The 112,980-nt window shown below is 74.7% G+C and carries 103 protein-coding genes, 4 pseudogenes and 1 riboswitch (2 of these 108 cut by a window edge); of the genes and pseudogenes, 72 read left to right on the top strand and 35 right to left on the bottom strand.

Annotation, left to right across the window (positions count from 1 at the left end):
* From ACN27A_RS06075 to ACN27A_RS06050, 6 genes are all read right to left on the bottom strand, one after another.
* Positions 1-61, bottom strand: partial view of a TIGR03557 family F420-dependent LLM class oxidoreductase gene (locus tag ACN27A_RS06075; RefSeq protein ID WP_421450277.1) — the 5' end (the start) only. The gene continues 899 nt to the left of window position 1, outside the view; the window shows 61 of its 960 coding nt (coding positions 1-61); it begins with the start codon at positions 59-61; the stop codon falls past the left edge of the window.
* A gap of 239 nt (positions 62-300) precedes the next feature.
* A complete protein-coding gene (locus ACN27A_RS06070) occupies positions 301-507 on the bottom strand; it encodes a hypothetical protein (protein WP_091630565.1) in 207 nt (68 codons plus the stop codon).
* A gap of 350 nt (positions 508-857) precedes the next feature.
* Positions 858-2,135 carry a hypothetical protein gene (locus ACN27A_RS06065; RefSeq protein WP_421450276.1) on the bottom strand — a complete coding sequence of 426 codons (1,278 nt, stop codon included), beginning with the start codon at positions 2,133-2,135 and terminating at the stop codon, positions 858-860.
* A gap of 248 nt (positions 2,136-2,383) precedes the next feature.
* Positions 2,384-3,733, bottom strand: coding sequence for an FAD-dependent oxidoreductase (locus ACN27A_RS06060; RefSeq protein ID WP_421450275.1), 1,350 nt, complete (start codon positions 3,731-3,733; stop codon positions 2,384-2,386).
* A 15-nt stretch (positions 3,734-3,748) separates the two neighbouring features.
* Positions 3,749-4,093 (bottom strand): TcmI family type II polyketide cyclase, encoded by a 345-nt coding sequence (locus ACN27A_RS06055; protein ID WP_132234744.1) that lies wholly within the window; start codon positions 4,091-4,093, stop codon positions 3,749-3,751.
* A 123-nt stretch (positions 4,094-4,216) separates the two neighbouring features.
* Positions 4,217-5,026 carry an AfsR/SARP family transcriptional regulator gene (locus tag ACN27A_RS06050; protein ID WP_421450274.1) on the bottom strand — a complete coding sequence of 270 codons (810 nt, stop codon included), beginning with the start codon at positions 5,024-5,026 and terminating at the stop codon, positions 4,217-4,219.
* A gap of 417 nt (positions 5,027-5,443) precedes the next feature.
* On the opposite strand from ACN27A_RS06050, the gene ACN27A_RS06045 reads away from it, so the two are divergent.
* The 10 genes from ACN27A_RS06045 to ACN27A_RS06000 all read left to right on the top strand — a co-directional run bounded on the left by ACN27A_RS06045 (position 5,444) and on the right by ACN27A_RS06000 (position 15,570).
* Positions 5,444-5,782, top strand: coding sequence for a TcmI family type II polyketide cyclase (locus ACN27A_RS06045; RefSeq protein WP_132234740.1), 339 nt, complete (start codon positions 5,444-5,446; stop codon positions 5,780-5,782).
* Positions 5,779-7,500, top strand: a complete 1,722-nt coding sequence (locus tag ACN27A_RS06040; protein WP_421450273.1) for an acetyl-CoA carboxylase carboxyltransferase subunit alpha — start codon at positions 5,779-5,781, stop codon at positions 7,498-7,500. The genes ACN27A_RS06045 and ACN27A_RS06040 overlap by 4 nt, the downstream gene beginning before the upstream one ends.
* Positions 7,501-7,559: 59 nt before the next feature.
* Positions 7,560-8,096, top strand: coding sequence for an acetyl-CoA carboxylase biotin carboxyl carrier protein (gene accB / locus ACN27A_RS06035; RefSeq protein WP_421458381.1), 537 nt, complete (start codon positions 7,560-7,562; stop codon positions 8,094-8,096).
* Between the two features lie 13 nt (positions 8,097-8,109).
* Entirely contained in the window at positions 8,110-9,489 is a 1,380-nt protein-coding gene (locus ACN27A_RS06030; RefSeq protein WP_421450272.1) for an acetyl-CoA carboxylase biotin carboxylase subunit, read from the top strand.
* Entirely contained in the window at positions 9,486-10,211 is a 726-nt protein-coding gene (locus ACN27A_RS06025) for an SRPBCC family protein (protein ID WP_421450271.1), read from the top strand. The genes ACN27A_RS06030 and ACN27A_RS06025 overlap by 4 nt, the downstream gene beginning before the upstream one ends.
* Complete coding sequence (locus ACN27A_RS06020) at positions 10,204-10,608, top strand: cupin domain-containing protein (protein ID WP_151456459.1); 405 nt, start codon at positions 10,204-10,206, stop codon at positions 10,606-10,608. The genes ACN27A_RS06025 and ACN27A_RS06020 overlap by 8 nt, the downstream gene beginning before the upstream one ends.
* Positions 10,605-11,879 carry a beta-ketoacyl-[acyl-carrier-protein] synthase family protein gene (locus ACN27A_RS06015; protein WP_421450270.1) on the top strand — a complete coding sequence of 425 codons (1,275 nt, stop codon included), beginning with the start codon at positions 10,605-10,607 and terminating at the stop codon, positions 11,877-11,879. Before ACN27A_RS06020 ends, ACN27A_RS06015 begins: the two co-directional genes overlap by 4 nt.
* Positions 11,876-13,123 carry a beta-ketoacyl synthase N-terminal-like domain-containing protein gene (locus ACN27A_RS06010; protein WP_421450269.1) on the top strand — a complete coding sequence of 416 codons (1,248 nt, stop codon included), beginning with the start codon at positions 11,876-11,878 and terminating at the stop codon, positions 13,121-13,123. The genes ACN27A_RS06015 and ACN27A_RS06010 overlap by 4 nt, the downstream gene beginning before the upstream one ends.
* Before the next feature lie 83 nt (positions 13,124-13,206).
* On the top strand, positions 13,207-13,509 hold the full coding sequence (locus ACN27A_RS06005; RefSeq protein WP_421458379.1) for an antibiotic biosynthesis monooxygenase family protein: 303 nt from the start codon (positions 13,207-13,209) through the stop codon (positions 13,507-13,509).
* A gap of 675 nt (positions 13,510-14,184) precedes the next feature.
* Positions 14,185-15,570: a class I adenylate-forming enzyme family protein gene (locus tag ACN27A_RS06000; RefSeq protein ID WP_421450268.1), complete on the top strand. Its 1,386-nt coding sequence runs from the start codon at positions 14,185-14,187 to the stop codon at positions 15,568-15,570.
* On the opposite strand, the gene ACN27A_RS05995 is transcribed toward ACN27A_RS06000, so the two are convergent.
* Positions 15,501-16,388 carry a 4'-phosphopantetheinyl transferase family protein gene (locus tag ACN27A_RS05995; RefSeq protein WP_421450267.1) on the bottom strand — a complete coding sequence of 296 codons (888 nt, stop codon included), beginning with the start codon at positions 16,386-16,388 and terminating at the stop codon, positions 15,501-15,503. The genes ACN27A_RS06000 and ACN27A_RS05995 overlap by 70 nt on opposite strands.
* A 15-nt stretch (positions 16,389-16,403) precedes the next feature.
* Between ACN27A_RS05995 and ACN27A_RS05990 the strand changes: the two genes are divergently transcribed.
* The 14 genes from ACN27A_RS05990 to ACN27A_RS05925 all read left to right on the top strand — a co-directional run bounded on the left by ACN27A_RS05990 (position 16,404) and on the right by ACN27A_RS05925 (position 29,279).
* Positions 16,404-16,670: an acyl carrier protein gene (locus tag ACN27A_RS05990; protein WP_311412663.1), complete on the top strand. Its 267-nt coding sequence runs from the start codon at positions 16,404-16,406 to the stop codon at positions 16,668-16,670.
* Positions 16,670-16,954, top strand: coding sequence for an acyl carrier protein (locus ACN27A_RS05985; RefSeq protein WP_421450266.1), 285 nt, complete (start codon positions 16,670-16,672; stop codon positions 16,952-16,954). Before ACN27A_RS05990 ends, ACN27A_RS05985 begins: the two co-directional genes overlap by 1 nt.
* Positions 16,947-18,029, top strand: coding sequence for a beta-ketoacyl-[acyl-carrier-protein] synthase family protein (locus ACN27A_RS05980; RefSeq protein ID WP_421450265.1), 1,083 nt, complete (start codon positions 16,947-16,949; stop codon positions 18,027-18,029). Before ACN27A_RS05985 ends, ACN27A_RS05980 begins: the two co-directional genes overlap by 8 nt.
* Complete coding sequence (locus ACN27A_RS05975) at positions 18,026-18,583, top strand: beta-ketoacyl synthase chain length factor (protein WP_421450264.1); 558 nt, start codon at positions 18,026-18,028, stop codon at positions 18,581-18,583. The genes ACN27A_RS05980 and ACN27A_RS05975 overlap by 4 nt, the downstream gene beginning before the upstream one ends.
* Positions 18,580-20,196, top strand: coding sequence for a class I adenylate-forming enzyme family protein (locus ACN27A_RS05970; RefSeq protein WP_421450263.1), 1,617 nt, complete (start codon positions 18,580-18,582; stop codon positions 20,194-20,196). The genes ACN27A_RS05975 and ACN27A_RS05970 overlap by 4 nt, the downstream gene beginning before the upstream one ends.
* Positions 20,193-21,431, top strand: a complete 1,239-nt coding sequence (locus tag ACN27A_RS05965) for a beta-ketoacyl-[acyl-carrier-protein] synthase family protein (RefSeq protein ID WP_421450262.1) — start codon at positions 20,193-20,195, stop codon at positions 21,429-21,431. The genes ACN27A_RS05970 and ACN27A_RS05965 overlap by 4 nt, the downstream gene beginning before the upstream one ends.
* 71 nt (positions 21,432-21,502) lie before the next feature.
* Positions 21,503-22,606 (top strand): 4-hydroxyphenylpyruvate dioxygenase, encoded by a 1,104-nt coding sequence (gene hppD / locus ACN27A_RS05960; RefSeq protein WP_421450261.1) that lies wholly within the window; start codon positions 21,503-21,505, stop codon positions 22,604-22,606.
* Positions 22,603-23,532, top strand: a complete 930-nt coding sequence (locus ACN27A_RS05955) for a phytanoyl-CoA dioxygenase family protein (RefSeq protein ID WP_421450260.1) — start codon at positions 22,603-22,605, stop codon at positions 23,530-23,532. Before hppD ends, ACN27A_RS05955 begins: the two co-directional genes overlap by 4 nt.
* Position 23,533: 1 nt before the next feature.
* Positions 23,534-24,331: a DUF3050 domain-containing protein gene (locus tag ACN27A_RS05950; protein WP_421450259.1), complete on the top strand. Its 798-nt coding sequence runs from the start codon at positions 23,534-23,536 to the stop codon at positions 24,329-24,331.
* Positions 24,328-25,299: a thiamine pyrophosphate-dependent dehydrogenase E1 component subunit alpha gene (locus tag ACN27A_RS05945; protein ID WP_421450258.1), complete on the top strand. Its 972-nt coding sequence runs from the start codon at positions 24,328-24,330 to the stop codon at positions 25,297-25,299. Before ACN27A_RS05950 ends, ACN27A_RS05945 begins: the two co-directional genes overlap by 4 nt.
* 2 nt (positions 25,300-25,301) lie before the next feature.
* On the top strand, positions 25,302-26,273 hold the full coding sequence (locus ACN27A_RS05940; RefSeq protein ID WP_421450257.1) for an alpha-ketoacid dehydrogenase subunit beta: 972 nt from the start codon (positions 25,302-25,304) through the stop codon (positions 26,271-26,273).
* A complete protein-coding gene (locus ACN27A_RS05935) occupies positions 26,274-27,632 on the top strand; it encodes a hypothetical protein (RefSeq protein ID WP_421450256.1) in 1,359 nt (452 codons plus the stop codon).
* A gap of 158 nt (positions 27,633-27,790) precedes the next feature.
* A complete protein-coding gene (locus ACN27A_RS05930; RefSeq protein ID WP_421450255.1) occupies positions 27,791-29,050 on the top strand; it encodes a hypothetical protein in 1,260 nt (419 codons plus the stop codon).
* Between the two features lie 37 nt (positions 29,051-29,087).
* Positions 29,088-29,279 carry a hypothetical protein gene (locus tag ACN27A_RS05925; protein ID WP_421450254.1) on the top strand — a complete coding sequence of 64 codons (192 nt, stop codon included), beginning with the start codon at positions 29,088-29,090 and terminating at the stop codon, positions 29,277-29,279.
* A 107-nt stretch (positions 29,280-29,386) separates the two neighbouring features.
* Here ACN27A_RS05925 and ACN27A_RS05920 read toward each other — a convergent pair whose 3' ends face one another.
* Positions 29,387-30,034, bottom strand: a complete 648-nt coding sequence (locus tag ACN27A_RS05920) for a response regulator (RefSeq protein WP_132234698.1) — start codon at positions 30,032-30,034, stop codon at positions 29,387-29,389.
* A complete protein-coding gene (locus ACN27A_RS05915; RefSeq protein WP_421450253.1) occupies positions 29,998-31,923 on the bottom strand; it encodes a sensor histidine kinase in 1,926 nt (641 codons plus the stop codon). The genes ACN27A_RS05920 and ACN27A_RS05915 overlap by 37 nt, the downstream gene beginning before the upstream one ends.
* 131 nt (positions 31,924-32,054) lie before the next feature.
* Between ACN27A_RS05915 and ACN27A_RS05910 the strand changes: the two are divergent.
* Both ACN27A_RS05910 and ACN27A_RS05905 read left to right on the top strand, forming a co-directional pair.
* Positions 32,055-32,756 (top strand): annotated as a pseudogene (locus ACN27A_RS05910) (ABC transporter ATP-binding protein); the annotation flags it as partial.
* Positions 32,757-32,785: 29 nt separating this feature from the next.
* Entirely contained in the window at positions 32,786-33,529 is a 744-nt protein-coding gene (locus tag ACN27A_RS05905; RefSeq protein ID WP_421450252.1) for an ABC transporter permease, read from the top strand.
* An 81-nt stretch (positions 33,530-33,610) separates the two neighbouring features.
* Here the strand turns inward: ACN27A_RS05905 and ACN27A_RS05900 are convergent, their stop codons facing one another.
* Positions 33,611-33,772, bottom strand: coding sequence for a hypothetical protein (locus tag ACN27A_RS05900; RefSeq protein ID WP_421450251.1), 162 nt, complete (start codon positions 33,770-33,772; stop codon positions 33,611-33,613).
* 79 nt (positions 33,773-33,851) lie between these two features.
* Between ACN27A_RS05900 and ACN27A_RS05895 the strand changes: the two genes are divergently transcribed.
* The 3 genes from ACN27A_RS05895 (at position 33,852) to ACN27A_RS05885 (ending at position 36,834) form a co-directional block, all read left to right on the top strand.
* Positions 33,852-35,354, top strand: a complete 1,503-nt coding sequence (locus ACN27A_RS05895; RefSeq protein ID WP_421450250.1) for an MFS transporter — start codon at positions 33,852-33,854, stop codon at positions 35,352-35,354.
* Positions 35,355-35,395: 41 nt separating this feature from the next.
* Positions 35,396-35,989 carry a TetR family transcriptional regulator gene (locus ACN27A_RS05890; protein ID WP_421450249.1) on the top strand — a complete coding sequence of 198 codons (594 nt, stop codon included), beginning with the start codon at positions 35,396-35,398 and terminating at the stop codon, positions 35,987-35,989.
* A 107-nt stretch (positions 35,990-36,096) separates the two neighbouring features.
* Positions 36,097-36,834 (top strand): hypothetical protein, encoded by a 738-nt coding sequence (locus ACN27A_RS05885; RefSeq protein ID WP_421450248.1) that lies wholly within the window; start codon positions 36,097-36,099, stop codon positions 36,832-36,834.
* Between the two features lie 17 nt (positions 36,835-36,851).
* On the opposite strand, the gene ACN27A_RS05880 is transcribed toward ACN27A_RS05885, so the two are convergent.
* From ACN27A_RS05880 to ACN27A_RS05870, 3 genes are read right to left on the bottom strand one after another with little or no spacing between them, the layout of a single operon-like run.
* Complete coding sequence (locus tag ACN27A_RS05880) at positions 36,852-37,529, bottom strand: SGNH/GDSL hydrolase family protein (protein WP_421450247.1); 678 nt, start codon at positions 37,527-37,529, stop codon at positions 36,852-36,854.
* Between the two features lie 58 nt (positions 37,530-37,587).
* Positions 37,588-38,880: an MFS transporter gene (locus ACN27A_RS05875; RefSeq protein ID WP_421450246.1), complete on the bottom strand. Its 1,293-nt coding sequence runs from the start codon at positions 38,878-38,880 to the stop codon at positions 37,588-37,590.
* Positions 38,877-40,472, bottom strand: a complete 1,596-nt coding sequence (locus ACN27A_RS05870) for an AMP-binding protein (protein WP_421450245.1) — start codon at positions 40,470-40,472, stop codon at positions 38,877-38,879. The genes ACN27A_RS05875 and ACN27A_RS05870 overlap by 4 nt, the downstream gene beginning before the upstream one ends.
* Before the next feature lie 299 nt (positions 40,473-40,771).
* Between ACN27A_RS05870 and ACN27A_RS05865 the strand changes: the two genes are divergently transcribed.
* The 6 genes and pseudogenes from ACN27A_RS05865 to ACN27A_RS05840 all read left to right on the top strand — a co-directional run bounded on the left by ACN27A_RS05865 (position 40,772) and on the right by ACN27A_RS05840 (position 47,935).
* Entirely contained in the window at positions 40,772-42,046 is a 1,275-nt protein-coding gene (locus ACN27A_RS05865) for an SGNH/GDSL hydrolase family protein (protein ID WP_421458378.1), read from the top strand.
* A 61-nt stretch (positions 42,047-42,107) separates the two neighbouring features.
* Positions 42,108-43,046 (top strand): annotated as a pseudogene (locus tag ACN27A_RS05860) (alpha/beta hydrolase); the annotation flags it as partial.
* 203 nt (positions 43,047-43,249) lie between these two features.
* Positions 43,250-44,374: an alpha-hydroxy acid oxidase gene (locus ACN27A_RS05855; protein ID WP_421450244.1), complete on the top strand. Its 1,125-nt coding sequence runs from the start codon at positions 43,250-43,252 to the stop codon at positions 44,372-44,374.
* Positions 44,323-45,727, top strand: a pseudogene (locus ACN27A_RS05850) (PLP-dependent aminotransferase family protein). Before ACN27A_RS05855 ends, ACN27A_RS05850 begins: the two are co-directional and overlap by 52 nt.
* Positions 45,728-45,794: 67 nt before the next feature.
* Positions 45,795-46,055, top strand: a complete 261-nt coding sequence (locus ACN27A_RS05845) for a hypothetical protein (protein ID WP_132234668.1) — start codon at positions 45,795-45,797, stop codon at positions 46,053-46,055.
* A 161-nt stretch (positions 46,056-46,216) separates the two neighbouring features.
* The gene (locus ACN27A_RS05840; protein ID WP_421450243.1) at positions 46,217-47,935 is read left to right on the top strand and encodes a ribulokinase; all 1,719 of its coding nucleotides are present in this window, start codon (positions 46,217-46,219) and stop codon (positions 47,933-47,935) included.
* Positions 47,936-48,156: 221 nt separating this feature from the next.
* On the opposite strand, the gene ACN27A_RS05835 is transcribed toward ACN27A_RS05840, so the two are convergent.
* A complete protein-coding gene (locus ACN27A_RS05835; protein WP_421450242.1) occupies positions 48,157-49,596 on the bottom strand; it encodes a glycine hydroxymethyltransferase in 1,440 nt (479 codons plus the stop codon).
* Between the two features lie 17 nt (positions 49,597-49,613).
* Positions 49,614-49,703, bottom strand: a riboswitch (ZMP/ZTP riboswitch).
* Between the two features lie 188 nt (positions 49,704-49,891).
* Here ACN27A_RS05835 and ACN27A_RS05830 point away from each other — a divergent pair.
* Positions 49,892-50,692, top strand: coding sequence for an SDR family NAD(P)-dependent oxidoreductase (locus ACN27A_RS05830; RefSeq protein WP_421450241.1), 801 nt, complete (start codon positions 49,892-49,894; stop codon positions 50,690-50,692).
* A gap of 89 nt (positions 50,693-50,781) precedes the next feature.
* Positions 50,782-51,633 carry a metallophosphoesterase family protein gene (locus tag ACN27A_RS05825; RefSeq protein ID WP_421450240.1) on the top strand — a complete coding sequence of 284 codons (852 nt, stop codon included), beginning with the start codon at positions 50,782-50,784 and terminating at the stop codon, positions 51,631-51,633.
* A 43-nt stretch (positions 51,634-51,676) separates the two neighbouring features.
* Here ACN27A_RS05825 and ACN27A_RS05820 read toward each other — a convergent pair whose 3' ends face one another.
* The 7 genes from ACN27A_RS05820 to ACN27A_RS05790 all read right to left on the bottom strand — a co-directional run bounded on the left by ACN27A_RS05820 (position 51,677) and on the right by ACN27A_RS05790 (position 57,938).
* On the bottom strand, positions 51,677-52,177 hold the full coding sequence (locus tag ACN27A_RS05820; RefSeq protein ID WP_132234652.1) for a hemerythrin domain-containing protein: 501 nt from the start codon (positions 52,175-52,177) through the stop codon (positions 51,677-51,679).
* Positions 52,178-52,289: 112 nt separating this feature from the next.
* Positions 52,290-53,777 carry a S8 family peptidase gene (locus ACN27A_RS05815; protein ID WP_421450239.1) on the bottom strand — a complete coding sequence of 496 codons (1,488 nt, stop codon included), beginning with the start codon at positions 53,775-53,777 and terminating at the stop codon, positions 52,290-52,292.
* Positions 53,778-53,924: 147 nt separating this feature from the next.
* Complete coding sequence (locus ACN27A_RS05810) at positions 53,925-54,794, bottom strand: NAD(P)H-hydrate dehydratase (protein WP_421450238.1); 870 nt, start codon at positions 54,792-54,794, stop codon at positions 53,925-53,927.
* Positions 54,778-55,509 carry a histidine phosphatase family protein gene (locus ACN27A_RS05805; protein WP_421450237.1) on the bottom strand — a complete coding sequence of 244 codons (732 nt, stop codon included), beginning with the start codon at positions 55,507-55,509 and terminating at the stop codon, positions 54,778-54,780. Before ACN27A_RS05805 ends, ACN27A_RS05810 begins: the two co-directional genes overlap by 17 nt.
* A 198-nt stretch (positions 55,510-55,707) precedes the next feature.
* Positions 55,708-56,430 (bottom strand): alpha/beta hydrolase, encoded by a 723-nt coding sequence (locus tag ACN27A_RS05800; protein ID WP_421450236.1) that lies wholly within the window; start codon positions 56,428-56,430, stop codon positions 55,708-55,710.
* 2 nt (positions 56,431-56,432) lie between these two features.
* Positions 56,433-56,819: a DUF899 family protein gene (locus ACN27A_RS05795; protein WP_421450235.1), complete on the bottom strand. Its 387-nt coding sequence runs from the start codon at positions 56,817-56,819 to the stop codon at positions 56,433-56,435.
* A gap of 162 nt (positions 56,820-56,981) precedes the next feature.
* Entirely contained in the window at positions 56,982-57,938 is a 957-nt protein-coding gene (locus ACN27A_RS05790) for an RNA polymerase subunit sigma-70 (RefSeq protein WP_421450234.1), read from the bottom strand.
* Between the two features lie 269 nt (positions 57,939-58,207).
* Between ACN27A_RS05790 and ACN27A_RS05785 the strand changes: the two genes are divergently transcribed.
* The 3 genes from ACN27A_RS05785 to ACN27A_RS05775 all read left to right on the top strand — a co-directional run bounded on the left by ACN27A_RS05785 (position 58,208) and on the right by ACN27A_RS05775 (position 60,821).
* A complete protein-coding gene (locus ACN27A_RS05785; protein WP_132235041.1) occupies positions 58,208-58,438 on the top strand; it encodes a hypothetical protein in 231 nt (76 codons plus the stop codon).
* Positions 58,439-58,594: 156 nt separating this feature from the next.
* A complete protein-coding gene (locus ACN27A_RS05780) occupies positions 58,595-59,743 on the top strand; it encodes an IS30 family transposase (RefSeq protein WP_421458377.1) in 1,149 nt (382 codons plus the stop codon).
* 106 nt (positions 59,744-59,849) lie between these two features.
* Positions 59,850-60,821, top strand: a complete 972-nt coding sequence (locus ACN27A_RS05775) for a DNA polymerase domain-containing protein (RefSeq protein ID WP_421450233.1) — start codon at positions 59,850-59,852, stop codon at positions 60,819-60,821.
* Between the two features lie 22 nt (positions 60,822-60,843).
* On the opposite strand, the gene ACN27A_RS05770 is transcribed toward ACN27A_RS05775, so the two are convergent.
* Positions 60,844-61,350 (bottom strand): Lrp/AsnC family transcriptional regulator, encoded by a 507-nt coding sequence (locus tag ACN27A_RS05770; protein ID WP_132234638.1) that lies wholly within the window; start codon positions 61,348-61,350, stop codon positions 60,844-60,846.
* 104 nt (positions 61,351-61,454) lie between these two features.
* Here ACN27A_RS05770 and pdhA point away from each other — a divergent pair, with 104 nt between their 5' ends.
* From pdhA to ACN27A_RS05745, 5 genes are all read left to right on the top strand, one after another.
* Complete coding sequence (gene pdhA / locus ACN27A_RS05765; RefSeq protein WP_421450232.1) at positions 61,455-62,621, top strand: pyruvate dehydrogenase (acetyl-transferring) E1 component subunit alpha; 1,167 nt, start codon at positions 61,455-61,457, stop codon at positions 62,619-62,621.
* On the top strand, positions 62,621-63,637 hold the full coding sequence (locus ACN27A_RS05760) for an alpha-ketoacid dehydrogenase subunit beta (RefSeq protein ID WP_421450231.1): 1,017 nt from the start codon (positions 62,621-62,623) through the stop codon (positions 63,635-63,637). Before pdhA ends, ACN27A_RS05760 begins: the two co-directional genes overlap by 1 nt.
* Complete coding sequence (locus tag ACN27A_RS05755) at positions 63,634-65,028, top strand: dihydrolipoamide acetyltransferase family protein (protein ID WP_421450230.1); 1,395 nt, start codon at positions 63,634-63,636, stop codon at positions 65,026-65,028. The genes ACN27A_RS05760 and ACN27A_RS05755 overlap by 4 nt, the downstream gene beginning before the upstream one ends.
* A gap of 140 nt (positions 65,029-65,168) precedes the next feature.
* Positions 65,169-66,818, top strand: a complete 1,650-nt coding sequence (locus tag ACN27A_RS05750; RefSeq protein WP_421458376.1) for a right-handed parallel beta-helix repeat-containing protein — start codon at positions 65,169-65,171, stop codon at positions 66,816-66,818.
* Positions 66,819-67,149: 331 nt separating this feature from the next.
* Entirely contained in the window at positions 67,150-68,415 is a 1,266-nt protein-coding gene (locus ACN27A_RS05745; protein ID WP_421450229.1) for an Ig-like domain-containing protein, read from the top strand.
* A 163-nt stretch (positions 68,416-68,578) separates the two neighbouring features.
* Here the strand turns inward: ACN27A_RS05745 and ACN27A_RS05740 are convergent, their stop codons facing one another.
* The gene (locus ACN27A_RS05740; RefSeq protein ID WP_421450228.1) at positions 68,579-69,598 is read right to left on the bottom strand and encodes an SMP-30/gluconolactonase/LRE family protein; all 1,020 of its coding nucleotides are present in this window, start codon (positions 69,596-69,598) and stop codon (positions 68,579-68,581) included.
* A 153-nt stretch (positions 69,599-69,751) separates the two neighbouring features.
* On the opposite strand from ACN27A_RS05740, the gene ACN27A_RS05735 reads away from it, so the two are divergent.
* Positions 69,752-70,102, top strand: coding sequence for an STAS domain-containing protein (locus ACN27A_RS05735; RefSeq protein WP_311411202.1), 351 nt, complete (start codon positions 69,752-69,754; stop codon positions 70,100-70,102).
* Between the two features lie 227 nt (positions 70,103-70,329).
* Here ACN27A_RS05735 and ACN27A_RS05730 read toward each other — a convergent pair whose 3' ends face one another.
* Positions 70,330-70,722, bottom strand: a complete 393-nt coding sequence (locus tag ACN27A_RS05730; RefSeq protein WP_132234624.1) for an FKBP-type peptidyl-prolyl cis-trans isomerase — start codon at positions 70,720-70,722, stop codon at positions 70,330-70,332.
* Between the two features lie 192 nt (positions 70,723-70,914).
* The gene (locus tag ACN27A_RS05725; protein WP_421450227.1) at positions 70,915-71,490 is read right to left on the bottom strand and encodes a hypothetical protein; all 576 of its coding nucleotides are present in this window, start codon (positions 71,488-71,490) and stop codon (positions 70,915-70,917) included.
* 214 nt (positions 71,491-71,704) lie between these two features.
* Between ACN27A_RS05725 and ACN27A_RS05720 the strand changes: the two genes are divergently transcribed.
* Both ACN27A_RS05720 and ACN27A_RS05715 read left to right on the top strand, forming a co-directional pair.
* Positions 71,705-72,403, top strand: a complete 699-nt coding sequence (locus tag ACN27A_RS05720) for a CBS domain-containing protein (RefSeq protein ID WP_421450226.1) — start codon at positions 71,705-71,707, stop codon at positions 72,401-72,403.
* A 356-nt stretch (positions 72,404-72,759) separates the two neighbouring features.
* A complete protein-coding gene (locus tag ACN27A_RS05715) occupies positions 72,760-73,713 on the top strand; it encodes a TerC family protein (RefSeq protein ID WP_421450225.1) in 954 nt (317 codons plus the stop codon).
* A 24-nt stretch (positions 73,714-73,737) separates the two neighbouring features.
* Here the strand turns inward: ACN27A_RS05715 and ACN27A_RS05710 are convergent, their stop codons facing one another.
* Positions 73,738-74,466 carry a helical backbone metal receptor gene (locus tag ACN27A_RS05710; protein ID WP_421450224.1) on the bottom strand — a complete coding sequence of 243 codons (729 nt, stop codon included), beginning with the start codon at positions 74,464-74,466 and terminating at the stop codon, positions 73,738-73,740.
* Positions 74,467-74,517: 51 nt separating this feature from the next.
* On the opposite strand from ACN27A_RS05710, the gene ACN27A_RS05705 reads away from it, so the two are divergent.
* Entirely contained in the window at positions 74,518-74,907 is a 390-nt protein-coding gene (locus ACN27A_RS05705; RefSeq protein ID WP_421450223.1) for a hypothetical protein, read from the top strand.
* Between the two features lie 19 nt (positions 74,908-74,926).
* On the opposite strand, the gene ACN27A_RS05700 is transcribed toward ACN27A_RS05705, so the two are convergent.
* Positions 74,927-75,493: a GNAT family N-acetyltransferase gene (locus ACN27A_RS05700; RefSeq protein WP_421450222.1), complete on the bottom strand. Its 567-nt coding sequence runs from the start codon at positions 75,491-75,493 to the stop codon at positions 74,927-74,929.
* Between the two features lie 154 nt (positions 75,494-75,647).
* Between ACN27A_RS05700 and ACN27A_RS05695 the strand changes: the two genes are divergently transcribed.
* Both ACN27A_RS05695 and ACN27A_RS05690 read left to right on the top strand, forming a co-directional pair.
* Positions 75,648-76,532 carry a hypothetical protein gene (locus ACN27A_RS05695; RefSeq protein ID WP_421450221.1) on the top strand — a complete coding sequence of 295 codons (885 nt, stop codon included), beginning with the start codon at positions 75,648-75,650 and terminating at the stop codon, positions 76,530-76,532.
* 333 nt (positions 76,533-76,865) lie between these two features.
* Positions 76,866-78,092, top strand: a complete 1,227-nt coding sequence (locus ACN27A_RS05690; protein ID WP_421450220.1) for a hypothetical protein — start codon at positions 76,866-76,868, stop codon at positions 78,090-78,092.
* A gap of 157 nt (positions 78,093-78,249) precedes the next feature.
* Here the strand turns inward: ACN27A_RS05690 and ACN27A_RS05685 are convergent.
* The 3 genes and pseudogenes from ACN27A_RS05685 to ACN27A_RS05675 all read right to left on the bottom strand — a co-directional run.
* Positions 78,250-79,464: pseudogene (locus ACN27A_RS05685) on the bottom strand (MFS transporter); the annotation flags it as partial.
* Between the two features lie 318 nt (positions 79,465-79,782).
* Positions 79,783-80,130 carry a histone-like nucleoid-structuring protein Lsr2 gene (locus tag ACN27A_RS05680; RefSeq protein ID WP_132234604.1) on the bottom strand — a complete coding sequence of 116 codons (348 nt, stop codon included), beginning with the start codon at positions 80,128-80,130 and terminating at the stop codon, positions 79,783-79,785.
* 136 nt (positions 80,131-80,266) lie between these two features.
* Positions 80,267-80,908, bottom strand: a complete 642-nt coding sequence (locus ACN27A_RS05675; protein ID WP_421450219.1) for a response regulator transcription factor — start codon at positions 80,906-80,908, stop codon at positions 80,267-80,269.
* Between the two features lie 58 nt (positions 80,909-80,966).
* On the opposite strand from ACN27A_RS05675, the gene ACN27A_RS05670 reads away from it, so the two are divergent.
* From ACN27A_RS05670 to lon, 5 genes are all read left to right on the top strand, one after another.
* On the top strand, positions 80,967-81,698 hold the full coding sequence (locus ACN27A_RS05670) for a sensor histidine kinase (protein ID WP_421450218.1): 732 nt from the start codon (positions 80,967-80,969) through the stop codon (positions 81,696-81,698).
* 86 nt (positions 81,699-81,784) lie between these two features.
* The gene (locus tag ACN27A_RS05665; RefSeq protein WP_421450217.1) at positions 81,785-82,654 is read left to right on the top strand and encodes a manganese catalase family protein; all 870 of its coding nucleotides are present in this window, start codon (positions 81,785-81,787) and stop codon (positions 82,652-82,654) included.
* 67 nt (positions 82,655-82,721) lie between these two features.
* Positions 82,722-83,828, top strand: a complete 1,107-nt coding sequence (locus ACN27A_RS05660) for a putative manganese transporter (RefSeq protein ID WP_421450216.1) — start codon at positions 82,722-82,724, stop codon at positions 83,826-83,828.
* Between the two features lie 23 nt (positions 83,829-83,851).
* On the top strand, positions 83,852-84,109 hold the full coding sequence (locus ACN27A_RS05655; RefSeq protein WP_421450215.1) for a hypothetical protein: 258 nt from the start codon (positions 83,852-83,854) through the stop codon (positions 84,107-84,109).
* A gap of 38 nt (positions 84,110-84,147) precedes the next feature.
* On the top strand, positions 84,148-86,478 hold the full coding sequence (gene lon, locus ACN27A_RS05650; RefSeq protein WP_421450214.1) for an endopeptidase La: 2,331 nt from the start codon (positions 84,148-84,150) through the stop codon (positions 86,476-86,478).
* A gap of 64 nt (positions 86,479-86,542) precedes the next feature.
* Here the strand turns inward: lon and ACN27A_RS05645 are convergent, their stop codons facing one another.
* The gene (locus ACN27A_RS05645) at positions 86,543-88,339 is read right to left on the bottom strand and encodes a DEAD/DEAH box helicase (RefSeq protein ID WP_421450213.1); all 1,797 of its coding nucleotides are present in this window, start codon (positions 88,337-88,339) and stop codon (positions 86,543-86,545) included.
* A 114-nt stretch (positions 88,340-88,453) separates the two neighbouring features.
* Between ACN27A_RS05645 and ACN27A_RS05640 the strand changes: the two genes are divergently transcribed.
* A complete protein-coding gene (locus ACN27A_RS05640; RefSeq protein ID WP_421450212.1) occupies positions 88,454-88,981 on the top strand; it encodes a 2'-5' RNA ligase family protein in 528 nt (175 codons plus the stop codon).
* 121 nt (positions 88,982-89,102) lie between these two features.
* Here the strand turns inward: ACN27A_RS05640 and ACN27A_RS05635 are convergent, their stop codons facing one another.
* The gene (locus ACN27A_RS05635; RefSeq protein WP_421450211.1) at positions 89,103-91,322 is read right to left on the bottom strand and encodes a family 43 glycosylhydrolase; all 2,220 of its coding nucleotides are present in this window, start codon (positions 91,320-91,322) and stop codon (positions 89,103-89,105) included.
* 131 nt (positions 91,323-91,453) lie between these two features.
* On the opposite strand from ACN27A_RS05635, the gene ACN27A_RS05630 reads away from it, so the two are divergent.
* The 7 genes from ACN27A_RS05630 to ACN27A_RS05600 all read left to right on the top strand — a co-directional run bounded on the left by ACN27A_RS05630 (position 91,454) and on the right by ACN27A_RS05600 (position 99,236).
* Entirely contained in the window at positions 91,454-92,200 is a 747-nt protein-coding gene (locus ACN27A_RS05630) for an ArsR/SmtB family transcription factor (RefSeq protein ID WP_357576235.1), read from the top strand.
* Between the two features lie 1,135 nt (positions 92,201-93,335).
* Positions 93,336-94,352: a cytochrome P450 gene (locus ACN27A_RS05625; RefSeq protein ID WP_421450210.1), complete on the top strand. Its 1,017-nt coding sequence runs from the start codon at positions 93,336-93,338 to the stop codon at positions 94,350-94,352.
* A complete protein-coding gene (locus ACN27A_RS05620; RefSeq protein WP_421450209.1) occupies positions 94,349-95,143 on the top strand; it encodes an isocitrate lyase/PEP mutase family protein in 795 nt (264 codons plus the stop codon). The genes ACN27A_RS05625 and ACN27A_RS05620 overlap by 4 nt, the downstream gene beginning before the upstream one ends.
* Positions 95,144-95,281: 138 nt before the next feature.
* The gene (locus tag ACN27A_RS05615) at positions 95,282-96,244 is read left to right on the top strand and encodes a DUF5715 family protein (protein ID WP_421450208.1); all 963 of its coding nucleotides are present in this window, start codon (positions 95,282-95,284) and stop codon (positions 96,242-96,244) included.
* A gap of 4 nt (positions 96,245-96,248) precedes the next feature.
* A complete protein-coding gene (locus tag ACN27A_RS05610; RefSeq protein WP_421450207.1) occupies positions 96,249-97,859 on the top strand; it encodes an asparagine synthetase B family protein in 1,611 nt (536 codons plus the stop codon).
* A 108-nt stretch (positions 97,860-97,967) separates the two neighbouring features.
* Positions 97,968-98,900: a PfkB family carbohydrate kinase gene (locus ACN27A_RS05605; protein WP_421450206.1), complete on the top strand. Its 933-nt coding sequence runs from the start codon at positions 97,968-97,970 to the stop codon at positions 98,898-98,900.
* A 114-nt stretch (positions 98,901-99,014) separates the two neighbouring features.
* On the top strand, positions 99,015-99,236 hold the full coding sequence (locus ACN27A_RS05600) for a DUF2188 domain-containing protein (RefSeq protein WP_421458375.1): 222 nt from the start codon (positions 99,015-99,017) through the stop codon (positions 99,234-99,236).
* Positions 99,237-99,304: 68 nt separating this feature from the next.
* On the opposite strand, the gene ACN27A_RS05595 is transcribed toward ACN27A_RS05600, so the two are convergent.
* On the bottom strand, positions 99,305-100,756 hold the full coding sequence (locus tag ACN27A_RS05595; RefSeq protein WP_421450205.1) for an LVIVD repeat-containing protein: 1,452 nt from the start codon (positions 100,754-100,756) through the stop codon (positions 99,305-99,307).
* 138 nt (positions 100,757-100,894) lie between these two features.
* Between ACN27A_RS05595 and ACN27A_RS05590 the strand changes: the two genes are divergently transcribed.
* From ACN27A_RS05590 to ACN27A_RS05570, 5 genes are all read left to right on the top strand, one after another.
* Positions 100,895-101,581, top strand: a complete 687-nt coding sequence (locus ACN27A_RS05590) for a DUF305 domain-containing protein (RefSeq protein WP_421450204.1) — start codon at positions 100,895-100,897, stop codon at positions 101,579-101,581.
* 65 nt (positions 101,582-101,646) lie between these two features.
* Positions 101,647-102,891: a sensor histidine kinase gene (locus ACN27A_RS05585; protein ID WP_421450203.1), complete on the top strand. Its 1,245-nt coding sequence runs from the start codon at positions 101,647-101,649 to the stop codon at positions 102,889-102,891.
* Entirely contained in the window at positions 102,888-103,553 is a 666-nt protein-coding gene (locus ACN27A_RS05580) for a response regulator (protein WP_421450202.1), read from the top strand. The genes ACN27A_RS05585 and ACN27A_RS05580 overlap by 4 nt, the downstream gene beginning before the upstream one ends.
* Before the next feature lie 149 nt (positions 103,554-103,702).
* Positions 103,703-104,497, top strand: a complete 795-nt coding sequence (locus tag ACN27A_RS05575; protein WP_421450201.1) for an ABC transporter ATP-binding protein — start codon at positions 103,703-103,705, stop codon at positions 104,495-104,497.
* The gene (locus ACN27A_RS05570; protein ID WP_421450200.1) at positions 104,494-106,977 is read left to right on the top strand and encodes an ABC transporter permease; all 2,484 of its coding nucleotides are present in this window, start codon (positions 104,494-104,496) and stop codon (positions 106,975-106,977) included. The genes ACN27A_RS05575 and ACN27A_RS05570 overlap by 4 nt, the downstream gene beginning before the upstream one ends.
* Positions 106,978-107,037: 60 nt before the next feature.
* Here ACN27A_RS05570 and ACN27A_RS05565 read toward each other — a convergent pair whose 3' ends face one another.
* Positions 107,038-108,300, bottom strand: coding sequence for a nucleotide sugar dehydrogenase (locus ACN27A_RS05565; RefSeq protein WP_421450199.1), 1,263 nt, complete (start codon positions 108,298-108,300; stop codon positions 107,038-107,040).
* A 142-nt stretch (positions 108,301-108,442) separates the two neighbouring features.
* Positions 108,443-109,804, bottom strand: a complete 1,362-nt coding sequence (locus tag ACN27A_RS05560; protein WP_421450198.1) for a protein kinase domain-containing protein — start codon at positions 109,802-109,804, stop codon at positions 108,443-108,445.
* Between the two features lie 550 nt (positions 109,805-110,354).
* Between ACN27A_RS05560 and ACN27A_RS05555 the strand changes: the two genes are divergently transcribed.
* The 3 genes from ACN27A_RS05555 to egtA all read left to right on the top strand — a co-directional run.
* Positions 110,355-110,984 carry an RNA polymerase sigma factor gene (locus tag ACN27A_RS05555; protein ID WP_421450197.1) on the top strand — a complete coding sequence of 210 codons (630 nt, stop codon included), beginning with the start codon at positions 110,355-110,357 and terminating at the stop codon, positions 110,982-110,984.
* A gap of 16 nt (positions 110,985-111,000) precedes the next feature.
* On the top strand, positions 111,001-111,762 hold the full coding sequence (locus ACN27A_RS05550; RefSeq protein ID WP_421450196.1) for a hypothetical protein: 762 nt from the start codon (positions 111,001-111,003) through the stop codon (positions 111,760-111,762).
* 205 nt (positions 111,763-111,967) lie between these two features.
* On the top strand, positions 111,968-112,980 hold the 5' portion of the coding sequence (egtA, locus tag ACN27A_RS05545; protein ID WP_421450195.1) for an ergothioneine biosynthesis glutamate--cysteine ligase EgtA. Its footprint extends 220 nt past the window's final position; 1,013 of the gene's 1,233 nt are visible here — the first part of the coding sequence; it begins with the start codon at positions 111,968-111,970; its stop codon lies beyond the right edge, outside the window.

Genomic DNA, 112,980 nt, shown 5'->3' with positions numbered 1-112,980 from the left:
CCTGGCGGATGATCTCCTGCGGTCCGTGCCCCTCCGAGGCGAGCTTGTAGCCGATCCTCATGCCGGTGCTCCCGTCCCGTGCGGCGCTGTTGGCGCAACGCCGGTTCCCGTGGCGGGGGTCGACAAACGTCGGCCGCGCGGACGGCCCCGGGACGCCACCCCCGATGACCCAGCCTCCTAGGATGCCCTACGCGGTGTGGCCAGGGTGGACAGGAGGGGCGGAGCGGGGGAGCCGGCGTGGCGTACCCCGGACACGGCTCGGCCCGCGCCCCGAGTGGGCGCGGGCCGGAGGAGTGCGTCCTACTTGGACGGCTGGGGCAGTTCGCAGTCGACCTTCGGGTTGGCCCCGATGTAGTTCAGCGGCCCGGCCACGATGGTCACCAGGATCGTGCCGGCCTCGGCGCAGTTCGTGTCGTCGCCGCTGTAGTAGCCGCGCTGCCCGGCGGCGACCGCGCCGATGATCAGCCAGATGACGACCAGGACTCCGAATATCGACGTGCCGCGCATCGCTGCCTCCGCAAAGGTGTGGTGGATCGAGGTGCTGGGCGTTGTACCCAATCGCGATGAACGGCTAACGGTGCCGCCGCCGAGGAACCGGCGCGACGGACGGCCGACAGCCGGCGGACGGGCCGCGGGGGCGGTGGTGGCGTACGTGCGGGGCCGGGCGGTTGGCCGGCTCCGGCGGGGGCCGATGCGCCGTCATCTCCTCGCGTTTCGGCCCCGAACGCCGACATCGCGGCGCCCCGTGGTCGGGCGCCGCGATGTCGGCGACGGCGGATCGGTCGTGCGGCGGTACCCGATCCAACCGGTACGGCCGTCCGGCGCCGACGCGGAGCGCGGCAGCCGGGGCGGCCCGGTCAGGCGTCCGCGCCGCCCACCGGGGTCGGCAGGGCGACGGCCGCCTCCTGCGGGGCGCCGGCGAGCACCTTCGCCTGCTGCGGCCAGGTCGCCAGGCTCGGCGCGGCCCGCAGCCCGGCCGCCCGGATCGTCTCCCGCAGGGCGGTCTCGTCGAGCTCCGCCAGCTGCCGGTACGTCCGGATGCCGGCCGCCTGCAACGCCGCGGCCATCTTCGGGCCCACGCCCTGGATCCGGCGGAAGTCGTCGGCGTCGTCGGAGTCGGTCGCGGCCGGGGCGTCCACCTCGCCGCGCGGCGAGGGCACGACCACCGGCGCGGCCGGCGTCGACTCGGGCTCGACGGATGCGCCGGCGGCCGTGGCCGGCTCGACCAGGGTGGCGGCGGCCGTGGCCGGCTCGATCGTGTCGGCGGCGACCGGGGTGGGCTCGACCGCGGTGGTGACGGCCGGGGTGGGCTCGACCGGGGTGGCGGCCGTGGCCGGCTCGACCGGCGTGGCGCGGGTCGGCTCCGGCTCGGCGGGTGCGTCGGCCGGCTCCGGCTCGACGGCGGAGGCGGGCTCGGCAACGGGCTCGGCAACGGGCTCGGCCGGCTCGGCGGCGGTGGGGACGGGCGCGGTCTCCGGCTCAGCCGGGGTCACGCTCGTCGGCGCCGAGGTGGCGGCGGCCGGAACGGGCGCCGCGTCGGCGGCCGTCGGTGCCGAGGTGGCGGTGGGAAGGGCTTCCGTCGCGGCGGCCGGGACGGGCTGCGCGTCGGCGCTCGGGGCGGGCTCCTCCGCCGGGCGGCGGTCGACGGGGCCGGTCACCTCGGCGGCCACCGGCAGCACGATCTCGTGCTCCGGCCGTACGTCGGCGGTGGTGGCGGCGGACGGCACGGGATCGGCGTCGGGCGCCGGCACCGGATCGCCGGTCAGCGCCATGTCGGCCGGGTCGACGCCGTCGGCCCGGGACGCGTCGGCCGCGACGACAGTGGCCTTCGGGGCGTCGGTGCTGCCCGGATCGGCGTCAGTCGGGGCGTCGACCCCGGGCGCGGCGGGGACGCGGTCGGCGACCGCCTCCGGCGCGGGGTCCACGATCACCTCGGGGCGTGCTTCGTCCAGGGTGGCGACGGGCGGCGGGTCGACCACCACGGCGGTCATGCCGGCGACCGGGTCACCGTCCACCATGGGGGAGCCGTGGGTGGCGGCCGCGGCGTCCCGCCGGCCGCGCCCGAACCAGCCGCCCGCCAGACCCACCAACAGAGCCACGAGCAGTATCAGCCAGTGCCCGAAAGACCACGCCACGGCAAACCTCCCTATCGTTCACGTCCGGAAACCCGCGAGAAAAACTCGCCGCAGCTTCGCACACGCCCGACGACGCCGACAGGCAGGACCGGGTGCCCACCGTGGCGGCGGGACGGGTCGCGACGGGCGGTGTCCGCCGGGGCGACGGAGGGTCGCCGCGTCCGTGTTCGCGTCCGTGTTCGCGGTCGGTGGGCGGACAGGCGCGGACCCCGGCGCCCACTGGCGGCGCCGGGGTCCCGGTCGGACGGTCAGTCCTCCTCGCCCCGGTAGCTGTAGAAGTCGTCGACGAACCGCCGCGCCAGGCGGGGTACCCGGCTGGTGACGCCGAAGTAGCCCCGCGCGCCGAGCAGCGCGAGCCGGCCGACGACCGGCTTGTACATCCGGTCGTCCCCGCTGGTGCCGCTGCGGTTGAGTGAGTCGGCGACCCGGGCGAACCCGTACGGCACCATCGCGGCCTCGTAGTCGGCCACCGCCTGTAGCAGCGTCTTGTCTCCGGTGGCGGCCAGCCGCAGCTGGCGGCAGAGCAGGGCGGCGTCGCGCAGGGCCGTGTTGGCGCCCACCCCGCGTCCCGGGGTCATCGTGTGGATGGCGTCGCCGAGCAGGGTGACGGTGCTGCTCTTCCAGGGCGGCACCGGCTCGCTGGTGGACACCCTGATGGGCAGGGCGCTGCCCGGGTCGCTGCGGGCGAGCAGTTCGCGCAGGTGGGGGTGCCAGTTCCGGGTGAGTCGCAGGGCGAGCAGGACCAGGTCCTCGCCGCGCAACTGCATGACGTCGCTCGGGAAGCGGCGGGCCGTGCTCCAGACTACGAGGTTGATGTTGTCGCGGGTGTTGTCGTGGCGCAGCCCCGGCCAGCCGCGCAGCAGCTCGGCGTCGGCGGGATCGACGCCGGGCTTGAGCGCGCCGTCGCGGTCCCACTTGAACTCCATCACGTGCAGCACGCCCATCATCCCGCCGGTGCCGAAGATCAGCGAGATGCCCTGTTCGATCCGCTCGGGCAGCAGCCCCCGGGTGTGCGGGGTCAGGGGGATGCGGGTGGCGATGTTGATGGTGCCGGCGTCGCGGGTGACCGCGTGCGGCAGGTACTGGCGGCGTACCGCCGAGTGCGTGCCGTCCGCGGCGACCAGCAGGTCGCCGGTGGCGGTGCTGCCGTCGGCGAAGTGCGCGGTCACGGTCCCGTCGTCGCGTTGGTCGTACCGGGTGAAGACCTTGTCGAAGTGGACGACGTCCTCCATGCCCGTGAGCAGGACCTGGCGCAGGGTCATCCGGGCGACGGACCGTTCGGTGTTCACCGGGTCGGTGTCCGGCCGGAGCGTGAACGAGGCCGTGCGCCGCATGCCCTGGGTGATGACGTTGAAGTAGCGGGGGGAGCGGGCGCAGGTGGCGAGGTAGACGTCGAACAGGGCCGGCGGCAGGCACTCGCGCAGCGCGCGGCTACCGGTCGGCCCGATGCCGACCCGGTAGCCGAGCAGCCCTTCGCCGCGGGTGCGGTACCGCTCGTAGACGGCCACGCTGATGCCGGCACGGCGCAGGCCGTGCGCCAGGCACAGCCCGCCCGTACCGGCCCCGATGATCAGGACGTGGGGTGGTCTGGACGACATGGCGACCGCCCCCGTTCAGCCGGCCGGGTGCGCCGCCGCGTCCGCGGCGTCCCACCGGTAGAAGCAGCCCGCGATCGCGTCGCGCGGCGAGCGCCAGGTCGGCAGGTACGGCGTGGTGTGCGCGGAGAGCCGCTCGTTGACCTGGCGGTACAGCGGGTGGTTGCGGGCCTCGGCCAGCGCGTCGGGGGCCACGTCGGCGGTCTCCATCAGGTGTACGCACAGGTCGTGCAGGCAGTACAGGGACCGGTGACGGACCCCGGTGAGGGCGGGTAGTTCGGTCGCGTCGGACTCGGCGAAGATCTGCGCCACCCGACCCTCCGCGCCCGGGATGATCCTGCTGACGATCAGTAGACGGCTCATGGGACCCCTCTCGCCGGTGGCGCTCCGCGACCATGTCGCAGACCACGGACTGTTGTGCGGCCCACCGTGCCCCGGCGACTGTCACCTGTCCGTCACTCGCCCCGCCGCGCCGGTGACGCCGCCTCAGCGGGCGCGGGGCGCGATCCGGTTGGACGGCGGCCGGCGGGGCCCGGCCGGGGCGGTGCGGGTGGCCTCGCGGATCGGCGCGAGGGTGTCGTCGAGCAGGGCGGTCATCGCCGCCGAGGGCTCCAGCCGCAGTTCGCGCAGCAGCAGGTCGCGGTAGACGTAGAAGGCGTGCACGGCCTCGAAGGCGTTGCCCTCGGCGAGGTGGATGCGGACCACCAGCCGGTGCGGCGTCTCGCGCAGGGGTTCGGCGGCCATCGCCTCCAACGCGGCCTCCAGCGCCGCGCCGTGGCGGCCCGCCGACAGGTGCTGGCCGGCCAGATCCTCCAGCATGTGCAGGCGCAGCTGGCGCAGCCGCTCCCGGTCGGCCAGCACCCAGTCGTCGTACCAGCCGGGGAGCAGGTCGTGTCGGCCGGCGGCGAGCGCGGCGGCGGCGCAGGGGTCGTCGCCGTCGCGTACCCGCGCGGCCGTGCCGACGAGCGCGTCGACGTCGACCCGGACGGCCGGGCCGAGGGCGACCGTGTCGCCGGAGGTGGTGATCGGGCAGCAGGGATCCTGGCGCAGCCGCCACAGCGCGGTCCGCAGGGACGACAGCGCGCGGTCCTCGGGGGCGTCCGGCCAGAGCAGGCCGGCCAGGTTGCTGCGGGTGGCGCCGGGGCGCAGCCCGATCAGCGCGATGACGCGTTGCAGGCCGCGCGGCACCACGACCGGGGCGTCGCCGTGCAGCAGCCGGAACCCGCCGAGCAGGTGCAGGGTGATCTCGGCGTCGGCACGGCAAACGGTGGTCGGCGTCGATCGATCAGCGGCCACGGCGGCACCCCCTGCGGAACGCTCGTCCCGACTCGTCTGCTGTCCCCGGCGCGGCTGCCCATGACCCCACTGTCGGATCGCTCCGCCGCGGCACGGCGACGCACGCCGCGGCCGCCGGGCTGACCGTGACGAAGATTATCAATTGTGGTCACTCTCGGTCAATGTCTTGTCCGGGATGGCGCTTGCCTGCCGGCGTCCACGAGGACCTTTCCGAACTGCGGATAGTCCACACCGGATGATCGGTGCCGCACAGCGGGTACACAGCTGGCGTCAACGCAGCGTCACGGAAGCTGCGTCGCCGCCCGGCGGTTGCCGGTGACGCCGCCGTGACGCCGGGGGCCGGATCGTGTCGCCAGTCGTCCGGCTAGGCCGGTGCCGTCGTCACCGACGCCCGATGCCGTGGAGGGAGGCCCGTCCATGGACCGTTCGCTGATCGTCGCGAAGGTGGTGCCGAGCGCCGAGGCGCGTGTCGCCGAGATCTTCGCCGACTCCGACGCGACCGAACTGCCGCGCCTGGTCGGGGTCCGGCACCGGTCGCTCTACCGACTCGGTGACCTGTACGTGCACCTGCTGGAGACGGAGTCGCCGGGCGGGGCAGCGGTCGAGGCGGCCCGGGGACACCCCGAGTTCGCCAGGGTCAGTGCCCGGTTGCAGCCGTACGTGTCGCCGTACCTGCCGACGTGGCGGGAGCCGCGCGACGCGATGGCCCGCTGCTTCTACCGCTTCGACGCCGCGCCCGTCGGGCGGTCGTCGTGACCGCCACCGCGCCCCGTGAGGGGCAGCTCTGGTCCCGCTGCGGTGGCTGCGCCACCCTGCTCTACCGCAAGCGGCTGCGGCGCAACCTCGACGTCTGCCCCGAGTGCGGGGCGCACGCCCGGGTCGACGCGCCCGAGCGGCTGCTCCAGCTCGTCGACCCGGGGTCGTTCACCGCCCTGCCGGAGCGGCCGGCCGAGGTCGACCCGATCGGCTTCGTCGACCTGCTGCCGTACCCGCACCGGCTCACCGCCGCCCGCGCGGGCACCGGGTTGGCCGAGGCGGTCGTCTGCGGCACCGCCACCGTCGGGCGGCAGCCGTGCGTGCTCGCCGTGATGGACTTCCGGTTCCTCGGCGGCAGCCTGGGCTGCGTCGTGGGCGAGCTGATCACCCTGGCCGCCGAGCGGGCCCTGACCGACGGGGTCCCGCTGGTCCTCGTCACCGCCTCCGGTGGGGCCCGGATGCAGGAGGGTGCCCTGTCGCTGATGCAGATGGCCACGGTCAGCCAGGCGATCGCCGCGCTGCGGGAGGCCGGCCTGCTCACGGTCAGCGTGCTCACCGACCCGACGTACGGGGGCGTGGCCGCCTCGTTCGCCACCAACACGGACGTGGTGCTCGCCGAGAGCGGCGCGCGGATGGGCTTCGCCGGCCCCCGGGTGATCCGGCAGGTCACCGGCCGGGACCTGCCGGAGGGCTTCCAGACCGCCGACTTCCTGCTGCGGCACGGCCAGGTCGACATGGTGGTGCCCCGGCACGCCCTACGGGGACGGCTGGTGGCGCTGCTCGCCGCCGCGCGGGCCGGGCGGCGGCCGGCGTCGCGTCCCGGCGTACCCCGGCAGGAGCCGTCGCCGCTGGTGGCGCGCCCGGCCGGCGGCGCCGCCGCGACGACGGCGCCGGGCCCGGGCGGCGACGCCTGGGAGACGGTACGGCTGGCCCGGCACCCGGGTCGTCCGACCACGCTGGACTACCTGGAGACGGCGTTCGACGGCTTCGTCGAGCTGCACGGCGACCGGCTCGGCGCGGACTGCCCCGCCGTGGTGGGCGGGCTGGCCCGGCTCGACGGGCGGCCCGTCATGGTCATCGGCCACCAGAAGGGACACACCACGGCCGAGCTGGTCGGGCGCAACTTCGGCATGGCCAGCCCGGCGGGGCACCGCAAGGCGCTGCGGCTGATGCGTCTCGCCGCCCGCCTCGGCCTGCCGGTGGTCACCCTCGTCGACACCCCCGGGGCGGATCCCGGCGTGCGGGCCGAGGAACAGGGCCAGGCGGCGGCCATCGCGGAGAACATCCTCGCCCTGACCGTGCTGCCCACCCCCGTCGTCGCCGTGATCACCGGCGAGGGCGGCAGCGGCGGTGCGCTGGCGCTCGCGGTGGCCGACCGGGTGCTCATGCTCCAGCACGCCGTCTACTCCGTGATCAGCCCGGAGGGCTGCGCGGCGATCCTCTGGCCGGACCGGGGCGCCGCGCCGCAGGCGGCCCGCGCGCTGCGGCTGACCGCCCCCGACCTGTGCCGGCTCGGGATCGTCGACGACCTCGTCCCCGAGCCGGCCCCGGCCGCCCACCACGACCCGCAGGCCGCCGCCCGAGCGCTGCGCGAGGCGGTGCTGGCGCACCTGCTGCCGCTGCTCGACGTGCCGCCCGCGACGCTGGTCCGCCGTCGGCGGCAGCGCTTCCGGCGCTTCGGCGCCGCCCGCCTCGGCGCCCGGGCGGGTGCCCGGTGAGCGCCGGCGTGATCCGGGCCGCCGTGCCGCCGGCATCCGGGCCGGCGGCGGTCGTCGCGGTGCCGGCACCTCCTCCGCAGCCGTCGCCCGGAGTCGGGCGGGCGTCCGGCGCAGAGGCGGCGTCCGGGGTGGAGGCGGCGTCGGGCGCGGAGGTGGGGCAGCGGGTGGACAGCGTGCTCGCCGGGCTGCGGCGGCACGCCCGGCACCTCGTGGCCGAGCTGCCCGGCCCGCTGCGGCGGATCAGGCTGCGCGGCGGCGACACGGTGCTGGAGGTGGAGTGGCACGCCGCCCCGACCGGGACCGCCCCCGCCGCCACGGCGAGCCCGGCACCCCCGCCGACCGCCGCGCCGCCGCAGGGGTACGCCGTGCGGTCGCCCATCGTCGGCACGTTCTACCGCGCGCCGGAGCCGGGCGCCGCGCCCTTCGTCGCCGTCGGCGACCTGGTCCGTCCCGGGCAGGTCGTCGGCATCGTCGAGGCGATGAAGCTGATGAACGAGGTGACCGCCGACCGGGGTGGCCGGGTCGTCGAGGTCCTCGCGGCCGACGGCCACCCGGTCGAGTACGACCAGCCGCTGGTCGCGCTGGACCCGGCGTGAGGGGCGGGTCGCGATGTTCGAGAAGGTCCTGATCGCCAACCGGGGGGAGATCGCCCTGCGGGTCCTGCGCGCCTGTCGCGAGCTGGGCGTGCGTACGGCGGTGGTCTACTCCACCGCGGACGCCGACTCCGCCGCCGTGCGCCTGGCCGACGAGGCCGTGCGGATCGGGCCGGCGGCCAGCCGGCGCAGCTACCTCAACGCCGCCGCGATCGTGGAGGCGGCCCGGCAGGTGGGCGCGCAGGCGGTGCACCCCGGCTACGGCTTCCTCTCCGAGGACGCCGACTTCGCCGAGATCTGCGCCGACAACGGCCTGGTCTTCATCGGCCCGCCGCCGGAGGTGATGTCCGTGCTGGCCGACAAGTCCTCGGCGCGGGCGCTGATGCGCCGGGCCGGGCTGCCCCTGCCGCCGGGCAGCGTCGCGCCGGTGCCCACCGCCGCCGCGGCGGCGGAGGTGGCCGCCGAGGTCGGCTACCCGGTGATCGTCAAGGCGGCGGCCGGCGGTGGGGGCCGGGGCATGACGGTGGTCGCCACCCCGGCCGAACTGCCCCGGGCGTACGCGCGGACCCGCGCCGCCGCCCAGGCCGCCTTCGGCGACGACCGGGTGTACGTGGAGCGGTACCTGACGGGTGCCCGGCACGTCGAGGTGCAGCTGCTGTGCGACTCCCACGGCAACGGCGTGCACCTGGGCACCCGGGACTGTTCGGTGCAGCGCCGCCACCAGAAGCTGGTGGAGGAGGCGCCCGCCCCGGCGCTGTCGGCCGGCACCTCGGAGGCCATCGCGGAGTGCGCCCTGCGCGGCGCCCTGCACGCCGGCTTCACCGGCGCCGGCACCGTGGAGTTCCTCGTCGACCCCGACGAGCGGTTCCACTTCCTGGAGATCAACTGCCGGATCCAGGTCGAACATCCCGTCACCGAGATGATCACCGGGATCGACCTGGTGCACGAGCAGCTGCACATCGCCGCGGGGGTGCCGCTGCGCTGGCGGCAGGAGGACGTCCGGTTCCACGGGGTCGCCATCGAGTGCCGGGTCAACGTGGAGGACCCGGACCGTGGCTTCGCGCCGACGCCCGGCCGGCTGGAGCGCTTCGTACCGCCCGGCGGCCCGTTCACCCGGGTCGACACGCACGGCCACGCCGGCTACCTGTTCGGCCCGCACTACGACTCCCTGCTGGCCAAGGTGGCGGTCTGGGCACCGGACCGGGAGCTCGCGCTCAACCGGCTGGAACGCGCCCTCGACGAGTTCGACATCGCCGGCCCCGGGGTCCGCACCACCATCCCGTTCGCCCGGCGGGTGCTCGACGACGCCGGATTCCGCAAGGGCCGCTACTCCACCGGCCTGGTCGAGCAGTTGCTCGCCGGCCCGCCCGACGCACACCACAGGAGGCTCCGATGACAGTCACCCATGGCCGTCCGCTGACCGCCGAGATCACCGACATCCTGGTGGCCAACTGCGGGCTGGACGCCGACGCCGCCGCCCGCGCCCCGGCCGCGTCCCTGGAGGAACTCGGCATGGACTCGCTGGCGCTGCTCGAACTCTCCGCCGTGGTCGCCGACCGCTGGCAGGTGCAGATCCCCGAACAGGCCGGGCAGCTCAGCATCGCGGGCGTAGCCGAGCTGGTCGCCCGCCACGCCGACCAGCCCGGGCACACGGAGAACAGCGTGCTCATCGCCGCGCCGCTGCCGCTGGTGTGGGACGTCACCAACGACGTCGCCAACTGGCCGCAGCTGTTCACCGAGTACGCCCGCGCGGACATCCTGCACCGCGACGGCGACACGGTGCGGTTCCGGCTCACCATGCACCCCGACGAGAACGGCACGGTGTGGAGCTGGGTCAGCGAACGTACCGCCGACCCGGTCACCCGGCAGGTCGACGCCCGGCGGGTGGAGGCGGGGCCGTTCGAGTACATGCGCATCCACTGGCGCTACACCGAGGAGCCCGGCGGAACCCGGATGACCTGGGTGCAGGACTTCGCGATGAAGCCCACCGCGCCGGTCGACGACGCGGGCATGACCGACCGGATCAACGCCAACAGCGCGGTGCAGCTCGCCGTCATCAAGGAGAAGATCGAGCGGCTCGCCGACGCCGACCGGGCGACGGGAGCCGGCGATGAGTGAGCGGACCCTGCGGCTGGTCGCCGCCGCCGACGTCGCGCCCGACGGCCGCCGCGGCGGCGAGTTGCGGGTGCTGCTCGGTCCCAAGACCGTCGGCAGCACCTCGGGTTTCATGGGGGTGGCGACGCTGCGCCCGGGGGAGCGGATCGCCGAGCACTACCACCCGTACAGCGAGGAGTTCCTCTACGTCGCCCGGGGCACGATCACCGTCGACCTGGACGACGAGCCGGTGCCGCTGGCCGCCGGAGAGGCGCTGTTCGTGCCGCGCAACGTCCGGCACCGGCTGCGCAACACCGGGGACGAGCCGGCCGAGGTGGTCTTCCACCTCGGACCGCTGGCGCCCCGCCCCGAACTCGGTCACGTCGACACCGAGCTGGTCGAACAGCGAGGCGGATCGTGAGTGGGCGCCGCACGGTGGTGACCGGCGTCGGGGTGGTCGCCCCCGGCGGCGCCAGCCGGGACCGGTTCTGGAAGACCATCACCGAGGGGCGTACGGCGACCCGGCGGATCACCTTCTTCGACCCGTCGGCCTTCCGCTCCCAGATCGCCGCCGAGTGCGACTTCGATCCGGTCGCCGCCGGCCTCACCGCAGACGAGCTGCGGCGCGCCGACCGGTACGTGCAGTTCGCCCTCGCCTGCGCCGCCGAGGCCCTCGCCGACGCCGGTCTGGAGCTCACCGACGCCGAGCGGGACCGCACCGGCGTGGTGCTCGGCACCGCCGTCGGCGGCACCACCGCCCTGGAGCAGGAGTACGTCACGGTCAGCGACACCGGCCGCCGGTGGCTGGTCGACGCCGGGCGCGGCGGCCCGTACCTCTATCAGGCGCTCGTGCCCAGCAGCCTCGCCGCGGACGTGGCGTGCCGGCACGGGCTGCACGGCCCCGCGCAGGTGGTCTCCACCGGTTGCACCTCCGGCATCGACGCGATCGGGTACGCCCACCAGCTCATCGCCGACGGCGAGGCCGACGTCGTGCTGGCCGGGGCCGCCGACTCGCCGATCTCCCCGGTCACCGTCGCCTCGTTCGACGCGATCAAGGCGACCAGCCCGGACAACGACGACCCGGCGCACGCCTCCCGCCCGTTCGACGCCGACCGGCACGGCTTCGTCCTCGCCGAGGGGGCGGCGGTGCTGGTGCTGGAGGAGGCCGGGCACGCCGCGCGCCGCGGCGCGCACGTCTACTGCGAGGTGGCCGGCTACGCCAGCCGCAGCAACGGCTACCACATGACGGGGCTGCGGCCCGACGGGCTGGAGATGGGGCTGGCCATCTCGGCCGCCCTGAAGCAGGGCCGCATCGCCCCCGAGCAGGTCTCCTACATCAGCGCCCACGGCTCGGGCACCCGGCAGAACGACCGGCACGAGACCGCCGCGTTCAAGCGGGCGCTGGGTCAGGCCGCGTACCGGGTGCCGATCAGCTCGATCAAGTCGATGGTCGGGCACTCGCTCGGCGCGATCGGCTCGATCGAGATGGCCGCGTGCGCGCTGGCCGTGGAGTACGGCGTGGTGCCGCCGACGGCCAACTGGAGCACCCGCGACCCGGAGTGCGACCTGGACTACGTCCCGAACGAGGCGCGGGAGCTGCCGGTCGACGTGGCGCTCTCGGTGGGCAGCGGGTTCGGCGGCTTCCAGTCGGCGATGGTGTTCCGCCGGCTGCCCGGGCGGGTGCTGCCGTGACCGCGCGGGCCGTGGTGACCGGCATCGGCGTCGTCGCGCCCAGCGGGATCGGCGTGGACGCGCACTGGCGTACCGTGCTCGCCGGCACCCGCCGCACCGGGCCGATCACGCTGTTCGACTCCGCCGGCTACCCCACCCGCCACGGCGGGGAGGTGCCCGGCTTCGACGCCGCCGCGTACGCCGACAACCGCCGGCTGGTGCAGACCGACCGGTGGACGCACCTCGGCTTCGCCGCCACCCGGCTGGCACTGGCCGACGCCGGCCTGCCCGAGCGGGCCCCCGACCCGTACGGCTACGCCGTGACCCTGGCCAGCTCGTCGGGTGGGAACCTGTTCGGGCAGCGGGAGCTGCAACGGCTCTGGGGCGGGCCGTCGCGCACCGTCGGGGCGTACCAGTCGATCGCCTGGTTCTACGCGGCCAGCGTCGGGCAGCTCTCCATCCATCACCAGTTCAAGGGGCCGTCCGGGGTGCTGGTCGCCGAGACCGCCGGCGGGCTGGACAGCCTGGCGCACGCCGCGCGGGCCGTACGCCGGGGCACGCCCGTGGTGATCGCCGGGGCGACCGAGTGCCCGCTGAGCCCGTACGCCCTGGCCTGCCAGCTGCGCTCCGGCCTGCTCAGCGACGTGGCCGACCCGGAGCGGGCCTACCGGCCGTTCGACGCCGCCGCCAGCGGCTACCTGCCCGCCGAGGGCGGCGCGGTGTTCGTGGTGGAGGAGCTGGGCCACGCGCTGTCGCGGGGGGCCCGCGTGTACGGCGAGGTGACCGGCTGGGGCGCCACCCACGACGCCGTCCACACCGGACCCGACACCGCCGGCGACCCGATCCAGTACGCCCGCGCCATGCGGCTGGCCCTGGACCGGGCCGGCGTCGGGGCGGAGACGGTCGACGTGGTGCTGCCCGACGCGCTCGGCGTGCCCCGCTACGACCGCAGCGAGGCCGTGGCGCTCCGCGCCGTCTTCGGCGACCGGCCGCCCCCGGTCAGCACCCAGAAGCCGCTGACCGGCCGCGCACACCAGGGCGGCTCGGCGCTGGACGTGGCCACCGCGCTGCTCGCGTTCGGCCACGACACGCTGCCGGCCTCCGCCGGCCCGGACGAGGTGGCCGAGGGCTGTGAGCTGGACTTCCTGCGGGAACACCGGCGACCGCGCAGCCGACTCGCGCTGGTCTGCGCCCGCGGCTTCGACGGTTTCAACAGCGCGCTGGTCCTGCGTGGGGCCGCGCCGCAGAGGGGAGTGACGCCGTGAGCGAGCAGGCCACCGGTACGACGCCCGTCGGGTCCCGGGTCGGGGCGCAGCGGACAGCCGACGCGAACGCCCAGCGGGCCCGGGTGGTGTTCCTGGTACGGGTGCCGCAGGAGCGTACGGAGGCGTTCCTGGCCGCGTACGAGGCGGTCCGGCACCTGGTGGCCGGGGGCGTTGCCGGCCACCTCGTCGACCAGGTCTGCCGGTCGTCGGCCGACCCGGAGCAGTGGCTGATCACCAGCGAGTGGGTGAGCCTGGCCGACTTCGAGGCGTGGGAACGCAGCCCGGAGCACCGGGACCTGGTCCGGCCGATGCGGGAGTGCTTCACCGACGCCCGGTCGCTGCGCTTCCTCATCCACGCCCAGACCCCCGCCACGTCCCGACCCTGATCTCCGTCTCGGCTGTTCTGCCCCCTCACCGGCTGCCTCGCCCGCCGGTGCGGGGTCGCGGGCTGTTCACCCGCTGGCCGCGAGGCGCGAGTGGAACACCATGGGTGTCAACGACAGCCGGTGACACCCGTGGTGTTCCACTCGTGCGGTGGCACGCCGGCATGTCGCCCCGGCACATGTCGCTTGTGGCGCGGCCCGTCGCACAGCACGCGCGGGGCCTGCCGCCGTGACGCCGCCCGCGGTGCACGCCAGGCCTGACGTGTCCGCCACCCGGGCGCTCGCCGACAGGCGCCGATCGCCGACCGACGTGCCGGCCGGGCCTGGCGTCGCCCGCCGCGCCCCGCCCGCGCGGCAGTCCCACCCGGCCCGTACGGCAGCACCGTTCAGGCTCGCCCCGGGGGGCCGTACCGACGCGCCTGAAGAGCACCATCGGCCGTCCGGTGGGCGTGCCGCGCCGTACGCACGACGGGTCATCCGGCGGATACCCTCAGTCGACGTACACGCCCGATACTGCCCGCCGAACCGGTCGTGGGCAATCCGGCCGGCCGCCCTTTCTGATCTAGCCATTTGCATCTAGCTATGCATCCGGACGGCGTCGTAAGGTTCCCCGCAGCACCCCGACAGGCACACCTTATGGGCGGTTCCGCCCTAATTGAGGCTGGGCGGTGAACGGTAGTGGCGACGGGAAATCCTGCGGCGACAGACCCGCTCTGGGTTGATGAAATTCTGCTCGAAGGCCGTTCGACCGACATTTGTCTCCGACTTCCCGAACCGGTCGACCGGGGCGCCCTGCGGCGGCTGGTGGCCGACGCGCAGGCCCGCCTCGGCGCCGCCGGACTACGCCCCGGGGGCGCCGTCGCGCTGCGGCTGCCGCCCTCGCTGGCGTACGTGGTGAACCTGCTGGCGACCTGGCGCAGCGGGGCCCAGGCGATCCTGCTCGACCACCGCCTCACCGACCACGAGGTCGACCGGGCACTCGCGCGGCTCACCCCGCAGGTGGTGGTGGCCCCGGTCCGCACCGGCGGCGGCGGGCTGCGGATCTTCGTCGACGTCACGGAGGGCGTCACCGCCTACGCCGACCGCCCGGCGGTCAGCGGGCACGCGGTGATCCAGCTCAGCTCCGGCTCCACCGGACCGTCCAAGGTGATCGGTCGTACCGCCGACGACCTGGTCGCCGAGGTACGCCGCTACACCCGCATCGACGGGGTGGCGCTGCCCGGCGAGCGGATCGTCCTGCTGCCCTCGATGGTGCACGTGCTCGGCCTCGTCGGCGGCCTGCTCTACGGCCTGCACGCCGGGGTCGAGCTGGTGCCGCCGGAGCGGCTCGCCGGTGACGCGGTGCTGGCCGCGATCGCGTCCGACGACTCGCCGGCCACGGTGCTCGGCGTGCCGTTCCACATCGGACTGCTCGCCTCCACCCGTCCCACCGGGCCGCTGCCGCAGTTCAAGCGGATGACCACCGGCGGCGAGCTGGTGCCGGCCGCCGTGGCCCGCGCCTTCACCGACCGGTACGGCGTGCCGCTGGGCAACATGTACGGGATGACCGAGGTCGGCGTCATCGGCACCGACCTGCACGGCCGGCACCGCCCGTCCATCGCTCCGGCGCCCGGCGTCGAGGTCCGCGAGGTCGACGGTGAGCTGTGGGTGAGCTGCCCCGCGTCGCCGTACGTCGGGCCGAGCGACCCCACCCGCTGGGCCGACGGCTGGCTGCGCACCCGCGACGCCGGCGTCGTGCACCCGGACACCGGCCTGGTCACCGTTCGCGGGCGGCTCGACTCGCAGGTCTCCGTCGGCGGTCTGAAGGTCGACCTGACGGAGGTGGAGGCGACCGTCGCCGAGTTGGCCGGCGTCGCCGCCGCCGTGGTCGTCTTCGACGGCGGCATCACCGCCTACGTGCAGCCGGACGGGCCGCTGTCGGAGGAGGTGCTCGACAAGCTGATCGCCGAGCGGCTGGCCGGCTACAAGCGCCCACGCACCCTGCGCCTGGTGGATCAGCTGCCGCGTACCACCACCGGCAAGCTGGTCCGCTCGACCGACGCGCTGCGGGCGGCCGCCACGTGAGCGCGGCACCGCGCGGCCCCGACGGCCCCGTCCGATCCGACCGACACCGCCTGGACCAGCAGCGCCCCGACCGACACCACGTGGACCGGCACCGCCTCGTCGGCGACCACCGCGACCGCCAGGACCAGGCCCCCACCAACGCGGGGATGCCCGACGCGCAGGCGCCTGCCGCCGGGCGCCGGCCCCAGCGCCCCGCCGAGGCCCTCGGGCACCGGCCGCCACGCGCCGTCGAAGGTGCCGGGCGCCGGCCGCTGCGCCCCGTCGGGGGCAGCGGTCCCCGGTCGCAGCGCGCCGTCGAGGGCGTCGGTCTCCGGCCGCAGCGCCCCGTCGGGGTCGTCCGGCACCGGCATGAGCCGCCGCAGGCCGCCGCCGCGCAGCCCCGTCCCGAGCGCCTTGCCCACGGCCTCCTTCGCCGTCCACAGCCGCAGGAAGTCGCGGGCCCGCCCATCGGCGTCGCGCCCCGCCAGCCACGCCGCCTCGGCCGGCGCGAACCATCGCCCGGCCAGCGCCAGGGCGGGCAGCGGACGGCACCACTCCACGTCGATCCCCACCGGGCCGGCCGCCCGGGCGGCGACCGCGACCACCCCGTCGGCCCGGCTGACGCTGACCGGCAGCTCCACCCGGGCCCCCGCGCCGGGCACCGTGACCAGCGGACGCCCGTCGCGGCCGTGCTCCACCACGAACTCCGCCTCCGCACGGCCGAGCAGCGCGGCACCCGCGCGCCGCAACAGCCGCCCGGCCGGGACCGGCCGAGCGCCGACACCCCGGCCGATCCACACGTACGCGGTGTCCCGACCGGGCACCGGTAACTGGCTCACGGAAAGAGGTTAACCATGCGACCCGAGATCCGCGCCTTCGTCGTCGAGCAGCTCGAGGACATGAACTACGACGTCGAGGGCCTCGACGACGAGACGACCCTCGGCCCGTCCGGGGTGGACCTGGAGTCGTTGGCCCTCGCCGACCTCGCCGTACGCGTCGAGGACCGCTACGGCCTGAAGTTCGCCGACGACGAGTCCGAGAAGCTGGCCCTGATGACGGTCGGCGAGTTCACCACGATGGTCGCCGACCGGGTCGCCGGGGCGACGAGCGACGACTCCTGATGGCCGGTCAGCCCGACCTGGAACGGGCCGACCTGGTGACCATGCTCGCCGACCTGGCCGGCAAGCCGGCCGCCGAGGTCGGCGACCGGATCGGCTCCATGGAGCTGGCCTGGCTGGTGCACCTCGTCGAGCAGCGCCTCGACCGGCGCCTCGACCTCACCGACGACCAGCTCGCCGGGATCCGTACCGTCGACGACGCCCTGGCGGTCTTCCGGGCGTGCCTGGCGGCTGCGACCCCGCCGCACACCTCGCCCGATCCGATGACCGCCGCCGCCGATGGCTGAACCGGCGACCGTCCAGCTCACCGGCGTCCACGCGACCAGCGCGCTCGGCAGGGGAGCCGACGCGCAGCTCGCCGGCGTGCTGGCAGGCGTACCGCCGTTCCGGCCGGTGGACCGCTTCGACACCGCACCCCGCCGGGTGGACGCCGCCGCCGTCCTGTCCGACGCCGGTGACCTGGCCGACGAGCTCGCCGAGGCGGTCGACGCGGCCTGCCGGGGCGCCGGGCTCGACGCCGGTCGCCGGGCCGGCACGGCCCTGCTGCTGGCCGTGCACGGCGGCGCGCACGTGCCGGCGCTCACCACCGCGCTGGCCGCCCGGACGGGGCTCACCGGCCCGGCCCGGGCGTACACCACCGCCTGCGTCTCGGCCAGCAGCGCGGTCGCCGACGCCGCCGCCCTGATCCGCCGGGGCGACGTCACCCGGGCGGTGGTGGCCGCCGGCTACCTGGTCGAGCCGGACCAGTACGCGCTCTTCGACGCCGGTCGCGCCCTCGCCACCGACGGCGGGGTGCGCCCGTTCAGCGCCGGCCGCACCGGGCTGCTGCTCGGCGACGGCATCGCCGCGGTGGTGCTGGAGTCGCGGGCCGCCGCCCGCCGCCCGGTCGCCGACCTGCTCGGCTGGGGCCGGGCCGGGGACGCGTTCCACCCGTGCCAGCCGGAGCCGGGCGGGCGGGGTCTGGCCCGGGCGGTCACCGCGGCGCTGCGCCGGGCCGGACTCCCGGCGGAGGCGATCGGGTACGTCAACGCCAACGCCACCGGCACCGGCCACAGCGATGCCGCCGAGGCGGCGGCCCTGCGCACCGCGCTCGGCGCGGCGGCGGCACGCGTTCCGGTCAGCTCCACCAAGGCGCTGCACGGGCACGCCCTGGAGGCCTCCGGCCTGCTGGAACTGGTGGTGACCGTGCTCGCCCTGCGGCACGGGAAGCTGCCCGTCAACGCCGGCTGGCTCGGCCCCGATCCGGCCTGCCCGCTGGACGTCGTCCGCGACGCGCCACGACCCGCCGCCACCGGGTACGCGCTGAGCCTCAACGCCGCCTTCGGTGGCGCCAACACGGCGCTGCTGGTGGGTGCGGCATGAGCGGGACCGCGCAGCACCCCGCCGGCCGACTGACCGTGCTGGCCGAGGCGGCCTGGCCCGAGCCGGGCGACGGGGCGCCGCCGCCGGTGCCCGGGTACGTGCACTCCCGCTTCCCGCCCCTCGTCGCGGCCGTGGCCGAGCGCTGCCTGACCCGGGCGTACGGCCGGCGGCCGGCCCCCGACGGCGAACGGACCGCGGTCGTGCTGGTCAGCGCGGCCGGGGACCGGGCCAGCGCGGCGCACGTGCGCGCCACGGTCGCCGCCGGCGGCCGGCCCGGGCCGCTGTTCTTCTTCCAGTCGGTGCCCAACAGCGTGGCCGGACACGTGGCCGCCCGGTGGGGCCTCGGCGGGCCGGTGCTCTGCCTCGCGCCGATCGGTGATCCGCGCGCCGAGGGGATCGCGGAGGCCGAGCTGCTGCTGCACGACGGCGACGCCGACCGGGCGTTGCTGGTCCTGATCGAACAGGCATCCGTCGACGGCGGTGCGCGGGACGCGGGCGGACAGCCCGGAGCCCGAGCCGTCGCGGTGCTGCTGGGGGGAGGAGACGCACCATGAGGAAGAGGGGACTGCGCGGGGCGCTGGCCGCCGACGAGCGGATCGGCGCCGGCAACGTACTGGCCCGGGTGCTGGCGCACGGCGCCGACCCGGACGGGCCGGGCCTCACCTTCGACACCGCCGTGGACGGCCACCCGGCCGGGCGGGCGCTCACGCTGGGCGGGCTCGACGAGCGGGTCGCCGCCCGCGCCGCCTGGCTGCACGAGCGGGGGATCAAGCCCCGCGACCCGGTCGCCGTGTGGGCCACCGCCGCCGCCGACATGGTGCTCAGCTACCTCGCGCTGACCCGGCTCGGCGCGATCCCGGCGCTGATGAACGGCGGGCTGCGCCCCGAGATCGCCGCCGAGTACATCCGCCGGCTGCGCGGCGTCGGGGTGCTCGCCGACGACGCGCACCGCGCCCTGCTGGCCGACCACGACCTCGGGGTACCGGTGCTCGGCACCCCGGCCGAGGCGGGCGCGGGCGACCCGGCCGCCGCGCCGCAGCACTACCGGCACCACGGCGACGACCCGGTCGTCATCACCCACACCTCGGGCACCACCGGGATACCCAAGGCGGTGCTGCACTCGCACGCCAGCCTCTTCGCCGCCACCCGGCACCTGCTCGCCATGCCGCAGGCGCAGGGCACCGGCCGCATCCTCAACGCGCTGCCCGCACCGCACACCGCCACCGTGCTCATGGTCAACCAGGCCCTCGGCAACCGCGCCGAGATGCTCCTGCTCTCCGACCAGGGCGGGGAGCGGGTGCTGGAGGCGATCCAGCGCTGGCGTCCCGACGGGGTGTTCGGGTTCTCCGTGACGTGGGCGGAGCTGGCCCGCTTCGACCTGTCCGCGTACGACCTGGACTCGGTGTCGCTGTGGTTCAACACCGGCGACTGCTCGCACGAGCCGCACGTGCGCCGGCTCGTCGCGGTCGGCTCCCGCGACGTGGTGACCCGCGAGGGGGTCACCCGGGTGCCCGGCTCGGTCTTCATCGACGGGCTCGGCTCCAGCGAGATGGGCCACTCGATGTTCCACATCACCCACCGCGTCGACACCGACCGGTACGGCCGCTGCGTCGGCCGGCCCTACCGGTTCGCGAAGGTCGCCGTGCTCACCGCCGACGGGGACCCGGCACCGGTTGGCGAGGTGGGCTGGCTCGGCGTCGACTCGCCGTCGCTGTTCCGGGGCTACTGGAACGACTCGGCCACCACGTACCGGTCCCGGCAACGCGGCTGGTACCTGACCGGCGACCTGGTGTACGCCGACGACGAGGGCCGCTACCACCACCTCGACCGGGCCGTCGACGCGGTCGACGCGGGGGACGGGCGGTGGTTCTACACGGCGCTCTCCGAGGAGCGCGTCCTCGCCGCCTGCCCGGACGTCACCGACTGCACGGTGGTGATCACCTCGGGGGTCGACGGGGTGGTCACCGACGTGCTGCTGGAACTCGCCGCCGGCGCCGACCCCGCCGAGGACCGCACCGGGCGGGTCCGGGCCGCGCTCGGCCCGGACGTCGGCGCGACCCTGCGCCGGGTGGTGCTGGTCCGCTCCGCCGACATCCCGGTCACCGTCACCGGCAAGGTGCGCAAGGTGGTCCTGCGGGAGCGCTACCTCAGCGAGGCGCCGTCATGACGGCCGTCATCACCGGGATGGGGCTGTTCACCCCCGCCGGGCGGGGCGTCGACGCCACCTTCGACGCGCTCTGCTCCGGCCGCTCCGGACTGACCCGGCCGCCGGCCGGGCACCCCGCCGCCGGGTCGCTGGAGGTCGCCGGCGTGCTGCCGGACGTCGACCCGCGTACGGTCGCCTCCGGGCCGGAGACCAGGGTCCTGGACCGGGTCGTGGTGCTCGCCCTGCTCGCCGCCGCCGACGCGCTCGCCGACGCCGGCATCGAGGTGGGCCGGGACGTGGACCCGGGCCGGATCGGGGTGATCGTCGGCGGCGTCGGCGGGATGGCCACCCTGGAGGCGCAGGTGCTCACCCGCGCCGCGCGCGGCCGGTCGGCGGTCAGTCCCTACCTGCTGACCGGGATCCTGCCGAACATGCCGTCGGCCCGCATCGCCATCCGCCACGGCATCCGCGGCTACACCTCGTCGGTCGGCACCGCCTGCGCCTCCGGCGCCCAGTCGATCGCCGACGCGCTGCGGCTGATCCGCGCCGGGGAGGCCGACGTGGTGCTCTGCGGCGCCAGCGAGGCGCCCCTCTTCCCGACCTTCGCCGACACCTTCGGCAACGCGCGGGCGCTCGCCCGGGGCTGGGCCGACCCGACCGCCGCGAGCCGGCCGTTCGACGCCCGCCGCAACGGGTTCGTCCTCGCCGAGGGCGCGGCCCTGCTGGTGCTGGAACGCGCCGCGCACGCCGCCGCCCGGGGCGTCACCGGCTACGCCGAGGTCGCCGGGTACGGGGCCACCACCGACGCGTACCACCCGACCGCCCCGAGGCCCGACGGCGCGGGCGCGGCGGAGTGCATGCGGCGGGCGCTGGCCAGCGGCGGCGTGCCCGCCGCGCGGGTCGGCTACGTCAACGCGCACGGCACCGGCACGAAGCTCGGCGACATCGCCGAGACCACCGCGCTGGCTGACGTGTTCGGCGCCGACGGGGTGCCGGTCAGCTCCACCAAGGCGCTCACCGGCCACCTGCTCGGCGCGTCCGGCGTGCTGGAGGCGGCGGCCACCGCGCTGGCGCTCGGCCGGGGCCTGCTGCCGCCCACGCACAACCTCGACGACCCCGACCCGGCCTGCCCGGCGGACCACATCCGCGCCGAGCCGCGCAGGACGGACACCGGATACGCGCTGACCAACTCCTTCGGCTTCGGCGGGCAGAACGTGAGCCTGCTGCTCGCGCGGGCCGCCCGGCCGAGGGACTGACCCCGCACCATCCCGGGCGGACCGCGCCCGGACGGCAACCACGGCGGAGACCGTGGAAAGGGCTGAGGACATTGGACATCCGAGCAATCGACCACATCGAACTCTTCGTGGGGGACGCCCGGCAGGCGGCCTTCTACTTCGACCGGGCGGTCGGCTTCCAGCTGCGCGGCCAGGGCGGTCCCGAGACCGGGCTGGCCGACCAGCGGTCGCTGCTGCTGAGCCAGGGCGACGTCCGGATGGTGCTCACCACCGGGCTCACCGCCGAGCACCCGGCGTCGCGGTACGTGCAGCGCCACGGCGACGGCGTGGCCGTGGTCGCGTTGGAGGTCGACGACGCCGCGGGCGCGTACGCCGAACTGGTGCGCCGGGGAGCGGTGGGGGTGACGCCGCCGACCACCTTCACCGGCGCGGACGCCGAGGTGGTGACCGCCGAGGTGGGCGGCTTCGGCGACGTGCTGCACCGCCTCGTGTCCCGCCACGGCGACCGGGGCGAGTTCCTGCCCGGGGCGGTCGAGATGACGCCCCCCGACGACGGCGGCGGCAAGCTGCTCGCCGAGATCGACCACCTGGCGGTCTGCGTGCCGCCCGGGCAGCTCGACGAGACGGTCCGGCACTACCGGGACGTGTTCGGGTTCGCGGAGGTCTTCGCCGAGCACGTGGAGGTCGCCGGGCAGGCGATGAACTCGACGGTGGTGCAGAGCCCGTCGGGACGGGTGACCCTGGTGCTGCTGGAACCCGACCGTTCGCGCAGGCCCGGGCAGCTGGACGCCTTCCTCGACCAGCACGCCGGCGCCGGGGTGCAGCACCTGGGGCTGCGCACCGACGACATCGTCACCGCGGTGGCCGTCCTCGCCGAGCGGGGCGTGCGCTTCGCCGGCACCCCGGCCAGCTACTACGACGCGCTGGAGGCGCGGGTCGGCCCGGTGGACGCGCCGCTGGACCGGCTGCGCGACCTCGGCGTGCTCGTCGACCGCGACCACGGCGGCCAGCTGCTGCAGATCTTCACGGAGTCCATGCACGTGCGCCGCACGCTCTTCCTGGAGCTGATCGAGCGGCGCGGGGCGCGGACCTTCGGCAGCGGCAACATCAAGGCGCTCTACGAGGCCAAGGAACGGGAACTGGCCGCGGCGGGCACCGCCGTCGCGGCCCCGACACCGCAGGAGGTGCGGACGTGACCGCGACCGAGTTCGAGCCGGCACTGACCGCCGAGGAGGAGGCGCTGCTGCCCTCCGCCGACGACGTGGCGTTCTACGCCGCGCACGGCTGGTACCTGTCGAAGAAGCTGCTCACCGACGACGAGGTGGACGCCCTCACGGCCGCCGCCGACCGCTACTACGCCGGCGAGCGGGACCGCCGCCTGCCGGTGCGCCCGGCGCGGCTCGCCTACTGGGAGCCGTCGAAGGGCCCGGTGCAGCGGCACAACGACTACGTCCACCACGAGCACGACGTGCTCGGGGCGATCCTGCGCAAGCCGCTGATCGGCGCGGTCGCCGCCCGCCTCGCGGGCGCCACCGAGATCCGCGTCTTCCAGTCCACGCTGATCCAGAAGCCGCCGGTCTCGGGCGAGCCGTCGAACATCGTGCCCTGGCACTTCGACAAGCACTACTGGGCGTCCTCGTCGTCGGAGGACATGCTCACCGCGTTCATCCCGTTCCACGACTGCGGTGAGGAGATGGGCACCATCACGATGGTCGACGGCTCGCACCGCTGGGCGGAGATCGGCGCCGACGACACGGTGGTGCGCCACTTCGCCGACCGCGACCGCGGCCAGCTGGAGGAGATGCTCGCCGAGAACGCGGCCCACAACGGCGTGGAGATCCGCAAGGTGCCCATGGTGATCCCCAGGGGACACATGAGCTTCCACCACTGCCGCACCTACCACGGCAGCGGCGCCAACGTCAGCGGCCGCCCGCGCCGGGCGATCTCGCTGCACCTGCAGGACGGCGAGAACGCCTGGCGGGAGTATCGGCTCTCCGACGGCACCCTCGCCGCGTACAACCACGACGTGCTGGTCCGCCGCACCGACGACGGGCGGCCGGACTACGCGGACCCCGAGTACTGCCCGGTCATCTGGCGCGACCGCGCCCCGCAGGGAGGCTGACATGTCACGGTACGACTGGGGTAGGACGCACCCGGGGATCGAACGGCTGGAGAAGGCGGTGGGCGAGCGCCGCGAGGCGGTCGTGCGGCACCCGCTCTACGCCGCTCTCGACACCCACGAGGCGCTGGTCACCTTCATGGAGCACCACGTCTTCGCCGTCTGGGACTTCATGTCCCTGCTGACCTCGTTGCAGCGGCAGCTCACCTGCGTCACCGTGCCGTGGATCCCGACCGGGCCGACCGGCAGCCGCCGCCTCATCAACGACATCGTGATGGTGGAGGAGAGCGACGAGCTGGGCGACGGCCACATCAGCCACTTCGAGCTGTACGTGCGGGGCATGCGCGAGGCCGGCGCCGACACCACCGCCGTGGACACGCTGATCGACCTGCTGCGGGCCGGCCGGCCGGTGGCCGAGGCGCTGGTGGCGGCCCGGGTGCCCGCGCCGTCGGCGGCGTTCGCCGCGACCACCTGGCGGATCATCGAGTCCACCCCGGTGCACTGCCAGGCCGCCGCCTTCGCCTTCGGCCGGGAGGACCTCATCCCCGACATGTTCACCCAGGTCGTCGCGGTCAACGAGCGCAGCCGGCGGCTGCACACGTTCGTCGACTACCTGGAGCGGCACATCGAGGTCGACGGCGAGCAGCACACCCCGATGGCCATGCAGATGCTCGCCGACCTGTGCGGCGACGACGACGCCAGGTGGCAGGAGTGCGCGGACACCGTCAACACCGCGCTCGCCGCCCGCGCCCGGCTCTGGGACGACATCCTCGCCGCCGTCAAGCAGGGGCGCGAGCGGTGACCGACGCCGACCCCGTCCGGCTCTACCGGACGGTCCGGCTGATCCGCCGCTTCGAGGAGCGGGCGATCGGGCTGGTCCGCTCCGGGCACGTCGTCGGCGGCATCCACCCGTACCTCGGGCAGGAGGGGATCGCCGCCGGGGTGTGCGCGGCGCTGCGGGCCGACGACGTGGTCGCCGGCACCCACCGGGGGCACGGGCACGTGCTCGCCAAGGGCGCGGACCCGGCCCGGATGATGGCCGAGCTGTGCGGCCGGGTCACCGGCCTCAACGCCGGCCGGGGCGGCTCGATGCACGCCGCCGACTTCGCGGTCGGCGTGCTCGGCGCCAACGCCATCGTCGGCGCGTCCGGGGCGATCGTCACCGGGGCGGTCTGGGCGCGCCGCCGGCGCGGCGACGACGTCGTCGGGGTCAGCTTCTTCGGCGACGGCGCGGTCAACGAGGGGATGCTGTTGGAGGCGTTCAACCTGGCCGCGCTGTGGCGGGTGCCGGTGCTGTTCGTCTGCGAGAACAACGGCTACGCCACCACGATGCCCGTCGCGGGCGCGGTCGCCGGCAGCATCCCGGGCCGCGCCGCCGCGTTCGGCATCCCGGCCGCCGTCGTCGACGGCCAGGACCCCGAGGCGGTACGCGACGCCGCGAGCGCCGCCGCCGACCGGATGCGCGCCGGCGGCGGCCCCGAGCTGATCGAGGCCCGCACCTACCGCTTCGACGCCCACCACACCTTCGAACACGCGGTACGCCTCGACTACCGCCCGCCGGACGAGGTGGCCCGGGGCCGCTCCCGCGACCCGGTGGACATCCAGGGCGCGCGGCTGCCCGCCGCCGTACGGTCCGGGGTGGACGCCGAGGTGGAGGAGGTGCTGACGCGGGCCGTCGAGTTCGCGCTCGCCAGCGCGGAACCGGACCCGGCCGACGCCCTCGCCCACCTGTACGCCAGCGGCCTGACCGCGCGCACCGGAGGTGGCTAGCGATGCCCAGGCTCTCCTACCGCAAAGCGCTCACCCGGGCGCTCGCCGACGAGTTGGCCCGCGACGAGTCGGTGTTCCTGCTCGGCGAGGACATCCGGGTGGCCGCCTCGAACGTCACCGCCGGGCTGTTCAAGCGGTTCGGCCCGGACCGGGTGCGCGACACCCCGCTGTCGGAGCAGGCTTTCACCAGCTTCGCCACCGGGGCGGCCCTGGCCGGGATGCGACCGGTGGTGGAGTTCCAGATCCCGTCGCTGCTGTTCCTGGTCTTCGAGCAGATCGTCAACCACGCGCACAAGTTCCCGCTGATGACCGGCGGGCAGTGCGCGGTGCCGGTCACGTACCTGGTGCCGGGCTCCGGCTCCCGGACGGGCTGGGCGGGGCAGCACTCCGACCACCCGTACAGCCTCTTCGCCCACGTCGGGGTGACCACCGTCGTGCCGGCCACCCCGACCGACGCGTACGGGCTGCTGGTGTCGGCGGTGCGGTGCGACGACCCGGTGGTGGTCTTCGCCCCCGCCGGGGCGCTGGACGTCCGCGCCGACGTGGACCTCGCCGCGCTCGCCCCGGTGCCGCTGGGGCGCGCCCGGGTGCACCGGCCCGGCGACGACGTGACCGTGGTGGCGGTCGGGCACCTGGTGCACGACGCCCTCGCGGTCGCCGAGGAACTCACCGACCAGGTGTCGGTGGAGGTGTTCGACCCACGCACGCTGTACCCGTTCGACTGGGACGCCCTCGCCGAGTCGCTGCGACGCACCGGGCGGCTGGTGGTGGTGGACGACGCCAACCGCTCCTGCGGCATCGCCGGGGAGATCATCGCGACGATGGTCGAGCGGGTGCGGCTGGTGGCGCCGCCGCGCCGCGTCACCCGCCCCGACGGCGCGGTGCTGCCGTTCGCCCCGGCGCTGGACCGGGCCGTGCAGCCCACCCGCGAGCAGCTCCGGACCGCCATCGGACACGTCATGAAGGAGGGATGAATGGACGACGTCGACTACCGCTGGCCCTCCGCCGCGCGGGCGTGGCTCGACCTGCCCGCGCCGGTGCGCGCCGAGATGGTGGCCGCCGGGGCGGACTCCTGGCGGGAGGTCTTCGACGGCCGGGCCACGTACAACGAGCAGTGGCGGCTGGCCCGGCCGCCGGTGATGGACGAGACGTCGCTCGGCGTGCTCAACGCCGTCGCCGACCGGATCGCCCAGCTCATCTTCGAGGCGTGCCGGCGGCGGGCCGGCACTGCCGGGGAGCTGCGCCGGCTGCTGGACGTGCCCGACGGCGAGACCCGGCTGCTCGACGACGACGAGCCGCTGACCGAGGCGCTGCTCGACGCGTTCCGGCCGGACGTGCTGCTCAGCGACGGGGTGCCCCGGTTCGTCGAGTACAACATCGACAGCAGCCTCGGCGGGGCGTTCGACGCGGACACCACCGTGCGCCGCTTCGTCGAGGTCTACCGGCGCCGCGGCCTGACCGACCGGGTCCGCCTCGCGGCGGCCCCCTCGGCCGTCGACCGGCGGTTCGCCGCGATCCGCGCCGGCCTCGGCCTGCCCGAGGGGGCCCGCGTCGCCATGCTGATCGACTTCGACGCCGAGTACCCGGGACTCGACGACCCGCAGCGGTTCATCCGGCTGCTGTCGCCGGTCGTCGAGCGGGCCGCCGCGTGCGGCATGGACCTGGTCGTCGCGCCGGTCTCCCAGGTCACGCTGGACGACCGGAAGCGGCTCGTCGCCGGCGGCGCCCCGGTCGACGGGGTGTTCCGGCTCTTCGTGCCCAACCGGGTCACCCCGAGCGCCGGGGTCGACGCCCTGGCGGCGGCGCTGGCCGCGGGCACCGTGCCGATGTGGGTGTCGACGGCGGCGTGGCTGGTCGCCAACAAGCGGGCCTTCGCCTGGCTGTGGGAGGACGCCGGCGCGCTGCCGGCCGCCGACCGGGACCTGGTGCACCGGTACGTGCCGCGTACCTGGTCGCTGACGGCGGACCTGCTCGACCGGGCGGTCGCCGACCGGGCCGGCCTGGTGGCGAAGCCGGCCGACGGCTCCGCCGGGGTGGACGTGCTGATCGGCCGGGAGACCGACGCCGGCGCGTGGCGCGACGGGCTGACCCGCGCCGTCGACCGGGGCGGCTTCATCCTCCAGGAGTACGTGAGGGCCGACGACGTCGGGCTGGACTTCGTGCACATCGGGACCGGCGATACGGTCGCAGCCGAGGTGCCGTACAGCATCGCCCCGTACCTGTTCGGCCGCCGGGCCGCCGGCGCCTGCATCCGTACCGGCTTCCCCGGCTGCGACGGCGTGCTCAACCTGGCCCGAGGCGTCCTCCTCTCCGGCCTGCTGGTGGTCGACTGACGCCGCGCGGCGCGGCGGCTCGCCCCCACCCCGGTGACCGGGTGCGGAGTTCCGGCGGATCCCGCACGCCGCGCCGCGCAGACGTTTGCAAGAGTCGATGTGAGCGGTTTGACTGGGGGTCGTCGACGACGATCGCCGCCTGCCTGAAGGAGCCCGCCATGGGTCTTGGTCATCGATGGTTGTCGCGCACGGCGGCGGTGACGCTGCTCGTCCTCGCCGGGCTGGCCGTCCCCGGCGGTCCCGTGGCGGCGGCGAACGCGGATCCGAAGTTCACGGTCGACGTGACCGGTACGACGGTCCCGTCGGGGGTCGGGAAGAAGCGGCTCCACCTCAGGCTCACCAATCTGACCGACAGCACGCCGAGAGAGGCGATCTTCCACGTCCGCCCGGGCGAGCAGGACTGGCCGGACGGGATCTCCCTGATGTGGCCGGAGGGCGGTGGCTCCGGCGAGTGCGACGGCGACGCCGCGGGTTGGTACTGCCGGATCGGTCCGAACGCGCTCCCGGAGCTGCTGCCGGCAGCCGGCGAGACGGTGGATCTTCCCTTCGACGTCAACGTGCAGGAAAACCAGCAGCCCTACGAAGGCAGGTTCTCCGTCGAGGCCGGCATGGCCTGGGGCGACGAGCCGATGCGGACCGCTGCCCCCAAGTGGTTCACGCTCAGGTTGGTCGACGATCCCGAGGCCGATCTGTCGGTGGTGGCGCCGGACGTCAAGCAGTCGGTACGCATCGGCGCGGGCGGCCGGCTCGAACCCGCCGGGACGTTGCAGCCGGGTGAGACGGGCGCGGTGCGGTATCGCATCGTCAACCAGGGCCGCAAGGCGGTCGGTGGCGTCAAGGTCACACTGCGCCTGCCCGAGGCGGTGACGTTCACCCGACCGCCGAAGGAGTGCGTCGTCGCTCGCGACCGGCGGTCGGCCGTCTGCACCTACGCCACGCTCGCGCTGATCCCGGCCGGCCAGGACACCGACCCGACCGACGGCAGTCACTCCGCCGTCGAGCTGCACGATCTGGTGACGGTGGCGGCCGCCACGAAGGCACCCGCCACGTTGGCGGGCGGGACGGTGCAGGTCGAGGGCCTGGCCGCGCGGACGGACGGCCGCTCCGGCCTGCCGCGCACCGGGCTGCCGGCGAACGCCGTCGCCGTGCCGGCGGCCGACGTGGACGACAGCGACAACCGGGACGGGTTCGCGGTCCTGGTCGCGGCGAAGGGCGGTGCCGGGGACGACGACGGTGGCGACGATGGCGATGGCGGCGACGGCGGTGGCGGTGGCGACCTGCCGATCACCGGGCCGCGGGCCGGACTGGTCGCGGGAACCGGTCTCGCCCTGGTGGCGGGCGGCGGAGTCCTGTTGCTCCTCGCCCGGCGCCGCCGCGTGGTCGCGGTGCCCGGCGGGGGCGGGACGCCTGCCGCCTGATCTTTCGCCACGGGAGCCCGCCGGGCAGGATGGCCGGGTGGGTGGCGCGCGGGTGGGGCTGACGGTCGACGAGCTGCTGCCGGTGGCGCGGGCGGCGTTCGGGCGGGGGCGGGCGCTGGTCTCGGTACGGCGGCTGACCGGCGGCACGAAGAAGGGCGTCTACCGGCTGAAAGACAGAGATGGGGCCTCTAGCCAGGCTCCCAAGAAGTCACTACGCCACGTCCAGTGAGTGCACGAGCACCTCCCGATCGAGACCGACAGATCCCGTTCAAGACCCGAAGTCAGTCAGGCGTTGGGTCAGACCCCGGCGGGAGGTGCTCATCAACATCATCTCTGTCAGGCGTCGTTGAGGTAGGCGAGGACGGCGAGGACGCGGCGGTTGTCGTCGGAGGACGGGGGGAGACGCAGCTTGCCGAAGATGCTCGCGGTGTGCTTGCCCACGGCGCTCTCGCTCAGGAACAGCCGCTGCGAGATGGCGGCGTTGGAGCGGCCCTGGGCCATGAGTTCGAGGACGTCCCGCTCGCGCGGCGTGAGGCGGGCCAGGGGCGAGGCGGTGCCGCCGGCCGTCAGCAGCTTGGCGATCACCTCGGGATCCATCGCGGTGCCGCCCGCCGCGACGCGCCGCACGGCGTCGATGAACTGGTCGGCGTTCAGGACGCGGTCCTTGAGCAGGTAGCCGACCGCGCCGGCCCCGTCGGCCAGCAGTTCCCGGGCGTAGAGCTGCTCGACGTGCTGCGACAGCACCAGGACCGGCAGGCCGGGGACGTCCCGCCGGGCGGCCAGCGCCGCCTGGAGTCCCTCGTCGGTGAAGGTCGGCGGCAGCCGTACGTCGACGATGGCCACGTCGGGCCGGTGCCGGGCCAGGGCGGTACGCAGGGACGGCCCGTCGCCGACGGCCTCGGCGATGGTGAAGCCGTGGCTCTCGAGGAGCAGGACCAGACCGTCCCTCAGGATGTGGAGGTCTTCGGCGAGGACGACGCGCACGGGATCTCCATGGTGACGACGGTGGGTCCGCCGGGCGGACTGTGCAGGTTCAGGGTTCCGTCGAATGTAGCGAGGCGGCGTTGGACGCCGCGCAGCCCGGTCCCCGCAGCCGGGTCGGCCCCGCCGGGACCGTCGTCGGCCACCACCATCCGGAGCACCCCGTCGCGGTGCGACAGCGAGACGGAGATGTGGGCCGCGCAGCGTGCCGCGTTGGTGAGGGCCTCGCAGGTGACGAAGTAGGCGGCCGACTCGACCGGCGCGTCGAGCCGGTGGGGCAGGTCGACGTCCACGTCCACCGGCAACGGGGTGTCGAGCGCGATCGCCCGGATCGCGTCGCCGAGTCCGCGCTCGGCCAGCACCGGCGGATGGATGCCGCGTACCAGGTCGCGCAGCTCGGCCAGCGCGGCGGCGGACGTCTCCTGCGCCTGCGCCAGCACCAGCCGCGCCCGCGCCGGGTCGGTCTCCATGAGCCGCGCGACGGCGGCCAGGCCGAGCCCGACGGCGATGAGCCGGGCCTGGGCGCCGTCGTGCAGGTCGCGTTCGATGCGGCGCAGCTCGGCCGCCTGCACGTCGACGGCGTCGGCCCGGGTGGTGGCGAGGTGCGCGACCCGCGAGGCGAGCACGGTGGCCGCCGTGGGGGTGAGCAGGAGCCGGTCCCACGCCAGCCGCAGCCGCATCAGCGGGCCGGCCAGGCCGAGCCCGAGCAGCGCCACGGCCAGCCCGAGGGGCATGCTCGCCCAGTCCGGGAACGACGGCGCGACGAGGCCGACGTGCGCGAAGCCGAACCAGAGGTAGAACGGGGTGATCCAGTAGCCGGTGGACAGGCCGATCGGCACCGCCCAGCTCACCCAGGTCAGCGGCTGGCAGAACAGGCCGTAGAAGCCGAAGCCGACCAGGACCGCCGGGACGAACGAGAGCGGGGCCAGGGCGAGCGAGCCCAGCGCCCACAGCTGGTCCCGCCAGGTGGCCGGGTCGCCGAACAGCCAACCCGCCCGTTGACCCTGCACGGCCGCCACGAGATCGGTGTAGAGGACCCGCCCGACCCGGTAGTTGCCGTCCTCGCCGGGGCGGGGCGGCGGCGGGTACGGCCGGTACGGCGCGGGCAGGTCGGCATCCGTCCAGCGGCGGACGTGGCGCCGGTAGAACTCCACCACCGACCGCGTGGCCGGCAGGGTGTACGGCAGCAGCCCGCCCCACGACACGACGGCGGTGAGCAGGTTGAGCAGCAGGCCGCCGAACGCGGCGAGGGACAGCCCGGCCAGTCCGGCGCCCCGCCACGTCGCGGCCGACGTCCGGGTCACCCACCGGCCGACCGCCGTCTGCGGCGGCTTCCCGGTGCCCAGCAGCATGCCGGTCCACCGCCCGTACGCCCGCAACGCGGCCGGCGCGAGCAGGAACGCGGCCACGATCGCCGCGACGGCCACCGGCACCGACCACGCGAGCGGCCAGGGGGGCGACGCGAGCAGGGGCACGCCGGCCGTGATCAGCGCGGGCGGCACCAGGAGCGGGATCGCGCCGGTGACCGGGGTGAGCATCAGCCACGCCCATTCCCGGCCGAGGGTCGGGTCCTTCGCGTGGTGGTCCAGCCTGAGCAGGAACGCCGGCACCCGGTGCGACCTGAACAACGTGTCCCCGTGGACGTACCAGCCGTCCGCACGCCGGTGCGGTGCGGGCGGCCTCGACCGGACGGGCTCGGGGGTGTCCGCTCCGGCCCAGGCGCGGGCGAGCCGGCGGGCCAGCGCGGTCAGCCGGAACTGGCCGGAGACGACGAGCGGATAGGGGACGACCAGGGAGGCGGCGATCACGAGGAGGTACCCGTAGGCGAACCCGACCGCGACCAGGACGACCAGGGCGACGCAGCGCGGTACGGCGAGCACGAAGCGGGTCACGGGTCGAGTCTTCGCCGCACCGACCGCCACCGCATCGGGGCAGGCTACCGACCAGGGGTGGGGCTGGGTACACCCCCACCGGGCGGCTGGACCCATTCTGCGCGCCCACCGCGATTCCTAGCGTTGCCGGCATGTCAGTCATCGAGGTGCGCAACCTCCGCAAGCAGTACGGCGACCAGGTGGCCGTCGCCGACGTGTCGTTGAGCGTGGAAGAGGGCGAGATCTTCGGGCTCGTCGGCCCGAACGGCGCCGGCAAGACCACCACCGTGGAGTGCGTCGAGGGGCTCCGGACCCCGGATTCGGGCACGGTACGGGTGCTGGGGCTGGACCCGTACCGGGACCGCGCGGCGGTGCGGCGGAAGCTGGGCATCCAGCTCCAGGAGAGCCAGCTGCCGGACCGGATCAAGGTGTGGGAGGCGCTCGACCTCTACAGCTCGTTCTATCCGCACCCGGCCGACTGGCGGGAGCTGATGGACGAGCTGGGCCTGGCAGCCAAACGGAACACGGTGTTCGCGAAGCTCTCCGGCGGCCAGAAGCAGCGGCTGTCGATCGCGCTCGCCCTGGTCGGCAACCCGTCGGTGGCGATCCTGGACGAGTTGACCACCGGCCTGGACCCGCAGGCGCGGCGGGACACGTGGGAGCTGGTCCGGCAGGTCCGGGACCGTGGCGTCACGGTCGTGCTGGTGACCCACTTCATGGACGAGGCGGAGCGCCTCTGTGACCGGTTGGCGGTCGTCGTGGCCGGCCGGGTCGTCGCCGTTGACACTCCCCGCAACCTGATCGCCGGCGCCCAGGTGCCCGGCGTCGAACGGCCCACCCTGGAGGACGCGATCCTCTCCCTCACCTCTGCCAGGAGCCTCCGATGACCGCCCTTGCCAGGATCGTCCGCGTCGAGGCGAAGCTGTTCCTCCGGGATCCGGTCGGCACGTTCTTCGCCATCGCGTTCCCGGCCCTGCTGATCCTGGTGCTCGGCCTGGCCCTGCCGGGGACCCGCGACCCGTCGGAGGAGATGGGCGGCCGGCGTCCCGTGGAGGTCTACCTGCCGATCACCATGACGCTGGCCATCGCGACGGTGACGATGGTGACGCTGGTGGCCGTGGTGGCCAGCTACCGCGAGCGGGGCGTCCTGCGCCGACTGTCGACCACCCCGGCCTCGCCGACGGCGTTGCTCGTCGCGCAGGTGGTCGTGAACGTCGCCGCACTGCTGGTCGCCTGCGGCCTGGCCTGGCTGGTGGCGGCGACCGTCTTCGACGTCTCCCCGCCCGGCAACGCGGTCGGCTTCGTGCTGGCGTTCACGCTCGGGTCGAGCGCGATGTGCGCCGTCGCGCTGCTCGTGGCGGCGGTCACGCCGAGCGCCCGGGCCTCGTCGGGGGTCGGCCAGCTGATCTACTTCCCGATGATGTTCTTCGCCGGGGTGTGGACGCCGGGGCCGCAGATGCCGGACCTGGTGCGGAAGATCGCCGACTTCACTCCGCTGGGGGCCGCGTCCCTGGCCGTGCAGGACGCCTGGGCGGGCTCGTGGCCCACGCTGCTGCACCTGACCGTGATGGCGGCGTTCACCGTGGTGCTGGGCGGGTTCGCGGCCCGCTACTTCCGCTGGGAGTGATCCGCCGCCGCGAGCGGCACGGCCGCCGACGACGTCGACGCGACGGGGGACGGCGTCGTCGGAAGGTCCCGGTCGGCGCGGTCACCGGGTCAGGCCGACCAGGCCGGCCAGGTGCGCCACGCCGGCCGGCGCCGCGCCGCTGCCCGCCGCGGCGGAGCCGCCGCCCTGGCCCGGTCGGCGGCCAGCCGCGCCCGCCTCGGCGAGTCTCACCAGCACCGACGCGGTGATCCGGTACGCCCGCACCAGCCGGACGGTTCGTCGTTCCGGTCTTCTCCCTGGTAGAACTGTACCGTCGGGACGGTTTAGTTCTAGGGAGATGTGGATGAGTGCGGCGTTGAGCCCCACACGTCGCTGGGCGTCGCTGGCCGTGCTGGTGGGTGCCGTGTCGTTGTTGGCGATCGACGCGACGGTGCTCTATCTGGCGGTGCCCTCGCTGACCGCGGAGTTGTCGCCGACGGCGACGCAGGTCCTGTGGATCGGGGACATCTACTCCCTGGCCCTGGCCGGTCTGCTGGTGACGATGGGCAACCTGGCCGACCGGATCGGGCGGAAGCGGTTGTTGCTGATCGGCTCGGCCGCGTTCGGGTTGGCCTCGGCGCTGGCGGCGTTCGCCCCCTCGGCGGAGGCGCTGATCGCGGCCCGTCTGCTGTTGGGCGTGGCGGGTGCGACGATCATGCCGTCGACGCTGTCACTGATCCGGAACATCTTCACCGATCAGATCGAGCGGACGCGGGCGATCGCGATCTGGTCGGCCGCGGCGGCGAGTGGCATCGCGCTCGGCCCGCTGGTGGGCGGGGCGCTGCTGGAGCACTTCTGGTGGGGCTCGGTGTTCCTGATCAACCTCCCGGTGATGCTGCTCGTGCTGATCGTCGGCGGGTGGCTCCTGCCCGAGTCCCGCAACCCCGCCCCCGGCCGGTTCGACCTGGTCTCCAGCGCGTTGTCGATGCTGACGATCATCCCGTTCGTGTACACGATCAAGAAGCTCACCGGGGGCGCGTTCGGCGTCACCGCCGCCGTCGCGATCGTGGCGAGCGTGGTCGGCGGGGTGCTGTTCGTGCGTCGTCAGCGGCGGGTCGACTCGCCGATGATCGAGGTGGACCTGTTCCGCAATCCCGCGTTCAGCGGGGCGGTGCTGGTGAACTTCATCTCCGTGTTCGCCCTCAGCGGCGTCCTGTTCTTCTTCTCCCAGTACCTCCAGCTCGCCCGCGAGCTCAGCCCCCTGCGGGCGGGACTGGCGCAGCTGCCCGCGGCGGTAGCGGCGATGGCCGCGGTCGCGGCCGTCGGTTTCCTGCTCACCAGGCTCGGGCGGGGACGAGCCATCGCCGTCGCCCTGCTGACCGGGGCCGTTGGACTGGCGATCCTGGCCGCGCTCGAAGGCAGTGAGCAACTGGGCTGGGTGCTGCTCGCCATGGTCCCGCTGGGCCTGGGGATCGGCGTGGCCGAGACCCTCAGCGTCGACGCCGTGGTCTCCGCGGTCCGCCCGGCCAAGGCCGGCGCGGCGGCGTCGGTCGCGGAGACCGCGTACGAGCTCGGCGTCGCCCTCGGCATCGCGATCCTGGGCTCCGTCATCACCGTGCTCTACCGCTTCCACCTCGCCCTCCCCGCGGATGTCGCCGGCAGGGCTGCGACCCGGGCCGAGGACTCCCTGCCGGCGGCCAGCACGGTCCTGGCGCCCGGCAGCCGGGCGCTGGAGGCCGCGCAGGAGGCGTTCGTGTCCGCCATGCAGGCAACTACCCTGATCGCGAGCGCGGTCATGGTGATCGCCGCGATCGTGGCCTTCACGCTCATCCCGAACCACAAGGACGCTGCGCCAGCGGAGCACTGACCTCCCGGTGTTCTCGTGACCGGGGGAGAAAGGACGTCGACATGGCACGGACCGCTGGGCGCAGCGCAGCCGAGACGAGACGGCTCATCCTGGACGCTGCCGCGCGCCTCATCAGCAGGCATGGCACCGCGGTGCCCGTCTCGGACATCGCCGAGGCGGCCGGCGTGTCCAAGGGCGGTCTGCTCTACCACTTCCCCAACAAGGAGGAACTCCTCAGTGGTCTGGCCAACCATCTGATGGGCCAGTTCCGCCACGACGTCGAACAGGTCGCGGCCGAGGAGGAGGAAGGAACGCCGGGCAGGCTCACGAGGGCGTACATCCGGGTGAGCTTCGCCCACGCCGGCGACCTCACCGGGTTACGTGACTACATCGCCCTCGCCGCGCATCTCATGTTCGAACCCGGCCTGGAGGCGCTCGCACAGCAGGACGCGCAACAGTGGCGGGAGGCTCTCCTCGACGACGGCCTCGAACCCACGATCGTCCGCATGGTCATCGCCGCCGCGGACGGCAGCAACAGCGCACCCCTGTGGGGCGCCATCCTCGACGACGCCGACCGCGACCACCTGGAAGCGGACCTGATCGCCCTCACCTACCGCGACCGCGTCCAGGTCGGTTCGCGGAAGACCGACGTCTGACGGCCCGCCGACGGTTCCGCGTCGATGCGGGCGGCGTCGGGCTGCCGATCGGCGGGCCGACCAATTGACGTGGTGCGGCCGGTGACCGTCCTGGTAGGAAGGCGTCCATGCGTACCGTCGTGGAGCCGCTGCGGGCACGGCCGCGGCCGGCTGACCAGATGGACCGGCTGTTCGCGGGCGGCTGGCCGGCGTTCATCAAGGCCGACCGGCAGGTCGGCCGGTACCTCGGCCGGGTCCGGGAGGTGTTCGCCGACCTGGAACTCGTGCTGCTCGACGGCGACGGCGACCTCGTCGCGGCGGGGTGGGCGGTGCCGATCCGCTGGGACGGCGACCCGGCGCACCTGCCCGAGGGCTACACCGACTCCCTGCGCCGCGCGGTCACCGGCCACGACCGCGACGAGACCCCCGACACCCTCGTGGTGATGGCCGCCCAGGTGCGTGCCGACCTGCGTGGCCGGGGCCTGGCCGGCGACCTGCTCACGGCGCTGCGGTCGGTGGCCGAGGAGCGCGGCTGGTCGCGGGTGGTCGCCCCGGTGCGACCCACCCTCAAGGCGCGTTACCCGCTGACCCCGATCGAGCGGTTCGCCGCCTGGACCCGGGAGGACGGCTCCCCGCTCGATCCCTGGCTGCGCACCCACTGGCGGCTGGGTGCCCGGCCGATCGCCGTGGCGCCCCGGTCGCAGACGATGACCGGCACCGTCGCCGAGTGGCAGCAGTGGACCGGCATGGCCTTTCCCGACAGCGGCGACTACGTCATCCCCGACGGCCTCAGCCTGTTGCGCGTGGACCTCGGTCTCGACCAGGGCACCTACGTCGAGCCGAACGTGTGGGTCCAGCACCGCTGAGTCGCGTCACGGCCGGGTCAGGGCGCGAGGTGGGCGCCGAGGCGGCGGACGGTCTCGGCGGCGGCGACCGCGTCGCTGCGGGCGCTGCCGTGCCGGCCGTCGCTGCTGTACATCGTCGCCTCGGCGGTGAGCGGGTGGTCGGTGAGCCGCACGTGCAGGGTGCCGAGCCGTTCCGCGAGGGCCCCGGTGCGCGCGGAGAGCTGCCGCATCCGCTCGCCGAGGCCGGCGCGGTGCCGCTCGGGCACGGCGGGGCTGAGCGACACGTCGAACATGCCGACGGTGATCACGTCCGCCCCGGCCGCCTGCAGGGCCTCGATGATCGCGGCCAGCTCCGCGTCGACGGCGTCCGCGTCGTAGCCCCGCCCGAAGGCGTCGTTGCCACCGCAGACCACCAGCGCCAGGTCGGGGCGGAAGGCCAGCGCCGGGGCGAGCTGGGCGGCGCGCACCTCGTGCGCCCGCAGCCCCCGCAGGCCCAGATTGAGGTACGCCAGCTCCGGCCGGACGGCCCGCAGCTCGGCGGCGATGCGGTCGGCCCACTGCACGTCGGGATAGCCGTCGACGGGCTCGCAGAGCCCCTCGGCCACGCTGTCGCCCAGCACCGCGAAGCGCCGCCACGGGTGGTCGCGCAGCAGCGTCGCGCTCTCCCCGTCGCGCAGGCACCACGGATCCGTCGCCTCGGTCAACGTCGATGGCATGCCGGCACGCTAGCCGACGTCCGGGGGCCGGAGAAGGGCCTGGGGGACTGACGCGACGCTACGGCCGGTCGGCTTCCGGTGCCCGGCTGCCACGGACGACGCGCGGTTGGCGTGTCAATGTCGCGCTGGCGATCCCGCTCGGCTCCGGCGCTTCCGCCGCCGTCGACCCTGGCCGCAGGCCGGGCAGCAGCGGCAGCAGGGTGACCACGAGGGAGAACGCCGCCATGACCAGCAGGGCGGGGGCGAGGCCGAGCGCGGTGGCCGACCAGCCGCCCAGCAGCGCGCCCAGCGGCAGGCCCGCGAACGCCAGCGACCCGGCCAGCCCGATCACCCGGGTCTGCAGGCCGGCCGGCACCCGCTCGTAGATCGCCACCCCGAGCAGCGGGTTCACCGCCGCGATGCCGATGCCGGAGGCGAACGTCACCGCCAGCACCACCGCCAGCTCCTCGCTCAGCGCCAGGACCAGCAGGCGCGGGGCGCCGCCGAGCGCCGCGCCGACCACGAAGGTCAGGTACCGGGGCAGCCGGGGACCGTACGCCGTGAACAGCAGGTTGCCCAGCAGCGCGCCGGCCGAGAACGCCCCGAGCAGCAGGCCCAGCCCGGCGGGACCGCGCAGCACGTCGGCCACCCAGAGCGGGATGTAGACCGCGACGCTCGCGTTGACCCCCATGTTCAGCGCCGAGATCACCAGCAGCATGGTCAGCAGCATCCGGTCGCGGCCCAGGTGGCGGAACCCGCCCGCGAGCGCGCGCAGGTAGCCCTCCGGCGCCGCCGGTCCCGTCGCGGCGGCCGGCGGCCGGACCAGCAGGCCGACCAGCAGGGCGCAGGCGGCGAAGCTGGCGGCGTCGATGAGCAGCGCCTGCGTCACCCCGAACCACCAGACGAGCAGCCCGCCCATCCCCGCGCCGAGCAGGGTGACCAGCCGGCCCAGCCCGTCGTAGACGGAGGTCAGCCGGATCAGTCGCACCCCGGCGGCCTCGGCGGCCGGGCGGAACATCGCCTGCTTGACCCGGTCGCCGACGCCCCGCAGCGCGCCCACCAGGGCGACCAGGGCGAGCAGCGCGCCGAAGCCGAGCCACGGGGTGAGAGCCACCGCCACCATCAGCCCCGCGCTGCCGGCGTCGGCCAGGATGGAGGTGCGGCGCAGGCCGATCCGGTCCGCCCAGGGCGTGCCGAGGGCGCTGGAGAGCAGGTAGGGCAGCGTCTCGGCGGCGGCCACCGCGCCCATCTTCGCCGGGCTGCCGGTGGTCTCCAGCACCAACCAGGGCAGGGCCACCACCGAGATCCGGCTGCCCAGGTTGGAGATCAGGTCGGCGGCGACCAGGACGGTCAGTTCCCGCCGGGGGGTCACGCCAGGCTGCCGATCGACGCCTCCGGGTGCTCGACCGACGACGGATGGTCCGCGGCGTACCGGGCCCGCAGCGCGCGCTTGTCCACCTTGGCCGAGCGGTTGAGCGGCAGCCGGTCCAGGAACTCCACCCCGCCCGGCGCCCAGGTGTCGCTGAGCTCGGCGGTCACCAGGTCGATCAGCTCCCCGGCGGTCACCGTCGCGCCGGGCGCCGGCACCACGTAGGCGTACGGCAGCTCGCCGGCCGCCTCGTCGGGCACGCCGATCACCGCCGCCGCCCGTACCTGCGGGTGCCCCGCCAGGACGTCCTCGATCGGGCGGGAGTGGATCGGCCAGCTGCGCCGCCGGGTGAGGATCCGGTCCTGCAACCGGTCGACGAGGTAGAGGTAGCCGTCGTCGTCGAGGTGCCCGACGTCGCGGGTGCGCACCCAGCCGTCGACAAGCGTCTCGGCGGTCAGCTCGGGCTGGCCGTGGTAGCCGGCGAAGCGCAGGCCGGTGTGCACCCACACCTCGCCGTTCTCACCGGGCGGCAGGACCGTGCCGTCCTCGGCGCGGATCTCGACGCGCACGTCGCCGTAGGGTCGCCCGCAGGAGCGCAGCCGCTGCGGGTGCGCCGGGTCGTCGGTCAGCCCCGGCAGGGCGGTGACGACGACGGCCTCGCTGAGGCCGTACACGATCCGCAGCACCGGGCCGAAGCGCGCGATCGCCTGGCGCAGCCGGGCGGGCGCGGCGGGCCCGGCGCCCACGTTGAACATGAACATGGCGGAGAAGTCCGCGCCGTCGAGGGCCGGGTGGTCGAGCACCTCGTAGAGCATCGGCGGCGTGACGAATGTCGAGTTGATCCGCTCCCGGTCGACGGTCCTGATGAACCGCGCCGGGTCCCAGCCGTCGCGCGGGAACAGCACCCCGCCGGTGAAGAGGTTGAACAGCGTGGTGATCTGGCCGCTGGCCAGCCACATCGGCGAGTGCGACAGGTGCCGCAGCGGCGGGTGCCCGGCGGCGCGGAAGTCGGCGGCCAGGGCGAGGATCTGGGCGTAGAAGCTCTCCCGGTGGTGCACCAGCTTCGGGGTGCCGGTGGTGCCGCTGGTCTGCAGGAACGACTCCGGCGCCGGCAGGTCGGCCGGCAGCTCGACCGCCCCGGCGCGCTCCGCCGCGGCGAGCAGGTCCGGGCCCGCGCCGCCCGGGCCGAGGCAGAACACGGGTACGCCGGACAGCCCGGCGGCCAGCTCCGGGCCCAGCCCGGCCGGGTCCCGGGCGTCGAAGACGAACGCGTCGGGACGGGCCAGCCGGGCGAACTCGTCGACCTCCCGGCGGGACGTCACCGGGGCCACCCACATCGTGCGGCAGCCCAGCAGGTGCAGGGCGAGTTGCACCAGCGGCCCCTCCACGGGGTTGCCGAGCGCGAGCAGCACCGACTGCCCCGGCCGTACGCCGTGCCCGAGCAGCGTCGCAGCCAGCCCGCGCACCCGCGCGGCGGCCTCGGCGTAGCTGAGCCGGTGTCCGTTTCCGACCAGCGCCTCCCGGTCGCCGAAGCCCGCGAAGAGCTCCAGCGCCCGGTGCACGTAGCCGGCCGGTCGTACCGCTCGGTCGGTCATCCGACAGCCCCCTCGCCGCAGAAGTGTGGCCGTGTGCCGGGCGGCCCGGCACGGCGCGGCGGCCGGGCGGGCGCACCGCCGCCGTCCGTGAGCGTAGGGACCACCGACTGTCACCGGACAGAGCCTGAACGGCGCTCCGGACGGACCGGAGGACATTTGATCGCGTCGATCAGGTTGATTGACGGTCGTGAAACGGGACGGCTAGGTTTCTGGACCATCGTCCAGGCGGTGCCGTCAGCGGACGGCCCTGGGCTGCCAACGATGGAGGTTCAATGTCGACTCCGAAGAGATGGCATGTCATCACGGCCGCGGCCACCCTGCTCGTCGCCGGCGCCCCGGCGATGGTGGCCAGCGCCGGTCCGGCGGACACCGAGGCGTCCCGCCAGCGCACGGTCTGGGCGGGCAGCTGGGCCGCCGCGGTCACCAGGGGAAACGCGACAGGCCTGACCAACAACGGCCTCAACGACCAGAGCGTACGGATGGTCGTGCACACCACCGTCGGCGGAGAGCGCTTCCGGGTCCGACTCAGCAACTCCTACGGCGAGCAGGCCGTCCAGGTCGGCCGCGCCACCGTCGCGAAGCCGAACACCGCGACCCCCGACGACCTGTCCGACATCGACCCCTCGACCCTGCGGACGCTGACCTTCGGCGGCGCCACCTCGGCCACCATGAACCGGGGCGCCGAGCTGGTCAGCGACCCCGTCGCGCTGCCCGTCGGCGACCAGCAGGACCTCGTGCTGACCGTGCACTTCCCGACCCCCACCGGGCCGGTGACCTTCCACGGCCAGTCCCGGCAGACCAACTTCATCGGCGCCAGCGACCTGACCTCCGCCACCGGCGGGGCCGGGTTCACGATCCGACCGAACTGCTGCTGGTTCTTCCTGTCGGGCATCGACGTGCAGCGCCGGCACAGCCCCGGTTCGGTGGTGGTCCTCGGCGACTCCATCGCCGACGGCAACGGCAGCACCGTCAACGCCAACAAGCGCTGGCCCGACCTGCTCGCCGACCGGCTCATCGACGCCCGCCCGGACGTCCGCACCCCGGGGGTGCTCAACCTCAGCCTCGCCGGCAACCGGCTCAACCACGAGGGCCCCGAGCCCGGGGCCGGCGGCTTCCCCGGCTACCACGAACTCGGCCCCAACGCCCTGGCCCGGCTCGACGAGGACGTCTTCGCGCAAACCGACACCCGGACCGTGATCACCGGACTCGGCATCAACGACATCTGGATGTCGGGCGACTCCGCCGAGCAGATCATCGCCTCGCTGCGGCAGATCAACCAGCAGGTGCAGGCGCGCGGGCTGCGCAGCCTGGTGACGACGCTCAGCCCGTACGAGGGGCACGGCAACCCGGGGGTGTGGACGCCGGAGAAGGAGGCCACCCGGCAGGCGGTGAACGCGTGGCTGCGCGGCAGCGACGAGTTCGACGGGCTGCTCGACTTCGACCGGGTGCTGCGCGATCCGGCGCAGCCGAGCCGGCTGCTGCCCGCGTACGACTCGGGCGACCACATCCACCCGAACGACGCCGGCAACCAGGCGCTGGCGGACGCCGTACCGCTGCGACTGCTCGGCCTGTGACACCGGCGCGGGCGGCGGGCGACTCCCGCCGCCCGCGCCGCCGTACCCGAGGAGGGCCCACGTGAGCGTCCATCCGCAGGTGGCGGCGTACCGGGCCGCCCGCGCGGCGGCCGGCACCCCGCCGCTGTACAGCCAGACCCTGGCCGAGGCCCGCGCCGCCGACCTCGCCGCGATCCGCGCGGGCGGCGGCGCGGTCGAGCCGGTGCACGAGGTACGCGACACGCGCGTGCCCGGCCCGGCCGGCGACCTGCCGGTGCGCATCCACCGGCCGGCGGGGGAGGGGCCGCTGCCCACCCTGGTCTACTTCTTCGGCGGCGGCTGGACGCTGGGCAGCGTCGACACCGCCGACGGCATCTGCCGGCGTCTCGCCAACGCGGTGCCCTGCCAGGTGGTCACCGTCGGCTACCGGCTGGCCCCGGAGCATCCCTTCCCCGCCGCCGTGCACGACTGCCACGCGGCCACCGCGTGGCTCGCCACGCACCCGGAGGAGTTCGGCGTCGACCCGGAGCGCGTGGCGGTCGGCGGGGACAGCGCCGGCGGCAACCTCGCCGCCGCCGTCACCCTGCTGGCCCGGGAGCGCGGCGGGCCCCGCCTCGCCGCGCAACTGCTGGTGTACCCGAACACCGACCAGAGCGCCGTACCCGACGGCGACGGCGAGGACCCGCTGCTGTTCAACCGCCGCTCGGTCGCCTGGTACCGGGGCCACTACCTCACCGACCCGGCCGACGCGCGGCACCCGCTGGCGTCGCCGCTGCTCGCCGCGGACCTGACCGGTCTGCCGCCGGCGCTGGTGGTCACCGCCGAGCACGACCCGCTGCGCGCCGAGGGGGAGCGGTACGCGCACCGGCTGCGCGACGCCGGGGTGCCCACCACCCTCACCCGGTACGCCGGCATGGTCCACGGCTTCTTCGCCATGCCCGCAGCGTTCGACGACGGCCGCCGCGCCCAGGACCAGGCCGCCGCGTTCCTGCGCGGCCGGCTCGGCACGCCGGGCGGCGACGCGGCGGGCGGTGGCGTGCCGGGCGGCGACGCGGCGGGTAGCTGCGCGACAGGCGGTGGCGCGGCGAGTGGTGGATCGCCCGGCGCGACGACCGCCGAGGCGGCGATCGGCGGCGCGGCTTCCGGCGGCGTGGCGGGCGGTGCATCGGCCGGTAGTGCGGCGACCGTCAGTGGGGGCGGCGCCGGGGTGAGGGGAGACCGGTGATGGTGGAGGGCGTACTGCCGAAGTCGGACCTGCCGGTGGCGCAGCCGTCGCCGGCCAGTCTGGCCGACTTCGCGGGGCTGGCCCGCTCGGTGCTGCCACCCGACGTGTGGGACTACGTCGACGGTGGCAGCGGCGCCGAGACGACGCTCGCCGCGAACCGCCGCGCGTTGGACCGGGTGGCCGTGTTGCCCCGGGTGCTGCGCGGCGTGCACACCCCCCGCACCGGGGCGCGGCTGCTCGGCGCGTCGTACGCCATGCCGGTGGCCGTGGCACCCATGGCGTACCAGCGGCTCGTGCACCCCGAGGGGGAGTTGGCGCTGGCCGCCGCCGCCCGCGCTGCCGACGTGCCGTACGTGGCCAGCACCCTGAGCAGCGTGCCGATCGAGCAGATCGCGGAGACCGGCGCGAGGGTCTGGTTCCAGCTCTACTGGCTGCGCGACCGGGGCCTGGTCGCCGACCTGCTGGACCGGGCGCACGCGGCGGGCTGCACGGCGCTGACGGTCACCGTGGACGTGCCGATCCTCGGCCCTCGCCGACGCGACGTGCGCAACGCGTTCGCCATCCCGCCGCACGTGGTGGCGGCCAACCTGCCGGCCGGCCGGGACGATCTCGCGCACACCGCCACCCCCGGGGTCTCCGCCATCGCCGCGCACACCGGCGAGGTCTTCGCGCCCGCGCTGACCTGGGCCGACCTGGAGTGGCTGCGCGGCCGTACGGCCCTGCCGCTGGTGGTGAAGGGCGTGCTGGACCCGCGCGACGCGGAATTGGCGGTGGCCGCCGGCGCGGACGCCGTGGTGGTCTCCAACCACGGCGGCCGGCAGCTCGACGGGGCCCCGGCCACCGCCACAGTGCTGCCGGAGGTGGTGGCGGCGGTGGCGGACCGGTGCGAGGTGCTGCTGGACAGCGGCGTGCGCGACGGCGTCGACGTGCTGCGCGCGCTCGCCCTCGGCGCGCGGGGGGTGCTGGTCGGCCGGCCCATGCTGTGGGCGCTCGCCGCCGGCGGCGAGGCCGGGGCGCGGACGGCGCTGGCGCTGCTGGCCGGCGAGTTCCGCGACGCCCTTGCGCTGGCCGGCTGCGCCGACCCGGCGGCGGCCCGCGAGCTGCGCGTGATCAGGGAGGGCTGACCGGTGCCGGAGACGGTGGACCTGCGCGTCGCCGACCTGCACCCGGCGGTCGACGACCCGGCGCTGAACTCGATGAACTTCCTCAACGAGGTGGCCCAGCACTACCCCGACGCGGTGTCGCTCGCGGCCGGCCGGCCGTACGAGGAGTTCTTCGACGTCGCGGCGCTGCACCGGCACCTGGAGAGGTTCCGCCGGCACCTGGCCGACGACCTGGGGCAGAGCCCCGCGCAGGTGCACCGGACGCTGTTGCAGTACGGCCGCACCAAGGGCATCGTGCACCACCTCGTCGCCCGCAACCTCGCCGTCGACGAGCAGCTGACGGTCGACCCGGAGGCGATCGTGGTGACCGTCGGCTGCCAGGAGGCGATGTTCCTGGTGCTGCGGGCGCTGCGGGCCGACCCGCGCGACGTGCTGCTCGCCGTCGCCCCGACGTACGTGGGGCTGACCGGCGCCGCCCGGCTGCTGGACCTGCCGGTGCGGCCGGTGGCCGGCGGCCCCGCCGGGATCGACCTGACCGACCTGCGCGAGCAGGTGCGCCTCGCCCGGGCGGCGGGGCTGCGCCCGCGCGCCTGCTACGTGATGCCGGACTTCGCCAACCCGTCCGGGACCAGCATCGGCCTGGCCGACCGGCGGCGGCTGCTCGACCTGGCCGCCGAGGAGGACCTGCTGCTGCTGGAGGACAACCCGTACGGTCTCTTCCCCGCCTCGGAGTCGGGTCGGCCGCCGGCGCGGTCCGGTCGGCCGCCGACACTCAAGGCGCTGGACACCGCGCGGCGGGTGGTCTACCTGGGCTCGTTCGCCAAGACGGTGCTGCCCGGCGCGCGCGTGGGCTACGTGGTCGCCGACCAGCGCGTCGCCGGCGCCGACGGCACGGTGGGGCTGCTCGCCGACCAGCTCGCCAAGATCAAGAGCATGGTCACGGTGAACACCTCGCCGATCGCCCAGGCGGTCGTCGGCGGGGCGCTGCTGGAGCACGGGTGCAGCCTCGTGGCGGCCACCGTCCGGGAACGGGCCGCGTACGGACGCAACCTGCGCCATCTCGTCGACGGCCTGGCCCGGCGCTTCCCGGCGGGCACCTCGCCGGTGCGGTGGAACGTCCCGGCCGGCGGGTTCTTCGTCGTGGTCACCGTGCCGTTCGGGGTCGACGACGCGCTGCTGCACCGCTCCGCCCGTGGGTACGGCCTGCTCTGGACGCCGATGGCGCACTTCTACGACGACGGCGCCCCGGTCGACGCGCTGCGGCTGTCGGTCAGCGCCGTGACCCCGGAGCAGATCGACCTCGGGCTGGACCGGCTGGTCGCGCTGGTCGCCGACGAGACGGCCCGCCGGGCGACGAACGCCGAGGTGGGATGACACAACGCGTTCACCGCATGGCAAAGCGCGACTGCCCGTGTTTCGCCGTCCTGGGTGGACACTCATAATGGACGCCATGGTCGCCTGGGAGTACGCGTTGCTGGTCCGCCGTTATCAGGGGCAGGGCCGCGCCTTTCACGTCAGCTTCACCTGGTACGGCCCGGACGGGTCGCGCCGGGACATCACCGCGTACGGCGACACGGCGATCGCGCACCTCAACCGGGCCGGCCGGGAGGGCTGGGAGCTGGTCTCCGCCGCCGAGGACGTGAACAACGTCCAGGGCAGCACCGAGGTGCACCGCTACCACCTCAAGCGGCCGGTGGCCTGACGCCCCGGCCCGCCCCTGCCTCCCCGCCGCTCCGGCCCAGGGCGGGCCGCCGGCTGTCGGTCACGTGCCGCAGGCGCGGCGGTGTTGCTACCGTTTCCTCCCGCCGCCGCCGACCGGTCGCCCGCCCGGGTGCCGGCGCGCCGCGGCGGGAGGGAGCAGCCGTGGCGGCAGGAGAAGGCGCGGCGGCAGGAGAAGGCGCGGCGCGGCCGGCGGCCGGGCCGGCCCGGTTCGTCGTCGGCGTCGACTTCGGCACCCTCTCCGGCCGGGCGGTCGTGGTCGACGTCGCCGACGGCGCCGTGCGGGGCGAGGCCGTCCACCCGTACCGGCACGGGGTGATCAGCGAGCGGCTGCCCGACGGCACGCCGCTGCCACCGGACTGGGCGTTGCAGCACCCCGACGACCACCGCGAGGTGCTCCGCGTCGCGGTGCCCGCCGCGCTGCGCGCCGCCGGGATCCGGCCCGGGGACGTGTGCGGCATCGGCGTCGACGCCACCTCCTGCACGATGCTGCCCGCCCTTGCCGACGGCACCCCGCTCTGCGAGCTGCCCGACCTGGGCGGCCGGCCGCACGCGTACCCGAAGCTGTGGAAGCACCACGCGGCCCAGCGGCAGGCCGCCCGGATCAACGACGTCGCCGCCGCGCGCGGTGAGCGCTGGCTGCCCCGCTACGGCGGCCGGGTCTCCGCCGAGTGGCAGCTCGCCAAGGCGCTGGAGGTGCTGGAGGAGGACCCGGCGGTCTTCGACCGGGCGGAGCGCTTCATCGAGACCACGGACTGGCTGGTCTGGCAGCTCTGCGGCCGGGAGACCCGCAACGTCTCCGCCGCCGGCTACAAGGGGCTGCGGCAGGACGGGCGGTACCCGTCGGCGGAGTTCCTGCGCGCCCTGCACCCCCGCCTCGACGGCCTGCTGCCGCGCGTCGACGGTCCGCTCGTGCCCGTGGGCGCCCGGGCCGGCGGGCTCACCGCCGCGGCCGCCGCGTGGACCGGGCTGCCGGTCGGGACCGCCGTCGCGGCGGGCGCCATCGACGCGCACGTCACCGCCGCGGCGGCCCGCGCCGTCGAGCCCGGCCGGATGCTCGCGGTGCTCGGCACCTCCACCTGCCTGATCATGAACGCGACGGCGTACCGCGAGGTGCCCGGCGTCTGCGGCGTGGTCGACGGGGGCGTCACCACCGGCGCCTGGGGCTACGAGGCGGGACAGAGCGGGGTCGGCGACATCTTCGCCTGGTACGCCCGCACCGCCCTGCCGGCCGGCTACGCCGACGAGGCGCGCCGCCGGGGGATCAGCCCGTACGAGCTGCTGGACACCCTGGCCGCCGACCAGCCGGTGGGCGGGCACGGGCTGCTGGCCCTGGACTGGCACAGCGGCAACCGCTCGGTGCTGATGGACCACGAGCTGAGCGGCGTGCTGGTCGGGCTGACCCTCGCCACCCGCCCCGAGGAGATCTGGCGGGCGCTGCTGGAGGCCACCGCCTTCGGCGCCCGGACCGTCGTCGACGCGTTCACCGCCGCCGGGGTGGCCGTCGACGAGTTGACCGTGGCCGGCGGGCTGACCGGCAACCGGCTGCTGCTGCGGATCTACGCCGACGTGCTCAACCGGCCGTTGCACGTGCTCGACTCCGCCCACCCGGCGGCGCTGGGCGCGGCCATCCACGCGGCGGTCGCCGCCGGGGCGTACCCGGACGTGCCGGCCGCCTCGGCGGCGATGGGCGCCGGCCGACGCGAGACCTGGCACCCCGATCCGGCCCGCGCGGCGGCCTACGACGACCTGTACGCCGAGTACCGCGCCCTGCACGACCACTTCGGCCGGGGCGGCACCGACGTCCTGCACCGCCTCCGCACCCTCCGCCCCCACCCCCACCCCCACCCCCACCCCCACTAACCCCCACCCCCTTCGCCCCCCCGCCCCACCCCACCAGCGTCGATCATGCAGTTGTGGCGGGTCACAATGGGGCATCAAGGCGGGTGAAACGGGCGCCAAAACTGCATGATCGACGCGGCACAGGGCGATGCCACGACGGGGACGGGGACGGGGGCGGGGACGGGCGGGGGCGACGGCGCCCCCGCTCGGCGGGGCCGGGCGGGGGCGTCGGGTGGTGCGGGTCAGCCTAGGTCGACGGCCGGGTAGAGCGGGAAGCCGGTCAGCAGGTCGCTGGCCTGCTTGCTGATCCGGTCGGCGACGGCGGGGTCGAGGACGTACTTGGCCTTGGACGGGGTGCCGTCCGGGTTGGCGCCCGGCGTGGTCTGGCTGAGCACGGTGTGGATCAGCTCGGCCGTCTCGTCCATCTGCGCGGTGCCGAGGCCCCGGCTGGTCAGCGCCGGGGTGCCGATCCGGATGCCGGAGGTGTACCAGGCGCCGTTCGGGTCCTGCGGGACGGAGTTGCGGTTGGTGACGATGCCCGAGTCGAGCAGCGCCTGCTCGGCCTGCCGGCCCGTGAGCCCGTAGCCGGAGACGTCGATCAGCACCAGGTGGTTGTCGGTGCCGCCGGTGACCAGCTTGCCGCCGCGCCGCAGCAGCCCCTCGGCGAGGGCCTGGGCGTTGTCGACGATCCGCTGCGCGTAGTCGGCGAAGTCGGGGCGGCGGGCCTCGGCGAGGGCGACGGCCTTGGCGGCCATCACGTGCGGCAGCGGGCCGCCGAGCACCATCGGGCAGCCCCGGTCGACCTGGTCGGCCAGCTCGGGCTGGCAGAGCACCATGCCGCCGCGTGGGCCGCGCAGCGACTTGTGGGTGGTGGTGGTGACGATGTGCGCGTGCGGCACCGGGTCGAAGTCGCCGGTGAAGACCTTTCCGGCGACCAGGCCGGCGAAGTGCGCCATGTCGACCATGAAGGTGGCGCCGACCGAGTCGGCGATCTCCCGCATGATCCGGAAGTTGACCTTCCGCGGGTACGCCGAGTAGCCCGCGACCAGGATCAGCGGCTTGAACTCGCGGGCCGCCTCGGCGACCTTGTCGTAGTCCACGAGGCCGGTGACCGGGTCGGTGCCGTAGCTGCGCTGGTCGAACATCTTGCCGGAGATGTTCGGCCGGAACCCGTGGGTGAGGTGGCCGCCGGCGTCCAGCGACATGCCGAGCATCCGCTGGTTGCCCAGCTCCCGGCGCAGCGCGAACCAGTCCGCCTCGGTGAGGTCGTTGACCTGCCGGACCTGGGCCTTCTTCAGCGCCGGCGACTCCACCCGGTCGGCCAGGATCGCCCAGAACGCCACCAGGTTGGCGTCGATGCCGGAGTGCGGCTGCACGTACGCGTGGGCGGCGCCGAACAGCTCCCGGGCGTGCTCGGCGGCGAGCGCCTCGACGGTGTCGACGTTCTGGCAGCCCGCGTAGAAGCGGCGCCCGACGGTGCCCTCGGCGTACTTGTCGCTGAACCAGTTGCCCATGGTCAGCAGGGTCGCGGGGGAGGCGTAGTTCTCGCTGGCGATGAGCTTGAGCGACTCGCGCTGGTCGGCGAGCTCGGCGCCGATGGCGTCGGCCACCCGGGGCTCGACGGCGCGGATCACCTCGAGGGCGCTGCGGAAGGCGGTGGATTCGGCGTTCAGCGACGACATGCGACCTCCAGTGACGTGCGGAAGGCCCAGGCGCTCGGCATGCGTCCTCATGACGGGACCGCTTCCCGATGGTGCCCCATCCCTACGCGCCAGTCACGGCCCGCGCCGATCCTACCGGGTCGACCCCGGCGGTTCCCGGCCCACCTCGCCCCGGCGACGGACCCCCGGCGAGGTGGTCGGGTGTCGATGTGGGGATTAACCGGCCCGGACCGGGGCACAGCACACACCGGGGCACAGCACACCTGGACGGCCTCGGATGCGCGGGCCGCCAGCCGACGAGGGGAGTGACGAGGAGATGACCACATCGGGCACGGACCGACCGTTCGCCGTGGTGACCGGCGCGTCCAGCGGCATCGGGTACGAACTGGCGGTCCAGTTCGTCGAGCACGGGTACGACCTGCTGATCGCCGCCGAGGACGACGGGATCGGCACGGTGGCGGAGCGGCTGCGGCGCGACGGTGGACCCCGGGTGGATCCCGTCCGGACCGATCTGACCCGTGCCGAGGGAGTCGAGGAGCTGGCGGCGGCGGTGGCCGGCCGCCCGGTCGACGCGCTGGCGCTCAACGCCGGGCGGGGCGCCGGTGGGGAGTTCGTCGGGGGCACCACGCTCGCGGACGAGCTGGCCGTCGTCGACCTGAACGTGCGCTCGACGGTGCACCTGGCCAAGCTGCTGCTGCCCGACATGGTGCGGCGCGGCGCCGGCCGGGTCCTGTTCACCTCGTCGATCTCCGCCACCCTGCCGGGCCCCTTCCAGGCCGTCTACGACGCCTCGAAGTCGTTCGTGCAGTCCTTCGCGGAGGCACTGCGCGACGAGCTGAAGGACACCGGGGTGACGGTGACCTCGCTGATGCCGGGGCCGACAGACACGGAGTTCTTCGACCGTGCCGAGATGGCGGATACCCGGGTCGCCTCGGGACGCAAGGACGACCCGCGGACCGTGGCCGAGCAGGGCTTCGCGGCGATGCTGCGGGGCGACCAGACGGTGACTGCGGGTTCGCTGCTCACCAAGGTGCAGACCGCCGCCGGCAAGATCCTCCCGGACAAGCTCAATGCGGCGCAGCACCGCAGAATGGCCGAGCCGGGCTCCGGCAACTGACCCTTCCGGGGCCCGGCGACGGGTCGCGGGGGCCCGGCGCCGGTGCGGGGAACTCGCGGCCGGGCGCGCCGCTGCCTAGGATCAGCGGCATGGCGGGGGAGGACGGCGAGGGCGGCAGCCTGCTCGCCATCAGTGACCTGCACGTCGGGCACCGGGACAACCGGGCGGTCGTCGAGGGGCTGCGCCCCGGTTCGCCGCGGGACTGGCTGCTGGTCGCCGGGGACGTGGGCGACACCGTGGCCGACGTGGAGTGGGCCCTCGGCCTGCTCAGCCGCCGCTTCGCGAAGGTCGTCTGGGCGCCGGGCAACCACGAGCTGTGGACACCGCCCGCCGACCCGGTGGCGCTGCGGGGGGCCGCGCGCTACGCGTACCTGGTGGACGCCTGCCGGCGGCTGGGCGTGCTGACCCCGGAGGACCCGTACCCGGTGTGGCGGGGTGAGGGCGGCCCGGTGCAGGTCGTGCCGCTGTTCCTGCTCTACGACCACAGCTGGCGCCCGGACGGGTTCGACACCCCCGAGGCGGCGCTGGAGGAGGCGTACCGGGTGGGGGTCGTCTGCACCGACGAGTTCCTGCTGCATCCCGATCCGTACCCGAGCCGGTCGGCGTGGTGCGCGGCCCGCGTCGCCGAGGCCGCGCGTCGGCTCGCCGATCGGGAGCCGGGGCTGCCGACGGTGCTGGTCAACCACTGGCCGCTGCTGCGCGAGCCGACCCGGGTGCTGCGCTACCCGATCTTCGCCCAGTGGTGCGGCACCGAGTCGACCGCCGACTGGCACCTGCGCTTCGACGCCGCCGCGGTGGTCTACGGCCACCTGCACATCCCTCGTACCACCTGGCACGACGGGGTGCGCTTCGAGGAGGTCTCGGTGGGCTACCCGCGGGAGTGGCGGCCCCGGACCGCGCCCCCGGCGCTGCGGCGGATCCTGCCCGCACCCCCGGCGTGACGACGGGCCCCGGCGCACCGGGGCCCGTGGAGGTTCCGTCCGCTCAGGCCGTTACGGCGTCCAGCGACTTCTTGATCGCCTTCGGGTCGGTCGGCTTGCGCGGCGCGTCCGCGCGCAGCGCGATCATCCGCTCGCCGATCTCCTGGAGCTGCTTACGGCCGAGGGCCTCGCGCACCTTCGGGAACCACTCCTGCTCCTCCTCCTCGACGTGGTGCAGGACGTTCTCGATCAGCACCGTGGTCTTGGCGTTGAAGCGCTCGTCGCCGGCGTCCATGGTGAACAGCTCGGCGCAGAGCACGTCGGCGACGTGGTGCTCCTCGTACGACTCGAGGATGTCGTCCTCCAGGTCGGGCAGGAGCTTGCGGACCTCGGGGTACATCACCTCGTTCTCAAGGTAGGTGTGGACCGTGAGGGCTTCCAGGATCTCGTTCACCAGCTTCTGCCGGCGCGCCGCCGGACCCTCCTCGGCATCCTGGAACGCCTTGAACAGGCGGCGCATCTCCTTGTGGTCCTCTTTCAACAGGACGATGGCATCGGTGGACACCGTTGACCTCCTCGCTCGGCTGACGACTTCTCCCGTACCCCCGGGGTGAGCAGCCAAAACGGGCAGGGCCCGGCGGTGAACCGCCGGGCCCTGTCGCTGTCGTGCCGTGGTGTCAGCGCACCACGTTGTACGCGTTGACCATGCCGGAGCCGTAGAAGCCGTTGCGCTTGCCGCCGGAGCAGGTCGCGTCGTAGGCGTTCGGACCGGCCGCGATCAGCGGCACCGGGTTGTAGACGCCACCGGGGCAGGCGATCGCCTCGGCGGTGTTGCCCAGGAAGGCCGACAGCTGACCGGGCGCCATGCCCGGGTGCGCCGAGACGGCCAGCGCCGCCACGCCGGCGGCGTGCGGCGAGGACATCGAGGTGCCCTGCTTGAAGCCCCAGCCGTTGGTCTTCGTGGCGGTGTTGTAGGTGGTGGACAGGATGCCGTCGGTGGAGGTCGAGCTGGCACCCCGGGTGCGGAAGCGGGTGTCGCCACCCGGCGCCGTCACCTCGACCACACCCTGGCCGTAGGAGGAGTAGTAGCTCTTCTGCCCGGTCGGGCCGACCGCCGACACGGTCACCACGCCCGGCGCCTCACCCGGCAGGATGAGGCAGGAGTTGGTGAGGTTCTCGCGCTCCTCGGGCGTCCCGTTGTTCGGGCTGCCCGTGTCGGTGATCTTGTGGGCGAGGTCCCAGTTGCTGTTACCCGCGGACGCCACGTGCAGCACGCCCTTGCCCTGCGAGTAACGCAGGGCCCGCTGGATGGCCTTCCACACCGGACGCTGGCGCGCGTCGTTGCGGCAGTTGAGCTGCCACGGGTCGATGTAGTAGCTGTTGTTGGTCACCTGCATGCCCTGCTCGGCGGCCCACATGAACCCGCAGACCGCGGCCTCCGGGTAGATGTAGCCGTCGTCGTTGACCACCTTGACGGCGGCCACCTTGACGCCCGGGGCGACCCCGGTCACGCCGACGCCGTTGACGGCGGCGGCGATGGTGCCGGCCACGTGGGTGCCGTGGTCGGAGGTGGTCGGGTTCCAGGCGGCCTCGGTGGTGTCGGTGACGCCACCGATGCAGGACGTGCTCTTGTTCTTCGCGATCTGGGTGGCCAGGTCGGGGTGGCTGGACGAGATGCCGCTGTCCAGCACGCCCACCACCACGTCGGCGCGGCCGGCGTTGACGGCGTGGGCCTGCGGGACGTCGATCATCGGCATGTCCCACTGCTGACCGAAGAGGGGCTCCTTGGTCGGGTCGGCGGTCGTGTTGGCCGCCTCGGCCGCGGAGACCTCCAGGGTCTCGCCCTCGTCGAGGGCGGTGCCCAGGCCGGCCGTGGACGCCACCGAGTCGACGCCCGCGCCCGCCACGTCCGTGACGAAGTCGGGGTTGGTCGACCGGACGACGAGCACGCCGATCTGGTCGTAGCTGGCCACCACGGTGCCGTTGGCGGCGGCCACGCGGGCGGCCGCCTTGTCGGTCTTGGCGCCCTGCGGGGCGAGGACCAGGAACGTGGTGTCCGGGCCGGCGGCCGACGCCGCCGGGGCCACCCCGCCGGCGACGGCGAGGCCGACGCCGAGCGTCACGGCGGACGCGGCAGCCAGTGTCTTGCGACGGAGGTTCTTCACACAGACTCCCAGGAGCTGTCTCCAGCCGGGGTACGCCCCCTGGCGGGGAGCGGCCGGCGGGAGGCGGGCGGGATGCACGCCTCCGCAACCACCAGCGCCGCGTGGTGAGCTGGCGTTACACGCCTGTGTGGGTCCGGACGAAAGGTGTCAGACGGTCGCCAGGGTGTGCGGAATCTCGTCGAGCAGCTCCCGGGCGAGGAACCCGATCCGGCCGTACCGGGGGACCAGCCGCTGACCGCTGACCGCGTGCGCGAACGCCGCCCAGCACGCGGCCTGCGCCGGCTCCGCGCCCCGCGACAACAGCCCGGCCAGCAGCCCGGCGCGGACGTCCCCGCTGCCGGAGGTGCCCAGTCCGGCGTCGCCGCTCTCCTCCCGCCAGCTCCGGCCGTCGGGGGTGGCGATGTGGCCGTAGAGCGACACCACCGCGTCGTACCGCCGGGCCAGCTCCGTCGCCTCGGCGTCCAGGTCGTCGCCGGGCTCCCGGTCGAGCAGGTGCCGGGCCTCGGTGAGGTTGGGAGTGAGCACCACCGGCCGCCCGGACCCGACCAGCAGGTCCGGGGCGTGGCTGAGGGCCCCCAGGGCGTACGCGTCGAGCACCAGCGATGTCTGCGGACCGGCCGCGTCGAGCACCAGGCGCAGCAGGCGGCCGGTCTCGTCGATGTCCTTGAGGCCGGGGCCGACGGCCACCACGTCCGCCTCCGCCACCAGTTCGCCCAGCAGCTCGCCGGGCTGCCCCGCGACCGCCCCGTCGGCGGTCTCCGGCAGCCCCACCACCAGCGCCTCGGGCACCTGGATGCTCAGCGCGGCGGCGGTGGACTCGGCGGCGGCGAGCTGGAGCACCCCGGCTCCGGCCCGCAGCGCGGCCACCCCGGCGAGCAGCACCGCGCCGGGGGTGAAGCGCGAGCCGCCGACCACCAGCACCGTGCCCCGGGCCTCCTTGCCGCCGGTCGGCACGGGCAGCGCCCAGTCCCGCAGCAGGCCCGGGGTGATCACCCGGGTGTCAGACCGGTTCGGCATGGACCTCGTCCTCCCTGGTCGGCCGGGCACCCTGCTCGTGCAGGTGACCGACGTCGTTGAACACGTCGGGGGTCAGCCGGCCGTCGGCGTCGGCGGACCACCCGGTGATCGAACAGTTGGCGATCACGTGTTCGCGGGTCAACGCCATCAGCTCCGTCTCGGTGAGCCCCTCCACCAGGTAACGGGTCAGGAAGACCAGGGCGTCGTGGCCGAACAGCAGCACGCGCCGGTCCTCGTGGTCGCGGCGCAGGTCGCCGAGGAGGGCACGCAGGCGCAGCGCCACGTCGGTCCAGGACTCCCCGCCCGGCGGCCGGTAGTAGAACTTGCCGAGCCGGTCGCGGCGCGCGGCCTCCTCCGGGTGCCGCCGGCGCACCCCCTGCCCGGTCAGGCCGTCCAGGATGCCCAACTCCCGGTCGCGCAGCCGTTCGTCGCGGGTGAGCGGGATGCCGGTGCCGGCCAGCGCCAGCTCGGCGGTCCGCACCGCCCGCAGGTACGGCGACACCACCGCCACGTCGGGCCGGTGGGCCTCGGGCAGCCCGGCCAGCCACCGCGCGGTGGCCCGCGCCTGCTCCTCCCCGGTGGGGCTCAGCGGCACGTCCGCGTCCCGGTGGGTCAGGTCGATCAGCTCGGCGCCGGACGCCTCGGCCGCCGTGGCCGCCACGTTCGCCGTGCTCTCGCCGTGCCGGACGATCCAGAGCGTCGCCAGTTCCGCCATGCGGCAACCCCTACCCGGGGCACGCGCCGGATAACCGCACCGGCTGGCCGACCGTGTCCGCTCCCGCCGGGGCCGGCCGATCCCGCCGCCGGTCCCGTCCGCACCGGGCTTCGTGGGGCGGGTCGGTGCGGTTCGAGATGCCGGATGACACGGTGCGCCGGGCGGCCGGCCCCGAACCCGGCCGCCCGGCGCGGCCGGTCACCGCCGGCGGGTCGGCGTGGCGCGGGCGACGCCGACGACCTCCCGCCGGATCTCCTCCAGCCGGTCGGCCAGCTCACGCGGCCGGCTGAGGGCCACCGGATGCCCGCCGTCCATCTCGTCGGGCGTGACGCCCAGCCGGTCGGACACCAGCCGGCGCAGGAAGTCGATCGGGAAGAAACGGTCCCCCCGGCAGAGCAGCGCCCGGGTCGGCACCTCGGGCCAGGCACCGAGCGGCCAGGGCTTCTCGAACGGCGTGCCCGACTGGTCCCGGGCATGCGCCTTGGCCTCCTCGACCAGCGGCGGCGGCAGCTCGTGGAAGAAGATGACGCCGGGGTCCCCGTCCTGCTCCGGCGTCCAGCCCTCGCGCTCGGCCTGGACCTGCCTGGCGTGTGCGTAGCCCGTGTTCTCCCACCACTCGCCCGGCGACTCACCGGGCGAGGGCACCATCGGGGTCAACAACACGAGCAGCTCGGCGCCGACGCGGTCGCACACCAACGGGCCGGTGAACGCGCCGAACGACTGGGCCACGACGACCAGGTCCGTACGGTCTCCGATGGCCCGGACGGCGGCGTCGGCGTACTCCGTCAGCCCCGCCGAGTCGTCGGCGCACGGCAGGTCGACCGCCACCACGTCGTGCCCCCGGTCCCGCAACTGGCCCGCCAGGAGGTGCCAGTACCAGGGCCCGCTGCCCGCCGGGGGAATCAACACGTAGGTCGCCATGGTCAGTGCTGCTCCAGTTCCGTCGGGTGGCCGACGACCCGCGCGGGCATCCGGTCACGATGCCCGGTCCCGTGGTGTCGATCGTCGCACCGGTCGTGGTGCCGCCACCACTGCTGCGGGTATTCCAGCTCCTCCTCCTGCCGGCCCAGCGCCGTCAGGTCGAGGTAGTGCCGGACGATGAGCTGACGGCGGCCGCCGAACAGGCCCGGAAGGTCCACCGGGCCGTCCGGAGACTCGAAGGCGTACTCCTTGTCGATCCGGACCATCGGCAGCCGGCGCCGCCGGGCGCTCAACGCGTCGCGTGCCCGCGTCAGCTCCTTCTCCTTGACGAGCAGGTCCGCACCGGCCGTTTCCCACTCGTCCCGGCTGACGACTCTCCGCTGGGTCATGCGGGTTCGCTCCTGCCTCTGTCTTCCGGTGCGTCAGCGGCGCGCCGCTGACGCCGGCCGCCCCGGTGGAGACGGTCGGGGCACGAAGAACTCATCGCCGCGGCCGTGGTCACCGGGTCAGCGGCAGCCCGAAGGCCGCAAGGACGCGGGGCGGGAACGCGGTCACCTCCACGATCTCGCCACCCTCGATGCGGAGCACGTCGAGGCCCAGCGCCCGGTAGCGGGACCGGCCCGGCTCACGCACGTAGCCGGCGACGGCGGGCTGGCGGTTGGCCGGGTGGGCACGTGACACCAGTCCTTGCCGCCGGCGGGTCCGACCAGCGCGGGGGCCCAGCACTCCACGATCGCGGCCCGTCCCTCGTACCACGTCGGTTCGGGTGGCATGGTGAAGCGGGCGTCCTCACTCAGCAGCGCCGCCAGCGCCGTCAGGTCCCCGCGTTCGGTGGCCTCCACGTACCGCTGGAGCACCGCCCGTTCCTCATGGCTCGGGTCGGTCGCCGTCGACCACTCCATCCGTCGTTGCGGCAGGTGCTGCCGGAGGGTGGCGCGCGCCCGCTGAAGGGCGCTGTTGACCGCGGCGACCGTGCCGTCGAGCAGCGCGGCGGTGTCGGCCGCCGGCCAGCCGAGCACGTCGCGCAGGATGAGCACCGCCCGCTGCCGGGACGGCAGGTGCTGGATCGCGGCGAGGAACGCCAGCTCGATGGTCTCCTTCGCCACCAGTGCGGTGTCCGGCTCGCCGTCGGACGGCGCGGCCGGGTCGAGCAACCGGTCCGGGTACGGCTGGAGCCAGGGGACCTCCACCTGCGGCAACGAGGTCCGGCCGGGCCTGGCGGCGCGGGACACCGTCGGCACGACGAGCGGACGTGGCTGCCGGTGGCGGCGGTCGAGGAAGTCGAGGCAGGCGTTGGTCGCGATCCGGTAGAGCCAGGCCCGCACCGTGGACCGGCCCTGGAAGGTCTCCCGCCTCCGCCAGGCCCGCAGGAACGTCTCCTGCACGAGGTCCTCGGCGTCGTCGAACGAGCCGAGCATCCGGTAGCAGTGCACCTGCAACTCCCGCCGGTGCCGGTCGGTCAGCTCCGCGAACGCCTGCGCGTCGCCCTCCCGGACGGCGTCACCCACCGTCCTCTCACCGACCCCGCCCGATCCCGTGCCACCTTGACCCACGAACCGTCCTCCGTCCTGGTCCACCCGATCATCACGTGCCGCCGTCCAGAGATATGACGACCGACGGACGACGGAGTCATCGCCCCGGGGGGTCCGATTTCGGACGACGCCGTCGACCGGGTCCGGCGGAAGGCGCCGGGACCGCCGCCGGGCGTGATCGGTGCCGGGTCGGGTAAGCGCTGCCTCCACCGATCACCGAGACGGGGAGGTGCGCCGTGGCCACCATGGTCAGGGAGCCGGCGAGCCCGGTGAAGGACCAGAACTACGACCTGATCCACGCGCTGCAGATGTCGTTGCAGCACATCTGGCAACTGGAGAACTACGTCGCCGACGCCGACGCGCGGGGCGACACGGAACTGGCCACCTGGTTCCGGAAGATCCAGGAGAACAACCGCAAGGCGGGCGAACAGGGCAAGAAGATGCTCCTGGTGCGCCTCCAGGAGGAGATGAGCTGAGTCCGCGCGGACCTGTGAGGAAGGGCCCCTTGCCAACGTCTTGGGTTCTAGGGATCGTTGCAACGCCTGACCTGATCAGGGGTTGCAGTGTTCGAGATCCGTGGGGATCGCCGGCCGCAGGGAGCGAAGAAGCTTCGCGCGGAGCGTCAGGCATATTTGGATCTTGTGGCGCGGGGTGTAAGTACGAGTGAAGCGTGCCGGCTGGTCGGGATCAATCGCAAGACTGGTCACCGCTGGCGGTACGGCCGCACGATCCAGACGAAGGCCGGGCAGCAGGGAGTACCTCCCGCTGCCCGGTCTTTGGCCGTGGCAGACCGGTTTCTGTCTCAGGCCGAGCGGATCGTGATCGCTGATCGGCTGCGGGAGGGTGCCTCGCAGGCGGCGATCGCCGCTGAGCTGCGGCGTTCGCCAGGCACGATCAGCCGGGAGATCCGCCGCAATCGGCACCCGGACAGCGGTGACTACCGGCCCTACGCAGCCCAGCAACGCGCCGACAGCAGGCGGCCTCGTCCGAAGATCGGCAAAATCACCGCGTGCCCGGCGCTGCGGGAACACGTCCAGGCCATGCTGGATTGCAAGCACAGCCCGGAACAGATCAGCCGTCGGCTGCGCCGTGACTTTCCCGAGCGGAACGAGCTGCACGTGTCACACGAGACGATCTACCAGGCGCTCTACGTCCAGGGCCGTGGCGAACTGCGCCGAGAACTGACCGCCGCGCTGCGCACCGGCCGTGCGGTGCGACGTCCCCGCCGTCAGCCTGGCCAGCGCCAGCCCCGCTTCACCCATCCGATGGTGATGATCAGCGAACGGCCCGCCGAGGCCGACGACCGTGCCGTGCCCGGACATTGGGAAGGCGACCTAATCATCGGCAAGGACAACGGCTCCGCCATCGGCACACTTGTCGAACGCTCCGCCCGCTACGTCCTGCTCGTGCACCTGGGCGCCGGCCGCAGCGCCGACCGGGTCCGCGACGGCCTGCTCACCGCCATGGCCACCCTGCCGCACCATCTGAAACGGTCTCTGACCTGGGACCAAGGCATCGAGATGGCGATGCACCATCAGTTCAGCATCACCGCGCAGATGCCGGTCTACTTCTGCGACCCGCACTCACCCTGGCAACGCGGCTCCAACGAGAACACCAACGGACTGCTGCGCCAGTACTTCCCCAAAGGCACCGACCTAGCCGTCCACAGCCCCGACCACCTCGCCACCGTCGCCGCCGAACTCAACGGCCGCCCACGCAAAACGCTCGGCTGGGACACCCCAGCCGAGCGCCTCGTTAAGCTCCTAGCCGTCACCGACTAGCCAACGCGTTGCAACGACCCCTTGAAACCGCCCAACAAGGGGCCCTTCCTTACACCCCGGGGCGCGCGGCCCGTGCCGGGCGGGCGGGCGGGTTACGGTGTCAGGCGTGGCGACGCCGGCCGAGGAGATCCAGGTGGGGGAGCGGCTGGTGCGCGTCTCCAGCCCCGACAAGCCGTACTTCCCGGAACTCGGGCTGACCAAGCGGGACGTGGTGTCCTACTTCCTCGCCGTCGGCGACGGCGTCCTGCGCGCCCTGCGGAACCGCCCGACCATGCTGGAGCGGTGGCCGCGCGGCGTGTTCGAGGGGGCGAAGATCGGCACCCGGCAGGACAACCGGGGCGACGCCTTCTACCAGAAGCGGCTGCCGGCGGGGGCGCCCGAGTGGGTGCGCACCGCCCACATCACCTTCCCGAGCGGGCGTACGGCCGACGAGGTCGCGCCGAGCGAGCTGGCGGTGGTGATCTGGGCGGCCAACCTCGGCACGCTGCGGTTCCATCCGTGGCCGGTCTCCGCCGCCGACGTGGAGCGACCCGACCAGCTGCGCATCGACCTGGACCCGATGCCGGGGGTGGGCTTCGACCAGGTGGTGCCGGTGGCCCACGAGGTGCGCGCGTTCCTGACCGAGCTGGGCCTGACGGGTTACCCGAAGACCACCGGCGGGCGGGGCCTGCACGTCTACCTCTCCATCGAGCCCCGGTGGAGCTTCGGCGACTGCCGGCGGGCGGTGCTGGCGCTGGGCCGGGAGATGCAACGCCGGCTGCCGGAGCTGGTCACCACCACGTGGTGGCGGGAGCAGCGGGACCGGCCGGTCTTCGTCGACTACAACCAGATGTCCCGGGACCACACGATGGCCTCGGCGTACTCGATCCGTCCCACCCCCCAGGCGTTGGTCTCCGCGCCGCTGGACTGGTCGGAGCTGGACGACGCCCGGCCGGAGGACTTCGCCGTGGCCACGATGCCCGCCCGGTTCGCCGAGCGCGGCGACCCGCACGCCGGCCTCGACGACCGGCGGTTCTCCCTGGAGCCGCTGCTAGAGCTGGCCGACCGGGAGGGGCTGGAGGCCCCACCGGAGCGCTGAGCGGGCAGACCGCCGCGCCGGTTCACTCCCACGGGCTGCGTTCGCCGTCGAACTCCTCGAAGACCAGCCAGGTGCGGGTGGAGAGCACGCCGGCGATGCTCTGCACCCGGCCCAGCACCACGTCGCGCAGGGTGGCGTTGTCCGGCGCCCGGACCAGGGCCAGCACGTCGTGGTCGCCGCCGAGCAGGGCGGCGTGCTCGATGTAGCGCACCCGGGCCAGCTCCGCCGACACCTCCCGCCAGGTGTTCTGCTCGATCTTCAACGCGATGTACGCCGAGGTGCCCAGCCCCGCCGCCTCGGGCGCGACCTGGGCCCGGAACCCGGTGATCACCCCGTCGCGCAGCAGCCGCTCCACCCGGGCGTACGCGTTGGTGCGGGAGATGTGGATCCGCTCGGCGAGCGTACGCACCGACGTGCGGCCGTCGCGGACCAGCTCGTCGAGGATCCGCCGGTCCACGTCGTCCAACGGTCGCGCCGAACGTCCCGTTCCGGCCACCGGCTCCGCTGCGCCCCCGGACTCCTGGCTCATCTCGCCGCCTGTCCCATGCCATCCGTCCCGCGTTTGTCCTGGATCTTGAGTCAATCATCCGACAGCAGGAGCATAGGCCCACCACACGTCCAGGAGGTCCCGCCGTGACGACCACACCCGAGGCGGTCCGCAGGGCATCCCCGCGCAGCCGTCGGAAGGCCACCCCGCCCGACCCGGCCACGCCGCTGCTCCCGGCCACCGAGCCCGTCCGCCTGCTCGATCCCACCGGCACGCCACTGCGCGCCCCCGCCGACTATCCCGAGCCGCCCGTCGAGGCGCTCGTCGAGATGCACCGGCGGATGGTCGTCGGCCGCCGCTTCGACGTCCAGGCCACCGCCCTGACCAAGCAGGGCCGGCTGGCCGTCTACCCGTCCTCGCGCGGGCAGGAGGCCTGCCAGGTCGGCGCCGTCCTCGCCCTGCGCGACACGGACTGGGTCTTCCCGACCTACCGCGAGTCGATGGCCCTGGTCTCCCGGGGCATCGATCCGGTCGAGGTGCTGACCCTGCTGCGCGGGGACTGGCACTGCGGCTACGATCCCGCCGAGCGGCACACCGCCCCGCAGTGCACCCCGCTGGCGACCCAGTGCGTGCACGCCGCCGGGCTGGCCTACGGCGAGGCGTACCAGGGACGCGACACGGTCGCGCTGGCGTTCATCGGCGACGGGGCGACCAGCGAGGGCGACTTCCACGAGGGCGTCAACTTCGCCGCCGTGTTCAAGGCCCCCGTCGTCTACTTCGTGCAGAACAACCGGTACGCCATCAGCGTCCCGCTGTCGCGGCAGACCGCCGCGCCGTCGCTGGCGTACAAGGGCGTGGGGTACGGGGTGCCCAGCGAACAGGTCGACGGCAACGACCCGGTCGCCGTGCTCGCGGTGCTCACCCGCGCGGTGGCGCACGCCCGTTCCGGCAAGGGCCCGTTCCTGGTCGAGGCGCACACCTACCGGATGGAGGCGCACACCAACGCCGACGACGCGAGCCGCTACCGCGACGGCGCCGAGGTCGAGGCCTGGCGGGACCGGGACCCGGTGGCCCGGCTGGAGGCGTACCTGCGGGCCCGGGGCGCGCTCGACGACGCCGCCGTCGCCGCGGTCGCCGAGGAGGCCGAGGCGTACGCCGCCGACCTGCGCGTCCGCATGAACGCGCAGCCGACGGTCGACCCGATGAGCCTCTTCGAGCACGTCTACGCCGAGCCCACCCCGCAGCTGGTCGAGCAGCGTGAGCAGGTCCGCGCCGAGCTGGCCGCCGCCCAGGACGAGGAGGGTGAGCGCTGATGGCCGCCCTGACCATGGCGAAGGCGCTCAACGCCGCGCTCGCCGACGCGATGCTCGACGACGACCGGGTGGTCGTCTTCGGCGAGGACGTCGGGGCGCTCGGCGGCGTCTTCCGGATCACCGACGGCCTCCAGGCCCGCTTCGGCGACAAGCGCTGCTTCGACACGCCGCTCGCCGAGGCCGGCATCGTCGGCTTCGCCGTCGGCATGGCCATGTCCGGGCTGCGCCCGGTGGTCGAGATGCAGTTCGACGCGTTCGCGTACCCGGCGTTCGAGCAGATCGCCTCGCACGTGGCGAAGGTGCGCAACCGCACCCGGGGCGCGCTCAGCGTGCCGATCGTCATCCGGGTGCCGTACGCCGGCGGCATCGGCGGCGTCGAGCACCACTGCGACTCCAGCGAGGCCTACTACGCGCACACCCCCGGCCTGAAGGTCGTCACCCCGGCGACGGTCGAGGACGCGTACTCCCTGCTGCGCCAGGCGATCGACGATCCCGACCCGGTCGTGTTCATGGAGCCGAAGAAGCTCTACTTCTCCAGCGCCGAGGCGGAACTGCCGGCCGCCACCGCGCCGATCGGCCGGGCGGTCGTGCGTCGCCCCGGCCGCGACGGCACCCTCGTCGCGTACGGGCCGGCGGTGCCGGTCGCGCTGGAGGCCGCCGAGGCCGCCCGCGAGGAGGGCTGGGACCTGGAGGTCGTGGACGTACGCAGCATCGTGCCGTTCGACGACGAGACCGTCACCGCCTCGGTCCGGCGTACCGGCCGGTGCGTGGTGATCCAGGAGGCCCAGGGCTTCGCCGGGGTGGGCGCCGAGATCGCCGCCCGGGTGCAGGAGCGCTGCTTCCACGCCCTGCACGCCCCGGTGCTGCGGGTGTCCGGGCTGGACATCCCGTACCCGGCGCCGATGCTGGAGCACACCCACCTGCCGTCGGTGGACCGGATCCTCGACACGGTGGCCCGGCTCCAGTGGGACGACCAGCCCGACGGGCGCTGGCTGAGCCGGGGGAGCGCGGCGTGACCACCGTGGACGGGGCGCAGGTCTTCCTCCTGCCCGACCTGGGCGAGGGGCTGAGCGAGGCCGAGATCGTCGAGTGGCGGGTCGCCGTGGGCGACGTGGTCACGGTGGACCAGAGCGTCGTGGAGGTGGAGACCGCCAAGGCCGTCGTCGACGTGCCCTGCCCGTACGCCGGGCGGGTCGTGGCGCTGCACGGCGCGGCGGGTGAGACCCGCCCGGTCGGCCAGCCGCTGATCACCATCGCGCCCCTGGACGGCGGCGGCGGGGCCGGCGACGAGCCCGCCGCGCACGCCACCTACCGCGAGGAGGAGCGGGCCGGCTCCGGCAACGTCCTCATCGGGTACGGCACCGGCCATGGCGGCGCGGGGCGGCGGCGTCGCCGGCCCCGTCTCGTGGCCGCACCCGATCCCACCCCGGCGGCTCCCGCCCACGCCGCACCGCCGGCGGCTCCCGCCCCGGCGGCGACTGCGGCCGGCGCGGCCGACCGTCCGGACGGCGCGGCGGCGCCCCTGGTCATCTCGCCGATCGTGCGCCGGCTGGCCCGCGAGCACGGGCTCGACCTGGCGGCCCTGCGCGGCACCGGCCCCGGCGGCGTGGTGCGCCGGGCGGACGTGGAGGCCGCCGTCGCCGGGGCGGCGACGCCGGCCGCCCGGCTGGCCGCGGTGCCGGACGAGCCCGTCGGGTCGGCGGCCTCCGGCGCCGAGGACCTGGTCGTCCCGCTGACCGGCATCCGCAAGGTGATCGCCGACAAGCTCTCCCGCAGCCGGCGAGAGATCCCCGAGGTGACCATCTGGGTGGACGTGGACGCCACCGGGCTGCTGGAGACCCGCGCGGCGATCAACGCGGCGACCCCGGACGCGCCGGTGAGCATCCTGGCCCTGCTGGCCCGGATCTGCCTGTCCGGGCTGCGCCGGTACCCGCAGCTCAACGCCCGGGTCGACACCGAGGGCCAGCGGATCGTCCAGTCCGCCGGGGTGCACCTGGGCATCGCCGCCCAGACCGACCGGGGGCTGGTCGTGCCGGTGCTGCGGGACGCGCAGCGGCTGACCACCGCCGAGCTGGCCGCCGAGCTGACCGCGACCACCACGGCCGCCCGGGCCGGCACGCTGCCCCCGGCCCGGCTGACCGGCGGCACGTTCACGCTCAACAACTACGGCGTCTTCGGCGTCGACGGCTCCACCCCGATCATCAACCACCCGGAGGCGGCGCTGCTCGGGGTGGGACGGATCGTGGACAAGCCCTGGGTGGTCGACGGGCAGCTCGCCGTGCGGAAGGTGACGCAGCTCAGCCTGACCTTCGACCACCGGGTCTGCGACGGCGGGGTGGCCGGCGGCTTCCTGCGGCACGTCGCCGACTGCGTCGAGCGGCCGGCGGTCCTGATCGCCAACGTCTGACCCGCGTCCGCGACGGCCCCGGCTCTCCGCCTCCCGGCGGGCCGGGGCCGTCGTCGTCGCGGCAGGCGTTTCCCCCGAGACGGGCCGGGAATGCGGGCCGGGCAGTCCCGCCGAGGGGAGGACGAGTGGCGTACCCGGACATGGCCTCCGCCGCAGGCGTGCGTCGCCACGCGGTGGCCGGTGCCCCGCTGCTCTGCGACGCCCGGGAGCACGGCCTGGCCGGCGACGGGACGGCCAACGACCAGCCGGCGCTCGCCGCGCTGGTGGACCGGCTCGGCGACGCGTACGCCGCCGACGGCCGGGCGAGGATCATCTACTGCCCGCCCGGGGTCTACTCGATGCGCGACTCGGGCACCGTGTGGCGTACCGGGGTGTCGCTCGTCGGCGCCGGCCCGGGGGCGACCCGCTTCGTGCTCAGCAACGCCGGCAACCGGGCCGACCCGGCGCCGCTGGCGTTCTACACCACCCTCCAGCACGGCGCCGACCGGGACCGGCACCTGGCCGACTGCACCTTCGCCGACTTCGAGATCGACGGCTCGGGCGTGGCGTCGGCGGACTACAACCCCCTGGCCAAGGGGCTCGGGTTGCAGTACGTCGTCCGCGGTGTCTTCCGCAACCTGTACATCCACCACACCGCCGCCACCGGCCTGGGCTGCGACTTCCTCCAGGACTGCCTGATCGACGGGGTGCTGGTCACCGGGTGTGGGCGGCTGGACAACGGCACCGAGATGGGCGGCGCGGGCATCGGCATCGGCATCGGCGGCTGGGGCAGCATCGAGCGGTTCAACATCGTCAACTGCAGCGCGGTGGCCAACGCCACCAACGGCATCTTCCTCGAGTTGCAGGAGGCGGACCACCTGCGCCCACGGGGCGTACGGATCATCGGCTGCCACGCCCAGGGCAACCGCTTCGGCATCTCCGACTGGGGCGCGAACGGCCTGATCGTCTCCGCGTGCACCATGACCGGCAACCTGGAGGCGGGCTTCCACGTCTCGGCGAAGGGCACCACGCACACCGCCGGTCGGGGCGGCATCCTCACCGACTGCGTCATCGACGGCAACCTGCGCGACGGGGTGAGCATCGGCAACACCCCCGGTCCGTACACGATCCGCGGCAACCGGATCAGCGGCAACGGCCGGTACGGCTACCACCAGCGCAACCTCGGCGGGTCCGAGGGGCACGTCGCCGAGGAGATCGTCATCGAGAGCAACGACTTCTACGGCAACAGCGCCGACGCCATCCGCTTCGACCGTCCGGTCCGCGACGTCTTCCTGGTCGCCAACCGGATCCGGAACAACGGGCGGCAGTGGGCGCCCGCGACGAGCGCACACGGCGACTCGGTGCGCTACACCGGGAAGTCGGTGGTGGACCGGCGGGCGAACTGGCCGAACGACGGGCACCGGGGCAAGGTGGTGCGGGTCGGCGAGCGCATCGCCGTGGTGGCGGCCAACGACGACACCGAGCTCACCCTCGCGCCGATCCGGCCGGACTCCCCGAGCGGGTGGAGCGGGGGCACTCCGCCGCCGGGCACGCCGTACGAGCTGCCCGCCGGGCCGCCGGTGCGGGCCGGCATCGCGATCAACGCGGCCGTCGAGTCGGCCACCATCCGGGGGAACCGGATCTGGGACAACCGGGAGCCGAGCACCCAGAACCACGGACTGTGGGTCACCGAGCAGGGCAGCTGCGTGGACTGCCGGGTCGAGGACAACGACTTCGCCGGCAACGCGGACTCCGCCGTCCGGCTGGACACCCCACCGGTCGGCGGCCGGTGGGAACGCAACCACGACTGACGACGACCGGCCGGCCCGTCGGCGGCGGCGCTCCCGGTCGCGTCGTGCCGCGCGCGTCGCCTCGCCCGCCGGATCGCGGGTGCGGGACGGCTGTGCGCCGACACCGACGACGCGGTGGCCCGAACCGGGACGCGGCGGGCGTCAGGGGGCGGCCGGTGGGCGGGCCGGACGATTCCGGACGGACCCGGAAACCGGCGCGTGCGGCCCTTTTCCGTGCAGTGCGGGAAATGCTTCCCATAATTGCTTTCGCAATTCCCTGGAAATTGCGCGTCCACCCGGCGCGGCGTGGAGAGAATGTGGCTGAGGACACCAGACAACGGGGGGACGCATCATGGAGTTGAGGCGGCGACTGACGGTGCTGGCCGTGACCATCGCGGCCACGCCGTTGGCCCTCGGCGGGTGCACCGCCGACCGCAAGCCGGGTGCCCGGCCGGCCGAGGGGCAGGCGGCGGCGCCGGAGCTGACCGTGACGCCCACCGACCGCGCCCGCGAGGTGCCGATCACCGCCGAGGTGGGGACCGCGGTCAGGAACGGAAAGGTCACCGCCGTGCGGATCACCGACGACAAGGGCGCGCGGGTCGCGGCGGAGCCCCGGGAGGACGGCTCGGGCTGGGTGCCGAAGGCGCCCCTGCAGCCGCGGCGCACCTACACCGCGGAGGTGACAGCCACGGGCGACTCGGGCACGACGACGACCCGGAAGACCACCTTCACCACGATGCCGAAATCGACGAAACCGGAAATCACCAGCACGTTGTACTTCGCCGGTGATCGGACGTACGGGACCGCGATGCCGGTGACCGTGGCGTTCGACCCACCCATTCCGAAAGAGGCCAGGGACGACGTGCAGCGCCGATTGTTCGTGAAGACGGATCCGCCGCAGCCGGGCGCCTGGTCGTGGGTGTCCGACGGCAGTCAGGCCTATTACCGGGCCCCCGATTTCTGGCGCCCGGGGACCCGTATCAGCGTCCGGGCCGGGCTGGAGGGCCTGCCGATCGGCAAGGACCGGGTCGGCGACTCCGACCGCACCGCCACGTCGAAGATCGGCCGGCAGGTGGCCCTGGAGATCGACAACGCGACCAAGCAGATGTCCGTGCTGCGCGACGGCAAGGTGGTCCGCAAGATCCCGGTCAGCATGGGCAAGCCGAGCACGCCGACCTCCAGCGGCAAGATGGTGATCATGGAGAAGCACGATTTCACGACGTTCGACACCCGGGGCTCGGCCGACCCCTACGTGGTCGACGTCGAGGACGCCCAACGGCTCACCTGGGGCGGCGAGTTCATCCACGCGGCGCCGTGGTCGGTGGGGGATCAGGGCAACACCAACGTCTCGCACGGCTGCACCAACGTCTCCAACGAGGCCGCGGACTGGCTGATGGGCGTCACGCAGGTCGGCGACCTGGTCACCATCAAGGGCACCGAGGTCCAGCTGACCGAGGGCAACGGCTGGACGGCCTGGAACGTCAGCTGGGACGAGTTCGTCAAGGGCAGCGCGCTGCCCGTGCCGGCCGGGCTGCGGCCATCCCCGTCGGCCGTGCCGCACCCCGGCGCGGTGGCCGGGGGCTCGCCGGCGCCGGCGCCGTCCGTCCGCGGCGGCTGATCCGACCGTACGCACACCCGGGGGACCGGTCCGCCACCACGCGGGCCGGTCCCCGGCGCGTCGATCGGACCGGGGCGTTCCCCGCCGACCCGTCATGCGGGCCGGTTCCCCTGGCGCGGCGGTCGCACCGGCGTTTCCCGCCGGCCCCGTCCGGCGTCGGGGCTCAGCCCAGCGGCACCCGGGCCACGCCGGGGCCCGTGAGGCTGCCCAGCCACAGGTGGTCGCCGTGCTGGCGGACGCCGGTGACCATGTCGTAGGTGCCGTGCGGGCCGTGCAGGGTCCGCAGCACCCGCCCCTCGCCGTCGACGAGGGCGACCAGGCCGTAGCGCAGCGGCTTCGGCTGCACCGCCGCCGGCAGCACCGCCACCAGCTGCCGCAGCCGGGGGTGGGGCAGCAGCCGCTCGACCACCGGCACGCGGGGGCTGGGCAACGCGATCCAGTACGTCCCGTCGCCCACCGCGGTCAGGTTGTCCGGGTACGCCGGCAGGTCGGCCAGCACGGTGACCGTGCCGTCGGCCAGCGCGACCCGCACCAGTCGATGGGCGGCGGTCTCGACCAGCATGAGCGCCGACTCGTCCGGGGTGAGCGCGAGCCCGTTGGGGAAGTGGAACCCGGCGCGGACGACGTCGGTGCGCCCGCTGCGCGGGTCGTACGCCAGCACCCGCCCGTTGGGCCGGTGCTCCAGCAGGTCCCGCTTCCAGTGCGAGAGCGGGAAGCGGTCGGACGAGTCGGTGAAGTAGACCGTGCCGTCGCGGGCGACGGTGGCGTTGTCGGCCAGGTTCGCCCTCGCCCCGAGGCCGCCCAGCTCGCGCACCGCACCGTCGCCGGTCACCCGCAGCAGCCCCCGGTACGCGTCGCAGACCACGAGGCTGCCGTCGAGCGGGTCGACCTCCACGCCCAGCGGCCGGCCCCCGGTGTCGGCGAGCGGCCGGGGCCGGGTGCCGGGGGGCGCCTCGACCGGCCACCACCAGAGCCGGCCGTCCTCCGTCCCGCTGACCACCCGGCCGGACGGATCGACGACCACGTCCTCCGGACCGGACACCCCGTCGGGCAGCGGCAGCAGCTCCACCGAGTCGAGCCGCCGGTCGGTGGGCGTCCACGGCCCGTCGAGCGGCGGCGGGACCGTGGCGGGCTCGCGGACGGGGCGGATCAGCCGGGGCGCGCGGCGGCGGGGAGCGACCATCGGCTCATTCTCGCCCGCCGATGTGCAGCCCGCAGGCCCTCGTCGCATCATCCCTGAGGGGGATCCGGGAGTCTCGGGGTATGACCCTGGGCGTACCCGGATCCGGTCCCTCAGCAGGGCGGAATTGTCGGTGGCGGGGGATAGGTTCGTCGCATGGGACAGCGCGACGACCGGCTCCACGTGGACATCACCGTGGCCGACCACGAGGTGGAGGTGCGGGCGACCGGCGAGGTCGACATCGCCACGGTCGCCGCGTTCCGCTCCGCGCTCTGGGCCGCCCCGGCCCGGCCCGTGCTCCGGCTGGATCTCTCCGGCGTCCGCCTGCTCTCCGCGGCCGGGGTGCGGGCGCTGGTCGCCGCGCACCTGCGCGTGCGCGCCCGGGGCGGTGAGCTGGTGCTGGTCCGTCCCGACCCGGTGGTCGAGCGGGTGCTGCGGGCCACCGGCCTGCACCGGGTCATCCCGATCGTGGACCCGTGCGCCGACCGGGAGCTGGTGCCCTGCTGACCTCCGGCGCCCGAGGCCCAGGGGCACCGTGGCGTGCAGCGCCTCGACCGGGAGCCCGCCCAGCCAGTCCATTGACGTTGGCAGCGGGCCGGTGCCGACGGCGTCGTCCACCGTCCGCACCGGCCCGTGGCCCGGCGGTTCGCCGTTGACCCGAGCGGTGCACCGTCCGTTCGGAGGGATCATCCTCCGCCCGGCGGTGCGTGCCCGCCCAGCGGGTCATCCTCCGCTCAGCGGACGCCGAGCAGGTCGACGACGAAGACCAGGGTCTCGCCCGGCTTGATGACGCCGGCGGCGCCCCGGTCGCCGTAGCCCAGGTGCGGAGGGATGGTCAGGCGGCGCCGGCCGCCGACCCGCATGCCCACGACGCCCCGGTCCCAGCCGGAGATGACGTGACCGGCGCCGAGCTGGAACTCGAACGCCTCACCCCGGTTCCACGAGGAGTCGAACTCGCGACCGTTGGAGTGTGCGACCCCCACGTAGTGGACGCTGGCCAGCTGCCCCGGCTGGGCCTCCGGCCCCTCGCCGACGGTGATGTCCTCGATGACGAGGTCGGCGGGCGGCGCGCCCTCGATCGGACCCACCTCGGGCTTGCCCGAGCGGGCGCCTGCTGCCTGGTTCATTCGGGAGTCTCCTACCGTTTCGGTCCTGATGTCCGTCACCCGAGATCCTGCCCGATGGCGTCCGGCCGATGCATGGCGGTCCCGACACACACGTCGCGGCCGGCCCTCGGAGCGACGGCGTGACGCGGTGGGCACGCCGAAGCGGGCGTCACCGGGTGGTGACGCCCGCCGAGCGGGAGATGCCGCGCCGGGTCACCGCAGCCAGGGGAACCGCTGCACGATCGCGAGCTTCGCCCACGTCGCGCCCAGGCCGAGGGTCGCGCCGGCGTTGACCAGTGCGAGACCGACCAGCAGCGCCGCGTTGATCAGGTGCTCGTCCATGAAGGGGTTGTTCTCGGGGGGTAGTACGACCGTCCACATCATCACGTAGAGCACCGCTCCCGCGACGGCGGCGATCCGCATCCCGATGCCGAGCAGCAGCGCGACGCCGATCGCGGCCAGGCCGGCCATGAAGAGCACGTCCGCCCAGGCGGCCCCGGCGATGCCCTGGTAGAAGTCCGCGAACGGGCCGGCCGCGCCGAAGGTCAGGAAGCCCTTGGTGGGGCTGCCGCCGTTGATCCAGGCGTTCTTCGCCTCGGTGGCGAACCCCAGACCGAAGACCTTGTCCAGGAACGCCCAGAGGAAGGTCCACCCGAGGGCGATCCGGATGCCGGCGAAGACGTACCGCGCGGCCCGTTCCCTGGGGGTCTCGCCGACGTGCCGGGTATCCGCCACCGCAGCGTCGGTCCCGACGGTGGTGCGCTCGATCGTCGCGGCCATTGTCTCCACGTCCCTTCGTGTGCCTCGCACCGCGCTTTCCGGTGGCATCTCCATTGGACGCCCGCCGCCGCCGGGTGGGCAGGGCCGACCGGGCCCCACCGGACCGGGACCTTGGACCCCTCCCGCACCGGTCCGTACGGCCGTGCCGGTCCGGTCCGGCGGCCCTGACCCGGCGGCCCGCCGCGGCCGTAGCGTCGCGGTGGGGAACGACAGGGAGGTCGTGATGAGGACGTGGCAGGTGGGCGACGTGATGACCCGAAAGGTGACGACGGTGGGGGAGCAGACCCCCTACCGGGAGATCGTCGACGCGTTGGTCCGGCGGGGCATCAGCGGGGTGCCCGTCGTGGACGGCTCCCGCCGGGTCCTCGGCGTGGTCTCCGAGTCGGACCTGCTGCACAAGGTCGAGCGGGCCGGCCACCCGGACGAGCGGCGGGTCTTCGAGGGGCGACGACGCCGCACCGCCCGGGAGAAGGCCGACGCGCTGCTGGCGCGTGACCTGATGACCGCCCCGGCGGTGGCGACCTGGCCGGAGGCGACGATCTCCGCCGCCGCCCGGCAGATGGACCGGGAGTCGGTCAAGCGGCTGCCGGTGCTCGACGACCTGGGCCGGCTCGTCGGCATCGTCACGCGCGGCGACCTGCTGCGGGTGCACCTGCGCACCGACGCGGAGATCCGCGAGGACGTCGTGCAGGAGGTGCTGCGCCGGGTGCTTGCGGTGCGGGACGGGCTGGTCACCGTCCGGGTGCGCGGGGGTGAGGTGACGCTCGACGGCCGGTTGGACCGGCGCAGCGCCGTCGAGCTGGCGGTCCGGCTCGCGGGGCAGGTCAGCGGCGTGGTCCGGGTGACCAGCACCCTCGCCTACGACGTCGACGACACCGCGCTCGCCGAACTGGACCCGGCCCGGATCGCTCCGGTGGCCTGACGTCCTGGCCCGCCCGGCCCGCCTGACGTCCGGGCGGGCCGGGCGGCCGGGGGCCGGGCGGGCCTGAAACCCGGGGCGGACCGGGCCTTCCGGCGGCGCGAACTGTCCGGCCCGCCGGGGCGTCGAACCGTCCCGTCGACGGCTCCGACTTGCCCGGACCGCCGCCGGCCGCTGGGCGGCTCGCCTAGGCTCGGGATCGGGACGCGCTCCGGGCCCGCCGCCGGGCCGCCGAGGGCGCACCGCTCGCCGCCGGCCGTTGGGGGCGTGTCCGCGCCGCAGGCCGTCGGGGACCGCGCGAGCCGGACCGGGCCGCGCGGCGGGAGCGGAGCCGCCGTCGGGGATGCGGAGGACGCCGGGTGGACGAGGCGACGTTCGCGGCTCCCCTGTGGGCCTGGGCGGCGGTGGGCGCGGTCATCGCCGTCATGCTCGCCGTGGACCTGCTATCCCACCGCGACAACCACGTCATCGAGCTGCGCGAGGCGCTGCTGTGGAGCGCCGTCTGGATCACCGCGGGGCTCGCCTTCGGCCTGGTCGTCTGGCTGTGGCGGGGCGGCGAGCCGGCCGCGGCGTACTTCTCCGGCTACCTGCTGGAGAAGGCGCTCTCCGTCGACAACGTCTTCGTCTTCGCGCTGCTGTTCGGGTACTTCCGGGTGCCGGCCGCGTACCAACACAAGGTGCTCTTCTGGGGGGTCCTCGGCGCGCTCGCGTTCCGGCTGGCCTTCATCTTCGCCGGCGCCGAACTGCTGGAGCGGCTCACCTGGGCCGGCGTCGTGCTCGGTGCCTTCCTCATCTGGACGGGGTGGCGACTCGCGGTACGCGGCGAGCCGGACGTCGACCCCGACCGCAACGTCGTGGTGCGGGCGTTCCGGCGGCTGGTGCCCACGGAGCCGGGCTACCACGGCGGCCGGTTCACCGTCCGGGTCGACGGCCGGCGCAGGGCCACCCTGCTGCTGGTGGCGCTGGTCGCGATCGAGGCCACCGACGTGGTCTTCGCGATCGACTCGGTGGCGGCGATCCTGGCCATCACCACCGACACGTTCCTCGTCTGGACGGCGACCGCGTTCGCCGTGCTCGGCCTGCGCAGCCTCTACTTCTGCCTGGCGGGGCTGCTGCGGCACTTCGGCTACCTGCGGTACGGGCTGGCCTTCCTGCTGGCCTTCGCCGGGGCGAAGCTGATCCTGGCCGAGACCCCGGTCGGGAAGCTGCCCGTCTGGTCGACCCTCGCGGTGGTGGTGCTGACGCTGTCGGTCGCGATCGGGTGGAGCATGGTCGACGCCCGTCGGGAACGGCGCCGGCGCGCGGGCGGGTGACCGGTCGCGGTGGGGCGGCGGCGGTCAGCCCGGGTGCACGACCGAATCGGCGAGCTGGGCGGAGAGCACGGCGGGCGCTTCGGCGAGCGACGGGCCGTACCAGGTCAGGTGCCTGCCGGAGAGCAGGGCGCAGGGGACGCCGGGGAACGCCTCCGGCCCGTCGTCGGCGGTGAAGCGGTACGGCTCGTCGGGCAGCACCACCAGCTCCGGCGCGCGGGCGCGCAGCGCGTCGAGGCTCGGCCGGGGATAGCGCTCGACGTCGTCGGCGTACGCGTTGGCGACGCCGAGCCGGCGTAGCACGTCACCGGCGAAGGTGTCGGCGCCCAGCACTACCCACGGTCGCCGCCAGACCGGCACCACCGCCCGGCGGGACGGTCGGGCGGTGGGCAGCCCGGCCCACGCCCCGCGGGCCCCGGCGAGCCACTCCGGTTCGGCCGGGGCGCCCAGGTCGCGGAGCAGGTCACCCAGCTCGGTCAGCGCCTCGTCGACGGTACGCGGATAGGTCACCCGCACCGGCACGCCGGCGGCGGTCAGCGCGTCGGCGTCCTCGCGGCGGTTCTCCTCGACGTTGAGCAGGACCAGGTCGGGGCGCAGCGCAAGTACCCGGTCCAGGTCCGGGTACTTGCTCCCGCCGACCCGCGCCACGTCCAGCCCGGCCGGGTGGGTGCACCAGTCGGTGGCGCCGACCAGCAGACCCGGCAGGGTCAGGGCGACGGCCTCGGTCAGCGACGGCACCAGCGACACGACCCGCATCCCGCGTACCTCCCCGGTCCCGTGCGCCGACCACCGGCGTACCGGTCGATCATGCCCCGACCCGTGGCGGGGGTGGCGACCCGGGCGTCCCTTGCGGCGCCCCGGGCACCCAGTGGGACGACGGGCGCGACTTCGAGCACCAGATGTTCCCAGCGGGCCGTCCGCACGTATCCGCGGCGCGGCGACATCTCCGCCCGGTCCGCGCTGACCATCCACCGCGGCACGCCGAACGTCTCCACCCTGTCCCGCCCGGTGCTGGTGCTCGGCGTCGACGCGCCGGGAGCGGGCAACGCCGCGCACCACGACATGGCGGTCACCCGGGGGTACTGGGCGGGCCTGCCCGAGCAGGTGCGCGCCCACCTGCCCTGCCCGGTGGTCGACGCCCTGACGCCGATCCGGCAGAAACACACCATCGAGGGCCTGGTGATGGGCGCGGAGTGACAGCCGGCTCCCGCCGCGCCTAGCCGGCGTCGCGGCGCAGCCACCGCTGCCGGGTCAGCGCGTACTCCACCTCGCCGTGCTCCGCGCCGTCGATCAGCTCCGGCCAGTCCCCGACGTACGTCCGCACGAGCCGTAGCCCGGACTTCTCCATCACCCGACGCGACGCGGCGTTGACGGACATGGTGTTCGCGGTGACCCGCTGCACGCCGAGCGCGGTGAAGCCCTCGTCGATGAGCGCCCGGCAGCCCTCGGTGGCGAGGCCGACGCCCCAGGCGGACCGGCGCAGCCGGTAGCCCAGCTCCACCTCGCGGGCGTCGCCGTCGCGGGTCGGGCGGAACTCGAACCAGCCCAGGAAATCGCCCGAGCCCCGACCCAGCGCCGCCCACCACCCGAGTCCCGGCGGTCGCCGGTAGTGGGCCAGGATCCGGGGCAGGACGCGCTCCCGGACCGCCTCCGGCGGGGTGGGGCGCCCGCCGGTGAGGTACCGCATCACCTCGGGGTCGCCGTCCAGCTCGACGAGCAGGTCGGCGTCGTCGGCGGTGAACTCGCGCAGCACCAGCCGCTCGGTGCCCAGGAAGACGCTCACCCACCCATCCCACCGGCGCGGGCGGGCGAGCTCAAGCGAATTGCGGGCCGACGGCCCGGGGGCACCACCGGCGCGCCGGTCATGATCGACGGCCTAGACTCGCCCCGGCCGACGCGTCGGCCTCGATCGGCGGCGGGACGGACGGATCAGGCGGATGACGAGCACCGGTGGTGGGGGCGGCTCCTGGTTGCGCGCGGTTGCCGGGGACGGTGGGCGCGGCCCGCTGCTCGCCCGGGGCGGCCAGCTCGTGCACGGTCCCTGCCGGCTCGGCGAGCTGGTGCAGGGGCGTCCGCCGGGCGTCACCGGCAACCAGTGGAGCACGGCCAGCCGGGAGGGCTACGACCTCGTCGTCTGCGCCGCCGACACGGCCCGGCCGGTCTTCGCCGTCGAGGTCGGCCCCGTCGCGGCCCCCGGCTCCGCCGCGCAGCGGGTCGAGCGGCTGAAGAACGCGGTCGCCGAGGCGGTCGGCCTGGCGGTGCTGCGGATCGGGTCGCCGACGCTGCGGGCCGGGGAGCACGGGCGCCGGATCGTGGCGTACGTGATCGACGCGCGCGCGTACGCGGCCCTCGGCGCGGGGGAGCCCGACGACACGGGGGTGCCCCCGGTCGGCTTCCGCGACATCCTCGGTCGGCTGCCCGACGGGCGGACCGGGCACGTCAACGACCTCGGCGCCCTGGCCCGGGCCGCCGCCGTCGAGGCGTACGTGTCGCGGCGGCTGGCCGACCCGATCGTGCGGGGGCTGCACGTGCACTGGACGGGCGGGCCCGCCGAGGGGTGGAGCTGGGTACGTGCGCGCCCCGACGCCTGCCTGGTGGAGCGGGTCACGGTGCACCCGCAGCGCGTCTCCGCCGGGGTGGATCCGGGGCGCCTGGCCGAGGACCTGGCGGCGGTGGCCGTCGGGGAGCGGCTGCGCGCGCTGGACGCCGCCGAGGCGGTCCTGACGCCCTGGGACGAGTTGCTCGCCGAGATCCGGGGGCTGGAGTCCCGGCACGACGAGATGACGGGCGGCTTCGCGTTCGCCCACCTCTGCGCGGACTGACCCACCCTTATCCGGCGCACCACCGGCCGCCGGCCCGGCGCACGTCACGGCTCGCCGGCCCGGCGCGCGTCACCGGTCGACGCCCGGACCCCGTCCGGATTCCCGGAATCGCGTTGAACCTTCGCAGCGGCCGTCCCGTACTCCTGCGGGAACGGACAGGATCTCCCCCACCCGCGCCGCGCGGCGCGGCGCGGAAGACGGTGCGGAAAGGGCATCGTCGGTCATCGACGTGCCACCGGCTCGCCGCGACGGCCCCCGTCGGGCGCGCCCCTCAATTCCGTCGGTCCGCCGAGGTCTCAGATCAACTACCGGATCGCGAAGGAGAGCAATTCGATGCGCAGGTCCACACGGGCGCGCCGGTCATCCGGTAGCGCGCGGAGCAAGCGACTGCTGGCCGTCGTCGGCACGCTCGCGGTCTTCGGCGGGATCGTCGCCGTGACCCAGATCTCGTCGGCCGAGGACCGGCGGCCGACCAGCACCCGACCGGCCTCCGCCGCCTGCGTGGAGCCGAGCCCGGGCGCGACCGCGCCGAGCGGACGGGGCACCAGCCGGACCTGGCAGGACGGCCGGTGGGTGCGCAACCACTGGGGGGACGGGCAGCAGTCGGTCGCCGAGTGCGAGCAGACGCGGGGCGGCGGCGCCGACAACGGCGGCTCGGCCGTGGCCTGCCCGGACGTGGCCGGCAGGCTGCCGCGGGTGCCCGAGCGCGCCCGCGCCGAGGTCGACCGGAACCTGAGCCTGCTGCAGACCCAGATCGCCGAGGCGGACCGGCGGCTGGCCGCCGAGGGCCGGCGGGGCGAGGAGTTCGTCCGCACCTCGATCCTCCAGCCGCTGGCCGGCAAGCGCCGGGCGACGCTGGAGCGGATCACCATCGCGATCGACCGGGTGGGCCCCCGGCCGCAGGGCCTGGCCCGGCTCGCCGAGTGCAAGGTGGTGCCGACCGGCGGGAACAACGGTGGCGGGAACAACGGTGGCGGCAACAATGGCGGTGGCAACAACGGTGGGCCCGGGGCCGGGCTGGGAGTCATCGCGAACGACTGCGACGACAGCCGGTTGCAGCCGCACGACGGTTTCCAGAACGGCAACCGCTGCGTCAGCACCGCGTTCGGCGAGGTGGGTCCCGCGGCGAACAATCCGTCGCTGCTGATCACCGACTTCCCCGACCGGGTCGGGTCGAACCAGCCGTTCACCCTCCGGGTCTCCACCCGCAACCTCGTACGGGACCGCTTCCTGGCCGCCGGGCAGGGCGGGTACTACGTGGAGAGCTCGCTGCTCAACGAGCAGGGCCTGGTGCGGGGCCACTTTCACACCGCCTGCCGGATGCTGGGCAGCCTCCGGCAGCCGCCGCAGCCGCAGGAGGTGCCGGCGTTCTTCGTCGCCACCGAGGACAGCCGTGGTGGCGCCGAGCCCGACGACGTGACCATCCAGATTCCCGGGCTGCCCGGATCCGGCACCGCCCAGTGCGCGGTCTGGGCCGGCGACGGCTCGCACCGGGTGCCGATGATGGAGCGGGCCAACCAGACGCCGGCCTTCGACGTGGTGCGCATCCAGGTCGGCTGACGACCGCTGCGGGGCCGTCCGGGCGCACCCCGGCGGCCCCGCCAGCGGCGCGGCCCCGCCAGCGGCGCGGCCCCGCCAGCGGCGCGGCCCCGCCAGCGGCGCGGCCCCGCCAGCGGCGCGGCCCCGCCAGCGCCGCGGCTTCGCGCGGGGCGGCGGGCGCCGCGGCGGCCCGCAGGGCGGTGATCCGTCGGGCCCGGGGTCGCACCGCCAGGAGGTTGCCGGCGGCCACCATCAGGGACAGCCCGAACAGCCCCAGCCAGAGGACGTCGGTGGAGAACCGGGCGGCGACCAGGCCGCCCAGCGTCGGCCCGGCGAAGCTGGCGAAGGCGTGACCGAGCGAGTAGACGCCCTGGTAGCGGCCGCGCTGGGCGGCCGGCGCCAGGTCGGCGGTCAGCGCCGAGTTCGACGGGGTCATCAGCATCTCGCCGAGCGTCCAGACGCCCACCGTGAGCGCGTAGAACCAGACAGCGTCGGCCAGTGCGGTCAGGGCGAAGCCGGCGCCGATCACCACGACGGCCACGGCGACGGTGCGGGACCGGTCGAAGCGGCCGATCAGCCGGGGCACGAAGAGCTGCCCCAGCACGATCATCAGGCCGTTGACCGCGATGACCGGCCCGAACGCCGACGCCGGAAGCCCGTCGGCCTGCAACGCCACCGGCAGCATCGCGCTGCTCTCGATGCAGAGCCAGGCCAGTCCGGTGAGGGCCGTGAAGGTCAGGAAGACCCGGTCCCGCAGCACGGTGCCGAGCCCGCCGGAGTCGACGCGGGCGACCTGCGCGACGGCCACCGGGGCGGGGCGCGACTCGGGCACGGTCAGGCCGATCAGCGCGGCGGTGCCGAGCAGCACCGCCGCGTTGATCGCGAACAGCAGCAGCGGCTCGACCCGGACCAACAGGCCGGCCACGGTCGCGGCGACGGCGAACCCGATGTTGATCGCCCAGTAGTTCAGCGTGAGCGCGCGCAGACGGTCCCGTTCGCCCACCACGTCGATGACGGTCGCCGTGAAGGCCGGCCGGGCGAGGCCCAGGCAGAGCCCGAGCAGCAGGGTGAGGGCCGCGATCGCCACGGGGTGCCCGCTCAGGCCCAGCGCCAGCGCCGCCGCCGCGGCGGTCACGTTTCCGGTCAGCATGGCGGGCCGCCGTCCCCACCGGTCCGCGACGATCCCGCCGAGCACGCCACCGGCCGCGCTGCCGGCTCCGTGCAACCCGATCACGATCCCGGCGTACGCGGGACTGAGGCCGCGTACCGACACCAGGTAGACGCCGAGGTAGATGGCGACGAAGCTGCCCAGCCGGTTGATCAGCGTGGCGGACCAGAGGTACCAGAAGACGCGGGGCAACCCCCCGGCCGTCTGGCTCCACCATCGCGTCATCCGCCACCCCCGAGATCCGCACCGGTAATGCTCGACAAAGCTGTCGCTCATTACACCCGGGAAGTGCGGCGTCCCGGCCGCGTGCCGGGGTGATCGTGGCGATGATCACGCTCGCCGGGCCGGTGAACGGGCCGTTGTCGGCCGATCCGAAGCGACCCGGCGACCCGCCGATGGTCGAAGTGCAATCGTGGCGGGCCGGGAATGGGCCTGCCGGTGGGCGTGGGTCGTGCGAATGGATCGCCGTGGGAAAAGACCGGCGGGGCCGCGCTGATTCCTCAGCGTGACCCCGCACCAGCCCGAGCGTGAGCCCGGCGCCGGTCAGCGGTTCTTGTACGCCTCCACGACCTCGACCGGGATGCGGCCGCGCTCGGAAATCTTGTAGCCGTTCTTGGTGGCCCATTCCCGGATGGCCCGGTTCTGCTCGCGGTCCATTCCCGAGCCGCCCGGCGTGCCTGCCCGCCGAGGTGCCCGCCCGGTGTCGGCGGTTCCGCGACCGATCCGCCGGCCAGCGTTGATGTACGGGTCGAGGGCCTTGCGCAGCACGCCCGCGTTCTCGTCGGAGACGTCGATGGTGTATGCCACGCCGTCCAGACTGAACTCGACGGTCCGGTCGGCCTTTCCACCGTCGAGGTCGTCGGTCAGGACCGTGATTACTTTTCTCGCCATCGTCAATTACTCCCTGTGTGGGGCGGGGTGTGGTCAAAGTTTGACGTATCCCACGGCTAATCCGCAACAATGCGCGTCGTCCTCATTTCGGCGCGTCGCGTTATCGCGGGAAAACGGCTCGGCGCAAAGCCCGGGGTCAGTCGCCGAGCAGACCGGCGTGACCGGCGAGCGCCGCCGCCTCGGCCCGGGTGGAGACCCGCAACTTTCGCAGCAGCGCGGCCGTCATCCGCTTCACGGTGCGTTCCGAGACGTGCATCCGTTCGGCGATCTCGACGGTGCTGCGACCCGCCGCGATGGCCCGCAGCATCGCCCGTTCCTCGTCGTCCAGATCGACCGGGGCCGCCCGGCCGGGACGCAGCAACGCACGGAGCAGATGCCCCGGCAGCACCGCCCAGCCGTCGAGGACGGCCAGCAGCGGGGGCAGCAGCTCCTCCGGCTCGGCGGTCTTGGGCAGGAAGGCCTCGGCGCCGGCGCGCAGCGCCTCCAGGGCGGGATCCGGATCCTCCGCGCCCGACATGGCCACCACCCGCACCCGGGGCGTGGTGCGCCGGATCGCCGCCACGGCCCGGATCCCGCCCGGGGGCGGCATGTGCAGGTCGACCAGCGCCAGGTCGGGCAGGCAGCGACTGACCAGCGAGGCGGCGGCCGAGGCGTCGCCGGTGGAGCCCACCACCTCCGCCCGCCCGTCGGTCGTGGCCGGCAGCAGCAGTTCCAGCCCGCGGACGAACAGCGGGTGGTCGTCCACGACGGCCAACCGGACGACGGGGGGAGCGGGCATGCCTGGTCCGTTCCCGAGCGGGTACCGATCATGCGGCCGAACGAGGGAGGTCGGGCGGATGCGCGGACGGCACGGGGGGCGGGGACCGTTGCGGCTGCTCCGGTGGACGGGGCCCGAACCCGGTCCGGCCGACCCGGCGGCCCTGGACACCGACCCGGAACTGCTGCTGCGCGTGCTCTGCCATGAGTTCCGCACCCCGGTCAGCGCCCTCACCTCGCTCACCCGGGCGCTCGCCGACGAGCGGCTCCCCCTCACCGGCGACGACCGGCGCGCCATCACGGCACTGGCCCACGAGCAGGCCGTACACCTGCAGGGCCTGCTGCGGGACGCCGCCGCCGGCACCGCAGCCCTCGCCCCGGCGGCGGACCCGGCGGCGCCGTTGGCGCAGGTCCTGCACGGGGCGGCGGCCCTCGTCCCCCCGCACCGGCGGCTGACCGGGGTGACGCGGCGGGCCGAGGGCTGCCCGGTGCCGCAGCGGCGGACCCGGCAGGTGGTGACCAACCTGGTGGAGAACGCGCTGCGGCACGGTCCGGCCGAGGGCCGCGTCGGCATCCACGCCGCGCTCGGCCGCTGCGGTCTGCGCATCGTCGTCACCGACGAGGGACGGGTCGACCCGCCCCTCGTCGAGGCGCTGCGCCGGCCCGCTCCCGCCGCCGGAGCCTCCGGGCTGGGGCTGTGGATCGTCCGGCGGCTGCTCGCCGCCGACGGCGGACGACTGCGCCTGCACCGGCTGCGACCGCGCGGGGTGGCCCTCGAGGTGGTGCTGCCCGCGTTCCCCGCGACAGGTTGACCCCGCCGGGCCGCCGGTTGGCCCGATAGGGCCGGCCGTCGCGGGAACCGCCTCGGTGACAGCCCGACCGGCACCGAGGAGGACACGTGTTCAGCCACATCAAGGATCTGCAGTTCGAGGCCAAGCCGGACGGCCCGGACGCCGCGTTCGCCCGCCGGCTCCAGGAGATCCTGGGCGGCAAGTGGGGCGAGATGACCGTCGCCAACCAGTACCTCTACCAGGGCTGGAACTGCCGCCTGCCCGGCAAGTACAAGGACCTCTTCCTCGATGTCGGCACCGAGGAGATGGGCCACGTCGAGATGATCGCCACGATGATCACCCGACTGCTGGAGAACGCGCCGCTGTCGTTGCAGGAGGCCGCCGCCGACAACCCGATGGTGGGCGCGATCTACGGCGGGTCGAACCCGGCGCACTTCATCCACGGCGGCGGCGGAGCGCTGCCGGCCGACAGCAATGGCGTGCCCTGGAACGGAGCCTTCATCACCGCCAGCGGCAACCTGATGGCGGACTTCCAGCTCAACGTCACCGCCGAGGCGCAGGGCCGGCTCCAGGTGGCCCGGCTGTTCAACATGACCGACGACCCCGGGGTCAAGAACATGCTCCGTTTCCTGCTGGCCCGCGACACCATGCACCAGAACATGTGGATGGCCGCCATCGAGCAGCTCAAGGAGGACGGCCTGGAGGAGATGCCGGTGCCCGACGCGTTCCCGGACTCCAAGGAGTTCACCGAGCAGTTCAGCTACACGTACCTGGACTTCTCGCCGGGCACCGACGCGTCGGAGGGGCGCTGGGCGTCCGGGCCGGCGCCCGACGGCAAGGGCGAGTTCCGCTACGACCACAGCCCGCGCGCGCACGCGCCCGAACCGGTCCTGCCGCCCGGCGACCCGCGGCTCTACGGCACGAACCCGGGCCTCGCCAAGGGCGCCGTCAACAAGGTCAAGAGCAAGCTCACCTGACGCCGTCGCGCCGGGTCGTCCGCGAGCGGCGGACGGCCCGGCGGCACCGTACCGGAGGAGGTGTGCCGTGACCGAACTCGTGCTCCGCCCGCTCGCGGACGCGTTCATGCAGGTGGGTGTCTACGTCGCCGTCATGGTGGCGCTCTTCGGCTGGCTGCGCTGGCGCCACGGCGACCGGATCACCGACGGGCTCACCAGCCGACCCCGGCTCGGTCCGCTGGTCGGCGCCCTGCTGGGCGTCAGTCCCGGCTGCGGCGGGGCGATCATCCTGATGCCCCTGTACGCCCGGGGAAAGGTCTCCTTCGGCACCGTGGTCGCCGCCCTGGCGGCCACCATGGGGGACTCGTCGTGGGTGGTGCTCGCCTGGAACCCCGTGTTCGCCCTCAAGATCCACGCGCTGCTCTTCGCGGTCGGCCTGGTGACCGGGTACGTCGTCGACGCGCTCGGCATCGACCCGGCCCGCGCGGTCAACCACCGGGTCGTCGCCGCGCCCGCGCCGGTCGGCCTGGCCGCCGTGGGCGGGCCGGACCTCGCCGGCTCGCGGCGGCTGCTCGGCGGGCTGCTGCCCCGCGTGCCGGCGTCCACGGCGTTCTGGGGGCTGACCACGCCGGCGTTCGCGGTGTCGGTGCCGGTGGTCTTCCAACTGGTCGACCCGGGCGCGCTGACCCGCTCCTTCGGGGGCGTCGACCCGTACCTGGCGCTGGGGGTGCTCGGCACGCTCACCGCGGCCCTGATCTTCGCCGGAGGGCGGGGGAAGCTGGCCGACGACAGCCTGGAGACCGCGCAGCCCCGCTCGCTGCGCGAGACGCTGCGGCACAGCGCGCACGAGGCGTCCTTCGTCACCGTCTGGGTGGCCGTGGCGTACCTGGGCTGGCAGGTGGTGACCACCACGACGGGCTTCGACGGCTCCCAGCTCGCCCTCACCGGGCTCGTCGGCGTGCTGGTCGGCGCCGGCATCGGCCTCATCCCCGGGTGCGCGGTGCAGATCGTCTTCACCGGCCTGTACGTCAGCGGCGGCCTGCCGCTGCCCACCCTGGTCGCCAACGCGATCAGCCAGGACGGCGACGCGCTGATCCCGCTCGCCGCGCTGCGCCGGCACTCGGCGGCGCTCGCCACCGTCGTCACCACCGTGCCGGCGGCAGCCGTCGGCGCCGCCCTGCTCGTCCTGCTCTGATCCCGTACGGAGGGGAGATCCCGATGTCCGTCGCGATCCCGATCACCCGCACCCGTCGCAAGCTCCTCGTCTTCGCCGTGCTGACCGGCGTCGCCGCGGTGGCCGGCCTGCCGGGCTGGACCGTCGCCGCACTGGCGCTGACCTGCCTGGCGATCCCGCTCGCCGTGGCGGCTGCCGGGGGCGCCGGCCTGGCGCGCGAGCTGCTGCGCCCGCAGCGCCGTCCCACGGGCGAAGGTGGCCTGGGTCACAGCCCGGAACAAGGGGAACGATTTGTTACTTGAGTTGGACACGCTCAACTCAACGCGATAGCAGGTGTTCGATGGCAACTCTCCCGGTACTTCCCCTGACCGACGCCGTGCTCCTGCCCGGCATGGTCATCCCGGTGACCCTCGACCCGACCACCCAGGCCGCCGTCGACGCGGCCCGCGCCACCGGCGAGGGCAAGCTGCTCGCCGTGCCCCGCCTCGACGGCGAGTACGGCCCCGTCGGCGCGGTCGCCACCATCGAGAAGGTCGGCCGGCTGCCCAGCGGCGAACCGGCCGCCGTCATCCGCGGCCTGTCCCGCGCCCGGATCGGCTCCGGCGTACCCGGGCCCGGCGCCGCCCTCTGGGTCGAGGCGACCGAACTCGACGAACCCGCCCCCGCCGGCCGCGCCCGCGAACTAGCCCGCGAGTACCGCGCCCTCATGACGTCTGTGCTCCAGCAGCGCGGCGCCTGGCAGGTCATCGACGCCATCGAGCGGATGACCGACCTCTCCGAGCTGGCCGACTCGGCCGGCTACGTGTCCTGGCTCAGCCTCGCCCAGAAGACCGAGCTGCTCGCCGCGCCGGACGTCACCGCCCGGCTGGAACTGCTCGTCGGCTGGGTGAAGGACCACCTGGCCGAGCAGGAGATCGCCGAGCAGATCAGCACCGACGTCCGCGAGGGGCTGGAGAAGTCCCAGCGGGAGTTCCTGCTGCGCCAGCAACTCTCCGCCATCCGCAAGGAACTCGGCGAGGACGAGCCGGACGGCTCCGCCGACTACCGGGCCCGCGTCGAGACCGCCGAGCTGCCCGACAAGGTCCGCGAGGCGGCGCTGCGCGAGGTCGGCAAGCTGGAACGCGCCAGCGACGCCTCCCCGGAGGCCGGCTGGATCCGGACCTGGCTCGACACGGTGCTGGAGATGCCGTGGGGCACCCGAACCGAGGACGACACCGACCTGGCCGCGGCCCGCGCCGTGCTCGACGCCGACCACGCCGGCCTGGCCGACGTGAAGGACCGCGTCCTGGAGTACCTCGCCGTGCGCAACCGGCGGGCCGAGCGCAACCTCGGCGTCGTCGGCGGCCGGGGCTCCGGCGCGGTGCTCGCCCTCGCCGGCCCGCCCGGAGTCGGCAAGACCAGCCTCGGCGAGTCGATCGCCCGCGCGCTCGGCCGCAACTTCGTCCGCGTGTCCCTCGGCGGTGTCCGCGACGAGGCCGAGATCCGCGGCCACCGGCGCACCTACGTCGGCGCGCTGCCCGGCCGCATCGTGCGCGCCCTGCGCGAGGCCGGCTCGATGAACCCGGTCGTGCTCCTCGACGAGGTCGACAAGCTCGCCGCCGGCTACTCCGGCGACCCGGCCGCCGCCCTGCTCGAGGTGCTCGACCCGGCGCAGAACCACACCTTCCGCGACCACTACCTCGAGGTCGACCTCGACCTGTCCGACGTGCTCTTCCTGGCCACCGCCAACGTGGTGGAGGCCATCCCCGGCCCGCTGCTGGACCGGATGGAGCTGGTCACCCTCGACGGCTACACGGAGGAGGAGAAGGTCGCCATCGCCCGCGACCACCTGCTGCCCCGGCAGCGGGAACGGGCCGGGCTCACCGCCGAGGAGATCACCGTCGCCGACGACGCCCTCGCCCGAATCGCGGGCGAGTACACCCGCGAGGCAGGCGTACGGCAGCTCGAACGGGCGCTGGCGAAGATCCTCCGCAAGGTGGCGGTGGCCCTGGCGACCGACCCGGCGCCGGTCCGCGTCGACACCAGCAACCTCGCCACCTACCTCGGGCGGCCGAAGTTCACCCCGGAATCGGCGGAGCGGACGGCGGTGCCCGGCGTGGCCACCGGCCTGGCCGTCACCGGCGCGGGCGGCGACGTGCTCTTCATCGAGGCCACCAGCATGGAGGGCGAGCCGGGGCTGACCCTGACCGGCCAGCTCGGCGACGTCATGAAGGAGTCGGCGCACATCGCGCTGTCGTACCTGCGCTCCAACGGGCGCCGGCTCGGACTCGACCCGAACGCCCTCGCCGGACGGCGGATCCACCTGCACGTGCCGGCGGGCGCGGTGCCCAAGGACGGCCCCAGCGCCGGCATCACCATGGTCACCGCCCTCGCGTCGCTGGCCAGCGGCCGGCCGGTGCGCCCCGAGTTCGGGATGACCGGCGAGGTGACCCTCTCCGGCCGGGTGCTGCCCATCGGCGGGGTGAAGCAGAAGCTGCTCGCCGCCCACCGGGCCGGCCTGACCGAGGTGATCATCCCGGCCCGCAACGAGCCGGACCTCGACGACCTGCCCGCCGAGGTCCGGGAGGCGCTGACCGTGCACACCCTGGCCGACGTCGCCGACGTGCTCGCCCTGGCGCTGCGCCCGGCCGACGCCGACACCCGCCCCGACCCGGCGCTCGCCGCCGCCTGAGGTGCAAGGAAGGGCCCCCTGCCAAGGCCTGGTGCATGGCAGGGGGCCCTTCCTGACGCGCGGGTCAGCGGCGGTCGCGCCGGTCGAAGTCCCGGTCGCGGCGCTCGCGCCGGTCGGCCCCGTCGAAGCGGCGCTCGCCGCCGCCGTCGCCGTCACGGTCCCGGCGTACGGTCGCCTTGCGGCCCTTGATGGTGCTGCCTCGCAGCCCGGCGATCACCTCGTCGGCGACGCTCTGGGGCACCTCCACCAGCGAGAACCGGTCGGCGATCTCGATCGAGCCGATGTCCCGGCCGCTGACCCCCGTCTCGCCGGTGATCGCGCCCACCAGGTCCTGCGGGCGGACCCCGGCGCGCCGGCCCAGCCCGATGAAGACCTGGGTGGTGCCGCCGGTACGGGGCCGGGCACCGCCCCGACGCTCGCCCCGGCCACCGGCCTCCGGCCGCCCCTCACGCGGGCCCCGGACGGGGACCTGGGGGATCTCCTCCTCGTCGTCCGAGCCCGGCGACGTCGCCTCGTGGGCCAGCTTCACCGCGGCGAGGGCCACCTCCACCAGGTCGAACTCGTCGGTCAACGACTCGACGATCGCCCGGTACGGGTCGAGGTCGTCCTCCAGCAGGCTCTCCCGCAGCGCGCCCTGGGTCAGCTCCAGCCGCCGGGTGCGCATGTCCGCCACCGTCGGGATCTTGTCGATGGCGATGCGCTGGCCGGTGACCCGCTCGATGGTCTTGAGCATCCGGTGCTCGCGCGGCTCGGCGAGAGTGATCGCCACGCCCTCCCGCCCGGCCCGGCCGACCCGGCCGATGCGGTGCACGTACGACTCGGGGGCCGACGGGACGTCGTAGTTGACCACGTGGGTGAGCTGCTCGACGTCGAGGCCGCGGGCGGCCACGTCGGTGGCCACCAGCAGGTCGGCGGTGCCCGTGCGCAGCCGGCCCATCACCCGGTCGCGCTGCTCCTGGCTCATCCCGCCGTGCAGCGCCTCGGCCCGGTAGCCCCGGCCGTTCATGGTCTCGGTGAGCCGGTCGACCTCCTCGCGGCTGCGGCAGAAGACGATCGCCGCCGTGGGGGACTCGACGTCCAGCACCCGGCCCAGCGCCGCCGGCTTGTGCGCCCGGGCGACGATGTACGCGCTCTGCCGCACCCGGGGCGCCTCGCCGGCCACCGGCTGCTCGCGGGCGATGAGGATGCGTACCGGGTCGGTGAGGTGCTTGCGGGCCAGCCCGTCGATGCGCGCCGGCATCGTCGCCGAGAAGAGCACCGTCTGGCGCTGCTCCGGCGCGTGCTCCAGGATCGCCTCGATGTCCTCGGCGAAGCCCATGTCGAGCATCTCGTCGGCCTCGTCGAGCACCACCGTGGCCAGCGAGCCCAGGTCGAGCGTGCCCCGGGCGATGTGGTCCAGCGCCCGGCCGGGGGTGGCGACCACGACGTCGACGCCGAGGTCCAGGGCGCGCAACTGCCGGCCGATCGGCTGCCCGCCGTAGATCGGCAGCACCCGCGCGCCCAGGTCCTTGCCGTAGCGGTGGAACGCCTCGGAGACCTGCACCGCGAGCTCGCGGGTGGGCACCAGCACGAGCGCCACCGGGGCGCCGCCGGGCCGGTCGTCGGGCATCCGCTGCAACAGCGGCAGCGCGAAGGCGGCCGTCTTGCCCGTACCCGTTGCGGCCTGGCCCAGCAGGTCCCGACCGGCCAGCAGGGGTGGGATGGCCTCCCGCTGGATCGGAGTGGGCTCCTCGTAGCCCAGGGCGGTCAGCGCGCCCAGCAGCTCGGCGCGTAGTCCGAGGTCCGCGAAGGGGCTCGTGTCGTCGAGGGTGTCGGGGCCGGGCTCGGTGGGCGGGTCGTGCCGTACGGGTGCGGAACTCATGCCGTCAAGCTTTTCATCACCGCCGCGACGCCGTTTCGCCGACCGGCACAACGAGCGCCCACGCCGGGTCCGGCGGGCGCCCGTCGCCGTGCTGCGGCGGGCTAGCCTGGCGGCGTGCGTACGGTCGAACTGGTCTGCTCGCCCGACCTGGAGGCCGCCGTGCGCGGCGCCTGGGAGCGGCTGGCCGCGGTGGGGCTGCCCAGCCTGGCCCGCAACGCCCACCCGACGAACCGGCCGCACCTGACCCTCGCCGCGGTCGACGAGTTCCCGCCCGGCGCGCAGCGGCGGCTGGCCGACCTGTTCGACGCGGGGTTGCCCCTGCCCGTGCGGCTGGACCGGATCGCGGTGCTCGACGGCAGCGCCCCGCTGGTGTGGCTGGTGCACCCGTCGCCGGAGCTGACCGCCCTGCACGCGTCGGTCTGGGACGTCCTCGCCGGGGCCCCGGGACAGCGTCCCTGGCACGCGCCGGGGCACTGGCGCCCGCACCTGAGCCTGGCGCTGCGCTTCCGCGACGCCGATCGCCGGCTGGCGCGCGCCGTGGCGGGCGTCGGCCGCCCCGACGGGGCCTTCGTCGCCGGGCGCAGCTACGACGGACAGAGCCGGACGGTCAGCCCGCTCGGCAGCGCCGGCCGCCGCAGGTGACCACCGGGGGAGCCACGTCGGCAGCGCCGGCCGCCGCACGTGACGCCAGGGTGCCCCGCCGCCGGGTGCCTGGAACGGGATCGGGCCCCCACCGGACGGTGAGGGCCCGATCGTGTTCGGGTCAGCGGTGGAAGCGCAGGTAGTCGAAGTGCGCGGTGACCGCCGGGTCGGCGCCGCCGTGCGCGACCAGCCCGATCCGGGGAGTGGTGTCGGCCGGGAAGGTCCACACCCCGCCCCACGTCCAGTTCCGCCCGTCGCGGCTGGAGCCGGCCCGGAACTCGTGCTCGCCGGTGCCCGGGTCGACCCGGTGCGCCAGCCGCAGCCAGGTGGTGCTCGCCGGGGTGCCGACGATGTTGCCGCCGTAGACCGGCTGGCCGGCGAAGGGCAGCTCGTAGCCGTACTCCACCTGCCTGGTGTTCCAGATCGCGACCTGCGCCAGCCGGGCGAAGCGGTCGTCGTCGACGTAGGCGACCAGCCCGGCCTGCTGGTAGTTGCGGACGGTCTCCTCGCCGAGGTCCAGGGTCACCTTCGTCTCCACGACGTAGTCGCCGCCCGGCGCGTCGCGCAGCAGCACGCCGGCGGTGTTGCCGGTGCCGGTCAGGTCGGCGCCCTGCACCGGCCAGCGCAGCGCCCCGCCGGACACGGTGGCCGCCGGGTCCGGCCGGACCCACCGCCACGCCGGGTCCAGCCCGCCGGTGAACTCGTCGGAGAACGCCGGCAGCAGGCGGCCCGCCCGCGGCTCGGCGACGGCGTGGCGCACCGGCCGGTGCAGGCGGGCGACGCTGACGTTGTCGAACCCGGCGGCCCCGCCGGTCGCGGTGAGCGTGAGCCGCCCGGCCACCGGCCGCGCCAGCCGAAGCGACACCACCGCCAGCTGGTCGCCGAGCCGGGCCGGGCTCAACTCGGCCACCAGGTCCCGGCCGCGTACCTCGACGGCGAGGTGGTGCCCGGCCGCGGCGTCGAAGCCGGCAGGCAGCGGCGCGCTCGCGGTGCGCCCGCCGTCGGCGACGACCAGCCGGCCGGCGGCGGCGTCCACCCGCACCGAGACCCGGTCGCCGAGCGTGAGCCCGGCCGCCCCGGCGGCCGGAAGCCGCAGGTCGGCCTCCGCCCGCAGGTCCCCGCCCACGGTCGTACGGTTGGTCAGCGCGCCGCTGCCGGTGAGCCGGCCGTCGGCGACCCGCCAGTCCCCGGAGCCGCGTCGCCAGCCGGCCAGCCCGGCGTCGAAGCGCTCGTCCACCCGCCCGGTGGTGACCGGCGCGGGCCGTGGGCCGTCGGAGGGGCCGGCACCGGCGTTCACCGTCGGCCAGCCGTCGATCCAGTCGAGGCGGTCCAGCAGCATCGGCCGCTCGTTGATGCCGAACGGCTCGTCCAGGTACGGGTCGGCGCGGTCGATCGCGTGGTAGACGATCCAGTCCTGGCCGGAGAGGTCGGTGAGGAAGCCGTTGTGGCCGGTGCCGATCCACCGGTTGCCGTTCTGGGCGAGCACCGGCGTGCCGCCGGCCCGGGAGGCGGTCAGCGAGATGCCGTCACGGTCGACGAACGGCCCGCGCGGTTCGCGGGACCGGCCGACGTGCACGGAGTAGCCGGTGGCCGGGCCGGCGCAGCAGTTGGCCGTGGAGGCGAACAGGTAGTACCAGCCGTCGTGGCGTACCACGTGGCTGCCCTCGAACTTGTTGTCGACGGCGACCAGGGTGGGTGAGCCGACCGCGCGCAGCCCGTCGGCGGAGAGCTCGGTCACCGAGATGCCGCCGTAGTAGCTGCCGTGGTAGAGGTAGTGCCTGCCGTCGATGTCGGTGAACTGGCTCGGGTCGATCGTCCACAGCCAGCCCCCGCCACCGCCGGGGCGGGGCGCGACCACGGGCTCGTCGGCGAAGGTCCACGGGCCGGTCGGGGTGGGCGCGGTGGCCGCCCCGATGGCGAAGTCGCCCCCGTCGGGGGACACGGTCGTGTCGGTGACGGTCACGTACATGACCCAGCGGTCGCCGATCCGGCGCACGTCGGGGGCCCAGAAGCCGGCGCCGGGAGCCGCGTACGCCGGGCGTTGGCCGGCGCCGAAGGCGTCTCCGACGTACGTCCAGCCGACCAGGTCGGTCGAGCGGGCGATGGGGACCCCGTGGAACGTCCCCTCGCCCTCGCGCAGCGGGTCGGTGGTGCCGTACGCGTACCAGAAACCGTCCTCACCACGGACGATCACGGGGTCGGCGAAGGTGTCGGCGAACCCGGCCGAGACGGGGTTGCGGTAGCGGGGCTCGGGTGCGGCGGCGGCCGGCGCGGACGCCGTCGCGGCCAGGACCAGACCGACGACGGCGGCGAGCGCCCCGGCGCGGCGGAGATGTCGCATCAGACCTGCCTCGGGTGCGGGAGTTCGATCAGGATCGGTGCGAGTCCGTTTGTACAACGTTGGATACAACGTTGTAAAGGCTCGACGAACGTTCGGCGGGCGCCGAAGGGTGCCCGTGTCAACATGGGGCGGTGACCACCGCCACCACGCGGGGCCGGGCCCTTGCCCGGCTCGCCACCCTGCTCGCCGACGACACCCGGGCCACCATCTGCCTGGCCCTGCTCGACGGCCGGGCGTGGACGGCCGGGGAGTTGGCCCGGCTCGCCGGCGTGGCACCCTCCACGGCCAGTGACCACCTCACTCGCCTGGTCCGGGGCGGCCTGCTGGTCGAGGAGCGGCAGGGCAGGCACCGCTACCTCCGGCTCGCCGGTCCCTCGGTCGCCCAACTCGTCGAGGACCTGGCCGGCCACGCCCCCGGTCGGCCGGAGCCGGCCCGCTCGCTGCGCGCCGCCCGCGCCGGCGCCGCCCTGGCGTACGCCCGCACCTGCTACGACCACCTGGCCGGACGCCTCGGGGTGCTGCTGCGCGACCGGCTGCTGGCGCGCGGGCTGCTCGACGACGCCGGCGGGCTGGCGCTGACCCCGGCCGGGCTGGGCTGGCTGGACGGGTTGGGGGTGCCCCTCGACCCGCTGCGGTCCGCGCGCCGCCCCCTCGTGCGCGACTGCCTGGACTGGACCGAGCGCCGCCCGCACCTGGCCGGTGCGCTCGGCGCGGCGCTGTGCGGCCGGTTCCTCGACGCGGGCTGGCTGGTCCGGGGCGGCGACCGGTCGCTCCGGCTGACCCCGGCCGGCGGCCCGGCGCTCGCTGCCGCGTTCGGCCTCGCCCCGGCCGACCTCGCGCCGGACGCGGCGCCGGACACCGGCGGCGGCCGCGCCTGACTGCCGCGATGGGCCCGAAGCGCGAGCCGCGCGACACGCCTGTTGCCGTCGGTCGGTGCGTCACGTGCGGGGCCTGTTCGGACGGCACGTCGAGGCCGGCCTTCGGGAGACCCGGCAGTCTCGCGCCTCTCGCGCCTCTCGCGCCTCTCGCGCCTCTCGCGCCTCTCGCGCCTCTCGCGCCTCTCGCGCCTCTCGCGCCTCTCGCGCCTCTCGCGCCTCTCGCGCCTCTCGCGCCTCTCGCGCCTCTCGCGCCTCTCGCGCCTCTCGCGCCTCTCGCGCCTCTCGCGCCTCTCGCGCCTCTCGCGCCTCTCGCGCCTCTCGCGCCTCTCGCGCCTCTCGCGCCTCTCGCGCCTCTCGCGCCTCTCGCGCCTCTCGCGCCTCTCGCGCCTCTCGCGCCTCTCGCGCCTCTCGCGCCTCTCGCGCCTCTCGCGCCTCTCGCGCCTCTCGCGCCTCTCGCGCCTCTCGCGCCTCTCGCGCCTCTCGCGCCTCTCGCGCCTCTCGCGCCTCTCGCGCCTCTCGCGCCTCTCGCGCCTCTCGCGTCGCATAACTGACGGTAATGATTGGGGATTGTTGCTGACCGTAGCGGTCGACGCTCCGGCCGCGTGGGTCCGTCGACCCCCTTTGCTCTGCACCCATCGACGCACCATGCCCCTGAGCTGGCCTTTCCTGGCACGTGCGCTCTGGAGATGCACGCCTTCGCTTACATTCCGTAGCTGGTGCGTCCGAGCATGCAAAGCGAAGGGGTCGAGAGCTGCGGCATCCGCCCGGCGCGTCCGGGATCTTGGCACGCAACGGCCGCCCCAGGGGCCCTCCCTTACCAAGATCCCCCGCCTCCCCGGGCAGCCCGGGTCGATCATGCAATTGTGGCGTCCCGATAGGGTGCGATCCGGACACGACGCCCACCATAACTGCATGATCGAAGCCGGCCTGCAGCGCCGAGTATCCGTCGGCAGTGTCAGCCCAGCGCTCCGACGCGGCGGCCGGTGGCGCGGCCGACGCGCCCTGGTGTCCACCGTGCTCGTCTGGTGCGAAGGCGCGGGTTCCGGTCCGCTCGGCCCGCGGGTCGTGGCGCCGCTCGTGCTCGGTGGCGGACATTTCGGGGGCGGCCGAAGTGTCGCGGCCCTACCGTCGCCCGGTGACCGTCGACGACCTCGTGATCGCGCCCGCGCCCGACACCCCACCGTGCGGACCGCCCACCCGTCACCCTGACACCGGTTGGACGGTGACCCGCCACGCCGACGTGCGGGCGGTGCTCGCCGACCCGGCCTGTCAGGTGCCCGTCGCCCCGGGTGGGGCGCCCGGCACGCTGGCCTGGCTGCGCGGCACCGTCAGCCGGTTCAGCGCCCCGCACCGGCACCCGGCCCGCCGGGCCGCCGGGGTCGCCGCGCTGGCCGCGGTCGATCACGACGAACTGCGTGCTGCCGCGGCCCGGCTCACCGGGGAGGTGCTCGACCGTGCCGGCGACCGGCTGGAGGTGATGTCCCGGCTCGCGCGCCACGTACCGCTGCGGGTGCTGGCGGCGTGGCTCGGGCTCGCCGATCCGGTGGCGGCCGTGCCGGCGGTGACCGCCGTGGCGGCGGCCTACCACCCCGGCGCCGACGCGGCGCGGGTCGCCGCAGCCGACCGGGCTGTCTCGGCGCTGCTCGGCATGACGCCGCCGGGCCCGCCCGAGGCGGTGGCGAACCGGATCGGGCTGCTGGTGCAGGCATGCGACGCGACCGCCGGGCTGATCGGCGCCGCGACCGGCCACGGCCTGGCACTGCCCGCGACCGTGTCGACCGGCGACCTGGTCGCCGAGGTGCTCCGGCTCGACCCGCCGGTGCGGGGGACCCGGCGGGTCGCGGTCGCGCCGGCACGGCTGGCCGGCCGCGACCTGGCGGCGGGCGAGGAGGTGCTGCTGCGCTTCGACGCCGCCAACCGGGATCCCGCCGCGCACGCCGACCCGGACCGGTTCACGCCCGGCCGGCCCGGCGCGGCACTGACCTTCGGCGCGGGACCGCGCGGCTGCCCCGGCGAGCGGCACGCCGTGGCCCTGGCCACGGGGGTGGTGCGGGTGCTGCGCCACCGCTGCCGGACCGTGCCCGCCCCGCTGACCCACGAACCACACGCGCTGCTGCGCGTCCCGACGACGATCGACTTGGAGATCCGATGAACGAGCGCTGTGCCGCCTTCCACGCCCTGCACCACGCCGATCGGCCGCTGCTGCTGCCCAACGCCTGGGATTACGCCAGCGCCGCCGCGTTCGTCGCGCGCGGACATGAGGCGGTCGGCACCACGAGCCTCGGCGTCGCGGCGGCCGCGGGCCTGCCGGACGCGGCGGCGGCCACCCGGACCGAGAACGTCCGGCTGGCCCGGGCGTTGCGCAGGCTTCCGGTGCTGCTCAGCGTCGACGTGGAGGCGGGCTGCGACGACGACCCGGCGGCCGTCGCCGACCTGGCGGCCGAACTGGCCGCCCTGGGCGTCGTCGGGATCAACATCGAGGACGGCCGCGCCGACGGCACCCTCGACCCGACGGAGCTGACGGCGGCCAAGGTGGCCGCCGTCAAGGCCGCGGTGCCGGACCTGTTCGTCAACGCCCGCACCGACACGTGGTGGCTCGGCACCCCCGACCCGCTGCCGCAGGCCCTCGCCCGGGCCCGTACCTACGCGGCCGCCGGCGCGGACGGCATCTTCGTGCCCGCGGCGCCGGACGCCGGGACGATCGGCGCGCTCGTCGCCGGCATCGACCTGCCCCTGAATGTGCTGCACCGGCCGGGCGGACCCACCCTCGCCGAACTGGGGGCGCTCGGCGTGGCCCGGGTCAGCACGGGCTCGCTGCTGTTCCGGGCCGCGCTCGGCGCCGCCCTGGACACCCTGGACGCCGTCCGGGCCGGCGGCGGGTCGCACCCGGAACCGCCCTCGTACGCCGAGGTGCAGGGGTTGAGCGCGGCGTCCCGGCCGTAGCGGTTCGTGCCCGGCCGCACCCCATGGCCATTCCATAGGAGTAGATAGGAGGATTGTTCGGACTTCTCCCGTCCGGCCCGATTACGGTGTGTGCAGGGCGATGCACAGTGATGTCGTGACGGGAGAGAGGACCCGACCATGCGAGTGCCCAGCCGAAGCCCGGGACAGCAGCCCGGCTCCTCCGTCACACCCGCTGCCCCGGCCCGGCGGCGCGCGTTCTCCACCCCGGCGCGGCCCGCCGCCGTGCCGGACCTCGACGCCTACCGGGCGGCCGTGGCCGAGCTGCTGGTCGAGGTCGGCGCCCTGGCCGGCGCGTCCTGCACCGCCGCGCGGCAGGTGCTGATCGACGACCGACTGCGCGAGCCCGCGATCGCCGCAGTGCTCGACGCCACCCCGCAGGGGCTCGTCGGCGCCCGCGAGACGCTGCTGCTGGAGATGGCGCGCTACCAGCCCAACGCGCGCAGCTCCGCCGCCGACCTCACCGCGCTGGTCCGGATCTACCTGCTCTCCCGCGTCGACGTGATGTGGTGGCGCGATGCCCCGACCTACCTCACCGACGCCCAGGTCGACGCCAGCCCCGAGCTGGTGGACCTGGAGTGGCTGCGCCGCCGGGACCTGCTGCGCTTCCGCTACACCGAGCAGCCACGGACGTTGCTCCGCCGCGGGCTGCGGGCGGCACGGCGCCGGCTGCGGCCCGACGCCACGCCGCGCACCGCCGGACTGCGGTTCCGGCGGGCCCGCCGCGAGATGGTGGCGCTGCTCAACGACGTCGCCCGGCAGTTCGCCGCCAGCACCCCGCCCGCCACGCCGCCGCTGTGGGTGACCAGCCTGGTCCGCAGCGCCGAGCACCAGCACCGGCTGCGCCGACTCGGGTACGCGGCCATGATGCCCAGCGGGCACTGCCTCGGCTGGGCGGTCGACGTCGAGATGGAGTGGTTCGGTCGCTTCGGCGCGCGGGACACCCTGGCCGAGCTGCTGCTGGCCCGGCAGCGGGCCGGCGAGGTCAACGTGGTCGACGAGGGCCAGGCCTGGCACGTCTGCCTCGCGCCGGCGGCGCGGCGGCGGCTGCGCCGGGCGTACGAAGCCGAGATGGGGGTCTGAGCCGATGTGCGGCATCGCGTTGAGCCTCGGCCCCGAGGCCGATCCGACGATCTTCCGGCGGATGCTCGCCACCCTCGCCCCACGCGGCGAGGTCACCGAGACCCGCTACGAGAACGGCCTGCTCACCGGCACCCGCCGGCTGCCGATCGTGGACCGCGAACGCGCCGTGCAGCCGTGGGCCTCCGCCGACGAGCGGTGGCTGCTCTGCTATAACGGCGAGGTCTTCAACCATCCTGAGCTGCGCGCGGAACTGGTCCGGCTGGGACACCGCTTCCGCGGCACCGGCGACACCGAGGTGGTGCTCGCCGCGTTCCTGCAGTGGGGCGAGGGCATGGTGACCCGGCTGCGCGGCGAGTACGCCTTCGCCGTCGTGGAACGGGCCACCGGCCGGGCCTACCTGGTCCGGGACCCGCTCGGCGTCAAGCCGTTGTACTGGGCCCGGACGCCCGGCTGCCTGCACGTCGCCAGCGAGGTCAAGGCGCTGGTCGGGCACCGCGTGCCGATCGTCGAGGTGCCGCCCGGGCACCACGGCTGGGTCGAGCCCGACGGGCCGGTCCGGCTGCGCGCGTACGTCGACCTGCTCACCCTCGGCGACGGGCTGCCGGTGGTGGACGACCCGGACGAGGCCGCCCTGCTCGTCCGTGCCGCCCTCACCGACAGCATCCGGATGCGGGTGGACACCGACCTCACCGTCGGGGTGGTGCTCTCCGGCGGGCTGGACAGCTCGCTGGCCCTGCTGCACGTGCGCGAGATGCACCCCGACTGCGTCGCCGTCACGGTCGGTGTGCCCGACAGCCCCGACGTCGCGTACGCGCGGCGGCTCGCGAAGGACCTGGGGGTGCCGCACGAGGTGGTCGAGCTGCGCCCGCGCGACATCCGGCTGGCCGACATCCGGGAGGCCATCCGGATGTCCGAGCTGACCGAGTACGGCGACATCATCAACGCGGTGGTCACCGTGCCGCTGTTCCGCCGGCTGCGGGAGCTGGGCGTGAAGGTGGTGCTCACCGGCGACGGCTCCGACGAGCTGTTCGGCGGCTACCCGATGTACCACGAGGTCGGCCCCGAGGCGTCCCGCCGGCTCTTCCTGCACAAGATCCGCAACCTCTGCCGTACGGAGTTGCAGCGCGTCGACCGGGCCAGCATGGGGCACGGGGTGGAGGCCCGCGTGCCGTTTCTCGACCTGAGCCTGGTCGAGCTGGCGATGCGGCTGCCGATCGGGCTGAAGATGCGCGACGGGCAGGAGAAGTGGATCGTCCGCCGGGCCTTCGCCGACCTGCTGCCCGACTACGTCCGGCGCCGGCCGAAGAACCCGATGTCGTACTCCTCGGGGCTGCACGAGCGGGCCCGGCTCTACAAGCCGCTCTTCGCCCGGCTGCACCGCTCGTTCGGCTACCACCTGCTCGAACCGGTGCGCCGCGACTTCGACAGCGTGCTGACCCGGTGCGGCAACGACCTGGACCGGGCCATCGCCGACGGCCGGGCCCGGCCCGACTACACCGTCCTGGAGCACGCCCGCGACCTGGTGGGCGCGGCGAAGTGGAACGCCGCCCCGATGGTGCGCCGGCTGGTCGGGCCGCGCCGCACGCGCGGCGACGAGGCGCCGCTGCCCGGTTGACCGCGCGCCACCCACCCCTCGCGTCGTCGGCCGGGGCGCGCCACGCGACCGGCGACGCCTACCGCCCGGTGCGGATCAACCCGGGCGCCCGCGGGTAGTGGTCCGGGCATGGCGGGACTGGACGTGATGGTGGTCGGGCAGGTGGCGCGGGACCTCGTGCTGCGGGTGGACGAGGTGCCGGAGGCCGGCGGGACCGCACCGGTACGGCGGCGGCGCGAGCTGCTCGGCGGCAAGGGGGCCAACCAGGCCGTCGGGCTGGCGCAGCTCGGCGCCGCCGTCGGCCTGCTCGGGGTGGTCGGCGACGACGAGGTGGGGGAGCGCCTGCTGGCGCTGGCGCGGGCCGACGGCATCGACGTCCAGTGGGTACGGCGCCGGCCCGGCACGCCGACCGCGCTCATCGTCGACGTGGTGGACGCCGACGCCGACTGGCGCTACCTCGAGGACGTTGCCGAGGCCACCCTGCTCACCTGCGACGACGTCGCCGGGGCGGCATCCGCGCTGCGGGCCGCGCGGGCCGTACTGGTGCAGCTCCAGCAGCCGGCGCGGGCCGCCCTGGCCGCGGCCCGGACCGCCCGGGAGGCCGGCCGGCTGGTCGTGCTCGACGGCGCGCCGACCGACGCGGCCGACGCCGACGCGCTGCTCGCCCTCGCCGACGTGCTGCGGGCCGACGCGCAGGAGGTCGAGCTGATCACCGGCCACGCGCCGCGCGACGTCGAGGCGGGGCTCGCCGCCGGGCGTGAGCTGCTGCGCCGCGGCCCGTCGCTGCTGGCCGTCGAGGTGGCCGGGAAGGGCAACGCGTTCGTCTGGCCGGACGGCGAGCTGTTCGTGCCGCTGAGCGAGACGCCCACCGTGGACGACACCGGTGCCGGGGACGCGTTCGTCGCCGCGCTGACCCTCGGCGTGCTGCGCGGCGAGCCCCGGGAGCGGGTCGCCCGGCACGCGGTCGCGGCGGCCGGCGCCACCGTCGGGCACCCGGGCGGCCGGCCCGCGCTGACGCCGGAGGCGATCCGCGCGCAGCTCGACCGGATCCCGGCCACGTAACGGGTGGTCAGCACCCTCCGGGCGGCGGCGACGGACGGTTTGTCCACGGAGGAGGGTTTTCCACCTCCGGGGCCCGGGTATCCCGGTGGCCTGACCGAGAGGCGGGTGACTGACATGAAGCGCAACCAGTACCACGTCGTACCGAACGACGGCGGCTGGAAGGTCGAGCAGGGCAACCAGGTCGTCGGCACGTTCGACACCAAGCAGCTCGCCGTCGAGGCGGGGCGCCGGGCGGCGCACGGCAACGAGCCGAGCCAGCTCGTCGTGCACACGTCCGACGGCAAGATCGAGACGGAGTACACCTACCAGGACGACCCGTTTCCGCCGGCCGGCTGACCGGCGCGTCCACGAGGGACACGAACGGGCCCGACCCCCGTGGGGTCGGGCCCGTCGGCGCGCTGCGACTACCAGCTCAGGTAGCTGGGCTGGGTCTGCACGTTCAGCTCGCGGTAGCGGACGAGGTTCGCCGTCCAGGTCCGCCAGTCGGTCAGCTTGAGGACGTCGAGGCCCTTGGCCATGTCGTTGGAGTAGATGTAGCCGTTGTAGTGGTACGCCGACCAGGAGCCGCCGCCGACGAGCCGGTCGATCGAGATCGGACCCCGCTCCCAGAACGCGATCTCCTGCGGGTCGGCCGAGTCGGTGAAGTCCCAGACGGAGATGCCGCCCTGGTACCACGCCTGGACCATGATGTCGCGCCCGAGCACCGGGATCAGCGAGCCGTTGTGCGCCACGCAGTTCTCGGTGTCGGCGTTCATCCGGGGGATCTTGTAGTAGCTGCGGAAGACCATCGTCCGGGCGTCGCCGCGACCGGTGATGTCGTAGATGGCGTTGGCGCCCCGCTCCGGTCCGACGGCCTCGTTGCAGGTGGCCGCGCTGCCGCCGCCCAGCTCGTCGGTGAAGACCACCTTGGTGCCGGCGTTGTTGAACGTGGCCGAGTGCCAGAACGCGAAGTTGACGGTGTCCCGGACCCGGTTGATCAGCCGGGGGGCCTCCCGGTCCGAGATGTCCATCAGCACGCCGTCGCCCATGCACGCGCCCGCGGCGAGGTTCTTCTCCGGGTACGCCGTGATGTCGTGGCAGCCGGTGGTCGCCGAACCGCCGGGCCGGCCCTCGTAGCCGCCGTCCGGGAAGAGGTTCGGGGTGGCCACCACCGCCGCGTCCGTGGGCGACTTCACCGGCACCTTCACGATCGAGATGGAGTCGTGCGGGGGCTGGCAGTCGGGGAACTCCGCCCGCGGGCTGTAGGAGGAGACGTACAGGTAGACGGCCTTGCGGTCCTTGCCCGGCACCAGCGTGTGGGTGTGCGACCCGCAGGCCGTCTCCACCGCCTTGACGTAGCGGGGGTTGGCCTTGTCGCTGATGTCGAAGACCTTGATGCCCTCCCAGGACGCCTTCTCCGTCGCCGGCGCGCTGGTGCTGTTGCAGGAGTCGTCGCTGCGGGAGGAGTCGGTGGAGAGGAACAGCAGGTCACCGTGGACGGAGATGTCGTTCTGCGATCCGGGGCAGTAGACCTGCGACACCACCGTCGGCGCGGTCGGCCGGGAGATGTCGTAGACGACGAAGCCGTTGTAGTTGCCGGCGAAGGCGTAGCGGCCCTGGAAGGCGAGGTCGCTGTTGGTGGCGTTCAGCGGAGCCTGCTTCGGCAGGTTGGCGACCTGCCGGAGGTTGGGGCTGCTGACGATCTCGTCGACGCCCGGGATGGTGTTGGTGGTGTCCGCCGTGCCCGAGGGGGCGGACTGTGCCGCCACGCCGGCAGTTCCCGGCGTGGCGGTGGCGACGCTGGCGAGGAGTAGACCGGCCGCGGCCAGGCTCACGGTGGTGAGCCGCCTGGCCCGCAAGGTGCGGAAACTGGTCATCGGCGACGTCCTTCGCAAGGGGATGACGATGGTGCACACCTTACAACCCAAAGAGTTCCATCGATGTGATGTGAGTCACATCTTAGCCCGTTCATCGATGGATAGCATCGCCATGACCTCTACCGGGGGGAGTGGCCCATGACCAACCCGCGCGCGCGGATCCTCGCCGTCGTCACAGCCGCGTGTCTGCTGACGGTGGCGGTCGTCCTCCTGTCCCGTTCCGCCGGCGGCCCGACCGCGGTGCCGGCGGGACAGGCCGCCGCCCCGACGTCCGCCCCGGCCGGTCCGAGCCGACCCGCGGTGATCGTTCCCGGTCGGCCCGGCGAGACCGCCGCGGTCCGGCCCGCCGAGGAGCTGCCCGACGCGACCGCGGCCCGGCACAACTCGATGGACGTCTGGTTCGTCCGGATGATGATCCCGCACCACGCCCAGGCGCTGGAGATGGCGGAGATGGCCGGTGACCGCGCCGGCAACCCGGCCCTGCGCGCCCTCGCCGAGCGGATCCGGGCCAGCCAGGGCCCCGAGATCGGCCTGATGCGGGGCTGGCTACAGGCGCGCGGGCTCTCCACCGAGGTGGCCGGGCACGACCACGACGGCATGCGGGGCATGCAGACGCCCGAGGCCATCCGGCAGCTCGCGGCCGCGCGGGGCGCCGAGTTCGACCGGCTCTTCGTGCGGATGATGACGGAGCACCACCAGGGCGCGGTCCAGATGGCCACGGACCTGCTCAAGGTCGGCGCCGACCTCACCCTGGCGGAGTTCGCCAACTCCGTCGCCACCGAGCAGACCGTCGAGATCGACCGGATGCGCGAACTGCTGGCCTGACCCGGTCGGGCGGCCGGCCCGGCCTCGGGGCGGAGTGACCCCCTGACCTGCGGCACGTACGCTGGGTGACCGTGAACCGCGCGATCCTCGGCCGCCCCCTGCGCGGCGTCGCCTTCGACGCCTTCGTCTCCGCCACGGTGGCGCTCCTCGGCCTCGCCGGCATGGCGAACCAGCCCGGCGGTGGCAGGGCCACCCTGGTCGGAGCCGCGATGGCGGTGGCGCTGCTGTTCCGCCGGGTCCACCCGTCGGCGGTCGCCGCCGTGGTGGCCGCCCTCGCGATGGTGCAGGTCGTCGCCGGGTGGGGGCCGCTGCCCTTCGACATCGCGGTGCTGATCGCCCTCTACAGCGTCGTCAAGTACGCCGACCGGCTCCGCGACGGGGTCCTCGCCGGGATCGGCGCCGCCGTCGGGGTGGTGCTCGCCGGCCTCCAGACCTCGGGAGCCATCGCCTGGTGGGCGGCGGCCATCTACTACGGGCTGGTCACCGGGGCGGTCTGGCTGGTCGGGCTGAACGTGCGCACCCGCCGGCTCTACGTGTTCAGCCTGGAGGAGCGGGCCGCCACCCTGGAGCGGGAACGCGAGGCGGAGGCGCGCGCCGCGGTCGCGGAGGAACGCACCCGCATCGCCCGGGAACTGCACGACGTGGTGGCGCACAGCATGGCGGTGATGATCGTGCAGGCCGACGGGGCGCGGTTCACGCTCGACCGGGACCCGGAGACCGCCCGCCAGGCGGTGAAGGTGGTCGCCGACACCGGCCGGCAGGCGCTGGAGGAGATGCGCCGGCTGGTCGGCGTACTGCGGGAGCCCGACGCGCCGGACGCGCAGGCCGGGCCCGGCGCGGCGGGTGCGCCCGGCGACGCCGGGACGACCGCCGACCCGGCGCACCGCCGGTTGGCGCTGGCGGAACTGCCCGCCCTGCTCGACCGGTTCCGCGCCGCCGGCCTCCGAACCCGGCACGCGGTCACCGGGGAACCGGCGCCGATGCCGCCCGGGCTGGAACTGACCGTCTACCGGGTGGTACAGGAGGGACTGACCAACGCCCTGAAGCACGCCGGGGTCGGCGCCGACGTCGAGGTCACCGTCGCGCACGCCGGCGACGCCGTGGTGGTCCGGGTGGTCGACGACGGGCGCGGCGCGCCGCCGGTCAGTCCCGCGCCGTCCGGCGGGCACGGCCTGGTGGGCATGCGCGAGCGGGTCGGCGTGTACGACGGCAGCCTCACCGCGGGCCCCCGGCTCGCCGGGGGCTGGCAGGTCGAGGCGCGGCTACCGCTACCGTCGACGTCCCCGACGACGGAGGTGACGGCGGCATGACGGTCCGCGTGGTGATCGTGGACGACCAGGCCCTGGTCCGCGCCGGCTTCCGGATGGTGCTGGGCTCCCAGCCGGACCTGGAGGTCGTCGGCGAGGCGATCGACGGGGCCGACGCCCTGCGGCTGCTGGCCCGCGTGGAGGCCGACGTCGTGGTGATGGACGTCCGGATGCCGACCATGGACGGGGTGGAGGCGACCCGCCGGATCTGCCAGGAGCGTCCCGCCGGAGGGCCGCGGGTGCTGGTGCTCACCACCTTCGACACCGAGGCCGACGCCTTCGCCGCGCTCCAGGCGGGCGCCAGCGGCTTCCTGCTCAAGAACGTCCCGCCCGAGGAGCTGCTGGCGGCCATCCGGGTGGTTGCCCGGGGCGACTCGGTGGTCGCCCCGTCCATCACCCGGCGGCTGCTCGACCGGTTCGCCGGCCGGCTCGGCCCCGGGCCCGCCGAGGACCCCCGGATCGACCAGCTCACCGAACGCGAGCGGGAGATCCTCCTGCTGGTGGCGCAGGGCCTCTCCAACGCGGAGATCGCCGCCCGGGTGCACGTCGCCGAGGCCACCGTGAAGACGCACGTCGGGCGGATCCTCGCCAAGCTCCAGCTTCGCGACCGGGTGCAGGCCGTGGTGCTGGCGTACGAGACGGGGCTGGTCACCCCCGGCGGCTGAGCCGGCCTACGACCCAGGTCGTACGGGCCCACCCCGTCAGGGGCTCCCCAGGTCGCAGCGGGATCACCACGCGCGGGTGGACGCGGCCGGACCGGCGGCGCCCATAGCGTCGGAGACGTCCCAGCCACGATCTCCACGGGGAGCTCCACGTGTCCGTCGCACCTCCCGCGCACGCCACCGCCGGCGTCGCGGTCACCGCCCGCGGCCTGTCCAAGCGGTACGGCGCCGGCCCGGCCGCCGTCGTCGCCCTCGACGGTGTCGACGTCGAGTTCGCCGCCGGCCGGTTCACCGCCATCATGGGCCCCTCCGGCTCCGGCAAGTCCACCCTCATGCACTGCCTCGCCGGCCTGGACCGGCCCACCTCCGGCAGCGTGCGCATCGGCGACGCCGACCTCGCCGGCCTTGACGACAAGCGGCTCACCCTGCTGCGCCGCGACCGGGTCGGCTTCGTGTTCCAGAAGTTCAACCTGCTGCCGGCGCTGACCGCCGAGGAGAACATCGTGCTGCCCCTGGCGATCGCCGGCCGGCGGCCGGAGCGGGCCTGGCTGCGCCAGGTCGTCGCCGCGGTAGGGCTCGCCGACCGACTGCGCCACCGTCCCGCCGAGCTCTCCGGCGGCCAGCAGCAGCGGGTGGCGGTCGCCCGCGCCCTGATCACCAAGCCGTGGGTGATCTTCGCCGACGAGCCGACCGGCAACCTGGACTCCCACTCCGGCGCCGAGGTGCTGCGCCTGCTCCGCGAGGCCGTCGACACCCTCGGCCAGACGGTGATCATGGTGACCCACGACCCGTCGGCCGCCGGGCACGCCGACCGGGTGGTCTTCCTCGCCGACGGGCGGCCGGTGCGCGACCTCACCGCGCCGACCGCCGAGCGCGTGCTCGACGCGCTCGCCGGCCTCGACCCGGCGCGCGTGCCGGCCGCCGGCCGCGAGGCGGTGACCCGGTGATCAGGACGACCCTGCGCCAGCTCCGCGCCGAGGCACTGCGCCTGATGCTCTCCTCGCTGGCCATCGTGCTCGGCGTCGCGTTCATCGCCGGCACGCTGATCTTCGTCGACGGGATGCGCACCGGCGCGTACGAGCGGGCCGGGGCGTTCGACAGGCACACCGACCTCGCCGTCCACTCCACCACCGACGACCCGTTGCCGGTCGCGCTGGTCGAGAAGGTGCGCTCCGTCGACGGGGTCGCCGCCGCCGAGGGGGAACTGCTCGGCTCCGGCGGCGTCGTCGGCGCCGACGGCCGCCCCGTGCTCGGCTACGCCGTCCTCGCCGCCATCCCCGTCGACGAGGCGCTGCGCTCGTACGACGTGGTGGCCGGCCGGCTGCCCGACCGCCCCGGCGAGGTGGTGCTGGACGCCGCGACCGCCGAGGAGGAGGGCTTCGCCCTCGGCGCGCCCGTACGCGTCGGCGGCGGCGGGGGAGCGGCCCGCCCGTACACGCTGGTCGGCACGGTCGACGTGGCCGGCACCGCCCGCGACGTCGGCGGTCCGTTCATCGGCCTGGTCGGCGCGGACGCCCTCGCGGTGACCGGCCAACGCGGCTACGACCGGATCATGGTGGCCGCCCGGCCGGGCACGGCCGACGAGGCGCTGGCCGGACGGGCCGCCGAGGCCGTCGGAGCCGGCGCGACCGTCAAGACCCGGCAGCGGATCCTCGACGACGCCGTGACCGACGCGGTCCGCGACCTCCAGCAGTTCAACATGGCGCTGCTGACCTTCGCCGGGGTCGCGGTCGTGGTCGCCGGCTTCGTCATCGCCAACACCTTCGCGATCGTGCTGGCGCAGCGGACCCGGCGGACCGCGCTGCTGCGGCTGGTCGGCGCGACCCGGGGCCAGCTGTTCCGCGCCGCGCTGCTGGAGGCCGCGCTGCTCGGGCTGGTCGCCTCCGCGGCCGGCGTGCTGATCGGCGTGGCCCTGGCCGGCGGCATGAACCAGGTGATGGCGCGCCTCGACGCGCCGGCCCCCGGCGGGCTCACGGTCACCGCCTCGACCGTGCTGGTCAGCCTGCTCCTCGGCACGGCGATCACGATGGGCGCCGCCCTGCTGCCCGCGTGGCGGGGCACCCGGATCGCCCCGGTCGCCGCGCTCACCGACGCGGCGGTCCAGCCCGCCCGGGGCGCCGGCCGGCTCCGGCTGACCGTCGGGGCGCTGGTCTTCGCCGCCGGGATCGCCGCGCTGGTCGGCGCCGCGTACGCCGTCCAGGTGGTGCTCGTGGCCGCCGGTGGCGTGCTCACCTTCTTCGGCATCGTGCTCTTCGGCCCGGTGCTCGTGCCGGCGCTGGTCCGGGTGCTGGGGTGGCCGGCCCGCCGGCTGTTCGGCGCCACCGCCGGCCTGGCCGTGGCGAACGCCGTACGCAATCCGCGCCGGATCGCCGCGACCGCCACGGCCCTGGTGATCGGGATCGGTCTGGTGTCGGCCTTCGTGGTCGGCGCCCGCAGCACCAAGGACGGCATCGAGCGCAGCGTGGACGCCGAGATCGGGGTCGACTGGCTGGTCACCGGGATCGGCGGGAGCCTGCCGGCGCCACTCGTGGCCGAGCTGCGCGCCCGGCCCGAACTGGCGGTGGTGCACGAGCGGCGTGGCGCCGTCGCCGCCGGCGTGCAGATCCAGGCCGCGCACCCCGCCCTGGTGGCCCGGACGCTGACGGGCGTCGTGGCGGGGGACGTCGACCGGTTGGGGCCCGGGTGGGTGCTGGTGCACCGGGAGCTGGCCGAGGCCCGGGGCTGGACGACCGGCTCCACCGTCACCGTGCGCGGCCGGTCGTTGCGGGTGGCCGCGGTCGTCACCGCCGACGGACCGGCACTCGCCGGCAGCCCCGTCCCCGACGGTCACGTGATCGACGTGGTGGACGCCGACTTCGCCGCGCTCTTCCCCGACGAGCGGGGCTTCCTGGCCGAGATCGAGCCCGCCGACGGGGTCTCCGGCGATCAGGCGCGGGCCGCCGTCGAGGCGGTGGTCGCCCGGTATCCGACGGCCAACCTGATGGACCAGGGCGCGTACAAGAAGATGCTCACGGCCACGGTCGACATGCTGCTCGCCCTCGTCACCGCGCTGCTGGGCCTGGCCGTGGTGATCGCGCTGGTCGGGGTCGCCAACACGCTGAGCCTGTCGGTGGTGGAACGGACCCGGGAGAACGCCGTGCTGCGGGCGGTCGGCCTGACCCGGGGACGGATGCGCGCCATGCTGGCCGTCGAGGCGGTGCTGACGGCGCTGGTCGGCGCGCTGCTCGGGGTGGGCCTCGGCACCGGCGTCAGCGCCGCCGCGATGGCCCTGCTGGCCCGGATCAGCGGCGACTTCGCGGTGGTGCTGCCGGTGGGGCAGCTCGGTCTGATCCTCGGGGTCGCGGTGCTGGCCGCCCTGGTCGCCTCGGTGCTGCCGGCGCGCCGGGCGCTGTCCCGGCCGGTGGTCGAGGCGCTCGGCGACCAGTGACAGCCGCCGGCCGGTCCCGTCGCCCCGTCCGGGTGCCGGGACCGGCCAGCGGTGCCGGGCCTACAGGCGTTCCACCACCGGGCCGGCACACCGGTTGCGGGTGTCGAAGACGTACCGGGCGTGCCGGGTCACCAGGTCGTAGTCGAAGTCGTCGTGGTCGGTGACCACCACCACCGCGTCCGCCGCGCGCACCTCCCGCTCGGTCAGCTCCACCACGAGCACGCCGCCCGGGATCTGGTGCGGCTCCGCGTACGGCTCCACCGCCCGGACGTCCGCGCCCAGGGCCTGCAGGCGCTGGGCCACGTCGACGGCGGGGGAGTCCCGCATGTCACCGGTGTTCTTCTTGTACGCCAGCCCGAGCAGCAGCAGCCGGGCCCCGCTGACGGCGCGACCGGCCCGGTTCAGCCCGTTCATGATCCGTCGGGCCACGTGCTCGGGCATCTCGTGGTTGACGTCGTTGGCCAGCTCGATGAACCGGAACTGCCGCCCGAGGCGCCGCTTGACCTGCCAGGACAGGTAGCACGGGTCGATCGGCAGGCAGTGCCCGCCGACCCCCGGGCCAGGCCGGAACGGCATGAAGCCGAACGGCTTGCTCTCCGCCGCCTCGATCGCCTGCCAGACGTCGATGTCGAGGTGGTGGGAGAGCATCGTCAGCTCGTTGATGAGGGCGATGTTCACCTGGCGGAACGTGTTCTCGATCAGCTTGGTCAGCTCCGCCACCCGGGTGGAGTCCACCGGCACGGTCCGTTCCACGAGCCGGCGGTAGAACCCGTCCACCCGGGCGAGGGCGACCGCGTCCATCCCGGAGACCACCTTCGGGGTGTTCTCCAGGCGCCAGGTCGGGTTGCCCGGGTCGATCCGCTCGGGGCTGTAGCCCAGGTGGAAGTCGCCCGGGCTGAGCAGCCCGCTGGCCGACTCCAGCAGGGGGCGCAGCAGCTCCTCCGTGGTGCCGGGATAGGTGGTGGACTCCAGGATCACCGTGCAGCCCGGCCGCACGTACGGGCCGATGCCGCGGCCGGCCTGCTCCACGAAGCTGAGGTCGGGCGTGCCGTCGCGCAGCGGCGTGGGCACCGTGATCACGCAGATGTCGAAGCCCTCCGCGTCGGTGTACGCCGTGCTCGGCCGGTACCGGCCGCTGCCCAGCGCGCGGCCGAGCCGGTCGGCGGGGATGTCCTCGACGAACGACTCGCCCGACGCGAGCCGCTTGACCCGGTCGGAGTCGACGTCGAGGCCGACCACGTCCAGGCCGACCTCGACGGCTCGCATGGCCAGCGGTAGGCCGACGTATCCCTGGCCGATGACGACCAACTTCTCAACGCTCACCCGGGCTCCTGAGGCAGAGGGCGGAAAGTGCCTGCTGGGGAGCCTAGAGTGATTTCTGTGCCCGTACGTCCGGTTTGGGGTTATCGGTGCCAGCGGGATCGACGTGGCGTCACCACGGGATCACGCGGCCGGGCGCCGGCGCTCAGACCACCGGCGGATTGGCCGGCTCGACCGGGGTGGTCTGGGTCGGGGTCGGCTCCGTCGGCGGCGTGGTCTGCGTCGGGGCGGTGCTGGTGCTGGGCGTCGCCACCGGCGGATCGTCGGTCTTCGTGGGATCCGGCGACTCCGGAGCCGCCGACCCGCTCGGCTGGGGCGAGACCGGCGGCGCGGTGGCCGACGGCGAGGGGCTGGCGGTGGAGCCGGTGGGCCGGAACGGCCGCCCGGGGTCGACGGGGGCGTCCTCCTCCTTCACCGGCGCCTCGGCGCCGCCGCTCGGCTCCGCTGCCGGGGTGGTCGCCTGCGGGACCTTGACCGCCGGTGCGTCGGCCTCGCTGGTCATGCCGAGCGCCGCGCCGAGGCCGGCCAGCGCCACCAGCACCGCCGCCGCCGCGCCGACCAGGGTGCCGCGTCGCCTCCGGCGGGCCACGGTCGCGGCGACCGGCACGTCGGTGCGGGTGCCCGGATCGACGCCTCCCGCCGCTGCGGCGGCGGGCACCATGGCGGTCGGCGCGGAGGGGTCGGACACGGCGGCGCGCGCGGCCTCGGCCATCGCCGCCGCGCTGCTGAACCGGTCGGCCGGATCCTTGGCCAGGGCGCGGGAAACCAGCGCGCGGACCGCCTCCGGAACGTCGTGCGGCAGCTCCGGCGGCTCGTCGTCGAGGTGGCGCACGGCGACCTGCAGCGGGTTGTCGCCGGTGAACGGCGGGCTGCCGCTCAGGCAGCAGTAGGTCACCGCGCCGAGGGCGTAGATGTCGGTCGCGCCGGACACCGGCCGGCCGGCGGCCTGCTCCGGCGCCATGTAGAGCGCGGTGCCCGGCACGGCGTTCGTGCTGGTGATGCTGGTGATGTTGGTCGACCGGGCGACACCGAAGTCGACCAGCACGACACTGCCGTCCTCCTGCACCAGCAGGTTGCTCGGCTTGACGTCGCGGTGCACGATCCCGCCGAGGTGCGCGGCGTGCAGCGCCTGCGCGACCTGCGCGACGATCGCCATCGTCTCGGCCACGTCGAGACGCCCGACGGCCTCGATCCGCTTGGACAGCGGCTGGCCGGTCACGAACTCCATGACCAGGTAGTCGGCCCGCCCGCCGTCGGGCAGGTCGTCCTCGCCGCTGTCGAAGACCTGGACGATGCCCGGGTGGCGCAGGGCGGCCATGATCCGGGCCTCGGCACGGAAGCGGGCGATGAAGTCGGGGTCGGAGACCAGCGCCGGCAGCAGGACCTTGACCGCGACCTGCCGGCCGAGGACGAGGTCCTTGCCCCGCCAGACGTCGCCCATGCCGCCCGTGGCGACACGCTCGTCCAGGCGGTAGCGACCGCTGAGTACGACCTCCGATGACAACACAGCATTACCGTACCCAGGCCGGCGGGGATCGGCGCGCCGCGTGTCGTCGGGTCGAACCGCGCCGCCCGCGCGGCGGGGGCGGCGGGACCGGACCGGCCTCGGATAGGCTGTGAGCGCCCGTGGACGGTGTGTGACGACATTCCCCTCATGTCCGTCGTGGGCTGGTCGAATGCGCCGACGCCTCCGCCCGTCGACGGGGTGCAGCGTCCCGGGCTGCCGCGCCGTTACGGCGACGTGCCGGCCGAACGGCTAGATAATTCTCACTCTTCTGCCCACCGGGGCGGGCTTGCCCCGATCGACCCGGCGCTCCTAGCGTTAGCCCGACTCGGGCCCGCCCCACGGCGTCGCCGCGGCACCTGCGCCATCGGCCGTGCCGCCACGGCAGGAGTCCAGACGTACGGTCCGGGCGACGCGGTCCCGGGCGTGATCAGGTCAGCGGGGGGCTGAAGGGTGCGGGATCAGGTCCGTTTGCCGGACCGTGCTTGCCTCGCGCACGCCCCCGTGGGCGTGCGCCGCCTGCGCGTGTCCACGGGACGGAAGCGGCGACCACATGGCCGGTGAGCTGAACGAGGCCGTCGTGGCGGCGCAGGCCGGCGACGAGGACGCCTTCCGCTTCCTCTACCGCAGCCTCCAGCCCGGCCTGCTCCGGTACCTGACCGCCCTGGTCGGCGCGGACGCCGAGGACGTCGCCTCGGAGACCTGGTTGCAGGTCTCCCGCGACCTGCCCGGCTTCACCGGCGGCGAGTTCCGGGCCTGGACCGTCACCATCGCCCGCAACCGGGCCATGGACCACCTGCGCCGGCAGCGCCGTCGTCCGTCGCTGCCCGTGCCGGTGCAGGCGCTCGCCGAACTGGCCGGCGACGCCGACACGGCCGAACGGGCCGGCGAGACGATCGGCACCGAGGCGGCGCTCGCGCTGATCGCCACCCTGCCGCCCCGCGAGGCCGAGGCCGTCCTGCTGCGCGCCGTCGTCGGGCTGGACGCCGAGACCGCCGGGCGGGTACTCGGCCGCCGGGCCGGTGCCGTGCGCACCGCCGCCCACCGGGGGCTGCGCCGGCTCGCCGTCCTGATGGAACGCCACGACCCGAGCCGGTCGCCGGCCGCCCCCGAGGCCGCCGCGGCGCCCCGACCGCGCACCGGCCGGCGGCAGGCGTCGCACGCCGAACCGGCGGACGGTTGACGTGAGGGGATCCTGGATGTTCTTTCGCCGGACCGAGCGGCCCGCCGACCGCGGCGCGTCCGACCGGCTCCTCGACGCCGCCCGCGCGGATGCCTCCCGTACGCCGGACGCCGAGCCGCTCGCCCGGCTGCTCTCCGCCGCCGCCGCCCCCGCCCGCCCCGGCGAACTGGCCGGGGAGCAGGACGCCCTGGCGGCCTTCCGGGCGGCGCGTGCGGCCGGCCCCGCCGCCGGAGCCGTCCCGTCGCCACGCCGGCGCCGGTTCACCGCCGGCGCCGTGGCCTGGGGCGCGGGGATCGCGGTCACCGCGACCGCGGGCGCCGCCTTCGCCGCCGTCACGCTGGACCGGGCCGACGACCCGGCCCCGCCGCCCCGCCCCGCCACCCCGACCCCGGCGCCGGCCACCACCAGGCCGCACCGGGACGGATCGACCGGCGACCCCGGTGGCCGCCCCACCGGGACCCCGCCCCGCCCCTCCGCCGCCCCGACCTCGGGCGCACCCGCCCCCGGCAGCACCGCCGGCGACGCACCGGGAGCGCCCCGGGAGCAGACCGGACAACTGCGCGGACTCTGTAACGCGTACCTGGCGAAGAAGCCGGCGCAGCGGGAGAAGGCCCTGGACAGGCCCTCGTTCGCGCGCCTGGTGGCCGCGGCGGGCGGCCGGGAGCGGGTCGAAGGCTTCTGCGGGCGACTGCTGCCCGACGTGGCGGCGAAGAAGTCGCCCGACAAGCCGCCGAAGAAGGGGGCGAGCCCGACCCCGACTGCGACCCCGACCGACTGACGCCCCTCGCGGTCGGTCCCGGCCGCTGATTCTCCCGGCCGTCGCGACGGGCCGGGAGAGGCCGTTTGCGCTGCACGTTCCGGCCGGCCGCGCGGAATTCGTCTGCTAGACAGGAGTGCGTGGGGCCACCGACGCCCGCGCCGATGACGGTGGGTGGCGTTACGGTGACACCGAACGGAAGTCGGCCGGGAAGGGGGCCCATGCCGTGGTGACGTCGCCGGAGCTCGACCGGACCACCGTGCTGCGGGAGTCCGCCGCCGCCGAGGGTCACCTCGCGCGCATCTGCTTCAAGACCGGCCCACCGACCCACACCGGCGTCGAACTCGAATGGACCGTGCACGACGCCGCCGACCCCGCCCGCCCGGTCGACGGCGAGCGGCTCCGGGCGGCACTGGGGCGGCACAGCCCCCGCACCCTCGACCGCGCGAGCCCCGCCGAGCCGCTCCCGCACGGTGGCACCGTGACCGTGGAGCCCGGCGGGCAGCTGGAGATCTCCACCGCGCCACGCTCCTCGCTCGCCACCCTGATCCACGCCACCGACGGCGACATCGCCGTGCTGACCGGCCTGCTCGACGCCGCCGGGCTGGTCCTCGGGCGCAGCGGCATAGACCCGCACCGGCCGCCCCGCCCGGTGGTCGAGGGCCCCCGCTACCGGGCCATGCGCCACGTCTTCGACCGGCGCGGCCCGGCCGGCCGGACGATGATGTACAGCACGGCCGGTCTCCAGGTCTGCCTGGACGCCGGGGAGCCGGAACACCTGCCGGAGCGCTGGGCGGCGGTGCACGCGCTCGGGCCGCCCCTGCTGGCCGCGTTCGCCACGGCCGACCGGCACGCCGGGCGCAGCACCGGCTGGGCGTCCGCCCGGATGGCCGCCTGGTACGGCATCGACCCGGCCCGCACCCGTCCGGTGTGGACACCGGAGACCGACACCGACCCGGTCACGGCCTGGACCAGCTACGTCCTCGCCGCGCCACTGCTCTGCGTGCGCGGCGACGGCCCGGACTGGACGCCGCCGCCGGGGATCACGTTCGCCGACTGGGTCGACGGGGCGCTGCCCCGGCCGCCCACCACCGACGACCTCGACTATCACGTGAGCACCCTCTTCCCGCCGGTGCGACCCCGGGGCTATCTGGAGCTGCGCTACCTCGACACGCAGCCCGGCCGGGGCTGGCTGCTCCCGCTCGCGGTGCTGGCCGTCCTGCTGGCCGACCCGGGCAC

This window comes from Micromonospora sp. WMMD737, assembly GCF_049179055.1.
In the GTDB taxonomy this organism is placed as follows: domain Bacteria; phylum Actinomycetota; class Actinomycetes; order Mycobacteriales; family Micromonosporaceae; genus Micromonospora; species Micromonospora reichwaldensis.
The sequence above is the reverse complement of the archived record's forward strand: the minus strand, read 5'-3'. Positions and strand labels throughout refer to the sequence as shown.

What these genes read in the sequence shown, in the direction of transcription:
- ACN27A_RS05695 (WP_421450221.1), top strand. Translation starts at nt 75,648, where the DNA reads ATGACGAGCACCGGTGGTGGGGGCGGCTCCTGGTTGCGCGCGGTTGCC.
- ACN27A_RS06060 (WP_421450275.1), bottom strand. Translation starts at nt 3,733, where the DNA reads ATGTCGTCCAGACCACCCCACGTCCTGATCATCGGGGCCGGTACGGGC.
- ACN27A_RS05880 (WP_421450247.1), bottom strand. Translation starts at nt 37,529, where the DNA reads ATGCCATCGACGTTGACCGAGGCGACGGATCCGTGGTGCCTGCGCGAC.
- ACN27A_RS05905 (WP_421450252.1), top strand. Translation starts at nt 32,786, where the DNA reads ATGACCGCCCTTGCCAGGATCGTCCGCGTCGAGGCGAAGCTGTTCCTC.
- ACN27A_RS05835 (WP_421450242.1), bottom strand. Translation starts at nt 49,596, where the DNA reads ATGTCGTCGCTGAACGCCGAATCCACCGCCTTCCGCAGCGCCCTCGAG.
- ACN27A_RS05750 (WP_421458376.1), top strand. Translation starts at nt 65,169, where the DNA reads ATGGCCTCCGCCGCAGGCGTGCGTCGCCACGCGGTGGCCGGTGCCCCG.
- ACN27A_RS05705 (WP_421450223.1), top strand. Translation starts at nt 74,518, where the DNA reads ATGCCCCGACCCGTGGCGGGGGTGGCGACCCGGGCGTCCCTTGCGGCG.
- ACN27A_RS05855 (WP_421450244.1), top strand. Translation starts at nt 43,250, where the DNA reads ATGGTGGAGGGCGTACTGCCGAAGTCGGACCTGCCGGTGGCGCAGCCG.
- ACN27A_RS05770 (WP_132234638.1), bottom strand. Translation starts at nt 61,350, where the DNA reads ATGAGCCAGGAGTCCGGGGGCGCAGCGGAGCCGGTGGCCGGAACGGGA.
- ACN27A_RS05760 (WP_421450231.1), top strand. Translation starts at nt 62,621, where the DNA reads ATGGCCGCCCTGACCATGGCGAAGGCGCTCAACGCCGCGCTCGCCGAC.
- ACN27A_RS05610 (WP_421450207.1), top strand. Translation starts at nt 96,249, where the DNA reads ATGTGCGGCATCGCGTTGAGCCTCGGCCCCGAGGCCGATCCGACGATC.
- ACN27A_RS05890 (WP_421450249.1), top strand. Translation starts at nt 35,396, where the DNA reads ATGGCACGGACCGCTGGGCGCAGCGCAGCCGAGACGAGACGGCTCATC.
- ACN27A_RS05730 (WP_132234624.1), bottom strand. Translation starts at nt 70,722, where the DNA reads ATGAACCAGGCAGCAGGCGCCCGCTCGGGCAAGCCCGAGGTGGGTCCG.
- ACN27A_RS05985 (WP_421450266.1), top strand. Translation starts at nt 16,670, where the DNA reads ATGGCCGGTCAGCCCGACCTGGAACGGGCCGACCTGGTGACCATGCTC.
- ACN27A_RS05670 (WP_421450218.1), top strand. Translation starts at nt 80,967, where the DNA reads ATGCGCGGACGGCACGGGGGGCGGGGACCGTTGCGGCTGCTCCGGTGG.
- ACN27A_RS05550 (WP_421450196.1), top strand. Translation starts at nt 111,001, where the DNA reads ATGTTCTTTCGCCGGACCGAGCGGCCCGCCGACCGCGGCGCGTCCGAC.
- ACN27A_RS05645 (WP_421450213.1), bottom strand. Translation starts at nt 88,339, where the DNA reads ATGAGTTCCGCACCCGTACGGCACGACCCGCCCACCGAGCCCGGCCCC.
- lon (WP_421450214.1), top strand. Translation starts at nt 84,148, where the DNA reads ATGGCAACTCTCCCGGTACTTCCCCTGACCGACGCCGTGCTCCTGCCC.
- ACN27A_RS06045 (WP_132234740.1), top strand. Translation starts at nt 5,444, where the DNA reads ATGGACCGTTCGCTGATCGTCGCGAAGGTGGTGCCGAGCGCCGAGGCG.
- ACN27A_RS05845 (WP_132234668.1), top strand. Translation starts at nt 45,795, where the DNA reads ATGGACGCCATGGTCGCCTGGGAGTACGCGTTGCTGGTCCGCCGTTAT.
- ACN27A_RS05895 (WP_421450250.1), top strand. Translation starts at nt 33,852, where the DNA reads ATGAGTGCGGCGTTGAGCCCCACACGTCGCTGGGCGTCGCTGGCCGTG.
- ACN27A_RS05970 (WP_421450263.1), top strand. Translation starts at nt 18,580, where the DNA reads ATGAGGAAGAGGGGACTGCGCGGGGCGCTGGCCGCCGACGAGCGGATC.
- ACN27A_RS05720 (WP_421450226.1), top strand. Translation starts at nt 71,705, where the DNA reads ATGAGGACGTGGCAGGTGGGCGACGTGATGACCCGAAAGGTGACGACG.
- ACN27A_RS05590 (WP_421450204.1), top strand. Translation starts at nt 100,895, where the DNA reads ATGACCAACCCGCGCGCGCGGATCCTCGCCGTCGTCACAGCCGCGTGT.
- ACN27A_RS05600 (WP_421458375.1), top strand. Translation starts at nt 99,015, where the DNA reads ATGAAGCGCAACCAGTACCACGTCGTACCGAACGACGGCGGCTGGAAG.
- ACN27A_RS06055 (WP_132234744.1), bottom strand. Translation starts at nt 4,093, where the DNA reads ATGAGCCGTCTACTGATCGTCAGCAGGATCATCCCGGGCGCGGAGGGT.
- ACN27A_RS06020 (WP_151456459.1), top strand. Translation starts at nt 10,204, where the DNA reads ATGAGTGAGCGGACCCTGCGGCTGGTCGCCGCCGCCGACGTCGCGCCC.
- ACN27A_RS05870 (WP_421450245.1), bottom strand. Translation starts at nt 40,472, where the DNA reads ATGACCGACCGAGCGGTACGACCGGCCGGCTACGTGCACCGGGCGCTG.
- ACN27A_RS05785 (WP_132235041.1), top strand. Translation starts at nt 58,208, where the DNA reads ATGGTCAGGGAGCCGGCGAGCCCGGTGAAGGACCAGAACTACGACCTG.
- ACN27A_RS05690 (WP_421450220.1), top strand. Translation starts at nt 76,866, where the DNA reads ATGCGCAGGTCCACACGGGCGCGCCGGTCATCCGGTAGCGCGCGGAGC.
- ACN27A_RS05595 (WP_421450205.1), bottom strand. Translation starts at nt 100,756, where the DNA reads ATGACCAGTTTCCGCACCTTGCGGGCCAGGCGGCTCACCACCGTGAGC.
- ACN27A_RS05740 (WP_421450228.1), bottom strand. Translation starts at nt 69,598, where the DNA reads ATGGTCGCTCCCCGCCGCCGCGCGCCCCGGCTGATCCGCCCCGTCCGC.
- ACN27A_RS05735 (WP_311411202.1), top strand. Translation starts at nt 69,752, where the DNA reads ATGGGACAGCGCGACGACCGGCTCCACGTGGACATCACCGTGGCCGAC.
- ACN27A_RS05975 (WP_421450264.1), top strand. Translation starts at nt 18,026, where the DNA reads ATGAGCGGGACCGCGCAGCACCCCGCCGGCCGACTGACCGTGCTGGCC.
- ACN27A_RS05950 (WP_421450259.1), top strand. Translation starts at nt 23,534, where the DNA reads ATGTCACGGTACGACTGGGGTAGGACGCACCCGGGGATCGAACGGCTG.
- ACN27A_RS05800 (WP_421450236.1), bottom strand. Translation starts at nt 56,430, where the DNA reads ATGGCGACCTACGTGTTGATTCCCCCGGCGGGCAGCGGGCCCTGGTAC.
- ACN27A_RS05830 (WP_421450241.1), top strand. Translation starts at nt 49,892, where the DNA reads ATGACCACATCGGGCACGGACCGACCGTTCGCCGTGGTGACCGGCGCG.
- ACN27A_RS05965 (WP_421450262.1), top strand. Translation starts at nt 20,193, where the DNA reads ATGACGGCCGTCATCACCGGGATGGGGCTGTTCACCCCCGCCGGGCGG.
- ACN27A_RS05675 (WP_421450219.1), bottom strand. Translation starts at nt 80,908, where the DNA reads ATGCCCGCTCCCCCCGTCGTCCGGTTGGCCGTCGTGGACGACCACCCG.
- ACN27A_RS05885 (WP_421450248.1), top strand. Translation starts at nt 36,097, where the DNA reads ATGCGTACCGTCGTGGAGCCGCTGCGGGCACGGCCGCGGCCGGCTGAC.
- ACN27A_RS05990 (WP_311412663.1), top strand. Translation starts at nt 16,404, where the DNA reads ATGCGACCCGAGATCCGCGCCTTCGTCGTCGAGCAGCTCGAGGACATG.
- ACN27A_RS05620 (WP_421450209.1), top strand. Translation starts at nt 94,349, where the DNA reads ATGAACGAGCGCTGTGCCGCCTTCCACGCCCTGCACCACGCCGATCGG.
- ACN27A_RS05810 (WP_421450238.1), bottom strand. Translation starts at nt 54,794, where the DNA reads ATGCCGAACCGGTCTGACACCCGGGTGATCACCCCGGGCCTGCTGCGG.
- ACN27A_RS05940 (WP_421450257.1), top strand. Translation starts at nt 25,302, where the DNA reads ATGCCCAGGCTCTCCTACCGCAAAGCGCTCACCCGGGCGCTCGCCGAC.
- ACN27A_RS05935 (WP_421450256.1), top strand. Translation starts at nt 26,274, where the DNA reads ATGGACGACGTCGACTACCGCTGGCCCTCCGCCGCGCGGGCGTGGCTC.
- ACN27A_RS05825 (WP_421450240.1), top strand. Translation starts at nt 50,782, where the DNA reads ATGGCGGGGGAGGACGGCGAGGGCGGCAGCCTGCTCGCCATCAGTGAC.
- ACN27A_RS06070 (WP_091630565.1), bottom strand. Translation starts at nt 507, where the DNA reads ATGCGCGGCACGTCGATATTCGGAGTCCTGGTCGTCATCTGGCTGATC.
- ACN27A_RS05930 (WP_421450255.1), top strand. Translation starts at nt 27,791, where the DNA reads ATGGGTCTTGGTCATCGATGGTTGTCGCGCACGGCGGCGGTGACGCTG.
- ACN27A_RS05745 (WP_421450229.1), top strand. Translation starts at nt 67,150, where the DNA reads ATGGAGTTGAGGCGGCGACTGACGGTGCTGGCCGTGACCATCGCGGCC.
- ACN27A_RS05710 (WP_421450224.1), bottom strand. Translation starts at nt 74,466, where the DNA reads ATGCGGGTCGTGTCGCTGGTGCCGTCGCTGACCGAGGCCGTCGCCCTG.
- ACN27A_RS05605 (WP_421450206.1), top strand. Translation starts at nt 97,968, where the DNA reads ATGGCGGGACTGGACGTGATGGTGGTCGGGCAGGTGGCGCGGGACCTC.
- ACN27A_RS05555 (WP_421450197.1), top strand. Translation starts at nt 110,355, where the DNA reads ATGGCCGGTGAGCTGAACGAGGCCGTCGTGGCGGCGCAGGCCGGCGAC.
- ACN27A_RS05655 (WP_421450215.1), top strand. Translation starts at nt 83,852, where the DNA reads ATGTCCGTCGCGATCCCGATCACCCGCACCCGTCGCAAGCTCCTCGTC.
- ACN27A_RS05805 (WP_421450237.1), bottom strand. Translation starts at nt 55,509, where the DNA reads ATGGCGGAACTGGCGACGCTCTGGATCGTCCGGCACGGCGAGAGCACG.
- ACN27A_RS05680 (WP_132234604.1), bottom strand. Translation starts at nt 80,130, where the DNA reads ATGGCGAGAAAAGTAATCACGGTCCTGACCGACGACCTCGACGGTGGA.
- ACN27A_RS05980 (WP_421450265.1), top strand. Translation starts at nt 16,947, where the DNA reads ATGGCTGAACCGGCGACCGTCCAGCTCACCGGCGTCCACGCGACCAGC.
- ACN27A_RS06025 (WP_421450271.1), top strand. Translation starts at nt 9,486, where the DNA reads ATGACAGTCACCCATGGCCGTCCGCTGACCGCCGAGATCACCGACATC.
- ACN27A_RS05635 (WP_421450211.1), bottom strand. Translation starts at nt 91,322, where the DNA reads ATGCGACATCTCCGCCGCGCCGGGGCGCTCGCCGCCGTCGTCGGTCTG.
- ACN27A_RS05795 (WP_421450235.1), bottom strand. Translation starts at nt 56,819, where the DNA reads ATGACCCAGCGGAGAGTCGTCAGCCGGGACGAGTGGGAAACGGCCGGT.
- ACN27A_RS05615 (WP_421450208.1), top strand. Translation starts at nt 95,282, where the DNA reads ATGCGAGTGCCCAGCCGAAGCCCGGGACAGCAGCCCGGCTCCTCCGTC.
- ACN27A_RS06030 (WP_421450272.1), top strand. Translation starts at nt 8,110, where the DNA reads ATGTTCGAGAAGGTCCTGATCGCCAACCGGGGGGAGATCGCCCTGCGG.
- ACN27A_RS05580 (WP_421450202.1), top strand. Translation starts at nt 102,888, where the DNA reads ATGACGGTCCGCGTGGTGATCGTGGACGACCAGGCCCTGGTCCGCGCC.